92 protein-coding genes and 1 pseudogene (2 of these 93 only partly in view) are annotated in these 115,343 nt (G+C 72.5%); 39 read left to right on the top strand and 54 right to left on the bottom strand.

The genetic code is table 11. The features are described 5' to 3' along the window. Nucleotides 1-3,126, top strand: the 3' portion of a protein-coding gene (locus WME75_RS06560; RefSeq protein ID WP_437487273.1) for a BamA/OMP85 family outer membrane protein. It extends 357 nt beyond the left edge of the window; the window shows 3,126 of its 3,483 coding nt (coding positions 358-3,483); the start codon falls outside the window, past its left edge; it ends in the stop codon at nt 3,124-3,126. A 109-nt stretch (nt 3,127-3,235) separates the two neighbouring features. Further along, a complete protein-coding gene (locus tag WME75_RS06555) occupies nt 3,236-4,255 on the top strand; it encodes a hypothetical protein (RefSeq protein WP_437487271.1) in 1,020 nt (339 codons plus the stop codon). 112 nt (nt 4,256-4,367) lie between these two features. On the opposite strand, the gene trpA is transcribed toward WME75_RS06555, so the two are convergent. The 5 genes from trpA to WME75_RS06530 form a co-directional block, all read right to left on the bottom strand. Continuing rightward, nucleotides 4,368-5,192 (bottom strand): tryptophan synthase subunit alpha, encoded by an 825-nt coding sequence (gene trpA, locus WME75_RS06550; protein ID WP_437487269.1) that lies wholly within the window; start codon nt 5,190-5,192, stop codon nt 4,368-4,370. Then, nucleotides 5,189-6,382, bottom strand: a complete 1,194-nt coding sequence (gene trpB / locus WME75_RS06545; protein WP_437487267.1) for a tryptophan synthase subunit beta — start codon at nt 6,380-6,382, stop codon at nt 5,189-5,191. The genes trpA and trpB overlap by 4 nt, the downstream gene beginning before the upstream one ends. Nucleotides 6,383-6,433: 51 nt before the next feature. Continuing rightward, nucleotides 6,434-7,930 carry a bifunctional indole-3-glycerol-phosphate synthase TrpC/phosphoribosylanthranilate isomerase TrpF gene (gene trpCF, locus WME75_RS06540; RefSeq protein ID WP_437487265.1) on the bottom strand — a complete coding sequence of 499 codons (1,497 nt, stop codon included), beginning with the start codon at nt 7,928-7,930 and terminating at the stop codon, nt 6,434-6,436. After that, the gene (gene trpD, locus WME75_RS06535) at nt 7,923-8,966 is read right to left on the bottom strand and encodes an anthranilate phosphoribosyltransferase (RefSeq protein WP_437494761.1); all 1,044 of its coding nucleotides are present in this window, start codon (nt 8,964-8,966) and stop codon (nt 7,923-7,925) included. The genes trpCF and trpD overlap by 8 nt, the downstream gene beginning before the upstream one ends. Before the next feature lie 168 nt (nt 8,967-9,134). Further along, nucleotides 9,135-9,293, bottom strand: a complete 159-nt coding sequence (locus WME75_RS06530; protein ID WP_437487263.1) for a hypothetical protein — start codon at nt 9,291-9,293, stop codon at nt 9,135-9,137. Between the two features lie 590 nt (nt 9,294-9,883). Here WME75_RS06530 and WME75_RS06525 point away from each other — a divergent pair. After that, nucleotides 9,884-10,357 carry a response regulator gene (locus tag WME75_RS06525; RefSeq protein WP_437487262.1) on the top strand — a complete coding sequence of 158 codons (474 nt, stop codon included), beginning with the start codon at nt 9,884-9,886 and terminating at the stop codon, nt 10,355-10,357. Between the two features lie 76 nt (nt 10,358-10,433). Here WME75_RS06525 and WME75_RS06520 read toward each other — a convergent pair whose 3' ends face one another. After that, nucleotides 10,434-11,021, bottom strand: a complete 588-nt coding sequence (locus WME75_RS06520) for a Uma2 family endonuclease (RefSeq protein ID WP_437487260.1) — start codon at nt 11,019-11,021, stop codon at nt 10,434-10,436. 250 nt (nt 11,022-11,271) lie between these two features. Between WME75_RS06520 and WME75_RS06515 the strand changes: the two genes are divergently transcribed. The 4 genes from WME75_RS06515 to WME75_RS06500 all read left to right on the top strand — a co-directional run bounded on the left by WME75_RS06515 (nt 11,272) and on the right by WME75_RS06500 (nt 16,882). After that, nucleotides 11,272-13,635 carry a sulfatase-like hydrolase/transferase gene (locus WME75_RS06515; protein ID WP_437487258.1) on the top strand — a complete coding sequence of 788 codons (2,364 nt, stop codon included), beginning with the start codon at nt 11,272-11,274 and terminating at the stop codon, nt 13,633-13,635. A 17-nt stretch (nt 13,636-13,652) separates the two neighbouring features. After that, entirely contained in the window at nt 13,653-14,744 is a 1,092-nt protein-coding gene (locus WME75_RS06510) for a formylglycine-generating enzyme family protein (RefSeq protein ID WP_437487256.1), read from the top strand. Nucleotides 14,745-14,966: 222 nt separating this feature from the next. Further along, nucleotides 14,967-15,581 carry an SH3 domain-containing protein gene (locus WME75_RS06505; protein WP_437487254.1) on the top strand — a complete coding sequence of 205 codons (615 nt, stop codon included), beginning with the start codon at nt 14,967-14,969 and terminating at the stop codon, nt 15,579-15,581. Beyond that, nucleotides 15,578-16,882 (top strand): guanine deaminase, encoded by a 1,305-nt coding sequence (locus WME75_RS06500; RefSeq protein WP_437487252.1) that lies wholly within the window; start codon nt 15,578-15,580, stop codon nt 16,880-16,882. The genes WME75_RS06505 and WME75_RS06500 overlap by 4 nt, the downstream gene beginning before the upstream one ends. A gap of 45 nt (nt 16,883-16,927) precedes the next feature. On the opposite strand, the gene WME75_RS06495 is transcribed toward WME75_RS06500, so the two are convergent. From WME75_RS06495 to WME75_RS06480, 4 genes are all read right to left on the bottom strand, one after another. Next, a complete protein-coding gene (locus WME75_RS06495) occupies nt 16,928-17,098 on the bottom strand; it encodes a hypothetical protein (protein ID WP_437487250.1) in 171 nt (56 codons plus the stop codon). Between the two features lie 200 nt (nt 17,099-17,298). After that, nucleotides 17,299-18,633: a hypothetical protein gene (locus WME75_RS06490; RefSeq protein WP_437487248.1), complete on the bottom strand. Its 1,335-nt coding sequence runs from the start codon at nt 18,631-18,633 to the stop codon at nt 17,299-17,301. Nucleotides 18,634-18,967: 334 nt separating this feature from the next. Beyond that, nucleotides 18,968-20,353 carry a CCA tRNA nucleotidyltransferase gene (locus tag WME75_RS06485; protein WP_437487247.1) on the bottom strand — a complete coding sequence of 462 codons (1,386 nt, stop codon included), beginning with the start codon at nt 20,351-20,353 and terminating at the stop codon, nt 18,968-18,970. Nucleotides 20,354-20,405: 52 nt separating this feature from the next. Beyond that, on the bottom strand, nt 20,406-22,304 hold the full coding sequence (locus WME75_RS06480; protein ID WP_437487245.1) for a protein kinase domain-containing protein: 1,899 nt from the start codon (nt 22,302-22,304) through the stop codon (nt 20,406-20,408). A 189-nt stretch (nt 22,305-22,493) separates the two neighbouring features. Here WME75_RS06480 and WME75_RS06475 point away from each other — a divergent pair, with 189 nt between their 5' ends. Then, nucleotides 22,494-24,254, top strand: coding sequence for an ABC transporter permease (locus WME75_RS06475; protein WP_437487243.1), 1,761 nt, complete (start codon nt 22,494-22,496; stop codon nt 24,252-24,254). A gap of 76 nt (nt 24,255-24,330) precedes the next feature. Here WME75_RS06475 and WME75_RS06470 read toward each other — a convergent pair whose 3' ends face one another. From WME75_RS06470 to WME75_RS06455, 4 genes are all read right to left on the bottom strand, one after another. Continuing rightward, entirely contained in the window at nt 24,331-25,482 is a 1,152-nt protein-coding gene (locus tag WME75_RS06470) for a hypothetical protein (protein ID WP_437487241.1), read from the bottom strand. 52 nt (nt 25,483-25,534) lie between these two features. Continuing rightward, nucleotides 25,535-27,424 carry a 4Fe-4S binding protein gene (locus WME75_RS06465; protein WP_437487239.1) on the bottom strand — a complete coding sequence of 630 codons (1,890 nt, stop codon included), beginning with the start codon at nt 27,422-27,424 and terminating at the stop codon, nt 25,535-25,537. 5 nt (nt 27,425-27,429) lie between these two features. Continuing rightward, complete coding sequence (locus WME75_RS06460) at nt 27,430-28,422, bottom strand: DUF362 domain-containing protein (protein WP_437487237.1); 993 nt, start codon at nt 28,420-28,422, stop codon at nt 27,430-27,432. Nucleotides 28,423-28,533: 111 nt separating this feature from the next. Next, the gene (locus WME75_RS06455) at nt 28,534-30,324 is read right to left on the bottom strand and encodes a protein kinase domain-containing protein (RefSeq protein WP_437487236.1); all 1,791 of its coding nucleotides are present in this window, start codon (nt 30,322-30,324) and stop codon (nt 28,534-28,536) included. Nucleotides 30,325-30,633: 309 nt separating this feature from the next. Here WME75_RS06455 and WME75_RS06450 point away from each other — a divergent pair, with 309 nt between their 5' ends. The 10 genes from WME75_RS06450 (at nt 30,634) to WME75_RS06405 (ending at nt 38,388) form a co-directional block, all read left to right on the top strand. After that, nucleotides 30,634-30,990, top strand: a complete 357-nt coding sequence (locus tag WME75_RS06450) for a DUF4398 domain-containing protein (protein WP_437487234.1) — start codon at nt 30,634-30,636, stop codon at nt 30,988-30,990. Between the two features lie 8 nt (nt 30,991-30,998). Beyond that, entirely contained in the window at nt 30,999-31,334 is a 336-nt protein-coding gene (locus tag WME75_RS06445) for a hypothetical protein (RefSeq protein ID WP_437487232.1), read from the top strand. 240 nt (nt 31,335-31,574) lie between these two features. Next, nucleotides 31,575-32,009 (top strand): universal stress protein, encoded by a 435-nt coding sequence (locus WME75_RS06440; RefSeq protein ID WP_437487230.1) that lies wholly within the window; start codon nt 31,575-31,577, stop codon nt 32,007-32,009. Between the two features lie 119 nt (nt 32,010-32,128). After that, on the top strand, nt 32,129-32,686 hold the full coding sequence (locus WME75_RS06435; RefSeq protein WP_437487228.1) for a CDP-alcohol phosphatidyltransferase family protein: 558 nt from the start codon (nt 32,129-32,131) through the stop codon (nt 32,684-32,686). Nucleotides 32,687-33,365: 679 nt separating this feature from the next. Further along, nucleotides 33,366-34,325 carry a DUF4349 domain-containing protein gene (locus tag WME75_RS06430; protein WP_437487226.1) on the top strand — a complete coding sequence of 320 codons (960 nt, stop codon included), beginning with the start codon at nt 33,366-33,368 and terminating at the stop codon, nt 34,323-34,325. 14 nt (nt 34,326-34,339) lie between these two features. Then, nucleotides 34,340-34,822, top strand: coding sequence for a serine/threonine protein kinase (locus WME75_RS06425; RefSeq protein WP_437487224.1), 483 nt, complete (start codon nt 34,340-34,342; stop codon nt 34,820-34,822). Between the two features lie 98 nt (nt 34,823-34,920). Further along, a complete protein-coding gene (locus WME75_RS06420) occupies nt 34,921-35,721 on the top strand; it encodes a hypothetical protein (RefSeq protein ID WP_437487223.1) in 801 nt (266 codons plus the stop codon). Continuing rightward, a complete protein-coding gene (locus WME75_RS06415; RefSeq protein WP_437487222.1) occupies nt 35,718-37,031 on the top strand; it encodes a hypothetical protein in 1,314 nt (437 codons plus the stop codon). Before WME75_RS06420 ends, WME75_RS06415 begins: the two co-directional genes overlap by 4 nt. Before the next feature lie 53 nt (nt 37,032-37,084). Then, nucleotides 37,085-37,966, top strand: coding sequence for a hypothetical protein (locus tag WME75_RS06410; protein WP_437487221.1), 882 nt, complete (start codon nt 37,085-37,087; stop codon nt 37,964-37,966). Between the two features lie 155 nt (nt 37,967-38,121). Next, a complete protein-coding gene (locus tag WME75_RS06405) occupies nt 38,122-38,388 on the top strand; it encodes a NifU family protein (protein WP_437487220.1) in 267 nt (88 codons plus the stop codon). A gap of 207 nt (nt 38,389-38,595) precedes the next feature. On the opposite strand, the gene WME75_RS06400 is transcribed toward WME75_RS06405, so the two are convergent. Next, nucleotides 38,596-39,435 carry a hypothetical protein gene (locus WME75_RS06400; protein WP_437487219.1) on the bottom strand — a complete coding sequence of 280 codons (840 nt, stop codon included), beginning with the start codon at nt 39,433-39,435 and terminating at the stop codon, nt 38,596-38,598. 408 nt (nt 39,436-39,843) lie between these two features. Here WME75_RS06400 and WME75_RS06395 point away from each other — a divergent pair, with 408 nt between their 5' ends. From WME75_RS06395 to WME75_RS06385, 3 genes are all read left to right on the top strand, one after another. Further along, nucleotides 39,844-40,437: a cobalamin ABC transporter substrate-binding protein gene (locus WME75_RS06395; RefSeq protein WP_437487218.1), complete on the top strand. Its 594-nt coding sequence runs from the start codon at nt 39,844-39,846 to the stop codon at nt 40,435-40,437. Beyond that, a complete protein-coding gene (map, locus tag WME75_RS06390; RefSeq protein WP_437487217.1) occupies nt 40,434-41,252 on the top strand; it encodes a type I methionyl aminopeptidase in 819 nt (272 codons plus the stop codon). Before WME75_RS06395 ends, map begins: the two co-directional genes overlap by 4 nt. 146 nt (nt 41,253-41,398) lie before the next feature. After that, nucleotides 41,399-42,931 carry an FAD-dependent thymidylate synthase gene (locus WME75_RS06385; protein ID WP_437487216.1) on the top strand — a complete coding sequence of 511 codons (1,533 nt, stop codon included), beginning with the start codon at nt 41,399-41,401 and terminating at the stop codon, nt 42,929-42,931. Between the two features lie 52 nt (nt 42,932-42,983). On the opposite strand, the gene recN is transcribed toward WME75_RS06385, so the two are convergent. The 3 genes from recN to WME75_RS06370 all read right to left on the bottom strand — a co-directional run bounded on the left by recN (nt 42,984) and on the right by WME75_RS06370 (nt 48,231). After that, complete coding sequence (gene recN / locus WME75_RS06380; RefSeq protein WP_437487215.1) at nt 42,984-44,681, bottom strand: DNA repair protein RecN; 1,698 nt, start codon at nt 44,679-44,681, stop codon at nt 42,984-42,986. A gap of 34 nt (nt 44,682-44,715) precedes the next feature. Next, complete coding sequence (locus tag WME75_RS06375) at nt 44,716-47,172, bottom strand: hypothetical protein (protein ID WP_437487214.1); 2,457 nt, start codon at nt 47,170-47,172, stop codon at nt 44,716-44,718. Nucleotides 47,173-47,418: 246 nt separating this feature from the next. Next, nucleotides 47,419-48,231, bottom strand: coding sequence for a hypothetical protein (locus WME75_RS06370; protein ID WP_437487213.1), 813 nt, complete (start codon nt 48,229-48,231; stop codon nt 47,419-47,421). Nucleotides 48,232-48,426: 195 nt separating this feature from the next. Here WME75_RS06370 and WME75_RS06365 point away from each other — a divergent pair, with 195 nt between their 5' ends. After that, nucleotides 48,427-49,635, top strand: a complete 1,209-nt coding sequence (locus WME75_RS06365) for a DUF3829 domain-containing protein (RefSeq protein WP_437487212.1) — start codon at nt 48,427-48,429, stop codon at nt 49,633-49,635. A gap of 90 nt (nt 49,636-49,725) precedes the next feature. Here WME75_RS06365 and WME75_RS06360 read toward each other — a convergent pair whose 3' ends face one another. Together WME75_RS06360 and WME75_RS06355 are read right to left on the bottom strand one after the other, a co-directional pair. Further along, entirely contained in the window at nt 49,726-51,321 is a 1,596-nt protein-coding gene (locus tag WME75_RS06360) for a glycogen synthase (protein WP_437487211.1), read from the bottom strand. Between the two features lie 29 nt (nt 51,322-51,350). Beyond that, on the bottom strand, nt 51,351-52,244 hold the full coding sequence (locus WME75_RS06355; RefSeq protein WP_437487210.1) for a shikimate kinase: 894 nt from the start codon (nt 52,242-52,244) through the stop codon (nt 51,351-51,353). 89 nt (nt 52,245-52,333) lie between these two features. Here WME75_RS06355 and boxC point away from each other — a divergent pair, with 89 nt between their 5' ends. Together boxC and boxB are read left to right on the top strand one after the other, a co-directional pair. Beyond that, complete coding sequence (gene boxC, locus WME75_RS06350; RefSeq protein WP_437487209.1) at nt 52,334-54,082, top strand: 2,3-epoxybenzoyl-CoA dihydrolase; 1,749 nt, start codon at nt 52,334-52,336, stop codon at nt 54,080-54,082. Next, nucleotides 54,079-55,518: a benzoyl-CoA 2,3-epoxidase subunit BoxB gene (gene boxB / locus WME75_RS06345; RefSeq protein ID WP_437487208.1), complete on the top strand. Its 1,440-nt coding sequence runs from the start codon at nt 54,079-54,081 to the stop codon at nt 55,516-55,518. Before boxC ends, boxB begins: the two co-directional genes overlap by 4 nt. A gap of 49 nt (nt 55,519-55,567) precedes the next feature. Here boxB and WME75_RS06340 read toward each other — a convergent pair whose 3' ends face one another. Continuing rightward, entirely contained in the window at nt 55,568-56,023 is a 456-nt protein-coding gene (locus tag WME75_RS06340) for a hypothetical protein (RefSeq protein WP_437487207.1), read from the bottom strand. A gap of 79 nt (nt 56,024-56,102) precedes the next feature. On the opposite strand from WME75_RS06340, the gene WME75_RS06335 reads away from it, so the two are divergent. Both WME75_RS06335 and WME75_RS06330 read left to right on the top strand, forming a co-directional pair. Continuing rightward, complete coding sequence (locus WME75_RS06335; RefSeq protein ID WP_437487206.1) at nt 56,103-57,179, top strand: AAA family ATPase; 1,077 nt, start codon at nt 56,103-56,105, stop codon at nt 57,177-57,179. After that, on the top strand, nt 57,179-57,811 hold the full coding sequence (locus WME75_RS06330; protein WP_437494759.1) for a hypothetical protein: 633 nt from the start codon (nt 57,179-57,181) through the stop codon (nt 57,809-57,811). The genes WME75_RS06335 and WME75_RS06330 overlap by 1 nt, the downstream gene beginning before the upstream one ends. Nucleotides 57,812-57,869: 58 nt before the next feature. Here WME75_RS06330 and WME75_RS06325 read toward each other — a convergent pair whose 3' ends face one another. Both WME75_RS06325 and WME75_RS06320 read right to left on the bottom strand, forming a co-directional pair. Further along, nucleotides 57,870-60,506 (bottom strand): HEAT repeat domain-containing protein, encoded by a 2,637-nt coding sequence (locus tag WME75_RS06325; protein WP_437487205.1) that lies wholly within the window; start codon nt 60,504-60,506, stop codon nt 57,870-57,872. A gap of 141 nt (nt 60,507-60,647) precedes the next feature. Next, entirely contained in the window at nt 60,648-61,733 is a 1,086-nt protein-coding gene (locus WME75_RS06320; protein ID WP_437487204.1) for a hypothetical protein, read from the bottom strand. A gap of 299 nt (nt 61,734-62,032) precedes the next feature. Here WME75_RS06320 and WME75_RS06315 point away from each other — a divergent pair, with 299 nt between their 5' ends. Together WME75_RS06315 and WME75_RS06310 are read left to right on the top strand one after the other, a co-directional pair. Continuing rightward, nucleotides 62,033-62,947 (top strand): hypothetical protein, encoded by a 915-nt coding sequence (locus WME75_RS06315; RefSeq protein WP_437487203.1) that lies wholly within the window; start codon nt 62,033-62,035, stop codon nt 62,945-62,947. Between the two features lie 150 nt (nt 62,948-63,097). Beyond that, a complete protein-coding gene (locus WME75_RS06310; RefSeq protein WP_437487202.1) occupies nt 63,098-64,018 on the top strand; it encodes a hypothetical protein in 921 nt (306 codons plus the stop codon). Nucleotides 64,019-64,041: 23 nt separating this feature from the next. Here the strand turns inward: WME75_RS06310 and purS are convergent, their stop codons facing one another. Both purS and WME75_RS06300 read right to left on the bottom strand, forming a co-directional pair. Continuing rightward, nucleotides 64,042-64,290, bottom strand: a complete 249-nt coding sequence (purS, locus tag WME75_RS06305) for a phosphoribosylformylglycinamidine synthase subunit PurS (protein ID WP_437487201.1) — start codon at nt 64,288-64,290, stop codon at nt 64,042-64,044. Between the two features lie 56 nt (nt 64,291-64,346). After that, complete coding sequence (locus WME75_RS06300; protein ID WP_437487200.1) at nt 64,347-65,309, bottom strand: phosphoribosylaminoimidazolesuccinocarboxamide synthase; 963 nt, start codon at nt 65,307-65,309, stop codon at nt 64,347-64,349. A gap of 130 nt (nt 65,310-65,439) precedes the next feature. Here WME75_RS06300 and mdh point away from each other — a divergent pair, with 130 nt between their 5' ends. Beyond that, complete coding sequence (mdh, locus tag WME75_RS06295; protein WP_437487199.1) at nt 65,440-66,381, top strand: malate dehydrogenase; 942 nt, start codon at nt 65,440-65,442, stop codon at nt 66,379-66,381. 172 nt (nt 66,382-66,553) lie between these two features. Here the strand turns inward: mdh and WME75_RS06290 are convergent, their stop codons facing one another. Further along, entirely contained in the window at nt 66,554-67,510 is a 957-nt protein-coding gene (locus tag WME75_RS06290; protein ID WP_437487198.1) for a hypothetical protein, read from the bottom strand. A 486-nt stretch (nt 67,511-67,996) separates the two neighbouring features. Between WME75_RS06290 and WME75_RS06285 the strand changes: the two are divergent. After that, a pseudogene (locus WME75_RS06285) lies at nt 67,997-68,179 on the top strand (GNAT family N-acetyltransferase); the annotation flags it as partial. Between the two features lie 298 nt (nt 68,180-68,477). Next, nucleotides 68,478-71,780 (top strand): S8 family serine peptidase, encoded by a 3,303-nt coding sequence (locus WME75_RS06280; RefSeq protein WP_437487197.1) that lies wholly within the window; start codon nt 68,478-68,480, stop codon nt 71,778-71,780. A 54-nt stretch (nt 71,781-71,834) separates the two neighbouring features. On the opposite strand, the gene WME75_RS06275 is transcribed toward WME75_RS06280, so the two are convergent. The 6 genes from WME75_RS06275 to WME75_RS06250 form a co-directional block, all read right to left on the bottom strand. After that, nucleotides 71,835-73,079 (bottom strand): acyltransferase family protein, encoded by a 1,245-nt coding sequence (locus tag WME75_RS06275; protein WP_437487196.1) that lies wholly within the window; start codon nt 73,077-73,079, stop codon nt 71,835-71,837. 121 nt (nt 73,080-73,200) lie between these two features. Then, nucleotides 73,201-74,196, bottom strand: coding sequence for an HTTM domain-containing protein (locus tag WME75_RS06270; RefSeq protein WP_437487195.1), 996 nt, complete (start codon nt 74,194-74,196; stop codon nt 73,201-73,203). Then, on the bottom strand, nt 74,193-74,741 hold the full coding sequence (locus WME75_RS06265; protein WP_437487194.1) for a hypothetical protein: 549 nt from the start codon (nt 74,739-74,741) through the stop codon (nt 74,193-74,195). The genes WME75_RS06270 and WME75_RS06265 overlap by 4 nt, the downstream gene beginning before the upstream one ends. A gap of 198 nt (nt 74,742-74,939) precedes the next feature. After that, nucleotides 74,940-75,293, bottom strand: coding sequence for a hypothetical protein (locus WME75_RS06260; RefSeq protein WP_437487193.1), 354 nt, complete (start codon nt 75,291-75,293; stop codon nt 74,940-74,942). Between the two features lie 657 nt (nt 75,294-75,950). Beyond that, nucleotides 75,951-76,817 carry a Uma2 family endonuclease gene (locus WME75_RS06255; protein WP_437487192.1) on the bottom strand — a complete coding sequence of 289 codons (867 nt, stop codon included), beginning with the start codon at nt 76,815-76,817 and terminating at the stop codon, nt 75,951-75,953. Between the two features lie 107 nt (nt 76,818-76,924). Further along, the gene (locus WME75_RS06250; RefSeq protein ID WP_437487191.1) at nt 76,925-77,575 is read right to left on the bottom strand and encodes a hypothetical protein; all 651 of its coding nucleotides are present in this window, start codon (nt 77,573-77,575) and stop codon (nt 76,925-76,927) included. A gap of 512 nt (nt 77,576-78,087) precedes the next feature. Here WME75_RS06250 and WME75_RS06245 point away from each other — a divergent pair. After that, nucleotides 78,088-78,990, top strand: coding sequence for a hypothetical protein (locus tag WME75_RS06245; protein ID WP_437487190.1), 903 nt, complete (start codon nt 78,088-78,090; stop codon nt 78,988-78,990). Between the two features lie 125 nt (nt 78,991-79,115). Here the strand turns inward: WME75_RS06245 and WME75_RS06240 are convergent, their stop codons facing one another. The 4 genes from WME75_RS06240 to WME75_RS06225 form a co-directional block, all read right to left on the bottom strand. Further along, a complete protein-coding gene (locus tag WME75_RS06240; protein WP_437487189.1) occupies nt 79,116-79,262 on the bottom strand; it encodes a hypothetical protein in 147 nt (48 codons plus the stop codon). Further along, nucleotides 79,259-79,753 (bottom strand): WD40 repeat domain-containing protein, encoded by a 495-nt coding sequence (locus WME75_RS06235; RefSeq protein WP_437494757.1) that lies wholly within the window; start codon nt 79,751-79,753, stop codon nt 79,259-79,261. The genes WME75_RS06240 and WME75_RS06235 overlap by 4 nt, the downstream gene beginning before the upstream one ends. A 303-nt stretch (nt 79,754-80,056) precedes the next feature. Further along, on the bottom strand, nt 80,057-80,623 hold the full coding sequence (locus WME75_RS06230; RefSeq protein WP_437487188.1) for a Uma2 family endonuclease: 567 nt from the start codon (nt 80,621-80,623) through the stop codon (nt 80,057-80,059). Between the two features lie 35 nt (nt 80,624-80,658). After that, entirely contained in the window at nt 80,659-81,081 is a 423-nt protein-coding gene (locus WME75_RS06225; protein WP_437487187.1) for a VOC family protein, read from the bottom strand. A gap of 284 nt (nt 81,082-81,365) precedes the next feature. On the opposite strand from WME75_RS06225, the gene gpmI reads away from it, so the two are divergent. Both gpmI and WME75_RS06215 read left to right on the top strand, forming a co-directional pair. Next, nucleotides 81,366-82,997 carry a 2,3-bisphosphoglycerate-independent phosphoglycerate mutase gene (gpmI, locus tag WME75_RS06220; protein WP_437487186.1) on the top strand — a complete coding sequence of 544 codons (1,632 nt, stop codon included), beginning with the start codon at nt 81,366-81,368 and terminating at the stop codon, nt 82,995-82,997. Then, the gene (locus WME75_RS06215; RefSeq protein WP_437487185.1) at nt 82,998-84,452 is read left to right on the top strand and encodes a serine/threonine protein kinase; all 1,455 of its coding nucleotides are present in this window, start codon (nt 82,998-83,000) and stop codon (nt 84,450-84,452) included. Between the two features lie 18 nt (nt 84,453-84,470). Here the strand turns inward: WME75_RS06215 and WME75_RS06210 are convergent, their stop codons facing one another. Then, on the bottom strand, nt 84,471-84,845 hold the full coding sequence (locus tag WME75_RS06210; protein WP_437487184.1) for a YkgJ family cysteine cluster protein: 375 nt from the start codon (nt 84,843-84,845) through the stop codon (nt 84,471-84,473). A gap of 38 nt (nt 84,846-84,883) precedes the next feature. Then, nucleotides 84,884-85,900: a peptidylprolyl isomerase gene (locus tag WME75_RS06205; protein ID WP_437487183.1), complete on the bottom strand. Its 1,017-nt coding sequence runs from the start codon at nt 85,898-85,900 to the stop codon at nt 84,884-84,886. An 87-nt stretch (nt 85,901-85,987) separates the two neighbouring features. Here WME75_RS06205 and WME75_RS06200 point away from each other — a divergent pair, with 87 nt between their 5' ends. Further along, nucleotides 85,988-86,140 (top strand): hypothetical protein, encoded by a 153-nt coding sequence (locus WME75_RS06200; protein WP_437487182.1) that lies wholly within the window; start codon nt 85,988-85,990, stop codon nt 86,138-86,140. A 155-nt stretch (nt 86,141-86,295) separates the two neighbouring features. After that, a complete protein-coding gene (locus tag WME75_RS06195; RefSeq protein WP_437487181.1) occupies nt 86,296-88,524 on the top strand; it encodes an NADP-dependent isocitrate dehydrogenase in 2,229 nt (742 codons plus the stop codon). Nucleotides 88,525-88,590: 66 nt separating this feature from the next. On the opposite strand, the gene WME75_RS06190 is transcribed toward WME75_RS06195, so the two are convergent. The 3 genes from WME75_RS06190 to WME75_RS06180 form a co-directional block, all read right to left on the bottom strand. Further along, nucleotides 88,591-89,355 (bottom strand): ribonuclease HI, encoded by a 765-nt coding sequence (locus WME75_RS06190; protein WP_437487180.1) that lies wholly within the window; start codon nt 89,353-89,355, stop codon nt 88,591-88,593. Nucleotides 89,356-89,551: 196 nt separating this feature from the next. Beyond that, complete coding sequence (locus tag WME75_RS06185) at nt 89,552-91,690, bottom strand: proprotein convertase P-domain-containing protein (protein WP_437487179.1); 2,139 nt, start codon at nt 91,688-91,690, stop codon at nt 89,552-89,554. Between the two features lie 416 nt (nt 91,691-92,106). Continuing rightward, a complete protein-coding gene (locus WME75_RS06180; protein ID WP_437487178.1) occupies nt 92,107-94,782 on the bottom strand; it encodes a metallophosphoesterase in 2,676 nt (891 codons plus the stop codon). Between the two features lie 517 nt (nt 94,783-95,299). Between WME75_RS06180 and WME75_RS06175 the strand changes: the two genes are divergently transcribed. Then, on the top strand, nt 95,300-95,890 hold the full coding sequence (locus WME75_RS06175; protein ID WP_437487177.1) for a hypothetical protein: 591 nt from the start codon (nt 95,300-95,302) through the stop codon (nt 95,888-95,890). A gap of 246 nt (nt 95,891-96,136) precedes the next feature. On the opposite strand, the gene WME75_RS06170 is transcribed toward WME75_RS06175, so the two are convergent. After that, the gene (locus WME75_RS06170) at nt 96,137-96,571 is read right to left on the bottom strand and encodes a hypothetical protein (protein ID WP_437487176.1); all 435 of its coding nucleotides are present in this window, start codon (nt 96,569-96,571) and stop codon (nt 96,137-96,139) included. Between the two features lie 450 nt (nt 96,572-97,021). On the opposite strand from WME75_RS06170, the gene WME75_RS06165 reads away from it, so the two are divergent. Continuing rightward, nucleotides 97,022-97,489 carry a hypothetical protein gene (locus tag WME75_RS06165; RefSeq protein WP_437487175.1) on the top strand — a complete coding sequence of 156 codons (468 nt, stop codon included), beginning with the start codon at nt 97,022-97,024 and terminating at the stop codon, nt 97,487-97,489. Between the two features lie 49 nt (nt 97,490-97,538). On the opposite strand, the gene WME75_RS06160 is transcribed toward WME75_RS06165, so the two are convergent. The 9 genes from WME75_RS06160 to WME75_RS06120 all read right to left on the bottom strand — a co-directional run bounded on the left by WME75_RS06160 (nt 97,539) and on the right by WME75_RS06120 (nt 109,214). After that, nucleotides 97,539-98,084, bottom strand: a complete 546-nt coding sequence (locus WME75_RS06160; RefSeq protein WP_437487174.1) for a lysophospholipid acyltransferase family protein — start codon at nt 98,082-98,084, stop codon at nt 97,539-97,541. A 270-nt stretch (nt 98,085-98,354) separates the two neighbouring features. Further along, entirely contained in the window at nt 98,355-99,803 is a 1,449-nt protein-coding gene (locus WME75_RS06155) for a GuaB1 family IMP dehydrogenase-related protein (protein WP_437487173.1), read from the bottom strand. 106 nt (nt 99,804-99,909) lie between these two features. After that, the gene (locus WME75_RS06150; protein ID WP_437487172.1) at nt 99,910-101,256 is read right to left on the bottom strand and encodes a glycosyltransferase; all 1,347 of its coding nucleotides are present in this window, start codon (nt 101,254-101,256) and stop codon (nt 99,910-99,912) included. A 25-nt stretch (nt 101,257-101,281) separates the two neighbouring features. Next, nucleotides 101,282-102,484: a glycosyltransferase gene (locus tag WME75_RS06145; protein WP_437487171.1), complete on the bottom strand. Its 1,203-nt coding sequence runs from the start codon at nt 102,482-102,484 to the stop codon at nt 101,282-101,284. Continuing rightward, nucleotides 102,481-105,105, bottom strand: a complete 2,625-nt coding sequence (locus WME75_RS06140; RefSeq protein WP_437487170.1) for an efflux RND transporter permease subunit — start codon at nt 105,103-105,105, stop codon at nt 102,481-102,483. The genes WME75_RS06145 and WME75_RS06140 overlap by 4 nt, the downstream gene beginning before the upstream one ends. 105 nt (nt 105,106-105,210) lie before the next feature. Further along, complete coding sequence (locus WME75_RS06135; protein ID WP_437487169.1) at nt 105,211-106,800, bottom strand: glycosyltransferase; 1,590 nt, start codon at nt 106,798-106,800, stop codon at nt 105,211-105,213. A gap of 263 nt (nt 106,801-107,063) precedes the next feature. Further along, a complete protein-coding gene (locus WME75_RS06130; RefSeq protein ID WP_437487168.1) occupies nt 107,064-108,065 on the bottom strand; it encodes a glycosyltransferase family protein in 1,002 nt (333 codons plus the stop codon). Nucleotides 108,066-108,072: 7 nt separating this feature from the next. Next, a complete protein-coding gene (locus WME75_RS06125; RefSeq protein ID WP_437487167.1) occupies nt 108,073-108,615 on the bottom strand; it encodes a cysteine hydrolase family protein in 543 nt (180 codons plus the stop codon). Further along, nucleotides 108,612-109,214: a DNA-3-methyladenine glycosylase I gene (locus tag WME75_RS06120; RefSeq protein WP_437487166.1), complete on the bottom strand. Its 603-nt coding sequence runs from the start codon at nt 109,212-109,214 to the stop codon at nt 108,612-108,614. The genes WME75_RS06125 and WME75_RS06120 overlap by 4 nt, the downstream gene beginning before the upstream one ends. A gap of 282 nt (nt 109,215-109,496) precedes the next feature. Between WME75_RS06120 and WME75_RS06115 the strand changes: the two genes are divergently transcribed. Continuing rightward, nucleotides 109,497-111,005 carry a serine/threonine-protein kinase gene (locus tag WME75_RS06115; RefSeq protein ID WP_437487165.1) on the top strand — a complete coding sequence of 503 codons (1,509 nt, stop codon included), beginning with the start codon at nt 109,497-109,499 and terminating at the stop codon, nt 111,003-111,005. Nucleotides 111,006-111,041: 36 nt separating this feature from the next. On the opposite strand, the gene WME75_RS06110 is transcribed toward WME75_RS06115, so the two are convergent. The 3 genes from WME75_RS06110 to WME75_RS06100 all read right to left on the bottom strand — a co-directional run. Beyond that, complete coding sequence (locus WME75_RS06110) at nt 111,042-112,337, bottom strand: glycosyltransferase family 4 protein (protein ID WP_437487164.1); 1,296 nt, start codon at nt 112,335-112,337, stop codon at nt 111,042-111,044. Between the two features lie 281 nt (nt 112,338-112,618). Beyond that, on the bottom strand, nt 112,619-114,610 hold the full coding sequence (locus tag WME75_RS06105; protein WP_437494755.1) for an SBBP repeat-containing protein: 1,992 nt from the start codon (nt 114,608-114,610) through the stop codon (nt 112,619-112,621). A gap of 10 nt (nt 114,611-114,620) precedes the next feature. Beyond that, nucleotides 114,621-115,343, bottom strand: partial view of a hypothetical protein gene (locus WME75_RS06100; protein WP_437487163.1) — the 3' portion only. Its footprint extends 189 nt past the window's final position; 723 of the gene's 912 nt are visible here — the last part of the coding sequence; the start codon falls outside the window, past its right edge; it ends in the stop codon at nt 114,621-114,623.

Genomic DNA, 115,343 nt, shown 5'->3' with positions numbered 1-115,343 from the left:
ATCGATGTCGCCGCGCAGGGCGACCGCTGGCAGAACGCGTCGCCGGTCACGAGCGTCGAGCTCGGCGAGCCGCTCAGCCACGACGCCGCGCGCCGCGCGATGCGCGAGCTGCTCGCCTCCGGCAACTTCGCCCGCGCGTCGGCCGAGGCCTACCTGCTGCCCGACGGCGCCGCGCTCCGGATCGTCGTCGTCCCGCGCCGGCGCATCGCGACCGTCCAGATCACCGGCGGCGCGCTCGATCGCCAGGGCACCTTCGAGGCCGCCGGCATCGCCGAGGGCGGCGAGATCACCGCCGCGGCGCTCGCCGAGATCGGCCCCCGCATCCGCGCGTTCTACGCGCAGCACGGCTACCCCGCGGCCGCGGTCACGGTCCGCGCGGTCGACACCGACGAGCCGTCGCAGATCGTCCTCTCCCTCAACGTCGAGGCCGGCGCCCCGCGCATCGTCGCCCAGCGCGTGTTCGTCGTCGACCCGCGCGCGGACCGGGAGCTCGGCTCGCTCAGGGAGAGCTACCGCCTCGGCGTCGGCGCCCGCGTCGACGAGCCCGCCCTCGCCGAGGCCGACCGCGAGATGGCCGAGCTCCTCCGCCGGAGCGGCTTTCACGACGCCGAGGTCTCGCACCGCGTGCTCGCGGTCGGCCCGAACAATTACCTCTACGTCTACCTCGATCCCGGCGCGCGCATCGTCCCCGCCTTCGACGGCAACCGCGCCTTCGACAGCGACGCCCTCGAGGCCGCGCTCGGCCTCGGCGAGACCACCGAGACGAAGGCGGACGACCTCGCCGACCGGCTCACCGCGTTCTACGTCGCCCGCGGCTTCCTCGACGCCAGGGTGACGCCGTCGCTCGGCGGCAAGCCGGAGGATCCGGTCCGCTACCTGACCTTCACGGTCCGCGAGCACGAGCAGGTGCGCGTCACGAAGCGCGTCTTCCCCTGCCTCACCGGCGACCTCAGCCCGGACGACCTCGGCCGCGAGATCGAGAGCTTCCTCGAGGAGGACCTGCCCGGCGCCGACGCCTTCTCGATGCCCGACCCGCGCGGCATCTCGGACCTGTTCGGCCCGACCCGCGGCGCGGGCGGCCGGGCCCGCCCGGTCGAGCTCATCCCGGCGATGACGTACGAGCAGGAGACCTACGAGCGCGCCCTCAAGCACCTGCGCGACCTCTACTTCAGCAAGGGCTACCTGAACGCCGTCGTCGGTCCGGTCTCCGTGCTCCGCGCCACCTGCTCGCGCCGCTCGAAGCCGGGCGCCTGCGTCCCCGAGCCGGTCACCGAGCGCGTCACGGCCCAGTGCCGCACCGACGCGCTGGGCCTCCCCGTCCCCGAGCCGCCCGTCCCCGCCGCCCTGACCTGCCGGCCCGATCCGGCGCGGCACATCACGTGCGCCCCCGAGGTGACGCTCCGCATCCCTGTCCATCCCGGCCCGCAGACCCGGCTCTACGATCTCGCCTTCGAGGGGAACAAGGGCTTCTGCGGCCAGGCCGGCCTGATCGCGCGGGACCGGAGCTTCTGCGCCGAGGAGAGCCCGTTCAGCGAGCGCTGGCTCAGCCGGGTCGCGGACCTGAAGGTCGGAGAGCCCCTCTCGACGCTCGCCCTCGACGCCGCGCGGCTGCGCATCCTCGATGCCTACCGCGACCTCGGCTACGCGTTCGCCGAGGTCCGCACGGCGATCGAGCCCTCGCCCGACCGCACGCGCGCCCGCGCGCGGTTCATCGTGTCGGAGCGGGATCGGGTGACGGTCACCGGCATCGTCATCAAGGGCGCCGTCCGGACCGACGAGCAGCTGATCCTCCGCCGCGTCCTGCTCCGCGAGGGGGCGCCGTTCCGGCAGTCGCAGGCCCGCCTGAGCGAGGAGCGCATCGCCACGCTCGGCCCCTTCTCCAGCGTGTCCATCTCGCTGGAGGACCCGGATGTCCCGCAGAAGAACAAGCGGGTCATCATCCATGTGGTCGAGCAGCTGCCGCAGTACCTCAACCCGCAGATCGGGTTCTCGACCGGCGAGGGCGTCCGCTTCGCCTTCGAGTACGGACACCGCAACATCGGCGGCCTGGCCATCGGCCTCACGATGCGCGTCCAGCTCAGCTACCTGTTCGAGTTCATGGTCGTGGACCCCGCGGCGCGCCGTCACTACGAGGAGCTCAACGGCGACGATCAGCTGGAGCGCCGCAACACGGTCTCGATCACGCTCCCGGACATCGGCCTCGGCCCGCTCGTCAGCCTCTCTCTGGCGGGCATCGACGTGCGCGACAACCAGCTCGACTTCGGCTTCACGAAGCAGGCGCTCATCCCCGCGATCACCTACCGTCCGCGGCGCGCCGTGACGACGCAGCTCGCCGTGTCGACCGAGCTGAACGACGTCGGCTTCTTCCCGGGCGCCGTGGGCAACGAGAAGCGGAATATCCTCGACCAGCTGCGCATGCCCGAGGGACGCACGATCGCCCTGGCCCAGCGGCTCGACGCGTCCTGGGACACGCGGGACACCCCCTTCGCCGCGACCCGGGGATTCCTGCTCTCCGGCGGCGTCGAGCACGTCGACGCGTTCGACGCGTTCGACTCGGCCCGGGCCCAGTCGAGCTTCCCCGAGAGCCACTTCCTGCGGTTCACCGGCCGGGTGTCGGGCTATATCCCCCTCGCGCCCCGGTCGCGGCTCATCCTCGCGCTGAGCCTGTCCGGAGGGTATATTCAACCGCTCGTCGCCGAGAGCGGGACTTACCCTGACCGCCTGTTCTTCCTCGGCGGCGTCGACTCGCTCCGCTCCCATCTGGCCGAGTCGCTGTACCCCGAGGACGGGCTCGAGGAGGCGAGGGCGGCGCTGGGCGAGGACGCCGACGTCTCGACCGACGATATCCCGCGCGGCGGAACGGTGATGGTGAATCCGCGCGCCGAGCTGCGCGTTCCGCTGACCGATCTGCTCCAGCTCGGCCTGTTCCTCGACGCGGGCAACCTCTGGATCCGGGCGAGGAACGTGAACCTCGACCCGCGGCGGCTCCGCTACGGGCTCGGCGCCGGCCTGCGGGTGAACACCCCCATCGGTCCGCTGGCCTTCGACTACGGCTTCAACCTGGACCCGCGCGACGAGCTCGACGAGATCGACGGCGCCCTCCATTTCTCCGTGGGGCTCTTCTGACAGGCGGCGTCGCGTGCGACGCTTGGCTCACGCCCTCACGACGCTGGATGCCCTCGACGGCCGGGGGTCGCAAAGGCAGCTCTCAACTCACCATGACGAGGTTCCCCTGATGAACGGCTCTCTCCGCATGTGCGCCCTGCTCGCCCTGACATCGATCCTGACGACCGCCGGCTGCGGGGACGACAGCGCCGCACCGAGCAGCGCGTCGAGCGGCTCCGGCGGCGCGGGCGGCTCCGATGCGGCCGGCACCGGCGGCTCCGGCGGCGCGGGCGGCTCCGGCGGCTCCGGCGGCTCCGGTGCGGCCGGCGCGGGCGGCTCCGGTGGCGCGGGCGGCTCCGATGCGGCCGGCACCGGCGGCTCCGGCGGCGCGGGCGGCTCCGGCGGCGCGGGCGGCTCCGGCGGCGCGGGCGGCTCCGGCGGCGCGGGCGGCTCCGGCGGCTCAGGCGGCTCAGGCGATGCGACGTCGAGCGGCTCCGGCGACACGACGTCGAGCGGCTCCGGCGGCTCCGGCGGCTCCGGCGGCTCCGGCGACACGACGTCGAGCGGCTCCGGCGGCTCCGGCGGCGCGCCGGTGTGCGGCGACGCCCGGTGTGACGAGGAAGAGACGTGCGAGAGCTGCCCCGGCGACTGCGAGGGGTGCGCGCCGGCCTGCGGGGACACGCGCTGCGAGGCGCCGGAGACGTGCGCGTCGTGCGCCTCCGACTGCGGCGAGTGCCCGCCGGTCTGCGGCGACGGCACCTGCGAGCCCCTGCGGGAGAACTGCCAGGCGTGCGCCTCCGACTGCGGCGCATGCCCGCCGGACGACTGCAGCCACGACCTGTGCGAGGAGGGGGACCCGCTCCTCACCAGCTGCGACCCGTGCGTCACCGCGCTGTGCGCCGAGGACCCCGCGTGCTGCATGAGCGCGTGGGACGCCCACTGCGTCGAGGGGCTCGCCGCCGCCTGCGGGCGGGCCTGCGGGTGCGCTCACGACCTCTGCGAGACGGGCGAGGCGCTGGACCCGTCGTGCAACAGCTGCGTCGCGAATGTGTGCGACGAGCTCGAGGGAGACAGCTTCTGCTGCACGTTCCGCTGGGACGAGAGCTGCATCGGGCTCGCGCAGCACCGGTGCGGCGTCGCGTGCCCCTGAGCTCAGCCCGCCGCCTGCCACGAGAGCCACGCGCGGCCGCTGCAGGGAGCGCCGCTCGCCGCGCGGCGGGCGGCGCCGCGCGGCATCGACAGGATGGCGGCGGCCCCCGCGGTCAGCGCACCGTGGCCGCCTTCATCTCGCGGACGAAGCTCGCGACGGCGCGCGCGGCCGCCTCGGGATCGCCGAGGTTCGCGGCGATCCGCTGGACGACCGCGGACCCGCTGATCACGCCGAACGCCCCGGCGGCGAGGGCGTCGCGCACGTGCTCGGGCTTCGAGATGCCGAAGCCGAGGATCGCGGGCGGCGCGCCGAACCGGCGCAGCGTCTCGAGGAGCGTGCCGTGGCCGAGGCGCAGCTGCTCGTCCGCCCCCGTCACGCCCTTGCGCGTGACGCAGTAGGTGTACGCAGCGCACCGCTCCGCGAGCAGCTTCAGCGTCGGCTCCGAGGCGTTGAGCGGCGCGATCAGCACCGGCGCCACGCCCGCCTCGCGCGCCGCCGCCACGTACGGCTCCGACTCCCTCACCGGCACGTCGGCGACGAGCACGCTGTCGACCCCGGCCGCGGCCACCGACGCGTAGAAGCCCTTGAGATCGCGGTGCTTCACCAGGTTCGCGTACGTCAGGAGGCCGACCGGCACGTCCTTCACCTCCGCCCGGAACCGCGCGAGGAGCTCGATGCAGTCGGGCGGCCGCACGCCGGCCGCGAGCGCCCGCACGGCGGCGGCCTGGATCGTCGGGCCGTCCGCGATCGGATCCGAGAACGGGATCCCGACCTCGATCGCGTCCGCGCCGCCCTCCACCGCCGCGCGGAGCAGCCGCGCGCTCGTGGCGAGGTCCGGATCCCCGAGCATCAGGAAGGGGATGAACGCCCCCTCCCCCCGCTGCCGCAGCCGCTCGAATGCGCGATCGTAGCGCGTCGTCATCGTCTCCCGACTCATGTCGACCTCCCTGGATCGAGCAGCTTCTGCGCCTGCTCCATGTCCTTGTCTCCGCGGCCCGACAGGTTCACGACGAGCACCGTCTCGCGCCCTGCCTGCGCCGCCTCCGCCGCCATCTTCATCGCGTGCGCGATCGCGTGCGCCGACTCGAACGCCGGGATGATGCCCTCGCTGCGCGCGAGCCGCTGGAACGCGTCGAGCGCCTCCTGGTCGGTCGCCGCCACGTAGGTCGCCCGGCCCGACGTCATGAGGTGCGCGTGCTCCGGCCCGACGCCGGGGTAGTCGAGCCCCGCCGACACCGAGTGCGTCTCGGCGACCTGCCCGTGCTCATCCTGGAGGATGTAGGTCTCCGACCCGTGCAGCACGCCCGGGCGCCCCTTGAGGAGCGTCGCGCCGTGCATGCTGGTCGACAGGCCGTGGCCGGCGGGCTCGACGCCGACGAGCGCCACGTCCTTGTCCGGGATGAACTCGGAGAAGATCCCCATCGCGTTGCTGCCGCCGCCCACGCACGCGACCACCGCGTCGGGCAGGCGCCCCTCCGCCTCCAGGATCTGCGCGCGGGCCTCGCGGCCGATCACCCACTGGAAGTCGCGCACGATCGTGGGGAACGGGTGCGGGCCGGCGACCGTCCCGATCAGGTAATGCGTGTCCTCGTAGCTCTCGGTCCAGTAGCGCAGCGCCTCGTTGAGGGCGTCCTTCAGCGTCTGCGAGCCCGAGGTCACCGGCACGACCTCGGCCCCCATGAGGCGCATCCGGAAGACGTTGAGCCGCTGCCGCTCGACGTCCTTCGCGCCCATGTAGATGCGCGTGGGGAGCCCGAGCAGGGCCCCGATCATCGCGGTCGCGACGCCGTGCTGGCCGGCCCCGGTCTCGGCGATGAGCCGCCGCTTGCCCATGCGCCGCGCGAGCAGCCCCTGGCCGAGCGCCTGGTTCGTCTTGTGCGCGCCGCCGTGGAGCAGGTCCTCGCGCTTGAGGTACACCTTCACGCGCGGGTCGCCGGTCAGGTTGCGGCACAGGGTCAGCGGCGTCGGGCGCCCCGCGTAGCTCGTCAGCAAGGCGTTGAACTCCGCCGCGAACGACGGATCGCCGCGCGCCTCCAGGTACGCGCGCTCGAGCTGCTCGAGCGCGGGTACGAGGATCTCCGGGACATAGGCGCCGCCGAAGGCGCCAAAGCGACCGCTTTGCTGCATGGTGATTGCCTCTATCCGTCGATGGTGCGTGGTGCGTTGTGGAAGATGCGGTCAGGGAGAAGCGCGGTCCGCCGGGGCCGCGGGGCCAGGGTCGTGGCGCGAGGGGCCGCGCGCGCGGTCGAACAGCCGCACGAGCAGGTCGGCGCACTTCTCGCCGGGCGCGCTCTCGACGCCCGAGCTCACGTCGAGCGCCCACGCGCCGACCCCGCGCGCCGCGGCGACGTTGTCCGGCGTGAGCCCGCCCGCGAGCAGGCTCCGGGCCCGCGCCGGGTGGTGCTCGATCGCGCTCCAGGCGAACGTCCGCCCGGTGCCTCCCCGCGCCTCGGCCGTGCGCGTGTCGAAGACGAGCCGATCGGCGCGGCGCTCGACCTCGGCGCCCGCGCCGGCCGCGCCGGCCGCGCCGGCCACACCCGAGGCGCCGGCCGCGCCGGCCACCTCGCCGGACGGCGCCATGGGGACCGCCTTCCAGACCTCGCAGCCCTCGGGGAGCGCGCGCCGCAGCCCCTCGACGTACGCGGCGTCCTCGTCGCCGTGCAGCTGCACGGCGCGGAGCCCGAGCGCGCGCGCTGTATCGGAGACGAAGCCCGCGGACTGATTGAGGAAAACGCCGACGAAGGCAAGCCCCGCGGCGGTGGCGATCGCGATCTCGGCCTGCTCGCGCGTCACCCGCCGCGGCGAGGCCTCGGCGAAGACGAGGCCGCCGAAGCGGGCCCCGAGCCGCTCCGCCTCGCGCGCGTCCCCGGCCCGGGTCAGGCCGCAGACCTTCACCCTGCCGTTCACGAGCGCGCGCGCGGCGTCGGCGATGTCGGGGCTGCGCATGAGCGAGGTGCCGACGAGGAACCCGTCGACCGAGCGCGCGAGCCGCTCCACGTGGGCGCGCGACTCGACGCCCGACTCCGCGATGACGATCCGGTCGCGCGGCACGCGCGGGGCGAGCCGCTCCGAGACGGCGAGATCGACCTTGAGCGTCCTGAGATCGCGGTTGTTGATGCCGATCACGGGCGCGGGCAGCGCGAGCGCGCGGTCGAGCTCCGCCTCGTCGTGGACCTCGACGAGGCAGTCCATGCCGAGCGCCTCGGCCGCGCCCAGACAGAGCAGCGCTGTCGCGTCGTCGAGCACCGACAGCATGAGCAGGATCGCGTCCGCGCCGCGCGACCGCGCCTCGACCACCTGGTAAGGGCCCACGACGAAGTCCTTGCAGAGGAGCGGGACGTCCAGGACCTCGCGCACGGCCTGGAGGATCTCGAAGCTGCCCTGAAAGAAGGGCTCGTCGGTCAGCACGCTCACCGCGTCGGCGACGCCGTAGTAGGCGGCGGCGACGGCGTGCGGGTCGAAGTCCGGTCGGATCAGGCCTTCTGACGGGGAGGCCTTCTTGCACTCCAGGACGAACCGCGCGCCCGGCGCGGAGAGCGCGCGCCGGAGGCTCCGCGAGGTGGGCGGGGCGTTCGCCCTGAGGACGGCGAGCGGGGTGCGCCGCTCGCGCTCCGCCACGTCCGCCCGTTTCCGCTCCACGATGCGCGCGAGGACATTGCTGCTCTGCTCAACCATGGTTCGCCTCCTTGCGCGCTTCTTGAGACCCTTCCCGGCTCAGCGCCACGAAGCGCGCGAGCCGCTCCGCCGCGCGCCCCGAGCTCAGCGCGTCGAGCGCCGCGGCCGTCCCCTCGCGCAGGCTGTCGGCGCGCCCGCCGATCCAGAGCAGCGCCCCCGCGTTGAGGGCGACGGCGTCGCGGTGCGCGGGCTCGCCGCGCCCGGCGAGGAGGTCGCGGAGCCACACGGCGTTCTCGGCCGGGCCGGCGCCCCGGAGCGCCTCGATCGGCGCGGGCGAGACCCCGGCGTCCGACGGATCGAGCGTGAGCTCCTCGACGACCCCGTCGCGGAGCCGGGCGGCGCGGGTCGGGGCGTGCAGGGCGATCTCGTCGAGGCCTCCGCCGTGCACGACGAGCGCGGCCTGGCAACCGAGCATCCCGAGCGTGCGCGCGGCGTGGGTGACGAGCTCCGGATCATAGATGCCCATCACCTGGATCGGCGGCGCGCTCGGGTTCACGAGGGGGCCGAGCAGGTTCATGATCGTGCGCACCTTGAGGGCGCGGCGCACCGGCATCGCGTGGCGGAGGCCGGCGTGGTACTGCGGCGCGAAGAGGAAGCAGAAGCCGACCTCGTCAAGGGCCCGGCGCGAGACCTCGGCCGGCGGGTCGAGCCGTGCGCCGAGCGCCTCGAGGGCGTCGGCGGAGCCGCACTGCGACGAGACCGAGCGGTTGCCGTGCTTGGCGACCGGCAACCCCCCTTCGGCCGCGACGAAGGCGACGGCGGTCGACACGTTGACGGTACACTGCCCGTCGCCCCCGGTGCCGCAGCAGTCGGCGAACGCGTAGGCCGGCCGCGCGAACGGCGCCGAGGCCCCCCGGAGCGCGCGCGCGGCGCCGGCGATCTCGGCGGGGGTCTCGCCCTTCGCCTTGAGCGCGACGAGCAGCGCGGAGAGCTCGATCTCGGTCAGCGCCCCCGCGACCACGTCACGGAACAGCGCCTCGGTCTGCTCGGCGGAGAGGTCCACGCCCGCGCAGAGCGCATCGATCACTGCATGCATCATGGTTCGCTCCTCATGTTCACGGCCGTTGCGGCAGACACGGCTCCTCGCGATTCGAGCATCGGACTGCGGCGCACTGCATAGCGGACAAAAACGAAAAGGCCCACCGTTGTTCGGCGGGCCCATTTTCTTCTTTCCTTCAGGTCGGCCTCCCCGGAGGGAGGCGCGTTACCCGTCGTTGGGGCCCGCCTTGGTACAGTACCAGCGCCACCAGCGCAGCCCGGCCACGCGCGAGCCCACCTGGGCCGCCCCGCGCGGCCGGACTTCGCCGAGGACGAAGGCCTCGGCGCCGGAGCGAGCGGGGGACGCGGGGAGCGCGCGGGACATGCGGGGAACATAGCTTGCGGCCGCGCGGGGGGTCAAGCGGGTTCGCGGCGGTTTCCGCTTCGCTGGTTCTGTCGGTCTTGTCTGTCGTCCACCCGCCACCTGCCGGCGCGCTGCCGCCGCGCGCCGCTGCTCTATCGCTCTGGCGCCTGGCGGGTATCCGCGCGGTCGGGGCGCGGGTGTGCGGGACAGACGCGGTGGCGGACTCCGCATGGCGGGAGATACCCATGCTCGGCGGGCTCGGTCCGCTGTCACGTTGTCTCGGAGCGGCTCACTCACCCTCATGATGGCTCACAGGACCAGGACGCCTTCCTATCGCATGAGCAACCCCTCCCCCTCAGCCAGGCCAGCTCTGGATGCACCTCCATGAAATCGATTCGCTGGATTGACCGTCTATCCGGGCTGCATTGGAATGACGGCGTCAGGACCTTGCGAGGCCGAGGTCGGGGCGCGGCTCGGAAGGGGGCGCCCCGAACCTCCCCGGGTGGGGCAAAACTCCCCTGGTCAGGCCGGCTCCTGGCCCTGGCGAAACGAGGCATGCAACGTGCAGCGAGCGTGGCTCGCCGGCCTCGTCGGCACGGAAGGAGCTGTGCATGAGCCTCATCGACGCGTGGGTCGGCGATCCGCCGCCCCCTCCGCCCGCCGGCCGGTACGGCGCGGGCTGCCGCGTGCTCGTGGCCGAGGATGACGACGAGATGCGCGCGCTGCTGGCGTCGACGTTGAAGTGTGACGGCTTCGAGGTCATCGAGGCGAGGAACGGGCTGGAGCTCCTCGATTACCTCCTCCCCTTGTTCGCCGGCCGGGAGCCGCCCGCGCCGGTCGACGCGATCGTGAGCGACATCCAGATGCCGTGCTTCACGGGCATGGAGGTGCTCGCCGGCCTGTCCGCGGTGCGGCGCCGGCCGCCCATCGTCCTGATCACCGCCTTCGGCGAGAGCTCCACCCACGCGCTGGCGCGCTCGCTGGGCGCGGTCGCGGTGCTCGACAAACCGTTCGACCTCGACGCGCTGCGGAGCGTGATGAGCCGGGTGATCGCGGCGCGGCAGGCGCCGGAGGACCCAGGCTGAGCTCCCGGCGCGCACGCGAACGACGTTCGGCGCTCGCGCGGGCGATCCGCCATCCCCGCCCCGTCGCGCCGCCGCCCTACTCCTCGTCCGGGTCGTCCCCGAAGAGCACCCCGACCGACCCCTCGATCGCGTCAAACGGCTCTGCCCTGACCCGATCGCCCCGCTCCGCCGTGAGCACGTTCAGATACCCGCCCTCCATCCAGCGATGCACGGTGAGCACCTCGTTCATCGGATCCACGATCCAGTAGTGCGGCACCTGGCATCGGTGATACGTGCGCAGCTTCTTCACGAGGTCGTTGCGCGTGTTCGAAGGGCTCAGCACCTCGCAGACCCAGTCGGGACGCACGAGGATCGGCGTCTTGTCGGGCAGCTCGGGGAGGCGCTCACGCCGCCAGCCCACCACGTCCGGACGGTAGATGTCGTGCTCCTCGAACCCCACCTCGACCTCGGTGGCGAACCACCACCCCCCGGGCCAGCGACCTCCCGGCCGCCGGTTGTAGGGCCGGAACACGATCCCGGCGAGCGATGCCTGGGCCCCGCCGTGCCTCGGCGAGGGCATCGCCTTCGGGACGAGATCGCCGTCGATGACCTCGTGAAACCGCTGTGCCTCGGGGATGGCCAGCAGATCCGCGATCGTGGCGAGCTTGCGCGCGGGGAGCGACACGGCTCCTCCATCCTGCCGTACCCGCCCGGAGCCCGCCAGCGCGCATGCGCCCGGACGCCGCGCGGGCCCCCAGCGCCCGGCCTCGACCCCGAGCGCGCCCCTCCCGCCGCCCTCGGCTCATCCGCTCCCGCAGGATACTTTCCGGTTCCGTGCACCGATGGTAGGCCCCCGTTCTGCAGGGCGCACGACCTCGCGGCCAGGCGCGACAGGCCCTCGCGAGGCGCCCGCCCGGCCCTCCCCCTGTGTGCCCATGATCACCGCCGAACCAGGTCCCCCGCCGCCGCCGAGCGCCGCCGGCGCTCATGAGAGCGTCCCGCCGCGATCGACGAGCGGTCCGCCCGCCCGCCCGAGCGCGCCGCCGGCGCGGTCCGTCCCCCCGCCGCCGCGCCGCAGCGCCTGGACCACCCGCCTCGGCGAGGCCTGCGTGCTCGGCCTCGGCGTCGCGTCGCTCTCCGCGGTCCCGACCGCGCTGCGCACCGCGCGCGCCGGCGCGTCGTTCCTCGATGGGCTCCTCGTCGGCACCGCGATCCTGCTCCCGCTCGTCACGCTCGCCCTCATCCTCTCGCGCGCCGCCGGCCGCGGCTTCCGCGGCATCGTCGGCGCGGGCGGCGAGCGCCTCGCCGTCCTCCGCATCGCGCTGTGGATCAGCGTCGCCGTGCCCGTGCTCGCCGCGCTCGCCGCCCTCCTCAAGGCGGCGACCCACCACCGCGGCCTCGCCGGCGCGACCTTCGGCGTCCTCGGCCTCGCCGGCGTCGTGGCCGCGGCGCTCCTCACCCAGCGCCTCGTCGCGTTCGGCGACCGCCTCGCCGCCCGCGGCGTGAAGCCGTGGATCCTCGCCGTCGCCGGCGCCGCCCTCGGCGTCCTGCCCCTCGTCGCCGCCTTCGCGCCGCTCGTCGCGCTCGCGGGCAGCGCCCCCGGCGACGCCCGCGACGCCGTGCGCGCGGCCATCGTCGACGGCGCCATCGCGCTCGTGGCGACCGCGCTCGTCTCCAGCGTCGACCTCAGCGCCGCGGTCGGCCGCATCGCCGGCCTCGCGGGCGTCCCGCTCGCCGCCCTGGTCCTCATGACGGCGACCGCCCGGATCGAGTCGTTCCCCCCGCTCGGCCAGGCCGTGCGCGCCGGCGGCGGGCTCGCGGCGACCCTCTTCGGCGCGCTCGAGCGGTGGACCGACCGCGACGGCGACGGGATGGGCTCGCACTTCGGCGGCCTCGACTGCGACGAGGGCGACCCCACCCGGTATCACGGCGCGCGGGACATCCCGGGCGACGGCATCGACCAGGGTTGCGGCGACGCAGCCCTGGGCGACGCCTCCCGGCCCGCCGGGGCGCTCGCGGGCCCCGCTGCCCCTCCTGCCAGCCCCCCGCCGGCCGCGCCGACCGCGCCGGCCGCACCGGCCGCGACCGCGCGCGCCGCGGCCGTGCCCGCGGCGCGCGACGATCGCGGCGCGGTGATCCCGGCCGTCCTGACCAGGACCATCGCCTCCGCCGCCACGCCGACGCCCGCCCCCGCGTCCGCGCCGGAGCGCCCCGACATCCTCCTCGTCACCCTCGACGCGGTCCGCGCCGACCACACGTCGGCTTACGGCTACGGCCGCGACACGAGCCCGCGGCTCGCCGAGCTCGCGGCCCGCGGCGTGCTGTTCGAGCGCGCCTATGCCGCCTCGAGCGAGACGCAGCGGGCCATCGCGCCGCTCGTCACCGGCCGCCGCCTCAACCGGGCGGCGCGCGACCGCCGCGCGTGGCCGACGCTGCTGCCCGGGAACGACACCCTCGCCGAGCGCATGAAGCGGGCCGGCTACCTCACCGCCGCGGTCAGCTCGTTCACGTGGATCAGCCAGGAGCGCGGCTTCGACCAGGGGTTCGATCGCTTCGAGACCGTCTACGGCGAGGCCCACCCCGAGCGCGAGGCGACCGGTCACCTCGCGGTCAAGAAGGCCATCGAGCTCCTCGAGGGCGCCGCCCGGCGCGCGCAGCCGGTCTTCCTCTGGCTCCACCTCTTCGACGCCCACGAGCGCTACGTCGCCCACCCCGGCATCCGCTTCGGCTCCGGCAGGACGGCCGCCTACGACGGCGAGATCGCCTACGTCGACCGGCAGCTCGGCGCCCTGCTCGACGCCGTGGCCCGGGGCCCCCGCGCCGGCCGCACCGCGATCATCGTCCACGGCGCGCAGGGGGAGGGCCTCGGCGAGCACGCCACCCTCGGCCACGGGGTCGAGCTCTACGAGGAGGCGATCCGCGTCCCGCTCGTCGTCGCGCTCCCCGGCGCAGCTCCCGGCCGTTACCCGCACCCGGTGAGCACGGTCGACATCGCGCCCACCGTCCTCGAGCTCGGCGACGCGGAGGCCACCGCCGTCGAGGGCGGCTCCCTCGCCGCCATCGCCGCCGGCGCCGACCGCGCGCCCCGAGGACCGGTGTTCGCCCGCACCGCCCGCCGCGCGGCGGTCGTCGACGGGCACCTCAAGCTCCTCGTGATCCAGCGCAAGAAGCGCGACCGGATGCTCCTGTTCGATCTCGAGCGCGATCCCCGGGAGACCCGCGATCTGTCGAACGAGCGCGCCGGCGACGTGGCGCGGCTCCGCGAAAAGTTGTCTGCCTTCGAGTCTCCCGCGCAGTAAAGTCCAAGCGAGGGAGCATGCACAGGTTCGCCCACCCGACGCGGAAGCCCGCGCCCCCCCGCGCGAGGGCGCTGCGTGCCGCCGTCGCCGTCGGCTTCGCGCTGGGCGTCGCCGCGCTCGCGCTGCTCGTTGTGCGGCTCGCGGAGGCGCCGGCCGTGCCGCTGACGCTCGGAGCGGGCGCCATCACGGGCGCGCTGCCGCGCCGACTCCGGTTCGAGTGGCGCCTCGTCCGCGATCGCCACTGGCAGATCGCGTCGTCTCCCGCCGAGTCGCGCGAGGCGATCGACCAGATCGAGGGCAACCGCGGCGTCTGTGCGACGGGCATGGTCGAGGTCTCCGGCCTCATGAAGCTCGACCCGACGCCGAGGGCCCAGGGCGACCTGCGCTCCATCGACGAGATGCAGCGGACGACCTGCAAGCACTGGATCAGCCGGGATTACCCGGAGCGGTGCGCGGAGTTCGATCGCGAGAAATGGCTCTCGATGTCGGGGGGCCTCGACACGAAGCCGATGCATTTCTGCATGGATCGCTACGAGTACCCCAACCAGAAGGGGGTTTATCCGTTCATCCTCGTCTCGTTCTACGAGGCGAGCGAGCTCTGCGCCGAGGAGGGCAAGCGCCTCTGTGACGAGGCCGAGTGGACCTTCGCCTGCGAGGGCGAGGAGGCGCGCCCCTACCCGTACGGGTACGTCCGCGACCCGGAGGCGTGCGTCGTCGACCAGCCGTGGCGCGCGTTCATCGAGACCGCGTTGCGCCCGCGGGGCGGCCCTGCTGCCATGGCCGAGATGGATCGGCTCTGGCAGGGCATGCCGTCCGGCGCTCAGCCGCGCTGCCGGAGCCCGTTCGGTGTGGTCGACATGACCGGCAACATCGATGAGTGGACCCGTTCCGTCCGCGAAGGTGAGCGTCCCTCCATCCTGAAGGGCGGCTACTGGGGCCCCGTGCGCACGCGTTGCCGCCCTTCGACCCGCTCGCACGACGAGAACCACATGTTCTACCAGCAGGGCTTCCGCTGCTGCGCGGACCCCGGCGCTGCGCACGCCGTGCCCGCGGAGCGCGCCGTCTCCAGCGACCCTGCCGCCGCCCCGCTGCCGCGCGAGCTCCGCTGACGTGCTCGCCGGCGTGGTGCCTCGTGCGGCCGCTCCGCCGCGCACGTTCCGCCGCGCACGCTCCGCCGCGCACGCTCCGCCGCGCACGCTCCGCCGCGCACGCTCCGCCGCGCACGCTCCGCCGCGCACGCTCCGCCGCGCACGCTCCGCCGCGCACGCTCCGCCGCGCACGCTCCGCCGCGCAGTCGACCGCGCTCACCGCAGCGCGTATCCTCTGCGCTGATGGACGACTCTCCCGCCGGACAGGGTGCCTCGCCTGGCTCCCGCGACGTGCGCGCTGCGCACGCCGGCACGCCCCTCGCTGCCCGGGCGGCGCCGCCGCCGGGCGCCGCGCCTGCGCCGCCGCGCGCGCGCCGGCTCGATGGGCTGACCGGGCTCGTGCTCTTCACCGCCGCCGCCGTCGCGCTGCTCCCGACGGCGCCGCTCGTCCTGCGCGCGGTCGCCGGCGAGCGGTCGCCGGTGCAGAGCGCTGGCCGGTTCACGCACCTCCTGGAGGGGCGTTCTCCGGCGGCGGGGCGCTCGCGGGCTCACCCTCGCTTCCCGTTCGACGAGGAGCCGGGCGCTGACGAGCCGCGCTCGCGGCACGACGACGGCCCTTCCTTCGACGACGAGGGCGAGGAGCCGGGCGCGCCCTCGCGCCTCCAGCTGGGCATTGCCTCGCGCGGCATCACGCTGCTCGAGGAGCCGCGGGCGGACGGCGCCCGGATTGGCGCGATCGCCGCCGGCGAGCTCGTGATGATCGTGCGCGAGGCGGGCGCGTGGGCGCTCGTTACAAAGAACCAGGGGGACAGCATGGTCATGGGCTGGGCGCGCCGGAGCGAGATCGCGATCCGATGAGCGTCCGGAACGGTGGCTTGCCGCGCGCCTACCGCGGCCGTTTGCTCACGCCCCTCGCCGCGCCGGATGGCGGTGCGCAGGTCCGCTTCCTGGAGGACGCCTTGCTCGTGGTCGGCGCCGACGGCCGCATCGTCCAGGTCGCGCCGTTCGCTCCGGGCGCTTTCCGCGGGCCGGTGCTCGACCTGCGCCCTGCGGTGCTGATGCCCGGCTTCATCGACGCGCACCTGCATTTCCCGCAGACCCGCATCATTGGCAGCGCCAGCGGCGCCCTGCTCGACTGGCTCGATCGGTCTGTCTTCCCCGAGGAGGCTCGTTTCCGCGACGAGGGCTACGCCGCGCTTGTCGCGGGCGAGTTCACGGATCGTCTGCTCGCGTCGGGCACGACCACCTGCGTCGTCTATTCCAGCTCGTGCGCCGGGGCGACCGACCAGCTCTTCCGCGCCCTGCTGCGCGCTGGCTTGCGCGGCATCGCTGGCCTCACGCTCATGGACCAGAGCTGCCCTGAGGCGCTCTGTGTCCCTCGGGACGAGGCCATCGCGGCGGCCCGGGATCTCGTGCAGCGCTGGCACGGCGAGGGTGGCGGCCTGCTCGAGTTCGCGATCACGCCCCGCTTTGCCCCCACGTGCTCGCGCCCCTTGATGGAGGCGGCCGCGCGCCTCGCGCGGGATCACGACCTCCTCGTGCAGACGCACGTCGCCGAGAGTCCGGCCGAGTGCGAGGCCGCCCTGCGCGAGCACCCGTGGGCGCGCGATTACGTCGACGTCTACGACCGGGTTGGCCTGCTCACCGGGCGTACCCTGCTCGCGCACGCCATTCATCTCTCGCCGCGCGAGTGGGATCGCGTCGCCGAGGCCCGCTCGTCGGTCGTCCACTGTCCCGACTCGAACTTCTTCCTGGGCAGCGGGCGCATGCGTCTTGGCGACGCCCGCGCCCGAGCGGTCCCGGTCGCGCTTGGCAGCGACGTCGGCGCGGGTCGCAGCTTCGACATGCGCCGCAGCATGTCGAGCGCCTTTGACAATGCCCTCTGCCTTGGCGACCGCCTCACCCCGTCCGCTCTCTTCGTCATGGCCACGCAGGGCACGGCCGACGCCATCGGACTGGGCCGTGTGATTGGCAGCCTTGAAGCCGGCAAGGAGGCCGATTTCCTCGCCGTCCGTTTCCCCGACCACGTGCTCAGCGACTCGGATCTATTGAACCATCTCGCCTTCGCCCCCGAGACCGCCGCGATAAAGCGCTCCTTCGTCCGCGGCAATCCCGTCCACCCCCGCCCCCCCGGCGCTCCCCCCCTGATTCACCCGTAGGCCCCCGCCGCGGCGATCCCGTCCACGCCCTCCACGGGGGCCGGTCTACTCGACTTCGTAGACCTCGAGCTCCCAGAGGAGGATCTCGAAATCGCGCCGCAGGATGTACCGTGCGCCGTCGTCCCCGCGCACCTTGAAGTAGAGGTGATCGCCCCCTGGCCATCGGTCGAGGATCTCCGTCACCCGCACGCGGCGCTCGCCCAGGGTGAACGCCACGGGCTCCTCGCTTCCGCCGTGGCCGGCACGGCACGCCACATCGACCCGCATCTGTCCTCGCGCAGGGTAGCAGGCCCGGGCGCCCGGCTCGCGCGATCCGCCCCCGAAGGGGAGGCTCGCCGGCCGGGCGGCGCCTTGGAACGGCGCTCCCGGGCGCGATGCGCACGTCACACGCATTGCGCCCGGGAGCGCCTCCTCGCTCAGTTGGGGGTGACCGAGCAGCCGTAGAGCAGGTTCATGCTCGCCGTGTTGTCTTGCACCGCGATTGTGCACGTCTCCGGGCACAGCCGGATGAGCCCCTCGTCGATGTAGAAGGACATCGGCTTGCACTCCTCGGGGCTCTTCACCTGGGCGAAGGTCTGCTTCTGCCCGCCGTTGCTCGGCGTGAACTCGATCTGCACCGTCGACAGCTCGATGGAGTGCCCGCCTGGCGCCTCCGGCACCTCGATCTCGCACGACAGCTTGGCGCCCGAGATCACGCTGTCTGCGATCGCCTGGAACACGGCGTCGTAGGTGTCGTACTGGTTGATCGGGTATCTCAGCCCCCCGGTCATGACGCTGAGGGACTGGTACGTCGTCCCGGGATCGACCGAGCCGGGCCGGCACTGCTTCCAGGTGGCGGGCACGTCCGGCGGCCAGGGCGCGGTCGGCGGCGTGTTCTCGACGATGCCCACGAAGCTGTAGAACATGTAGTTACGCGCGCTCGTCGAGCCGAAGTACTCCGGCGCGAGCGCCGTCAGCGCCGCGTCGAAGGCCTCTGCTGAGCGGGTGCCTCCGGCCACGTTCTCGTTCTCGGGCAGATCGTCGTCGAGGTCGTGAAGGGTGATGTCGCCCTCGTCGGTCTCCGCGGCGCTCGCGCCGAGCGACTTCGTCGAGCAGTCCACGCCGTCGTCGGTGATCTCGACGAACACCTTGAGCGAGTCCATCCGGAGCCACTGCGACCACCCGGGCGACGTGGCCTCCCCCCGGGGCGGGATCGCGCCCTTCACGGTGTCGATGGCCAGACAGAGCGAGTCGACGCTGCTGACATCCAGGTTGTACTGATAGAAGTGCGGCGGATTGGTGTTCGGGTTCGCCGGGACCGGCGAACAGCTCCCGCTGCCGAGCGGCGCCTCGATGCAGACCGACTGCTCCGCCGTCGAGCTGCCGTGCCTCGAGAGCAGGATGACGCGGTAATCGATGCCGCTCCGCTCGATGATCGAGGCGAAGTTCTGGTTGATGTTCCGCTGAACGCTGTCGATCTCCTCCGTCATGCTCTCGGAGTTGTCGATGATGAAGATGATGTCGGCCGGGCGCTGCTCATAATCGGCCTGCAAGCTGGTCGCGACACACGCGGTGTCCTCGTTGAGCGACGCGTCCTCGGTCCCTCCGTCGAACTGGAACCCGCCGCCGTCCCCGATCCCGCTCCCGGTCGTATCGTCGCCCCCGCCCCCGCCCCCGCCCCCGCCGCTGCCAGAGCCGTTATTGCCGGAGCTCGCCCCACCACCCCCGCCGGAGCATCCACCGATGGATGCCGCCGCCGCAAGCAAACCCAAACCAACCAGCCCAACAAGCGTCTTCGTCGAGAGCTTCAAATGGACCTCCCAATGGGGGGCGCGATAGTGCGCAGCAACGGATGCTACCAGAGACACATCCGGATGGATGCGATCTGCACGAAATAATCGAGCCTGACGGGAGGTAGACGACCGACCACCACTGTCGTCCCATGTGCCTTGCCTGCGACCCATCGACTCGCGATCTGGGACAGGCTCCCCTAAGGAGCGAGGAGATGGCCGAGCGCGGGTGAACGGGAGCGACGCGCGACAAGGAAGGTCCGTGCGACCCGTCGAGACCACCTCCCCTGCAACCAGGGACGAGCCGGCTCGATCCTTACTGGCCCGCGCTCTTCCCTGCGACGATGTCCCGCGCCGCCGCGAGCAGGCGCTCCGGCGTGTTCGCCTCGGGCTCCTCGGTCACGACCTCGACGAGCCGCTCCAGGATCTCTCCGACGAGCCTGCTCGGCGGGATGCCGAGCGCCTTCATCAGCACGCCGCCGTTCACGGCGAGATCCTTGGCAGACAGCGCCGCGCCCGCGGCGAGCAGCGCCTCCACGCGCTCCCGGAGCCGCCCTATCGTCGCGATGTCCTCGGCCACCTCGCGCCCCTTGCCGAGCGCGTCGGCCACGCCGATCTCGTAGAGATCCGGCGCGAGCGCCGGCGTCACCCGGCGGAGCCACCGGCGCACCGCGGCGTCCGTCCACGAGTCGTCGTAGCAGATCAGGTGATGGCGGATGAGCGCCACGATCCGGGCGCGCTCGTCGTTGGAGAAGCGCAGCCGCGTCAGGATCGGCTCGGCCATCTCGGCGCCGACCCGCTCGTGCTCGTAGAACGTGTAGTCGCTCGTCTTCTCGGAGAACTCGCGCGTCCTCGGCTTGCCGATGTCGTGCATCAGCGCCGCCACGCGGAGGATCGGCTCGGGCTTGCACGCGTCGAGGCAGGCCATCGCGTGCCCCCACACGTCGTACGCGTGCCAGCGGTTCTGCTCGCACCCGACCGACTCCATCATCTCCGGGCAGGTGATCGAGAGCAGCTCCGTCCGGCGCATGATGTCGAATGCCACGCTCGGGCGGCGCGCGCGCATCGCCTTGAGCCACTCGTCGCGCACCCGCTCCGCGCTCACGCAGCGGAACGTCTGGTGCGACCGCGCGGTGCCCATCGCGCGCTCGGTCTCGGGGTCGAGCGCGCTCTCCAGCGTCGCCGCGAAGCGCGCCGCGCGCAGCACCCGCAGCCCGTCCTCGGCGAAGCGCTCGCCCGGATCCCCGACCGCGCGGATGATCTTCGCCTCGAGGTCCCGCTGGCCGCCGAACGGATCGATGAGGTGCCCGTCGACCGGGTCGATCGCGATGGCGTTCATGGTGAAGTCCCGCCGCGCGAGATCGGCGGTGATGTCGTCCACGAACTCGACCCGGTCGGGCCGCCTCCCGTCGCTGTAGGTCCCGTCGCCCCGCAGCGTCGTCACCTCGTACGGCACGCCGCGCACGACGACGGTCACCGTCCCGTGCTGGATCCCGGTCGGGATCACCTTCCGGAACGCGGCCACGACCTCCTCCGGCCGCGCGTCGGTCGCCACGTCCCAGTCCTTGGCGGGCTCCCCGCGGAGCAGATCGCGCACGCACCCGCCGACGATCCAGCCGCGCTTGCCGCGCTCGCGGAGGCGGCGACAGATGCCGAGCACGTCCTCGGGGACGAGGTCGATGAGGTGATCTATCCGGGTCACCCCCGCGGCTTATCACGGCGCCCGCAGAGCGGGGCCTGCGCCGAGCGGCCGCTCACTTCTTCTGGTTCGCCCAGGGGTCCCGGACGTCCGAGCCCTTCGGAGGCCGGACCGGCGTCGGCGTCGGCCGGAAGGGCCTCACCCTCGTGCCCTTCTCGTCGACCTCGACGAGCTTCACGAGCTTGCTCTGCTCGGTCCCGTCGAGCACGACCGTGCTGGGGACGTACCCCTCGGCCCGGATGTCGATCGTGACCGTCTGCCCCTGCTCCACGTCGATGCTCGCGGGCAGCCTCATCTCCACGCCGTTGCGGTAGCCGACCGCCGTCTCCGGCACGGCGGCCAGCGCGACCACCGTCTTCTGGACGGCGGGCGGCGGCTCGGGGGCCGGCGGCCTGGCCGCGGGCACCTCGACCGGCGGCTTCTGCGCCACCTGCGGACCGCCGTCCCTGGCGGACCCGCTCGCGCCGATGACGAAGATGGCGGTCACGATCCCCACCGCGGCCGCCGCGCCGGCGACCCACACGTAGCGGGGCCACGGCGAGCGCGGCGGCGACGGCGGCGTCGCCGGGACGATCACCTTCGACGTCTTGAAGTAGTCGTGCGGCACGTTGAAGCCGCCCGAGCGCGCCATCATCTCCGCGACCGCGCCCGGCACGCCCCCGCCCCTCACGCGCTCGAGGTCCTCGTGGAGCTCGATCATCGTCTGGTAGCGCGACTCCGGCTTCTTGGAGAGGCACTTCAGGATCACCGCCTCGAGCCCCGGCGGGCAATCGGGGCCGCCGACGAGCGCGCGGATGGGGACCGGCGCCTTGTACATGTGCTGCGTCAGGATCCCCATGAAGTTGTCGGCGTTGAACGGCAGCTGCCGGCTCACGAGCTCATAGAGCATCACGCCGAGCGAGTAGATGTCGGTCCGGTGATCGATGGGCGCGCCGGCGGCCTGCTCGGGGGACATGTAGTGCGGCGTCCCGAACACCGCCCCGGCGCGCGTCAGCTTCGTCGTCGTGCTTGTCGACACCTTCGCGATCCCGAAGTCGAGGATCTTCACGAAGCTCGGATCGCTGCCGCGGGCCACCACGAAGACGTTGTCCGGCTTGAGATCGCGGTGGATGATGCCGGCGTCGTGCGCGGCGGCGAGGCCCGCGGACAGCTGCAGCGCGATGTGGCAGATGCGATCCATCGGCAGCTCGTTCGGCGAGTCGATGAGCTGCGCCAGGCTCACGCCTTCCAGGTACTCCATGACAAAGTACGTGGAGCCGTCCGGCAGGTCGCCGAAGTCGGAGATGTCGACGATGTGCGGGTTGCCGATGCTCGACGCCGAGCGGGCCTCCTGCACGAAGCGCTCGAAGATCTCGCGGTCCCGCGCGAGCTCCGCGCGGAGCACCTTCACGGCGACGCGCTTGTCGATGACCTTGTGGCGGGCGAGGTAGACGAACCCCATCCCGCCCTCGCCGAGCAGCCGCTCGATCTTGTACCGGTGGTCGAAGGTCGTCCCGATGTACGGATCCTTGGCGCCGGGCGGCCGCCGCTCGCGCGGCTCGACCTCGTCCGGCGGCGGGATTTCCATGGACGGCTCCGCCTCGCTGATCGGGGCAGCGCTCGTCCTCCCGCTCATCTCGTCGGCGTCGGGCTGGCTCTGCCGCCCGAACCGCGGGGTCTTCTGGCGCAGCGGCGGCGGCGCCCTGAAGCTCGGAGGCACCTCGCTCGCCGGCCCCTCGACCCAGCCCGACCTGGAGGGCCTCGACGAGGGGCGGAGCTCGACCTCCACGGGCACGTCGTCGTCGCCTGCGCCCTCGGGCTCCGCGGACGGCGCGAACGCGGCGCCGACGCCGGACGAGCGAGCTCCGCCCGCCGCGCCGCTGGGGCGTGACGTCGGTGCCTCATCGTGCGCGCCTGCCTCGTCGTCGAAAACTCTGCTGCGCGCGGTGTGGTGCTCGTTTTTGGTGGCGCTCATGAAAGGCTCGCGGGCAGAGGTGCACGCCACATGCCGGCATCTGCGGCAGGGTCGGATTCTAGCAGGCGTTCGGTCCGGGAAGCGAGATCATGCGGACGCTGCACACGAAAGCCCGCGTGGGTGCGGGCGCCGTCGATCCCCGCGGCCCGGCGTGCCGCGCGCGCCGCGTTCTGCTAGGAGGGCACCGCGATGAGCGACCCCGCCCGGCTCAACTCCATCATCATCGTGATCGTCGCAGCCGTCGCGGCGATCGGCCTGGCGCTCGCGCTGCTCTATCTGCTCGGGAAGCTGCTCTGGAAGGACCGCTTCGCGCTCGGGGTCTCGCTGCGGTATCTCGGCTCCAAGAAGCGGGCGTTCATCTCGGTCGGCACCACGTTCGCGATCCTCGGGGTCGCGCTCGGGGTCGCGGCGCTCGCGACCGTGATGAGCGTGACCGGGGGTTTTCAGGCGGAGTTTCGCGAGAAGGTCCTGGGCGTCAACGCGCACGTCCTGGTGATCAAGTACTCCACGGACTTCCGTGAGTACCGCTCGATCATGGATCAGGTCGCCAAGGTGCCTGGTGTCGTCGGTGTGGCGCCCTTCAGCATCAACCCCATGATGCTCACGCACGGCGACGCGACGGCGACGGGCGTCCTCGTGAAGGGGGTGGACCCGGCGAAGAGCCTCGGCGTCGGGGCGGAGGGCGCCACGCCCGTGCTCGACCTGCCGCGCCACATCCTCCCGGGCGGCGATCTCACCGGGCTGCGGCGCCCAGGCGCGAAGCCTCCGGAGCGCGCGGCGCCGCCGTCCCTGCCTGACGTCCCTTCCCTGGAGAAGGGCGCGGGCTCGCGCGGCGCGCTCGAGCCCGACGCGGGCGGGGAGCTCGATCTGTTGAAGGCGTACGAGGCGCGCATCCTGGAGGACGACCGCGCCGCTGCCGCGCGGGACGCCGGCGCCGAGCCCGCCCTTCAGCCGGCCGACCTCGACGTCGCCGCGCTCGATGCCGCCGCGGACACCGGCGCCGAGGAGGCCGAGCTCGCGGTGGACGAGGGGGCCCCGCGGGGCTCGATCGAGCCGCAGGGCGGCTACGGCAGCGTGCTCCCCGAGGACGACGAGCTGCCGCCCGAGGTGGATCCGGACCCGTGCGCCGACAAGGAGCAGATCGCGAGGATGCCGGGCATCGTGATCGGCGCTGCGCTGGCGAAGAATCTGTCCCTCGACATCGGCCAGTGCGTCACCGTCACCTCGCCCACGATCGGCTTCTCGATCTCGAACGGCGCGATCAAGCCGCCGGTCGCCAAGCGATTCCGGGTCATCGCGATCTTCGAGGCCGGCTTCGAGCAGTACGACACAAAGCTGGCGTACGCCGATCTCTACGAGACGCAGGCGTTTTACGATCATGGCGACACGGTGACGGGCGTCGAGATGAAGGTCGATGACATCGACAACGCCAGCACCATCGCGCGTGAGATCAGCCAGCTCCTCAGCAACGGGCTTTATTACACGATGGACTGGGAGGAGCTGAACCACGGGCTCTTCACCGCGCTGCGCATCCAGCAGATCGGCATGAGCGCGGTGCTCGCGCTCATCATCGTGGTCGCCGCCTTCACGGTCATCGCGACGCTGATCATGGTGGTGCTCGACAAGAAGAAGGAGATCGCCGTCCTCAAGGCGATGGGCGCGACCGACGGCTCCATCCTGCGCATCTTCCTCTACCAGGGTGGGATCATCGGCGTCGGCGGCACCACGCTGGGGCTGCTGCTCGGCGTGGCGGTGTGCAAGGGCCTCCTGGTCTACGGTTTCCCGCTCGATCCGAAGGTCTATTTCATCTCCCGTCTCCCCGTGCAGGCGCGCCCGCAGGAGTTCCTGATCACCGGCGGCATCGCCATCCTGATCTGCCTCGCCGCGACGATCGTGCCGAGCCTGTACGCCGCGCGCCTCCGCCCTGCCGAAGGCTTCCGCGCGCAGTGAGCTCCCCCGGCTCCGCCCGACCGTAGGTCCGCGGGGGGGGCAGCTCGCCGAGCCCCGACGGCCGGCTCCCCGCCCCCTACCGTCGCGTGGCCGAGTAGAGCCTCTGCCGCCGGTCCGCCGGGTTCAGGTCGGACGCCAGATAGAGCGTGCACTCGTCTGGCGAGAGCGACGGCGTCATGACGGCGATCTCGGGCTTGAGGCCCGACAGCAGCATCCTGGCCTTCTGCCCCGCCACGGGCAGCCCGTCGGCCCCGAGCTCCACGTAGAAGCTCCGCAGCACCGACGCCTGCGCGCAATCGCCTCGCGCGCTGTAGGGCGCCTGGAAGAACAGCACGCCCCCGTCGGGCGTCACCCACGGGGCGAGGTCGTCGCCCTTCGCCGGGCAGTCGCCGGGCAGGACGATGTCGAGCACCTGCACCTCCGAGGCCTCGGCGAGCTTCGTGACGAGCCGGCTCGTGGTCCCACTCGCGTCCTGGTGCTTGTTCATGAACCAGTACCGGTAGGGCCGAACGCCGTGGGCCACCGCCACGGAGTAGCTCCCCCCGTCCAGGTAGAGCGCGTCGAACGCGTCCGCGTGGGTCGCCTCGAGCGCGTCCGCGACGAACAGCGACGGCAGGCTGCCCGGCCCGGCGAGCAAGCGATCGAAGAGCAGCGAGCCCCGAGGGAGGCCGTCGCGCGGCGACAGCGCGTCCACGGGCAGGAGGAGCGGGCCTGACTCCGAGTCCGTGGAGTTGACCGACGCGCTCGCGACCACCTCGCCCGCCGTCCAGGGCCGCCCGGTGGCCGTGGCGATCTGCGTGTCGTCCGAGCCGAAGGCGGCCACGTAGACGAGCCGCTGCGTCGCCTCGCCCTCCTCCCCCGGCTCCTCGCGCACGCGCGGGAACGCGGGCGCCGTCCCCTCGACCTCGATCGCCGTCGGCGTACCGAACGACAGCGCCCTGCCGCGGCCTGCGCAGCGCACGCACGTCTCGCTCGCCGTGCAGAACTCCCCCTCCTTGCACGCCGCGCAGCCGCCCTCGCCGCCCCCTCCCGCCGACGAGGACGACGACGTCGCGGAGGCTCCCCCGCCCCCGTCGCCACCGGCGCCGCCGTCGCCGCCGCCCCCCGCGCCCGACGACGAGGACGAGGACGCGGCGGGCGCGTCGGCCGCCGTGAACGGCTCGCCGCAGCCGGACAGGGTCCACATCGCGGCCAGCGAGAAGGTTCCGTAAAAGCGAAGCGTGCGCACCCGAGCTGCCTCCTACCGTGATCCCGCCGCGCGGAGCAGGCGCGCGGCCGGGTCAAGACGGCTTGTTGTAATCCGTGTCCTCAAGAAGGATGACGTTCGTCTTCGAGCGGGTCTCGCCGACGCTCGTGACGTAGACCGCGGGCTTGTCCTGCACCGGACAGACCTTCTCACACGCGCCGCAGCCGATGCAGAGCGCCGGATCGACGTGCGGGCGCTGCACGTGGACCATCTTCATCAGCGGCTCCTTGCCGTGCTCCGCGGCCACCGGCTCGCGCTTCGGGATGTCGACCTCCTCGACCCAGATCGCCTTGGGCGACGTCGGGCAGAACTCCTCGCAGACGATGCACGGCACGCTCATCGACCACGGCAGGCAGCGCCCCTGGTCGTAGAACGCCGTGCCGATCGAGATCGGCTTCTGGCCGACCCCCATCTTCTGCTCCTCCGTGATCTTCTGGATCGCGCCGGTCGGGCAGACGTCGCCGCAGAGGACGCAGGAGTGCTCGCAGTACCCGATGCGCGGGATGACGATCGGCGTCCAGAGCCCCTCGATGCCCGCCTCGAAGAACGCGGGGTGGATCGCGTTGTTGGGGCAGACCTTCATGCACTCGGCGCACCGGATGCAGCGCTCCAGGAACTCGCGCTCCTCGACCGAGCCCGGCGGCCGGATGACGCGGTGGTCGTAGTTCGCGTCGAGCACGTCGGCGATGCGCGCCGTCGGGATGATCACCGCGCCGGCGGCGGCGGTCGCGAGGGCGGTGCGGCGGCCCGTGTCGGGCGTCACGAGGGCGCTCTTCCGGTTCGGGAGGAAGCGAAACTTGATGACGTCCTCGGGGCAGGCGTTCTCGCAGTTGAGGCACATGTGGCACTCGTCCTGCCGCCACTTCACGCCGCCCTGGGGCGAGTCGGCGCCCTGGCAGTGCACGAGGCACAGGTTGCAGTCGGTGCACTTCGCGTGATCCTTCTCCATCCCGAAGAGCGCGAAGCGCGCGAACACCCCGAGGAAGGCGCCGAGCGGGCAGAGCACCCGGCACCAGAAGCGCGGGATGAAGCGGTTCATGAAGAGGATCCCGACGAACAGGATCCCGACGAACCACGCGTGGTGGAAGTAGAACTGCTTCGTCTGCCACACGCTCGCGGCCAGGAAGTCCTGCGTCTGGTCCGCGACGAGCTGCACCGGCCGGCTCCCGGTCTCGGCCGCGGAGCCGGTCACCACGGCGATGACGTACTGCGCCGCCGGGATGACGGCGAGGCCGATCGCCCGGACCGCCACGCAGATCGGATCGAACAGCCCGCCGATCACGCTGCCCGCCATGCTCGCCGCGAGGAACGCGTACATCAGGTAGTACTTCACCCGCTGCCGCGCGTACGTCTTGTTCGACTCGACGCGCTTGCCGCCCTTGCCGTAGCGCGACGGGAAGATCCACCCGAAGAAGTGGTGGAGGGTGCCGAACGGGCAGATCCAGCCGCAGAACACGCGCCCGACGACGAGCGTCAGCGCCAGGATCCCGACCGACCAGAGCAGGCCGCGGTAGACGGTGTGCGTCGAGAGCAGGGTCATCGCGCCGACGAACGGATCGGCGAGGAGGAAGCCCTCGACGGGCAGCGGCAGGCGGACGCGCGCCTCGGACGAGGCGAACGAGCCGCGGAAGCCGGTCTGGAACAGCAAGTAGAGGAACAGCCCGAGGCAGCCGGCCTGCACGGCGCGGCGCACCCAGACGAGCACCTGGATCGTCTTGCGCGCCGGCAGCCCCGAGCCGGCCCGGCGCTTCGGGCCGGGCCGGACGAGCGCGCCGGCCCTGCGCAGCAGCGCGGCCCAGGGGGCCCCACGCGCGGGCGCAGCGGGGGGCGTCGTGCCGTCGGGGCTCGCCTTCGCGGGCGCCGCGGTCGCCGCAGCCGCGTCACGGTGCGCCGGCCCGGACGGAGTCGGATCGGAATTTGCCATGGGTGCTACACCTCGGCGAGCCGCAGGTTTTGCCAGTGCATCGTGCCCAGGCCCCGCTCGTGGCCCATCTTGAGGTACGGGATCTCCTCGGGCTTGCGGCCGATGAGCTGGCACCCGTACGCGTCGGCGGCGACCTGGTCGGTCGTCGCGATGATCGTGTGCATGTCCTTCGCGTCGGCGACGTTCCCGCCCTGCGGCCCGTTGCGCATGAGGACGCGGATGGCGTCCACGATCGTGAGCGTGGGCTGGATGAACGTCGCCAGGTCGGCGATCGACACGTCGATGTTCTGGTGGAGGCGGTTGCGCCGGCCGCCGAGCGCCCCGTACCAGTTCTTCATCGCGGCTGTGTACTTCGACAGGTTGTGGTGCTTCGCGATGGGGACGTTGATGACCTTGTCCGCGTTGACGAGCGGCGTGTAGACGGGCCAGTCGTCGAGCACCTCGCCCTTCAGGCGCATGCCGCGGAAGCGGTGCGCGGCGGGGATGACGACCTCGGCGCCGACGTCGTAGGCGGCCTTCCAGATGCCCGAGCGCTGGAAGCAGCGGTTCGGCTCGTTGCACGAGGCGTCGGTGACGATGACGCTCTTGGCGCCGGCGTCGTAGGCGAGGCGCACCACCTCGGCCACGACCTTGGGGTTCGTGTTGGCGGCGTGGATGGGCGTGCGATCCCAGCCGATGTTCGGCTTCACGACCACGACGTCGCCGCGCGAGATGAAGCGGCGCATCCCGCCGAGCGCGTCGACCGCCTTGCGGACCAGGGCGGCGGGATCCGGGGCGCCCCCGGCGAGCGCCTCGGCGCCGGCGCGGGCGACCACGAGCTCTGGCAGCCCGGCGGGCGCGTCGCGGAGCCGGTAGTCCCGCGTCTGCTGGCGCTCCGCGGCGGTGGCGGTGCTGCCGCCGCGGTCCCACCGGGCCGCTCCGACCCCGGCCGCGCCTCCGAGAACGAGGCCTGCTGCGCCCAGCCGACGCAGCACTTCACGTCGAGAGATGTCACTCATGGCCCTCGCCTCCCTGGCCTTACGGATAGCCCTCCCGGGCGGTCGCCACAAGCAGAGGCGGCCTGGCGGCGACGACGCGGGGCGCCGTTCAGCGCCTTCCGGCGGCGGCGCTCAGGGAGGGGCGGCGGGGGGAGGGGCGGCGGTGGACGGCGTCGAGGCCGCCGGGGTCGCCGTCGTCGCCGGCGCGCCCGCGGCGGGGGAAGCGCCTGTGCTCGCCGGCGGCGGCGGCAGCTGGGGCAGCGCGCCGCTCGCGGCGGGGGTCGCCGGCGGCCCCGGCGAGGGCGGCGTGTCGTAGGGCTCGGCCGCCTCGTCCCTCAGGCGGTCGCGCTCGGCGATGCAGCTGGCGCGCTCCGCGTCGCAGGCGGCGCGCTGCTGCGTGGCGGAGGCGAGCTCGGCGGCGCGCTGCTCGGCGAGCGTCCTGGCCTCATCGCGCTCGGTGGTGAGCGCCGCGCGCGCCTTCTCGGCCTCGGCGAGCCGGTCGCGGTCCGCCATGGCGACCTTCTCCGCGGCCGCGGCGCTGTCCTCACAGGTCTTGAGGCGCGCCGCGTGGGTCGCGTGCAGCGACTGGATCTGGCGGGCGTGCTCGGCGTCGGTCATGGAGCCGCTCTTCTGGAGGGTGGCCAGCGTCTCGTTGAAGTCCGCGCGATCCTGCTCGCGGCCGGAGCGGCACGTGTTCGCCGCGGCCGCCGCGATCTGGTGGGACGCGACGCAGGTATCGAGCTGGTCGAACGACTCGGCCCCCTTCTGGCGGGCGCGCTCGAGCTCGTTGGCGAGCCGCAGGGTCTCGCGCTTCGAGAAGCCGAGCAGCACCACCGCGCAGCCGACGAGGGTCATCGCGCCGGCCGCGATGCGCACGCGCAGGTACGACGTCTTCTGCTTGATCCGCAGCTGCTCGGCCTCCCGCTCGGCCTCGCGCTCCGGCTCGAGCAGCACGTCGAGCTCCTCGGCGAGCTGGGTCATCGACGGGCGCTCGTTCGGGTCGATCGCGAGCCATCGCCGGAGCGCCTCCTGGAACATCTGGCGCGGGCGTCCGGTGAGGTCGGGCAGCGCGTTGTCGGCGAGCGGCTTGTCGGCGCGGACGTCGTGGGACGCGATGAGCTCGGTGCGGGTCTGCGCCGACTCACCCGGGAAGTCCCGCGGGTTCACGAGCGCGTAGAGGAGGGTCGTGGCGAGCCCGTACGTGTCCATCTTCTCGGTCAGCGGAACGACGCCGGGGAAGCCGTTCAGCGCGCGGATCTGCTCGGGCGAGGCGTAGAGCGCCGTGCCTGCGCAGAAGGAGGCCTCGCGCTCCGCGGCCACGCCGAGGTCGAGCAGGATCGGGTGGACGCGGCCGGCGAACCTGGCGAGAAAGATGTTGTCCGGCTTGACGTCCTGGTGCCGGAGCCCTGCGGCGTGGAGCGCGTCGAGCCCGCGCGCGACGGGGAGGAAGGTGTCGTAGGCCTCGCGCAGGCTGAGGGGGCTGCGCTCGAGGCGCTGCGCGAGGGTCTCCCCCTCGTAGACGGGCATGGTGAGCCACACGTAGTCGGCGGTCATGCCGTGGTCCTTCAGCTGGACGACGTGCGGGTGGCCGACGGTGGCGAGCATGACGAGCTCGCGCTCGACGTTGCGCATCGCGTACAGCGAGCGGGGCATGAGCTTGAGGGCGACCTGGTGCTCGGGGACGTCGACGCGCTGGGCGACGTAGACCTTGCCGAACATGCCCTTCCCGAGGAGGCGCCCGAGGCGATAGAGCCCGCCGACGATCTGGCCCACGTCGGGGAGGATCGAGGGGCCGCGGCTGCTCGTTCCGGGGTCGTCGGTGCCGCCGCGCGACGAGGAGCGCACCAGGCTCGCCGGGTCCGCCACCGTGACGGCGAACGCGTGGACGATCGTGGTGCGGAGGTTCGGATCGACGAGCGACACGGCGGCTGCCAGGGTAGCGGAAGCGACGAGCGCGGAGAAAAAAGCCGGCGAAGTGGAGACGGCGGGCGCCCGACGTTTATTCGCCGAGCCTGGCGAAAACGGAAGGTCCCGCGCCGCCTCGCGCGCGGGACGTGTCCATGGGAGCCAGCGGCACGGCTCCGCCAGAACCACGCCACGGAACGCCCCCACCCCGGTGAGAAGCGCACGCGCATGGGGCGTACTGGCCTGTTCGATGCACTGGCCTGTCCCGGGCGCGCCGCCGGGAGCAACCGTCGCACCGGCGCGCCGCGAGATCGGGAATCCACGCAAATGCTCGCCAGAACCGCGCTCGTGATCGCCTGTCTGGAGCTCGCCGGGTGCGCCGCCATCCGCCCGCCGGCGTCGCCGCCCGAGCTCGCCCGCGCCGAGGCGGCGATCGGCGAGGCAGAGCGGGAGGGCGCGAGCGCGGACCGGCGCGCGGCCATGCACCTCGCGCTGGCGCGGAGCGAGCTCGCCCAGGCGAGGCGGCGGATGTCGGTGGGTGACCGGGACGGCGCCCGCTGGCTGCTGCGGAGGGCCGAGGTCGACGCGGAGCTCTCGACGCTCATCGTGAGGGAGGCGGGGCTGCGCGACGCCGCGGGCCGCACGCTGGACCAGGCGAGCACGCTCGCCGATCGGGCGGAGTAGGAGGCCGCATGCGCGCCGGAGCCCCGCTCGCGATGGCCCTCTCGCTCGCCGGATGCGCGAGGAGCGCGGCCGCCCCTCCTCCCGAGCTCCTCGCGGCGCGCGCGGCCGTCGTGCAGGCGCAGGAGAGCCCGCTCTCGCCGCTCGCGATCGCCGAGCTGAGGCGGGCCGAGGAGGCGCTCGCGGTCGCCGAGCGCGAGGAGCGCGAGCGCCCGCGCTCGGCGACCGCGAGCGACGCCGCCTACGTCGCGCGGCGGCGGGCGCAGTGCTCGCTGCTCTCGTCGCTCGTGCGCGCGAACCAGAGCGCGCTCGAGCGCGCACGGCGTACCGCCGCGCGAAAGCCGTAGACGCTCCGGGGACGCGCCGCCGGAACCGCGGCGGATCGCGGCGGATCGCGGCGGCCGCCGCCGCCGCGCGCGGCGTACCGCCCCGGGCGTCAGCGCCGGCCCGACGGCGCAGTTTGTCCTGGGATCGACCGATGTTTGGATCCAAGATGCGCGCGACACGCCTCCGCTGGCGGCGAAAGCGTCCCGGGGGGGCGGGCAACGAGCGAAGGGACGCCCGGTCCCGCGTGCGAGGAGAGCGCGATGAAGGAAGCCGCGAACGTGATACTGGTCCCCGTCGACTTCGAGGCGGCCTCGATGAAGGCCGTCGAGCTCGCGAAGGACCTCGGCGCGAGGCTCGGGCACAAGGTCGTGCTGCTGCACGTCTACCAGCTCCCGGTCTACACGTACCCCGGGCTCGAACCGACGCTGATGCCCGGGTTCCACGCCGAGGTGAGCGCCGCCGCCTCGCGCGCGGTCCAGCAGCTCTCGGCGCAGACAGGGGGGCTGGAGACGGCGCTGCGCGAGGGCGATCCGGCGACCGAGATCCTGGCTGCCGCCGAGGAGCAGCGGGCGGCGATGATCGTCATGGGGACGCACGGCCGCCGCGGGCTCTCGCACCTCTTCCTCGGGAGCGTCGCCGAGCAGGTGATCCGGAAGAGCGGCGTCCCCGTGCTCACCGTGCGCGTGGCCAGCTGATCCCGCGCGAGCGTCTCGTCTAGGGCGCGCCGGCGGCTGCCGGCGCGGGCGCTGCGGGCCTGATCGCGCTCGACGTGGGCTGGGCCCCCCCGGCCTCTGCGACGCATGGAGTTCCTCGCATGTCGACCCTGTCTGCGCGCGAGCTTGTGCTCCCGCCGAACCTCATGAGCCTGGCCCGGCTGCCGCTCGCGGTGCTGTTCCCGTTCGTGGCCACGCGGCCCGCGCTCGCTCTCGGCGTCCTCTGCTGCGCGGGGCTCACCGACGTGCTGGACGGCTGGCTGGCCCGCCGCTCGGGTCAGGTGACCCGCACCGGGGCGATCGTCGACCCGATCGCGGACAAGGTGTTCGTGCTGGCCGTGGTCGGCACGCTCCTCCACAGCGGCGTGCTCCCTCTCTGGGGCATCCCGGCGCTGCTCGCCCGCGAGCTCCTCGAGCTGCCGCTCGCGCTCTGGATCGCGGTGAGCCGCCGCTTCCGCGGCGCGCGCCTCTCGACCGCAAGCGCCAACATCCCGGGCAAGCTCGCCACGGCGGTGCAGTTCGCGGCGGTCCTCAGCGCGATCGCGCTCCCCGCGGCGCTCCCCGCCATGCTCACCGCGGCGGCGCTCGCGGGCGCGGCGGCGGGCGTCTCGTACTGGGCGCGCCAGCTGCGCCGCGTTCCCGGCCCCGGCGCGGCGTAGACCCCGCGGGAGGTGGAGCCCGACGCGCCGATCGATCACGTCGCGCCGCCCGCCAGCGACGTGATGACTCCTTCGACGGCGCCTGAACCCGGCGCTCCTCTCCCCCCTCCGCCACGACAAGCCCCCCGCGCCAGGGCGTGTGACGTAAGGCCCCCTGCTCGATCTGGCGCGCTACGCCGCGCCAATGTAAGTATTCTTTCTTCTACTACCGCCCGCCGGCAGATACGCGGCTGTCTACTGGCGGGGAACATGCGGCGGACGGCGATCGCGGTAAGACGCCTTACGCCCAGGTGCTTCCAGGCGGAGAGCGTAAGCAAGCTGTCTTACGTAGACGTGCCGCCAGGCGGCGATCATGCGCAAGATGGCTTACGTAGACGTGCCGCCAGGCGGCGATCACGCGCAAGATGGCTTACGTAGACGTGCCGCCAGGCGGCGATCGCGTGCAAGATGGCTTACGGAAAGGCGCCGCCAGGCGGCGCTCGCCGCAAGCTGGCTTGCGCCGAGGCCCTGCCGGGAGGCGTTCGCCGCGAGCTGGCTTGCGCCGAGGCCCTGCCGGGAGGCGCTCGCCGCGAGCTGGCTTGCGCCGAGGCCCTGCCGGGAGGCGCTCGCCGCCAAGGGTGTAAGGTCGATCGAGGCAGCCCGTTCTGCGCCTGTCACCGGCTCCACGCTCCGAGGAACCATGCGAAGAACGCTGCCCTCCTGGGCTCTCCTTGCCTTGCTCGCAGGCCCTGCCGCCTGCGCATCCAGCCGCTCCACCGAGGGCGACGCCGCGAGCGCGCCGATGTACGCGGGGGGCGCGCCGATGTCCATGGCGACGCAGGCTCCGGCCCCGCCCCTGCCGCAGGATCCGACCCCGGGGATGGAGCCGCCCGGCGTCGTGAGGATCAGCGAGTCGTCGAGCGAGGCGTCGGTCGACTTCGACGCGTCGGCGAGCACGGTCGCGCTCGCCAAGGCGGCGCCGCCGTCGCCCGGGCCCGGGCGCGCTGCGCAGCCCGCGGCCGCCCGGCCCGCGCCGACGAGCCCTGCGCCGCAGCCCGCGGCGACGCAGGCCGGCGCTGCCGCGCAGGGCGCGCACCAGGGCGCCGCCGAGACGAGCGCGGCGCCCGCGCCCCTCCTCGTCTACACGGCGCAGATCGCGATGGCGGTGTTCGAGGTGGGCGCGTCGCTCGGCAAGGTCGAGGCGCTCGCCCGGGACCTCGGCGGCTTCCTCGCCCGCCGCGACGACCGGACGATCACCATCCGCATCCCCGCCGCCCGCTTCGACGAGGCGCTGAAGCGCCTCGAGGGCCTCGGCGACATCCTCCAGCGCAACGTGGTCGCGGAGGACGTCACCGAGGAGTTCTTCGATCTCGGGATCCGCATCCGGAACGCGCGGGCCGTGCGCGATCGCCTGGAGAAGCTCCTCGAGAAGGCCGCCAAGGTCGAGGAGTCGATCCAGCTGGAGCGCGAGCTCGCGCGCGTCGCCGGCGAGCTCGAGCGCCTCGAGGGGCGCCTCAAGTTCCTGCGCGATCGGGTCGCGTTCTCGACCCTCACCGTCTCCTTCCAGTCGCGCTCGACGGAGACCCTCACCCCGTCGGGCCCGCGGCTCCCGATCGACTGGCTCAACGAGCTCGGCCTCTCGCGGCTCCTCAACCTGTGACCGGGGCGCTTCCGATGATCCACTCCCTTCGCCACGCCTTCGTCCTCCTCGCCTCGCTCGCCGCCGCCGCGGCGCCGCTCGGCTGCGGCCGGCCCTTCCTGCCCGCGACCCCGCCGGGCTTCGTCGACCTCGGGGATCGCTACGGCGACGACGAGTACCGCGCGACAACCGCCGAGGGGCTGGTGCTCGGGATCCGCGCCTTCGAGAACGAGCCGGAGGGCGACCTCGCGTTCTGGTCGCGCGTGGTCGAGAAGCGGCTGCGCGAGGGCGGCGGCTACGCGCTGCTCGGCAAGGCCGACGTGAAGAGCCGCAACGGCCTGCCGGGCGTCCAGCTGCGCTTCGGGCACGACGAGGGCAAGGAGGCGCACCTCTATTACCTCGCCGTCTTCGTCAACGAAGATCGCGTCTTCCTCCACGAGGCCGGCGGCAGGAAGGAGCTCGTCGAGCGCCACAAGCCACAGATCGACTGGGCCATCCGCAATTTCCTGCCGGACTGACGCGCGCGCGGCCCGCGTTCTCCGCGCGGCGTCCGCGGGCAGCGCGCGGACGGCCCGCCGCGCTTGCTCGCGGAGGCCCTGTTTGCTACCTGGCGGACGTGCGTTCCCGCCCCATGCTCTGCGACGCGCGGCGGCGCTGGTCGAGCCAAGCGCTGCTCCTCGCCCTCGCGGCCTCGCTCGGCAGCGGCGACGCCCTTGCGCACGGCGAAGGAGAGAGGCCGCTCGCCACGGTGCCCGCGCCGCCGCCCGGTGACGGCGCCAAGGCGGCGCAGATCCTCCTCGAGGTCGAGGGGCGCGTCGCGACGGCGCCCTCACCCGCCGCCGCCGACGAGAAGGCCGCTGGAGGCGAGAAGGCCGAAGGCGGCGAGAAGGCCGAAGGCGGGGCGCCGCGCGACGAGCCGGCCCCGGCGAGAGGGCCGGCGAGGAGCGACGCGAAGGTCGTGGGCGAGCCGGTGGCGCAGGCGAAGCAGGCGCTCCAGCGTGCGCACGGCGCGCGCGCGGCGGGCGACGCGACGAACGCGCGGCGGCTCGACGCGGTGGCCCTCGAGTGGGCGGAGACAGCGAGGACGCTGCTGCGGGCCGCCGCGGCGGAGGCAGCGGCGGTGAATGCGGCGAAGCGGGCGCGCGAGGTCGAGACGAAGCTCGATCGGGCGCGCGCGCTGCTCGAGGAGACGCAGGCGCGACGAGGCCGCGCCGCGGCGGAGCTCGATCGGATCGAGGCCGAGGCGCGCGAGGCGACCAGGGCGGCGAGCAGCATGGAAGCGCAGCGGATCGAGGCCGGCAGGAAGGCGGCTGGCAGGGCGGGGACGCCGGCGGCTCAACGGCCGCCCGCCGCCGCGAAGGGCAGCGGGAACGCGGGCAAGACGGCGGCTCCGGCGGGCAAGGAGGCGACGCCTTGAGCGCGCGCCGCCTCGCAACCGTCGCCGTCGCGGGGGTGCTCCTCGGCGCGTGCGCGCCGATCCCGCGGCCCGTGGTGCTCGATGAGCTCGATCACGTCCGCGCCGGGGCGGCCGCCGCCGAGTCGAAGCGGTACGCGCCGGGCGCGTTCGCCCGGGCGGAGAAGCTCCGTGGCGACGCGCTCGCCGCGCTCGACAGCAAGGATCAATCCGGGGCGCAGATCCTCGGCGAGCAGGCGGTCGCCGCGCACGCGCACGCGCACGCGCTGTCGCGGGTGGCCCGGGCCGAGGCGGCCGAGACCGAGGCGAAGGCGCAGAGCTCGGCCGGCGAGGCGTCCCTCGCGGGCCTCGAGGCCGAGCAGGCGCGCGTCGCGGCCGAGGTCGATGCGCTCGACATGCGGATCAAGGTCGCGCGCGACGCGCAGCCCGTGGTCCCGTCGGGCAAGGCCGACGCAGATCGCGAGAAGGCGCGCCTCGCAGCGGCGCGCTCGCTCGCGCTCCAGGCCCGCCTCCTGTGCGGTGCGGCGCGCCTCCTGGCCGCGCCGGATACGCAGCCCGACAGCACGGAGCCCAGCGGCACGCAGCCCGGCAGCGCCGCGCAGCCCAGCAGCGCCGCGCAGCCCGGCGGCACGCAGCCCGCCAGCGCCGCGCAGCCCGCCAGCGCCGCGCAGCCCAGCAGCGCGCAGCCCGGCGGCGGCAACCTTGCGGCGCAGATCGAGGAGGCGACCGCCGCGATCAAGAAGCTCGACGCGGATCTCGCCGAGGCCGGCGGCGCTGCCCGCGCCATCCCGGCGCCCATCGACCAGGCCTCCCGCGCGCGTGCAGGCTGCCTCGCCGTGCTGACCGCCGCGCGCCGCGCCGCCACGCCGGTGACCCGCGCGCCCGGCGCCGGCGACGCGCTGCTCGCAGAGCTCTCGGCCGCGGGCACCTGGTCGCCCATTCGCGACGATCGCGGCATCGCGGTCACGCTCCGGGGCCTGTTCGCCGGCAACGTCCTCACGAAGGCCGGCGAGGCGCGCCTCCGCGATCTCTCGCGGGTCGCCGCCGCGCACCCCTCGTTCCCCGTGGCCGTGGTCGTGCACACGGACCGGGACATCAGCGCCCGGGAAGAGCCCGCATGGACGTCGCGGGCCGATGCCGTCGTCCGTGCCCTCGATCCGGCGCAGGGCGCGAACGCCGCAGGGGCCCCCGCGACCCCGAGGATCGCACAGTTCCTCGCGGGATCCGCGGCCCCGGTCGTCGACCCGGGCGGCAGCGAGCGCGCCCGCAACGCGCGGATCGAGATCGTCTTTGTAACCCCGGAAACCCTTTGAGGCGCGATGGTCCTGGCCGACGGAACACCGCTCCCCGTGGAGAGTCGTTCTCGATGATGCGCTCTTCAACCCTCGCCCGAAGCGAAAGCAAGCCCGTCGTGCTCACCTGTGCGCTGGTCGCCGCCCTCGCGAGCGGGTGTCAGGAGGACGGCAAGACGTCGCAGAAGCAGGCCACGGAGCTCTGCGCCAAGCTCGCTCCGGTCGTCGCGGAGGACGTCGGCCAGGTGCGGACGGGCCTCCCCGCGGGCTCGCAGAAGCTCGCGACGCTGGTGGACACCGACCCGGGCGCGAACTTGCTCGGGCTCCAGCGGGCGATCGCGGGCGCGCGCGCCTCGGTCAAGGAGCTCGAGTTCGCGAAGAGCACCTTCTTCTCGTTCGCCGATCCGAGCGGCACGGTGCTGCGCAGCGAGGCCGATCCGGACATGCTCGCCAACAGGTCCGTCCTGGCCTCGTTCCCCGAGCTCAGGAAGGTGCTGGCGCCGGGCAGCGGGCTGGTCGAGGCGTTCGGGGAGATGCAGGAGATGCGCGGCGTCAGGAATGGCCCCGATCTCCAGTGGGTCGCCGCGCATCCGGTCAAGGCGAGCGACGGCGAGCTCAAGGGCCTCTTCGTCACGGGCTGGTCGTTCCGCGCCTACGCATACCGGCTGCAAGAGGCGGCCAAGCGGGAGATCGCCGAGATCGCCAAGCGCGACGGCTTGAAGGCGACGCCGCTGCTCTATGTCTTCGTGTGGAAGGGCGCGAAGGCGTACGGCGGACCGGTGACGCCCGATGTCAACACCGAGGCGCTCGAGAAGCTCGACCTGCCGGCGAAGACCGCCTCGGGTCCGTGGAGCGGGACGCTCGAGATCGCCGGGCGCACCTTCGGCGCCGCGGCGCAGCGCACGCCGGAGCTCGCCGCCGACGCCGGCGTCGCCGCGCTCAGCTCGACGCTCTGAGCGCGAGGCCCTGAGCGTCGAGACGAGCGCGGCCCCCCCCGGCCGCGGCCTCGGCGCCGTGACAGCCTGCAGCGAGGCGGGGCCGATCTCCCGATCGAGCGCTGCCGTGCTAGGCTCGCGGCTGGCTCGCGCGGCGCGCTCGAGCCCACCCCCCCATGCCGGCTTCCATCGATCAGCTTCTCAAGGTTTGCCGCGAGGTCATCGCGCCGCTCGTCCGAGCGGACGGCGGTGAGCTCTACATCGTGGCCGTCGAGCCCGACCACCTGACGCTCCACCTGGCGGGCGCATGCTCGGGCTGCCCCGGAGCCATGCTCACCGCGCGCGCGGTGATCGAGCCGGCGGTGCTCGCGGTCGCGCCCTCTGCGCGGGTCGTCGTGACCAACGGAATGCGCGTCCCCGAAGGCGCCTCCCTCATTTCTTGAGGCGCGGACCCGCTTCTTGAGGCGCGGACCCGCTTCGGATACGGGCCCATCTCGACGTTTTCGGTGCTCGGCGTACAGAAGTACGCCTCCGCGCCGAAAACGCCGATCTGGGCCCGTCTCCTGTGCGGGTCCGCGCCGCAAGCGGGGCTCTGTGGGGGGAAGCGGGGGGCGCCGGGGGCGCGGCGCCAGGGGGCGGGAGACGAAGGGCTACTTCTTCTTGGCGGGCTTGTCGGTGGGAGGAGGGCCCGGAGGGGGCTCCTCCTTGCGGACAGCCGAGGCGACGGCGGGGTCGATCGCGTTCGCGTCGACCGGCTTGTTGGGACGGAGCGACTCGAGGCTGCTGAGCGTCACAAGGTCCTCGTAGGCGAAGGCGATCTCGCCCTCGCTGCGCTCGATCGCGCGGAAGTGCGTGGCCGCGTCCTTCCAGTCGACCTCGGTGACGTAGCGGCCCTTCTCCGGCTCAGGCGGCGTCACACGACCAGGCAACCCGAACGTCGTCGAGAGCTTGACGACGGCGGACTGGTAGTCCTTGCCGCGCGCGTTGCCCTCGCCCAGCGCGTGCTCGTCGATGATCTTCCAGAGCTTGTCCTGGATGAAGAAGAAGTACCGCTTCCCGCCGTCGCGGGTCAGCGTCATCATCGATTCCTTGTTGAGGTAGGTGTACTCGCCCTTGAGCGGCGTCGCGTCCATGCCCGTCGGCAGCTTGCCGAAGTCGATGCGGCTGCGGCGGAACGCGCTCTTCTCCTCGGCCAGCTCGGCGTCGAGCGCCCTCATCTTCACGCCGGGCGACGTCGCCTTGTAACGCGGCACGTACGTCGCATCGAGCATCTTGTCGATCAGGGCCGCGACCTGCTTCGTGCTCATCCCCCACGCGATCCCCGGAGGGGTCAGCGCGATCGTCTTCTTCGTCGCCGGTGGCTCGGCGGGCCGGGCAGGTGCCCCGCTCTTCTCCTTCTTCGGCTGGGCAGCGACCTCGGTCGTGCTCGCGATCGCCGCAAGGCCCAGCCCGACGGCCAACGCTGCTCCCAGGAGCCTCTTCGCTTTCATGTTCTTCCTCCAGCCGGCGCAGACGCTGTCCCTGCGCGCTCTGCAATCGCAAAAGTTAGAAACCCCGCCCGGCAAGCCGGGGAACGCTAGCACCAGCGGTAGGACGGGAGAATAGGATCCCCGCCGACCGGGGCCAACCGCCGACGTTGGACGGCGGCTCGACCGGATCGATGGAGCCGGTCCGGTGAAGCCGGTGAAGGACGAACACCGGGCGCGCGGAGCGCAGAGAGGAAGAGCGGCGGCGAGGGCGGACGACGCGGGGCGACGAGGCGGACGAGGAGGGAAACGGCCTCAACAGCGCATGTAAGCGCAGGTAACAGCAGGTAAACAGCAGGCAACAGGGAGCAACCGATGTGTGCCGGGTCCTGACAGAGGGCAGACGACGTGCTACGAGCACCGGTCCCAAGGATGATCCCTGCCGCCGGTGCCGCTCCCCTTCGCCTCGCGCTCGCCGCGCTGGCGACCGTTGGCCCCGCCGGCGGCTGCGTCGCCGACCAGGAGCGCCCCGCGACGTCCCTCGACCCGCAGGGCGGGGCGGCCGCGTGGGAGGGGCATGCGCGCGAGGTCTTCGACGACAACATCGAGGCCGCCGCCGTGGGCTTCTCGCTGGACGGCCCCTCGCCCCGATCCGACCCCTTCCTCCGGGAGAGGGCGCAGACGGCCGACGTTGTCGCGCGGGTCCGCGTGAGCACGGTGACCGTCGACTCGATCGGAGAAAAGAGCACCTATCACCTCGGGATCCAGGTCGGCTACCCTCCCCTGGCCACACCCAGGGTGCCGGATCGGACGTTCGAGCTCCACATCCGCCCGACCAGCCGCGCGTTCGGCATCGCCAAGGCGATCGACGCGCGGCTCCGCGGGCTCACCTTCATCGCCTTCATCCGGCGCTTCGCCGGCGAGGCTGGCGAGCCGGAGATCCACTGGCACCTTTCACCTGATACAGCGGAGGTCGCCGCGGCCGTCAAGGAGGCCGTCGTCCTCGGGGAGCTGTCTGCGCCGTGAGCAACGTGAGCATCAAGACGGTCAAAGAAGTCGACGCACTGCGGGTAGCCAGCCAGATGGCGGCCGAGACGCTCCTCGCGGTGGGCGAGATGATCCGCGCTGGCATCACCACCGAGGACATCAACACCTTCGTCCACGAGGACACGATCCGACGCGGCGGCTACCCCGCGCCGCTCAACTACCACGGGTTCCCGAAGAGCGTCTGCACGTCGATCAACGAGGTGGTCTGCCACGGCATCCCGTGCGACCGCGTCCTCGAGCCGGGCGACATCATCAACGTCGACGTCACCACCATCTACAACGGCTTCTACGGAGACACCTCCGCGACGTTCTACATCGGCAAGCCGTCGCCCGAGGCGAAGCACGTGACCGAGGTGTCGCGGCGCAGCCTGCAGCTCGGCATCGCGCAGGTCCGGGACGGGGCGCGCCTCGGCGATATCGGGGCCGCCATCCAGGAGTTCGCCGAGGCCGAGGGGTGCTCGGTGGTGAGGGCCTTCGTCGGCCACGGCATCGGGCGGCGCTTCCACGAGGCGCCGCAGGTCTCGCACGTGGGCAAGTACGGCAGCGGCACCCGGCTCCGCGCCGGCATGTGCTTCACGATCGAGCCGATGATCAACATCGGCACCTACGAGGTCGAGATCCTGGAAGACAAGTGGACCGCGCTGACCGCCGATCGCTCGCTGTCGGCGCAGTTCGAGCACACGATCGTCGTCACGAGGACCGGCTGCGAGGTGCTGACCCGGCGCAGCCGGCCGCTCGCGAACAGCGAGATCTTCGCGGATCCGTTCGCCGTCTCCGAGGCGCGGGCGCTCTGAGGCGCGCCGCGCGCAGGCGCGGTGCGCCGCGCGCAGGCGGCGCGCGCCGGCCGGGCCCGACCAGGAGGGCCGAGGTGGACCGGCGCCGTCGATCGGAACGGAGTTTTCTCGACCGATCGGCCGAGGATTAGGGGTAGAAGCAGGGCATGGCCTTGGACGAAGCGTCGCGTGCCAGAGTCGCGCCGTATGTGTCGAGCCTGACGGCGGACGTGTTCTCGCTGTCGGGTCTGCCGGAGGAAGTCATCGCCGTCCTGTTCGCGTACTACTCGCGCAGCCGCGATGATCTGCGCACCAACCTGGCACGCCTGCTCGGCGACGAGGAGCTCGACGTGGCCCCCGAAGCCGGCGACCGGCCGCGCCGGGGGCTCGCGTTCGCGTCGGACAAGGCGCGGAGCTTCCACGAGAAGTGGGTCGTCGGCTACGGCCACGCGTCGGTCGCAGAGCACGCCGTGGTGCACCTCGCGCTCGAGAACGTGAGCATCGTCGCCTCCAAGGTGATCGAGGACCTGAGGCTCGGCTCGTACACGGAGAAGAGCACGCGCTACGTCGTCTTCGATCAGCACTCGTTCGTCGACCTGCCGGAGATCGACGCGAAGGACAGCGCGAGGTACCAGGCCTCCAGCGAGCGGCTCTTCGCGACCTACCTCGACCTGGTCCCGAAGGTGACCGAGCGGCTGAGCACGCGCGAGCCGAAGCCCGAGAAGATGTCGGACGCCGCCTACAGGGGAGCGCTGCGCTCGCAGGCGTGCGATCTGCTGCGCGGCCTCCTGCCGGCAGGGACGCGGACGAACATCGGCCTCACCGCGAACGCGAGGGCGCTCGAGATCCTGCTCACGAAGATGATGTCGCACCCGCTCGAGGAGGTGCGCAGGGTCGCCCGCGACATGCACGCGGCCGCGCTCGCCGTGACCCCGACGCTGGTGAAGTACGCCGCGCCGAACGAGCTCCGGAAGGGGCTGCAAGCCACCGTCGCCGCGGCGATGAAGCGGGTCTACACGCCGCCGGAGGAGGGCGTGAGCGCGACGATGGTGATCAACCAGCCCGTCCGGCTCGTGCGCTACGACAAGGACGCGCTGGAGCGCATCGCGCTCGCGCTGGCGTACGAGGGCAGCGACCCGGGCGCGCACGCCTACAACCTGGGCGACGCGCTCCGCCGCGCGACGCTGCCGGAGCTCATCGCCATCGCGCAGGCGGCGTGCGAGAAGCGCGGCCCGTACGACGCGCCGCCGCGCGCGTTCGAGGCGTCGACGATCACCTTCGAGCTGATGCTCGACTACGGCGCGTACCGCGACCTGCAGCGCCACCGGATGCTGACGCCCGCGACGCAGCGGCTCACCTGCCGCCTCGGCTTCGAGACGCCGCAGGCCCTGTCGGAGCTCGGCTACGCCGAGGCCTACCAGGACGCGATGCTCGCGGCGCGCGACGCCTGGCACGCCATGGAGGAGCGCTACCCCCTGGAGGCGCAGTACGCGGTGCCGCTCGGCTTCCGCGTGAGGACCCTCTGGACGCTGAACCTGCGCGAGCTCTTCCACGTCATCGAGCTCCGCTCGGCGAAGCAGGGGCACACGAGCTACCGGCGCATCGCCCAGGGGCTGTACCGCACCGCGATCACGGTGCACCCCTGGCTCAAGGACATGGTCCGCGTCGATCTGAACGACTACGCGCTCGCGCGGAGCTGACCCGCGCCGCGCGGTGGATCCGCGCCGGCCACGCCTCGGGTAGGACCGCCGCTCAGAGGCGCGCTGCTTCGATGAGCTCCGTCGCGGCTCTGAGGGACGCGCCGGTGACCTTCGCGCCCGACAGCATCCGCGCCACCTCGGCGATGCGGTCCTTCTTGTCGACGCGCGAGACCGAGCTCTTCGCGATGCCGCCCGCGTTCTCCTTGGCGACGACGAAGTGCGCGCTGGCGAACGCCGCGATGGGCGCCAGGTGGGTGATGCAAAGCACCTGGTGGTGGCGCGCCACGTCGCCGATCGCGCGCCCGATCTTGTCGGCGACGGCGCCGCCGACGCCGCTGTCGACCTCGTCGAAGACGTAGAGCCCCGCCGGCCCGCACTCCGCGAGCACGCGCTTGAGCGCGAGCAACGCGCGCGACAGCTCGCCGCCCGAGGCGATGCGGCGCAAGGGGCGAGGCTCGATCCCCTTGTTGGGCGAGATGAGGAACTCGACGCGGTCGATCCCGTCCTGGCCGAGGCGGGCGCCGTCGACCACCAGCGCGGCGCGGTCGCCGCCGTGCGGCTCGATGTCGACGACCACCCGCGCGCCGCCCATGCCGAGGTCGGCGAGCTCCGTCGAGATCGCGGCGCCGAGCTTCTCGCCGGCCTTCCGCCGCTTCGCCGAGAGCTTGCGGGCGCGATCCGCGGCGACGGCGAGCAGGGCGTCGCGCCGCCGCTCGAGCTCCGCGACGTGGCTCTCGACCCCCGAGAGGTGCCCGAGCTCGGCCGCGAGGCGCGCCCGCGCGGCGAGCACGTCGTCGAGCGTGGGGCCGTGCTGCCGGAGCAGGCCCTCGAGGCGGTACATGCGATCCTCGATCTCGGAGAGGCGATCCGGATCGGCCTCCGCGCGCTCGGCGTAGCGGCCGATCTGGCGAGCCGCCTCGCTGAGCTCCGTCCAGCAGCCGTCGACGGCGCGGGCGACGTCGTCGAGCGCAGGGTCGATCTCCGCGGCGGCCCGGAGCTCCGAGGCGAGGCGCGCGAGCTCGTCGCACATCGCGTCGTCCCCTTGATCGAGGCGGGACGCCGCGCGCCGCGTGATGTCGTGCAGGCGGCCCGCGTGGCGGAGCCGGTTGCGCTCGGCCGCGAGATCGGCGAGCTCGCCGGGGCGCGGCGAGAGCGCGTCGATGGCCTGGAGCTGGAAGGAGAGGAACGCCTCGCGCTCGGCGCGGCCGCGCTCCAGCTCGCGGGCGGCCCTGAGCTGGGCGGTGAGCGCCTCGAGCTCGCTGACGTTCGCCGCGAGCTCGCTGCGCGCCGGCACCAGGCGGCCGAAGCGATCGAGGTAACCGAGGTGCGTCGACGGGTCGGTGAGCGCGACGCTCTCGTGCTGCGAGGCGACGTCGGCGAGCTCCGGGGCGAACGCCTGGAGCTCGCCCGCGGTGCAGAGGCGGCCGTTCAGGTAGGCGCGCGAACGGCCGGTCGCCTGGATCACGCGGCGGATCACGATCTCGCCGTCGCTCGCGATGCCGGCGGCGTCCAGCATCGCCATCGCGCGATCCGAGCTGCGCACGTCGAAGAGCGCCTCGATCTCGGCGTCGTCCGCGCCGGGGCGGACCTGCTCCGCGCTCGCGCGGCCGCCGAGGACCAGCGAGAGCGCGCCCACGACGATGGACTTGCCCGCGCCCGTCTCGCCGGTGAGCACGTTGAAGCCAGGCTCGAGCCGGAGCTCGAGAGCATCCATCAGGATGAAGTTTTTGACCCGAAGCGCGACCAGCACAGCGGCGGGAGGATAGGAAGCTTTCGGCCCGTCGTCAGCGGATCTTCACTTGCTTCATGACGGTGACCGGAATCCCCTCGAAAGGCGGCACCGTGGCGCCGCGAAACGCAGCGGCGATGCACGCGGCGGTGGCGGTCCCGACGAGATCGCCCCCTTCCACGCGCGCCGACATGGTCTTGCCCGAGGGCGAGAAGGTGACGGCGACGCGGGCCGTGCCCGTGAGCCCCTCGCCGGTGCAGCCGGCGGCGGCGGCGGCGGCGGCCGCGAGGGCGCTGCTCGCCGCGCTCTGATCGAAGCGGGCCGGCTCGTCCTTCGCCGGCAGGAGCTGCGAGGCCGCCGGCGGCGGCTTGGCCGCCGGCTTCGAGCGCTCGGGCGCGGCCGGCGCCGCCTCCCGGGCTGGCCTCTCGGTGGCCTGAGCCTCCTCGCCGACACGCGGGCCGGCGCTCGCCGCGGGCACGGCGCCCGCCGAGGGCGCGACGCTCGCCGCCGGCGCGGCGCTCGGCGGAGGCGCCGGCGCGGCGCTCGGCGGAGGCGCCGGCCCCGGTGCAGCGCCCGCCTGCGCCGGCTCGGGGGAGGGCGACGCGGCCGGCTTGCCCGTCGAGGCGGCGGAGGCGGATGCGACCGGCGCCTCCTCCGCGACGCCGGGGGCGACGGCGGGCAGGTCCGCGATCGGCTCGTCATCGAGGGACGGCTCGCGGTCGGCGGCCTGGTCGGCAGGGGCAGGTGCAGCCGGCAACGGCAGCGCCGCCTCCGGCGGAGCGGCGGCGAGCGCGTCGCTGCTGCTCGCCGGCGCGGGCTGGCTCGCCGTGGCGCTGGACGATCGACCGTGGGCCTGCGCGAGGTACAGCGCAGCGCCGAACACGATGAAGACGACGGTCACCCAGCCGGTGATCGCCATGTATTGGCGCGACGCCGGCGTCGAGAAGATGCGCAGCCCCTCGGAGACGAGGGAGCTGGCCGTGATCGAGGTGCGCACCGGCGTCTCTTCCTCGGAATCCTCGGAGGACGTGTGCCCCTCGACGGCCACGAGGTCGGGCTCGATGAGCTGCTCGGGGAACGACGGAGACGAGCTGCGCTCAGCGGCGGCTCCCTCGAACAGCCCGCCGCTGATGCTCAGGATCTCCTCGTCGGCCCGGTTCTCGTTGCGGCGCGCCTCACCCGCCGCGTCAGGCGGCGGCGCCATGCTGCGCAGGTCGATCAGACCCGAGTCCTCCTTGCGACCGGCGCGCCCACGAAGATCGGCCTGGCTGATCGGGTCGCCCGCCGGACGGGCGGTCGCCCTGGGGGCGTTGCTTGCGCGCGCCAGCGGCTCGCGCGAGGGCCGCTCGTCGCTCCCCTGCTCGCGCAGCCCTTCCGCGGCGCCCTGCGCCTCCGGCTTCGCGCGCTCTCGCCGCGACGCCTCTGCGGGGCGCATCGGGGTCGCGGCAGGCGGCGAGCTCGCGAACGGCGGCGGGGCGAGCGACCCCAGCAGGGCGAGGTCCGCCGGAGAGGCGTCCGCCGGTCCCAGGCCGGACCGGAGGCGCCGCGTGGACGGCAGAGGCTGCGGGGCGAGCGCCGCCATCGCCTGCACGTCCTGGAGGCGGAGCTCGGGCGACGAGCGGTGAGACGACGGCCGGGCCTCGTCGATCGACAGCGGCGCCGGCGGCATCTCGGACAGCGGCGCCGGCGGCATCTCGGACGGCGGCGCGACAGGCCGAGAGGAGGCGCCCGCGCGCGGGGTGGCGGCGGACCGCGGTCGCACCGCCGCCGGCGCCGCCGTGACGCGGTGCTCTCGCCGCGCCGGCGGCCGGACCGGGACCGGCGACCGTGCTACAGCGCGCGGCCGCGAGGCGGCCTCGGACGCCGGCGCGCGATGGCTCGCGCGCTCGTCCTCGGCGGCCCCCGACCCGAAGGAGAGCGAGGGCGGCTCGACCCCGGGGGAGAGCATCTGCGCGAGATCCTGGATCGAGACGGGATCGGAGTCGGCAGGAGGGAGCGCCGACGGGCTCCGGCCGCCCGTCGACGGCGCCACCCCGCCGCCGCGGCGCGAGTCCTCCCAGGGGACGCCGGCGAACGTGCGAGGCCGCATCGGGACCTCACGCCGCCCCAGGCCGCCGTCCGGCGTCACCACCGCGTGCTCGAGCGAGGCCTCCGCCGCCACGTCGAGCGCATCCAGCGGATGCGCCCTCGGGCTCGACTCCGGCGCGGCGTCCAGCTCCTGCTGCGCGATCCGCTCCGCGAGCGTGAGCCCTCGCTTCCGCGCGGGCGGAGCCGACGCCGCGCGCCGCTCCGGGTCGCCCGCGGGCGCCGGCCTGCGCTGGATGCCCGCGCCCGGGAGCGTCGTCTCGGCGTCCAGCAGGTCGCCGGGCAGCTCGGGCTCCCTCTCGGGCGCATGCCCGGAGGACGGCTTCACCCGCTCCGGCTCGCTCGGCGGTTCGCGCCGGTCGCGCCCGCTCGCGGAGCTCGGCACGACCGAGGGGGACGACCGCGGCTCGCCCCGGTCAACCGCCAACTGCTTGCTCTTCGTACGGCAGGATTTGCAGACAAACGGCAGGGACGGACGCATCTCGCGTCCTACCCCGATCTCCACGTAGGCCCTGCAGACAGAGCAGGCGAGTTGCACCGTGGGAGGAGAATCGCGCAGCTCGTCAGGGCGCGCAATCTTCTTGGCAAGTGACCGGGGCGGTCGCCCTCCGGCTCGCCCGCTCCGCTCCTCCGGATCCCACCCCCTCCACCCCAGCCTTCGCGAGGTTCCGCCCTATGCGGCGGGCGTTTCGGCGCTCACCGGCAGCGGCGCGGGAGGGCGCACCCAGCGCTGCTCCAGCCACTCCAGCGAGACCGCGGCGCTCCGCAGCGCCGCGTCGACGGCGCGGGCGACCGGATCGGGGGCGGGCAGGGACCCAGGAGCGCGGGTCGACAGGAGCCAGTTCGACAGCTCGTAGTGGTGGAGGAGCGGGGCGAAGCGGTGCGCGTCGAAGCCGGAGAGGATCTCGGCCGCGCGGCTCAGGCGATCGCAGGGCAGGAGCGCCGTGGTCACGTCGAAGAGCAGGGCGCGGAGGTCCTCGAAGGCGCGCTCCGGATCCGCCGATACGCTCTCCAGGAGCGCCTCGAAGCCGGCATCGGAGAGCCCGCTCGCCTCGGCCGCCTCGGCCATCGCCGGCACCTGCGTGGCCAGGAACTCGGCGTCCGGAGCGTGCCCAAGGAGGCGCCCCACGAGGTACAGATCGAAGGCGCTCGCGATGGACTCGGCGAGCAGGAGCGCCTCCGCGCTGGGCGGAGCGCCGGCGCTCGCGGCGGGGAGGGCGCGGTGGGCGAGGTGGTGCCACGCGACGTGCGTCACGACGTCCGCGGCGACGTGCTCGCTGGCGATCAGGTCACCCTGCTCGCTCTGGCTCCAGAACGTCAGGTTCAAGAAGACGATGCGATCCCAGCTCGCCTCGCCCTCGGGCACCCGGAAGCGGTACCCGTCGCGCCGGAGCACCTGCTTCAGATCGTCGTAGAGCGCGACGTGCCGGAAAGAGCGCTCGTCGTCGATGGTCAGCTCGTCCAGGGTCAGGCTTCGCAGCTTCACGCGGCCGACCTTAGACCCGGATCGTTTCATCAGCCACAGCGGAGGCCAGGAAGAACCCGGAGACCTCGCGGGTTTGGGGCCGGAGCCGGGGTTTTCCCGACCAGCGCCGCAAGTTTCCGCCCATGGCCGGTGTTGCAAGCGCCGCCGGCTTAGGCATGATGCGCCCGTTCTGCGCCAGCCGAGGAGGCACACCGAATGATTTCCGTCAGGTCTCTCTGTTCCATCGCGCTCGTGCTCGTTGCCAGCGGTGCCGCCGGCTGCAAGGAGGACCCGCCGCCTCCCCAGCCGGAGCCGGCAAGCTCCGCGGCGGCGAACAAGGGCAAGGCGAGCCTGCGGACGCCCGTGTCGCCGCTCAAGAAGGTCGATCCGCAGTCGCTGAAGGAGTACCGCGTCGACGTCTGCTACTTCGGGACGCTCTCGCTGAAACAGGCCCGCGACGCGTACCTCGCGAGCCTCGGCAAGGACGAGCCCAGCGAGAAGAAGATCCCGAAGTTCGGCACCGAGGAGCTGGCGAAGGCCGGGGACCCCCCCAAGGGCTTGCTCCCCGCCAAGCCGCCCGTGCCCGGCGCCGCCGCGCCCGCGCCGGCCGGCGCCGCCGGCGCCAAGACCGGGCCCGGCAAGGACGACCGCCGGCCGTTCAACTTCAGCGCGCGCGCGCCGCACGAGCGCAACGCGCGCGCCTGCACCGTCGCCCTCAGCCTCAAGGAGCCGGCCATGCCGGACGTGGACACCGCGCTCGCCGAGTACGCGCCGTTCGCGACCGATCTCGCGAAGACCATCGCCTCGGCGGCCAACTACTACCAGCGCGAGGAGCACAAGAAGGACAGCTTCGCGAAGGGCAAGGAGCTCCACGCGAAGCTCATCGCCGATTTCCAGAAGCTCGACGCGCACTCCGACAAGCTCGGCCTCGCGGTGTCCTCGTGGCACTCGTCGCACATGCCCGACCTCGCGAAGGCGGACGAGGGCGAGAAGGCGGCGATCACGGCCCTCGAGGACGCGCGCGCGCTCATGGTGATCCTCTCCAGCAAGAACGTCGATCCCGCGGCGGTGAAGACCGCGCTCCAGAAGGTGGAGACATCGGCGGCGGCGCTCAAGACCCACGGCACGACCCACCAGACCGACCCGTGGTCCAAGATCATGACGCCCGCGCTCGACGGCTTCCTCCGCGACGTGAAGGCGGCCGAGCCGAAGCTGACGGACCAGGGGATCTCCTCGCCCGCCCTGTTCCTGCCGGTCGTCACGAGCTTCGTGTCGGTGATCGAGGGCAAGCACCGGGCGCTCTCGCGCTCGCTCATGGCGAAGGGCCAGGCGGCGACGCGCGAGGCCGCCGGGGCCGCGAAGCCGGCCGCGCCGGCCGCCCCCGCCGACGCGCCGCAGCCCGCCGACGCGCCGCAGAAGGAGTAGCGCGCCCCGGGGCGGCGCTTCCCGGAAGGGAGGCGCCCGCGCCCGCGCGCTCTGAACGCGCCGCGCCTCCTTCCGGGGGCGCGGGCGCGATCAGAGCGGGCGGCCGGTGCGGCGGGAGATGGCGAGGCGGTAGAGCGCCTCGTACTGCCGCGCGGCGTGCGCCCAGCCGAAGTTCTTCTTCATCGCCCGCAGCTGCATCGTCCGGAAGTACGCCGGGTCGGCGCGGTAGAGGTGCACCGCCCAGGCGACGGTGTTCCCGAGCGCCATCGACGACATCTCCTCGAACTTGAAGCCCGTGACGTTGTTCTCGACCGTGTCGTCGAGGCCGCCGACGGCGCGCACGACCGGCAGCGTCCCGTAGCGCTGGCTGTAGAGCTGGTTCAGGCCGCAGGGCTCGTAGCGCGACGGCATGAGGAAGAGGTCGGCGCCCGCCTCGATGCGGTGGGCGAGCCCCTCGTTCATGCCGACGTGGACACGGAAGCGATCGCTCGAGCCGGCGATCCGCGAGAAGAGGTCCTCGGCCCAGCGCTCGCCGGAGCCGAGGACCACGAGCTGGACGTCGAGCGACAGGATGTGGTCGAGCGCGCCCGCGAGGATGTCGATCCCCTTCTGGGTCGCCAGGCGGCTGATGAGCCCGAGGAGCGGGACCTCGGGGCGCTCCTCGAGGCCCATCTCGCGCTGGAGCGCCGCCTTGCAGAGGCGCTTGTCGCCCAGGTCCTCGGCCGAGTACGTCGCCGCGATGTGGGGATCGGCCGCGGGGTTCCAGATGGAATCGTCGATGCCGTTGAGGATGCCGATCACGTCGGTGCCGCGATCCCGGAGCACGCCGTCGAGCCCCTCGCCGCCTTCCCACGTCTGGATCTCCTGCGCGTACCTGGGCGAGACCGTGGAGACGAGCGTGGCGTTGTAGATGCCGGCCTTGAGCAGGTTGATGCTGTCGTGCGCCTCCAGGCAGAACCTGTGGAACTGATCCCAGCCGAGCCCCGTCGTGGGGAGCTGCGTCTTGTTGAACCAGCCCTGGTAGCCGAGGTTGTGGATCGTCAGCACCGACGCGGCGCGCGCGAGCGGCGAGCGGTGCTCGAGGACGTTGAGGTAGAGCGGGACCAGGGCCGTCTGCCAGTCGTGGACGTGGACGACGTCCGGCCAGAAGCCGAGGGCGTGGCAGAGCTGCAGCGCGCCGCGCGACAGCAGCCCGTAGCGGGCGAGGTTGTCGCCGAACTCGCCGTGCGCGTCCCCGTAGATGCCGTCGCGATCGTAGAACACGTCGTGCTCGAGCAGGTACACGCGGGGCGCGGGCGCGCCGGGGGTCCCGGGATCGAGGCGCGTCTCCCAGATGCCGGTCCACGCCTCGCCCCCGCCGAGCGGCACGCCGAGCGGCTCCGGCAACCGGTGCGGCATGAAGCGCTCCGCCGGAGGCGACCCGTCCCCGCGCTGCGCCGCGGCGACCGTCGGCGCGTCGGCGGCCTCCGCGGCGCCCGCCCCGCTGCCCGCGGCCTGCTGCTCGGCGAGCGCGATCTGGCGGGCGAGGTAGCGCTTGGCGACCCGGTAGCCCGGCATCACGACGCGCACGTCATGGCCAGCTGCGGCAAGCGCGATCGGCAGCGCGCCCGCCACGTCGGCGAGGCCACCGGTCTTGCTGAAGGGGACGCATTCGGACACCACGAAGAGAATTTTCATGCGCGGCATGGACATGGAAGGGGGGAGCGCGCCCCAGATCAAGGCGAGCGCGTCGCGTCCCTTCTACCAGCTTCACGGGCGATCTTGACCACGCGATCGACAGAGCGGGCGAGTCCGAGCGCCGACGTGTCCACCACGAAGTCGGCCTGCTCGTAGAGCGCGCGCCGCGCCTGGAAGAGCGCCCTGAGCTCCTTCATGGCGTCGGCCCGGTTGGCCATGGGGCGCGCGTCCCCCTGCTCGACCACGCGGCGCCAGTGGTCCTCGGGCTTCGCCCGCAGCCAGACCGTCACCGCGCAGCGCCGCAGCCGCTCGAAGGTCGCCGGATCGGTCACGAGGCCGCCGCCCGTAGCCACGATCCCGCGGGCGCGCGCGTCGGCGAGCCGCGCGAGCTCCTCGCGCTCCAGCCGCCGGTAGTAGGCATTTCCGTGGATCTCGAACAGGGCCGCGAGGCTCATCCCGGCGCGGGCCGCCACGAGCCCGTCGAGCTCTAGGAAAGGCACCCCGAGCCGCGCCGCCGCGCGGCCGCCGATCGTTGTCTTGCCGGCCCCGCGCAGGCCGAGCAGCGCGACGAGGACCCCGCCGGCCACCCCCGCCTCGCCCGGCGACGGGCCGCGCGACGCATGCTCCTCGACGAGCTCGCCCGCCGAGAGCAGCGCGGCGGCCGAGGTGCCCAGCGCGCGACCGATGTCCTCCAGCCGCACCACGGACACGTTCGCCCGCCCGCTCTCGAGCAGCACCAGGAAGCGCTCGCTCACCCCGGCGAGCTCGGCGAGCTCGCGCAGGGTGAGCGCGAGCTCCTGGCGACGCCGCCGGAGCCGCCCGGCGAGGTGCGCGAGGATCGGCGACGCGCCACCGTCGGCGCCGTCCGCGACGGCCTCCGGGCCCTGGCCCTGCCCGGCGCGCTCCCGAGGCGATGTCTGGCGGGGCGGCATCTCGTTACTGCACTATATTTCATGAATACGGCGCACTCAAGAACTATACTGCTTGACTGAGACCCGTCGCGGTGGTGGGCTCGTCGGGTATGGAAGCGACCACCTCTGCTCCTTCGGCGGCGTCAGCGCCGCAGACCCGAGCCCGGGAAGAGGGCTCATCCGGCGAGGGCCCGCCCCTCCGCTTCGAGACGGAGCCGGGCCGTTACCGGCACTGGAAGCTCTCGTTCGAGGGGGCGATCGCGCGCGTGGCGATGGACGTCGACGAGGACGCGCCGATGCGGCCCGGCTACCAGCTGAAGCTGAACAGCTACGACCTCGCGGTCGACATCGAGCTCGCCGACATCGTGCAGCGGCTGCGCTTCGAGCACCCCGAGGTGAAGGCGGTGGTCGTGACGAGCGCTCAGCCGCGGATCTTCTGCGCGGGCGCGAACATCTACATGCTCGGGTCGTCGTCGCACACGTTCAAGGTCAACTTCTGCAAGTTCACGAACGAGACGCGGCTCGCGCTCGAGGAGGCGTGCTCCGAGAGCGGGCAGCGCTACCTCGCGGCGCTGAACGGCGTCGCGTCGGGCGGCGGCTACGAGCTCGCCCTCGCGTGCGAGGAGATCTGGCTGTGCGACGACGGGAGCAGCGCCGTCTCGTTCCCGGAGACGCCGCTGCTCGCCGTGCTCCCGGGCACGGGGGGGCTCACGCGGCTCGTGGACAAGCGCAAGGTGCGGCGCGACCTCGCGGACGTGTTCTCGACGCTGGCCGAAGGGGTGCGCGGCAAGCGCGCGCAGGAGTGGGGCCTCGTCGATCGCTCGATCCCGAGGAGCCGCTTCGATCAGGCGGTGGCCCAGCGCGCCGCCGAGCTCGCGGCGGCGACGCCGGACAGGCCGGGGCCGGGGGTGAAGCTCGCGCCGCTCGAGGCGCGGCGCGCCGAGGACGGCGACGTGTCCACCTGCGACTACCGCCACGTCTCGCTGAAGGTCGACCGCGCCGCGCGGACGGCGGAGATCCGCGTGCTCGGGCCGGACGGCGACGGACGCGAGGGGCCGCTCGACGCCGCCGGGATGCGCCGGGCCGGCGCGGACCTGTGGGCGCTCCGCGCGTTCCGCGAGCTCGACGACGCGCTCCTCGATCTCCGCTTCAACCACCCGACGGTGGGCCTCGTCCTCCTGAGGACGACCGGCTCTCCGGACGCGGTGCGGGCCGCGGACGAGGCGCTGTGGGCGAGCCGGGACGACTGGTTCGTGAAGGAGGTCCTGCTCCACATGCGGCGCGTGCTCAAGCGGCTCGACCTCACGGCGCGCAGCGTGTTCGCGCTGATCGAGCCGGGCTCGTGCTTCGCGGGGAGCCTGTTCGAGCTCGCCCTCGCGGCAGACCGGTCCTACATGCTGGACGGCGGAGAGGACACGTCGCCCACGTCGGCCGCGACGATCGCGCTGAGCTCGCTCAGCTTCGGTCCGCTGACGATGTCGAACGGCCTGACGCGGCTCGCGTCGCGCTTCCTGGGCGCGCCGGAGCGCGCGGCCGCGCTGAAGGAGAGGATGGGCCTCCTGTCCGCCGAGGAGGCGCTGGAGGAGGGCCTCTGCACCTTCGCGCCGGACGCGATGGACTGGGACGACGAGGTGCGGCTCGCGATCGAGGAGCGCGTGAGCCTGTCGCCCGACGCGCTCACCGGGATGGAGGCGAGCCTGCGCTTCTGCGGGCCGGAGACGATGGAAACGAAGATCTTCTCGCGGCTGTCGGCCTGGCAGAACTGGATCTTCCAGCGCCCCAACGCGGTGGGCCAGCGGGGCGCGCTGACCATGTACGGGCGCCCGGAGCGACCCGAATTCGACTGGAGGCGGACGTGAGCGCAGTCATCAACTCGGAGAGGATCCCGAACAACGTCGACCTCGCGTCGGACAAGAAGCTCCAGCGCGCCCTCGAGGCGTGGCAGCCGAAGTTCATCGACTGGTGGCGGGAGGCGGGGCCCGTGGGCTTCCAGGCGGACGACATCTACCTGCGCACGGCGATCAGCGTCGATCACGAGGGGTGGGCGCACTTCGACTACGTGAAGATGCCCGAGTACCGCTGGGGCATCTTCCTCGCGGATCGGGTGCCCGATCGGAAGATCGGCTTCGGCGATCACCTGGGCGAGCCGGTGTGGCAGGAGGTGCCCGGGGAGCTCCGGAACATGCTGCGCCGGCTGGTGGTGACGCAGGGGGACACGGAGCCGGCGAGCGTGGAGCAGCAGCGGCTGCTCGGCCAGAGCTGCCCGAGCGTCTACGACCTGCGGAACCTGTTCCAGGTGAACGTCGAGGAGGGGCGGCACCTCTGGGCGATGGTCTACCTCCTGCAAAGCCACTTCGGCCGCGACGGCCGGGAGGAGGCGGAGGCGCTCCTGGAGCGGCGGAGCGGCGACCCGGACAAGCCGCGGATCCTGGGCGCCTTCAACGAGCCGTGCACGAACTGGCTCTCGTTCTTCATGTTCACCTACTTCACGGATCGCGACGGCAAGTACCAGCTGCTCGCGCTCGCCGAGAGCGGCTTCGATCCGCTGTCGCGCACGACGCGGTTCATGCTGACCGAGGAGGCGCACCACATGTTCGTCGGCGAGACGGGCCTGCTCCGCATCGTCCAGCGGACGTGCGAGCTGATGAAGCGCAACAAGAACGAGGACGCGCGCGCCGAGGGCGGCGTCGATCTGCCGACGATGCAGAAGTACCTGAACCTCTGGTACTCGGTGTCGCTCGATCTCTTCGGCGGGGAGATCTCCTCGAACGCCGCGTCGTTCTTCGCCTCGAGCGTGAAGGGCCGAGCGAAGGAGGAGTCGTACGAGGATCACCGGGCGATCGACGGCGCTTACGCGCTCGACGTGCCCGTGGCGGGGGCGGGCGGCGCGGTGTCCGGGTGGCGGCGCGAGGAGGTGCCGCTCCGGAACGCGATGAACGAGGTGCTGCGCGACGAGTACGTGAGCGACTCGCAGCGCGGGATCGACAAGATGAACCGGGTGATCGAGGAGGCGGGCGTGCCGTTCAGGCTGCGGCTGCCGAGCCGGCGCTTCCACCGGAGCTCGGGGATCTACGCGGGGCTCCACTTCGACGTCGACGGCAACCCGCTCTCGAAGGAGGCGTGGGAGCACCGGCGCGACGCGTGGCTGCCGACCGCGAGCGACGAGGCGTACGTGAGGAGCCTGATGGAGAAGCCGGTGTTCGATCCGAAGCAGATGGCGAACTGGATCGCGGCGCCGGCGAAGGGGCTCAAGGGCAAGCCCGTCGACTTCGAGTACGTGCGGCGCAGCGGCTAGGCGCGCGCCGAGCGCTGCCCGGCCGGGGCGGCGCGCCGGCGAGCTGCGCTCACCCGGAAGGAGCGCCCGCGTCCACGGGCGGCGGGGCCCCCGCGTCCACGGGCGGCGGCGGCGCCTTCTTCGGCGGATCGCCGTGCTCGGAGGCGAGCTTCTTCACGAGGGCGTCGAGGAGCACCTGCTCGTGGTACTGCGGCATCGCGGGGAGCTGCACGGCGACGTGCGCGCCGGAGCGGCCGTTCACGACCTCGATCGCGCCCTGCGTCACCCTGCCGCCGCTCTCCGGGCTCCTGTACTCGAAGAGCAAGTAGCCGTTGGAGACGTCCTTCTCGACGATCTTGAAGCCGAGATCGACGCGCACGAGGCGCAGCGCCGTGCCGAAGGTCTGCTCGAATGTGTAGGGCGACTCATGGGCGACGCTGGCGCTGGCGGGCCTCGCGCCGAGGCCGCTGGCCAGGGGGACGGCCAGCGCGACGAGGAGGAGCGCGATCGACGGGAGGCGGCGCATGATCGCGGCGTAGAGGGGCCGGCGACGACGGGCCAAGTTCCTTGCCAGCGCGCCCGCGGGTATGCTGGCGTCGACGTCGATGGACCGACCCTACGTCGAGCAGCTCCGCATCCAGGGCTACGGCTGCATCCAGGATACGACCCTGGAGCTCACGCCGCTGCACGCGCTCATCGGGCCCAACGACAGCGGCAAGAGCACCGTGCTGCGCGCGCTCCGGACCCTCTCCTCCGTCCTCGAGCGGGCGCTCGGGGCGCCGGCGCCGGACCCGCTCGGGCGCGGCGCCCCGGCGAGCAAGGCCCACGGCGGCGCCGTGTTCGAGGTGTCGGCGGCGAGCACGACGTGGCGCGTGGAGCTCGACGCCGCAGGGCGGGTCCGCTCGACGTCGTTCCCCAGAGATCTGGAGCCCCCCTCCTTGCTCGACGACGCCGACGAGGACGACGGCGCGAACGGCGGACCGAGCCCTGAACGCCCCGCCCCGGACATCGTCCAGGCGCTGCGCGGCACGCAGATGCTCCGCCTCGACCCGGACGCGCTGAGGGCCCCGCACCCGCTGATCCCCGACGGGCGGCCGCTCTGCTTCGCCGACGAGCGCGGCACCGGCCTGCCGGCCCTCTACGATGCCGTCATCAGCCGCGATCTGTCGGCCTACATCGAGCTGAACGAGGAGCTCACCCGCCTCTTTCCCAGCGTGAGGAGCATCCACCTCGCCAACCCGAGCTCCACCACGAAGGCCATCGGCGTGAAGCTCGAAGGCGGCGCCGTCGTGCCGGCGGCGCTGATGAGCGAGGGGATGCTCTACTATCTCGCCTTCGCGGCGCTGCCGCACCTCGATCCGATGCCCCTGCTCCTCGTCGAGGAGCCCGAGCACGGGCTCCACCCCGCGCGCATCGCCGACGTCATGCGCGCGCTGCGCATCGTCTCCGAGAAGACGCAGGTCCTCCTCGCGACGCACAGCCCGCTCGTCGTGAACGAGCTCCAGCCCGAGGAGGTCACGGTCGTGACGCGCGCGGGCGAGCAGGGGATGAGGGCCACGCGCATCCTGGACACGCCGGGCTTCGAGGACCGGGCGAGGGTGTACGCGCTCGGCGAGCTCTGGCTCAGCTACGCCAACGGCGCGGACGAGGCGCCGCTCCTCGGAGGAGGCCCGCGGCCGTGATGAAGCCGCTCGAGAAGGCCCGGGTCTTCCTCGTCGGCGAGGGCGAGAACGAGCTCGGCAGCCGCGCCGGGGCCCCGGCCTACCAGTCCGACAAGCACCCCGGCGTGCTCTTCACGCTGCTCTCGCGCGTGCAGCCGAACGGGTGGGTCGTCGGCGGCGCCCGCGAGTGGAAGAGCATCCGGAAGTACCAGGCGCGCGGCGCGGCCCACGAGGACACGCGCCACGTGCTCGGCGCGGCCATCGACGCGAAGGAGGCAGGGTGCGACGTCCTCGCGTTCTCCCGCGACATCGACCGCGACCCGGCGCGCCGCGAGGCGATCGCGGAGGGCATCCGGCGCGTCTCGTCGAGCCTGTCCTCGCCGCCCGAGGTGATCGGCGGCGTGGCCGTGCCGGCGCTCGAGGGCTGGATCCTCGCGCTCCTCGGCGAGAAGGCGACCGAGGAGCTGTCGCCGCTCCGGGCGCAGGCGATGCTCGCGGCGAAAGGCATGATGCCCGGCGACGGCGCCGCGTTGGTGCGCGTCGCGGAGGACGCCGACCTCGACGCCGTGCCCCAGGACGCCGCCTCGCTCGCCGAGTGGCTCGCGCGCGCCCGCGCCGTGCTGCCGCGGCGGACCGGCCGCGGCGTGAGGTGAGCCGCTCAGCGGGCGCGCTCGACGACCTCGCGGGGGAAGCCCGGTCGCGCGGCGCGGCTCACCGGCGGCACTGCGGCGCCGCGGAGAGCGCGGCCCTCGCCGCCTCGCGCAGGCCGTGCGGCGTGTCCTTGTCGAGCAGCGGCTTGAGGCGCGCGGGCAGATCCGCCGGGTGCACCGCCCCGAGCGCCGCGAGGGCCGCCGAGCCGAGCCGCTGATCACCCTCGCCGATCGGCGCCTTCGCCCGCAGCGCGAGCCGCGTCCACAGGTCGACCGAGCTCGCGTCGCACATCGCCCCGAGCGCGAGGATCGCGCGCGCGCGCACCTCGACGTCCTCCGCCTTGTCCTCCGCCCGGTCGCGCACGGCCTCGATGTGCGCGGTCGCCCTGTGCGCGCCGAGGCCGTCGAGCGCGTGCCGGCGCACCTCGGGCGTTCGGTCGGCGAGCGCCCCGACGAGCGCCCGGTCGCCCGCCGGCGTCGCGGGCATCGCGCCGATCGCGAGCGCGGCGCCGCCGCGGACGAACGTCCACGGGTCCGAGGCGAGCCGCGCCGCGAACGCCTCGGCCGCGCCCGCGGGCAGCTTCGCGCCGGCGGAGGCCGCGCGCGAGAGCGCCACGATCGCCGCCTCGCGCACGCGCACGTCCGGATCGGAGGCCGCCGCGAGCAGGTCCGGCGCGAGGGCCGGCACCTCCGCCGCGACCTCGGCGGCGCGGAGGCGCACGTGCGGGTCCGCGTCCTTCCGGAGCGACGCGCGGAGGTACGCCTCGGCCTGCGCCTCGCCGGCGCGGGCGAGCGCCGCGGCCGGCGCCTGGAGCAGGTAACGCCGCTCGAAGGGCGCGGAAGCCGCGGAGGCGAGCGCCTGGAACGCCGCGCCGCCGCCTCGCACCCGCCCGAGCGCCGGCCCGAGCGCGCGCAGCAGATCGAGCTGCGTGTCCTCCGGACGGGCGCGGAGCCTTTCGTTCTGCACCTCCTCCTCGACGACGGGAGCGGCCCGCTGGCTCCGCGCCGCCAGCGCGAGCGCGGCCCTGAGATCCCGCCGCGTCGCGCCGCGCGCCCCGGGGAGGGCGTCGAGCAGCGCCGGGATCGCCTCCGCCGGCGCCACGAGCGCGAGCTCCCGCGCCGCGGCCACCTTGGCCGCGGATCCGCCCCCCTTCACGATCTCCGCCAGCGCCGGCGCGGCCGCGCGCCCGCAGCGGCGGATGCGATCGCGCGCGTGGTGGAGCTCGGGATCCGGCTCGGGCGCCGCCGCGCGGGGGGCGCGCGCAGGCGCGGCCGCCGCCGCGCCGGACGTGGGCCGCGCGGCCGCCGCCGCGCCAGCCGCGAGCCGCGCGGTGAGGAACGGGATCTGCGCCGCGCACGGCGCCGCGTCGATCACGCCGCGGGCGAGCTGCCTGCCCGCCGCGTCGAGCTTGTCGTAGCCGGCGATCGCCGCGTCGATCGCCTCCGGTCCGCTGCGCGCGAGCAGCGCCGCCGCCGCCCTGGATCGCTCGCCGCCGCCCGCGAGCGCGGCCACGAGCGTCCCCGGGCCCTGGTCGTCGAACGCCGTGCGCGCCGTGACCTCGGCGATCGTGACGCGCACCTCCGGAGCGGACGGCGCGCCGCGATCCCCCGCGCCTCGCGGCGCGTACGCCTCGTCGAGGACGACGGCGAGGCACGAGGCCCTGATCTCCTCGGGGAGCTTCACCTCGTAGCCGGCGGACTCCTTGAGCCACGCGTCCTCGGGCAGGCTCACCTGGAAGAGCCGATCCGGCGTCGCCACGAAGAGCGTGCGCGGCGCGGCGCCGCCCTCCACGCCGTCGGGCGGCTTGATGCGCAGGCCGAGCCCCGTGATCCCGACCTCGTCCGCCGACGAGAACGACACGAACTCGCCCCGGCCCGCGCCCGCCTTGCCCTCGGACCACGCGGTGTTCGGGTCGCCGTCGGCGATCTCCGCGAAGCGCTTGCCGACCGCGCTCGAGGCCGCGGTCGGGCGCAGCAGCCGGAAGGCGGGCGCCGCCGCGTCGGCCTCGCGGCGCTCCGCGGCCAGCTTGCCCGCGGCGCGGCGCTCCTCGGCCGGGAGGTTCTGGAAGCTCGCCCCCTTCAGGAGCGTCATCGTCCGCGGATCGACCTCGCTCGCCCCGACCAGCGCCGGTCGCCCGCAGATCGTCACGTCCTCGCGCAGCTGCCCGACGAGCACGCGGCTGCCGCTGCCGAGCGGCTCCACGACCACGGCGTCGCTCCGCCCCTCGCCGTGCTCGCCGGTCGCGACGCCCGTCCAGCCGCTCCAGAGCACGATCGGCTCCGTCCCCTTCCCCGCGAGCGGCGCCGCGAGCAGCATCGCCCAGCTGCCGCTTCCGGCGCCCGGCGCGCTCGCGGGAGCGGGCTTGCCCGCGGCGGGCGCCTCGATCTTCGTGAGGTGCTTGCCGCCGGACAGCGTGATCGGCACGACGCGCGCGCTGCCGAGCAGCGGCGCGACCTCGGAGGGCACGGCGAGGACCTTGCCGCCGTCGGGCGCGCACGCGGCAGCAGCAGGACAGGCCCGCGCGGTGATCCCGCCCGGATCGACGCGGACGGCGAGCGCTTGCTGGCCCGCCGCGTGCGGGAGCACCACGGGCGCGACCTGCGCGGCGGCGTTGCCGAGGAGGGTCGACGAGGCTGCGATCACCCCGACGGCGGCGCCGATGCGAGGCCGCCGGGAACGAAACGGCGATCTGCTCATGCGCGCCATCCTAGTCGCGTCGGGCAGCGGGGCCCTCGAGACTTGAGCCCCTCGAACAGGGCGCCACGGCGACCCCGACCGCGCTGCGCCGCGTCGTCCGGCGGGTCCCACCGCGCGCCGCGGCGGGCCTGCGCGCCCTCGCTACTTCGGCGTCTCGGCGGCGGGGATCCAGAAGCCGCCCTCGTCCGGCGGCGTCATCCCGAGCGCCTTCGGGAGCACGTTCGTCCAGCCCGCCACCGTCTCGAGCAGGTAGATCTCGGCGCCGGCCTCGATCTCGCCGACCGGCTTCTCCTTCACGTCGCGCCGCGCGCGGACCGGGATCGCCCGCGTCGCCTTCACGATCGGCGGCGCCTTGTCGAGCGCGAGCTGCGCGCCGGCCACCGCGGTCGTCGGCGGGATGTACTGATCCATGATCTCGCCCTTCTTCAGCGGCTCCAGATCCTTGAGGCGCGCCCAGGCGTCGATCGTGAGGTCGCCCCGCGACATCAGGTGGACGAACCCGGACTTGGCCTCGGTGCTCCAGAAGAGCTGGGCTGTCCCCTCCAGCATCCTCAGCGTGAAGATCACGTCGCCGTCCGGGCGATCGAGCAGCTCGATCGTCGACGTCTTCATCAGGTAGCCGCGGGCGCTGCCCGGGACCTCCATCTTCACGGGGGAGCTGCGCTGCAGCGAGAAGGCGTCGCACGAGGCCGAGCCCTTCGCCGTCTGCCGCTCGGATCCGGAGATCGAGAGCTCCGCGCGGAGCGAGTCGCCCGTGGCCGCGACGAGCTTCACCTTCTGCGCGCTCGAGATCCAGATGTGCCCCTGGATGACCGGGATGTCGCGCGTCGTGTACACAGCGACGTCCGAGGGCGCGATGTAGCCGTCGAGCCGCAGCGCCGGCGAGCCCTCCGACGTGCTCAGCCTCGCCCGGCCTGCCGACGGGTCCGCCGGGATCGCGCTCAGCGTCATCGGGACCAGCGCGCCGGTGAAGTTCGCGATCGTCCGGCCGCCGGTCGGCGCGTCGTGGAGCCGGGCGCCCTTGTTCACCGGCGCCGTCCCCTTCAGCTTGCAGGTCGGTCCCGACACCGCCGCCTGCGCGGCTGCCCCCGTCACCTGCGCGGCCGACACCGCCACCTGAGCGGGCTCTGCCTTCGCCTCGGAGATGGCCGGCGTTCCCGGGAGCCCTCCACCGCAGAGCACCGCCCCAAGAGCCAGAAGACCAAGTCCCAGAACGTCGCTTCTCATCCGCTTCCTCCGACGTAGACGGGCAGTCCCGCTCGAGGCGATCCCGGGCGCGGTCCCCTCCTGTCGAGTCTCTCTGGTGCCGCCGGCCTCCTGCGCGGCGGCGTACGGCAAGACCGCCCGGGCGCCCCGAGCTGTCGTTGCCGTTGGTCGGATCATCCTAGCGGATCATTCAGGCCTCGCCCGAGAAAGGTCCTCCGCCGCAGCGCTTCCGTCATTTCGGGTGTATGGAGCAAGGCGCCCGACGCGGCACGCGCCGGGTAGCCCGGCTGGACGGTGCCCGCCTCCCCCGGAGCTACGCCATGCACGCCTTCGATCTCGCCTTCGCCTCCCCCCGCAAGCTCCCGCGCGCCCGCGATCTGCGCGGCAACGTCGCCGTGCTCGACATCGCCTTCGCCTCGGAGGCGGGGGGCAAGAGCTTCGAGACCGTCACGCTCCCCTTCATCCAGGAGCTCGGGCCGCGGCTCGGCGCCTGGGTCGACCACCACGACAGCGCCCACCACGCGCGCTTCGCGGGCGACCCCCGCTTCGTCCTGTCGACCAAGGCCGAGCACGGCGCCTGCCCCGAGATGATCACCCCGGAGGTCGTCGCCCGCGCCGGGCGCGTCGACACCCTCGTCTGCCACGTCGACTTCGACGGCCTCGCCAGCGGCGCCAAGTGGATGCGCGGCGGCGTCGAGCCCTACCCCGGCTGCGACGAGGACGCCCGCGCCATCGATACCCGCATCGGCGTCCCGGGCCCCGCCGCCACCCGCATGGACCGCGCCCTCCGCGCCCGCCCCCGCGACCAGGCCCTCTTCGGCCTCATCGTCCGGCACCTCGCGTCAGGCCTCTCCGACCCGTCGCTCTGGACCCCCATCGACCAGGCCGGCTCCGAGCTCGCCACCATGGAAGCCGAGACCCGCCGGATCGCCCTCCGCTACGAGCGCGTCGAGCCAGGCCTGGTCCTCGTCGACGCCTCCCAGCGAGGCGGGCCCTACGACAAGACCCTGCTCCTCCTCATCGGGCAGGAGCGCGCGCCGATCTCCGTCGTCGTCGACAACGACAGCGTCACCTTCGCCGCCCGCTTCGACAGCGGGTTGAACTTCCTCGAGATCTTCAAGATCTCCGGAGGGATGCCGACCCGCATCTCCCTCCAGCGCTCCAAGCTCAAGGAGTCGCTCGAGGCGCTCGGGGTCAAGCCGACCGACGCGAGCCGGCTCGCCGCTCCCCCCTGACCCTCCCCTTCCCCGCTTCCCGTTCCCCGGCTTCACCGACATCGTTGACGCTGTAGGCCCCGGCTGCTACGGGCATTTCAGATTTGCAATTTGCAATTCTGCAATGACCGCGTGACCTGAGGCTTCACGCCTTCGCCGAGCACGAGGGATATGGCAGCGAGAACCTTGTCTTCGACGTCGAGCAGCGGTGTCGACGAGCTCCTGTTCCGGAACGACGCTGTTTCGCTCTGTCTCCTGGTCAACCGACGGCACCGGACGCTCCGCATCATCGACTTCCGGGCGGGGCCGACCCCGTCGAAGCGAAACTTCGTCCTGTCGGCCGCCAAGCGCGAGGGGGTCGAGAAGATCTACACCCTTGTCGAGCGCGACGAGGTGCCGACCTGGACCCGCCTCGGGTTCGTCCGGGAAGGCTCGATCCCCGGGTTCTACAAGCGCAGCGACGCCTGGATCCTCGGGGCGGTCGTGTCCCAGATGTCGCCTTCGCTACGCGAGGAGGGCGACGACGAGCAGGGCGCCGAGGGCGACGACAGGGGCTCGCCGGCGGTCCTGCTCGCGGAGCGCACGAGCGCCCGCGCGAGGCGGCTGCTCCGGGAGAGCGAGGGGCGGCCGCTGCCCGCGATCAAGATCGCGCCGGCGAGCGCCGTCGAGCTGCGGCGGGCCGTCGCCGTCGCGCAGCGGGCCGGGCAGGCGCTCACGGGCTTCGAGCCGTTCGGGCGCGACGCCGTGCGGACGGGCTATGTGCTCTCCGCGCGGGGCGGCTTCACCCTCCACGCAGCGTGGGAGATGCAGTCGTGCTTCGGGAACTCGTTCCTCGAGATCCTCTCCTCGCCGCGCCACGAGTCGGAGCGGCTCGCCACGACGGCGGCCATCGGCGCCCTGTGCGATCGCCTCGTCGACGAGAAGGCGGTGAGCACGTTCACCTTCGCCCCCGCGGACGACCAGGAGCTGTGCGCCGCCCTCCTCGCCAACGGCTTCCGCCGCTCGGCCGTGCTGGCGCGCCACCTCGTCGTCGGCCGCGCCCGCAAGGACGCCATCCTCTGGTCGAAGAAGCTCGTCGCGCCCGAGGCCTGAACCGCCGCCGCGCGACCACGGGGCTACGGCGTGAGCGTGACCTCGTAATCCTCGATGACGGTGTTGGCCAGCATCTCGTCCGCCATCTTCTTCAGCCGCTGCTCGAGGTCGGGCGCGCTGCCGAGCGAGGGATCGAGCTCGATCTCGATGATCTTGCCGACGCGCACCCCCTTCACGCCGGGGAACCCGAGCGAGGTGAGGGCGCGCTTCACGGCGTCGCCCTGGGGATCGAGGACCTCTTTCTTCAGTCGGACGGTGACGACGGCTTTCACTGGCTTTGCTCCAAGCGCTCTTTTCGCGACGCTAGCACGGGCACGGGCGCGCCCACCTACACTCCCAGGTTGCGCGGGATGCGCACGGCCGGGTCCTCGAGGTCGGGGACGAACGCCGCGCCGGTGATCCGCTCGAACGCCTCGATGTAGCGGCGAGACGCCTCGATCCGGACCTCGTCGGGGATCGGCGGGATCGGCCCATCGCCCTGGAAGCCGCGCGCGGCGAGCCAGCGGCGCACGTACTCCTTGTCGAAGGACTCCGGGTCCTGGCCGGCCGCGAAGCGCTCGTCGTAGGTGGAGGCGAACCAGAAGCGCGACGAGTCGGGGGTGTGGATCTCGTCGATGACGACGATGTTCCCGTCCCGGTCCTTGCCGAACTCGTACTTTGTGTCGACAAGGATGAGCCCCCGATCCGCGCAGAAGCGGGCTCCGTGCTCGAAGAGCGCGAGGGCCATCCCGGCGGCGGCGTCGAAGTCGCCCGGCGCGATCGTCCCGAGGGCGAGGATCTCCTCGCGCGAGGCGGAGAGGTCGTGCCCGCCCTTCGGCGCCTTGGTGCTCGGGGTCAGGATGGGCCGCGGCAGGCGCTCGTTCTTGCGGAGGCCGTCGGGGAGCCGGTGGCCGCAGAAGACGCGCTCGCCGCGCATGTAGTGCGTCCAGATGCTTGTCGAGGTCACGCCCGTCACGTAGGCGCGCACCACCATCTCGACCGGCAGCGGCGTGCACTCGATCGCCTCGAGGACGTTCGGGTCGGGCTGGGAGATCATGTGGTTCGGCGCGACGTCCCGCGTGCGCTCGAACCAGAAGGAGGAGAGCCGGTTCAGCACCTGCCCCTTCAGCGGCAGCGTGCCGAGCACGCGGTCGAACGCGCTGATGCGGTCGGTGACGACGAGCAGGCGCCGGCCGTCCGGCGTCGTGTAACAGTCCCGCACCTTGCCCTCGTAGCGGGCGAAGGGGCCCGCGAGCGAGGTGCGTTCGAGCACCCTGCCGAGCGCGGTGCGCAGATCGTCCTCGGTGACCATGGGGCGCGGCTTACCCGGCCTCGCGGGGCGAGTCGACAGGTTTCCGAAGACGCCGGCCGAGTTCCTCCCCTCCTCGCCCCGCCCGGGCCCCCCGTTGGTCTCCGGCCGGGGGGGTGGTAAAGGGCCGCCCATGGCAAACCGAAAGAAGATCGCACTCATCGGCGCCGGGAACATTGGCGGGGAGCTCGCGGCCCTCATCGCGCGCAAGGAGCTCGGGGACGTCGTGCTCTTCGACATCCCCCAGAAGGCCGACTTCGCGAAGGGCAAGGCGCTCGACCTCGAGCAGAACGGCGCCGTCCTCGGCTACGACGCATCGATCAAGGGGACCTCGAGCTGGGCCGACTGTGCCGGTGCCGACGTCCTCATCATCACGGCCGGCATCCCGCGCAAGCCGGGCCAGAGCCGCGACGACCTCGTCGCGACGAACCTGCCGATCATCCGCAGCGTGGCGGACGGCGCGAAGGAGCACTGCCCGAACGCGCTGGTGATCGTCATCTCGAACCCGATCGACGCGATGGTGTACGAGTTCAAGCGCCGCACCGGCTTCCCGCGCGAGCGCGTGCTCGGCATGGCGGGCGTGCTCGACAGCGCGCGCTTCCAGCTGTTCCTGGCGCGCGAGGCGAACGTGTCCGTGAAGGACGTGCGCTCGATGGTCCTCGGCGGCCACGGCGACGACATGGTGCCCATCCCCTCGGCGTGCACGATCAACGGCGTGCGCGCGACCGAGCTCATCAGCAAGGAGAAGCTCGACGCCCTCATCGCGAGGACCCGCAAGGGCGGCGGCGAGATCGTCCAGCTCATGGGGACGAGCGCCTACTACGCGCCCGCCTCGAGCGCCGTCGCGATGGCCGAGAGCTTCCTGCTCGACCAGAAGCGGCTGCTCCCCGTCGCGGCGTACCTCGACGGCGAGTACGGCTACAAGGACATCTACATGGGCGTTCCGGTCATCCTCGGAGGCAAGGGCATCGAGAAGATCATCGAGCTGTCGCTGACCGCGGAAGAGAAAGAGATGCTCGCGAAGAGCGCGAAGAGCGTGCAGGGCATCACCGACGTGGTGAAAGCCGCGAGCTGACGCCCTGCCCGGGTCGATCCCGGGCTCATGAAAGAAGAGAAGGAATCACAGAGGACACGGAGAGCACAAAAGAGAGGAGGATCTCATCTCTTTCCTCTGTGCCTCTCTGTGGTTCCTCTCTTCTCCTCACGTCGCCAGATCTTCTCCTCACGCCATCAGAGACGTCCGCAGCTCACTCCGCGGCAGGAGCCATCGCGAGCGCCGCGAGCTCGCGCGCTGACTCGCCGGCGAGCTCGCCGGGGCCCGCGCAGGCCGCCGGGAGATCCGCCGCCCCATCGCAGCCGCGTTCGGCGATGTCGCTGATGCGCTGGCAGATCAGGTTCATCATCTGCCAGCCCTCGGTCAGCGCGCCCCGGAGCGGGGCGACGTCCAGGCCGGGGAAGCTCTTCAGGAGGTCGTACCCGAGCTTGAAGTGCTCGGCGTCCACCTCGGCGTGCGTGGCGAAGTAGTCCGAGTCGGGGAAGATCTGCTGGGCCGCGCTGAGGAGGATATCGGCGCAGCGCTCGATGACGAAGTGGATGAGGACGGTCCGCTCCTCGGTGGACGCCGAGCCCATCCGCTCGATGAACCAGGACGACGCCGCGGCGATGCCGCGGTCCCAGGACGGCGAGCGCGACGGGCCGTGCATCCGGGCGAGCCTCCGGTTGTGCCCGACCTCGTCGGCCAGGTGACGCTCGGCGATCTTGATCGCGGCCGGGTGCGACTCGAACACGACCCTGGCACACAGGACCTTCTGGAACGCGTTCGACCAGATCTGGAGCGCGCCGAGCATCCGTCGCTTCACGTCGTCCGCGAGGGCGCGCTCGGATCGGATGAGCTGCATCAGGGGGCTGACGGCGAACTCTCGCGCGTGGGCCTCGTTCTCCTCGATGAGGCGATCCAGCGGAGTCGCCGCCCCCTCCGAGGGGCCATCGCCCGCGCCGCCCGGGGCGAGCGTCGCGCACAGGCACGGCGTGTCCCAGCGGGCGCCCTCTCCCTCGAAGTGGATCGATAGCGCGGAGAGCCCGTCAGGCGCCCCGCCCACGAGCCCGCGCAGCCCGCCGGGAGGGACCAGCACGACGTCTCCCGCCTGGACCCTCCGGGCCGAGGCCCCGATGACCTCGCCGGAGCCGTCGGTGACGACGATCATGCCTTTGCCGGGGAGCTGACGAGGCCTGAGCGGCTGACCCGAGGCGAGCCGCACCCATCTCAGGGACAGGCGACATGCCTCCGGCAAGAATGCCGAGAGCTCCGCGTGATTCCGGATATCCTTGAACAGCCCCAGCAGGGTGCGCTCATCCGCTTTGAGGGACTCGTTCGCGGGGATGCTGGCTGTGTTGACTACGCGCATCTGCACCGTCCTCCGGTCGACTTCGTGGTGCGGTGACTCTGCACGGCTTGATCGCCTGTGTCCAGATCGCACGCGGGCATGAAGCGAATCCAAAAGACCCAGAGAAGGAAGAGAGTCTGTAATCCATTTCAATCATGCTCCCTCCTCCCCGCTCGAGCGCTCGCGCGCAGGGCTCTGCCGGGCACGCTCGATGTCGCGTTCATGCAGCGCGTCACCGGGCTCTTCCTGGCGAGCGCCTCGCGCGCGGGCGCGTGAGGGCGGCGGTGAGGTCCGGAGGGCTGGCGCCCGGGGCTGCGCAGCCGCGGGATCGGCGAGGCGATGATGCGATGGGCCATCGACGAGGCGCGGCGACGGGGGTGCTTCCGCGTGCAGCTCACCTCGAACAAGGTGCGGCGGCGCGCGCACCGCTTCTACGAGCGTCTCGGCTTCGTGGCGAGCCACGAGGGGATGAAGCTGAAGCTACGGTGACCTCGTCGCCCAGGCGGCTGGCGCTTCGGCGGCGTGCCGTCCGCAGGGCGCGCGAGCGCAAGGCGGAGGCCGTGAAATCGCGGCACGGGAGGACGGCACCGCGTTTGCTCCTACCGCCTGTGACGGAGAGATCGGCGCACGGCTCGACGCTGTGCGCGGAGCGCAACGCAGGCCAGCGCATCGCGGCAATCGCCATGTCGGCGGCGCTGGCCGGCGCCACCGCCCGTCGCTCTCGATGACCCCCAGCGCCTCTGTGGGCTCTCCGCGAATGCCGAGCTCACCCCAGGAGGAGGAGTCCATGCTCAAGCTCCCGTGTTTCCGGTGGATCTCGCTGGCGTGCGGGGCCATCGCGGCCTGCAGCTCCGGAGACGGAGATCGCCGCGGCGATGCGCCGAGCCCGCCGAGAGGCTCGACGTTCTCCCCGGTCGAGAGGCCGCCGAGGCTCGCGCTGCGGCTCGACCGCGTCGTGTACGATGCGGGCGACACGCTGTCGGTGACGCTCGATCCGGGGGGCGTCGACCTCGGCCCCGGGCCGCTGACGGTCGCCCTCGCCGCTCCGGAGACGGGCGACGTGGAGTTCATCGAGCTCGTCGCCTCGCGCGCCGGCTTCGCCTCGACGGTCCCCCTCCGCGTCCAGGCAAACGGGAGCCGCGCGCTCGACGACGGCGTGCTCAGCGCGCAGCCCGGAAAGCTGTTCTATGCGCAGTACTTCATCGACAAGACGCGGGCGCCGCTCGATGCGCTCGAGGAGGACGTGGTCTTCGACTTCGCCCTGCTCGCGGACCCCGCGGCGCAAGCGCCGACCGTCGACGCCGGTGTCGCGATGGGCGACGACGAGGGCCGCGCTGGCGCGAAGCCGAACGGCACCCTGCTCCCCAGGGGAGGGCTGCCCGTGCAGATCGCGACGCGGGAGCTCATCGTCTACCCTGCCGACGGCGACGAGCTCGAGGCGTTCCTGAGGGACACCGGCGGGAGCGTCAAGGCGACGCTCGAGAGCGAGGACGCGGGGGGCCGCGACGCGGTGCTCGTCGAGGTCGACCCGGGCGGCGAGCGGGCCTCCGACGTGACCGCGCTGCGGGCGCTGCTCGGGGAAGACGGTCCGCTGCACGCCAGCAACGCCGGCGCGCTGCAGATCGCCTCGCTCGCGATGAAGCTGCAGCTCGACGGCTACCTCGTCGCGGTGAACCCGCGCCTGCAGCTGCAGGGAGCGCCCGCCATCTCGGCGACGGAGGAGCGCCACCTCACGCACTCGATGAAGATGGCCCCGGCGCGAGGCGGACAGGTCCCCTGCGTGCCGGGGGACGCGAGCCGACCTTGCGTGGAGAACGTCCCGTCGGTGTGGGCGTTCAACGCGCTGTGGGAGAAGGACGAGGCGCGGATCAACGTCGCCGTCCTCGATATGGGGTTTGCGCCGACCGACGATGTCCGCTGGCCGGAGCGCGGCGACCTCGTCGCGTGCGACATGACCGAGGGCCTGTTCGGCGGCCATCGCTGCGGGCCCGGTGCCGCGTGGGGGCCTCCGACCGTCGGCAACAGCTTCTTCGGCGCCAGGTCGTGGCACGGGACCGGCGTGGTCGCGACGATCGGAGCGAAGGTGAACAACGGCATCGGCTCGGCGGGCGTGGCGGGCCAGGTCGCCGTCCCGATGCTCTACAAGTACGACACGGCCGCGTATGCGTTCCAGATGGGGCGCGGCGTTCAGCTCGCCGTGTCCCAGGGCGCCTCGGTCGTGAACATCAGCGGCGGGTATCCGTGCCGGATCCTCACGAACATCGGCCCCGACGTCGACATCTGCTCGCCGGAGGGCCGCCTCGGTATCTGCAGCGTCGTCACGGCGGGAGCGCACGCCGCCGCCGTGATCACGTGCGCGGCAGCCGGCGCGATCCCGATCCTCGGCCCGATCGCGTGCGCCGTCGTCGCGGGATCGGCCGCCGCCGCCACCGGGGCCTGCGTCGCGGCGCTCTCGTTCGGCGACCTGAAGGGCCCGATCAGCACCGGCGTCCGCAGCGCGGCCCGCGCCGGCGTCCCGGTCGTGACGATCGCCGGCAACACGCTGTCCCGCGGGTCGCTCCCCGCGGTGGTGCGCGACCTCGTCGACCTGAGCGACCCGAGGACGGAGCGCTGGGGCATCGTCCCGGCCATGATCCCGGAGACGATCGTGGCCGGCGCCGTCGGCGAGGGGCTCGAGAACATGGAGTTCTACGGAGACCGCGTCGACATCTGGGCCCCCGTCCCCACGGCGTACCTCGCGCCCCAGAGCGTCGATGACATCGACTCTCCGCGGGTGCCTCAAAGGCCGCTCGGCGGCACGAGCGCCGCCGCCCCGTTCATCACCGGCGTCATCGCCAACATGCAGGCGGCGAACCCCCGCCTGAACCCGCGCTCCGAGGGCATGAGCGCGGCGGAGCGCTCCGGGATCGTCGCGCGCATCAAGGAGATCTTGCTGTCCCCGGACAACACGTTCAGCAACGCCGAGCTCACGGCGCTCGGCTACGCCGATCAGCCCGAGCGGCGCCGCAAGCTGGTGAACCCGCTCGCGGCGGTCATGGCCGCGGCCGACGTGCCGGACGTGGTTGCCATGGGCTTCTCCGATACGTCGCTGAACTACAGCGAGATCCTCGCGCGGAACGACACCGCCGAGACGGCGACGCCGCTGCCCTTCGGGCGATCGATCAGCGGGACCCTCCTGACCTTGCCGGCCGCTCAACCGATGACCATGGCCCCCGACGTCGACTTCTACCGGCTGCAGCTGCCGGCCTCGCCGGCCAGGCCGCAGGAGGTCACGGTGACGCTCGAGATGCCCGACGCGACCCTCTACGGGCACGTGACGATCGGCCGGGGTCGCCTGGTGCCCGTCAGCGCGTCGTCCACGCGGCGCACGTACCGCGTCGTCGCCGAGGCGAGAGAGCGCATCGTGTTCTCCGTGGGAGCGCCGACGGGCGAAGACAACGTCTACAAGGTCACCGCCTCCGCGCCGGTCCCGGCGCGGCCGCTCGGGCTCATCACCCGTCCGGCGAGCGCCGTGGAGGTCTGCGCGAACGAGGAGATGACCTTGATGGCCGAGGTCCTGTTCCCGGGGTTCGACTCGGTTCTCGTGCCGGATGCCCGGATCCGGTGGCTCGCGAACGGCGCGAGCCATGGAACGGGCAGGTCCCTCACGACGTCGTTCGCGGCGGGAAGCTTTCACGTGGAGCTCCTCGCTTACGATGACCCGGCGCCGCTCAACAGCGTGCTCATCTCCGCGAGGACCTGCACGGACGACGCTCCCGTCGCGAGCATCGTGAGGCCCGCAGGAGATCTGGAGCTCGATTCGTGGGACGGCTATGACAGGGAGCGATCCAGGTGGTTCAAGGACGTGACGCTGGTCGGCTCGACGACGGACACCGAGGACGGCCCCCTGGGCGGCGAGGGCCTGGTCTGGACCACGGACCGGATCACCGAGCAGCCGGCGGAGCTCGGGGTTGGCAACAGCGTGATCGCGCGGCTCTACTCGGGTGAGTGCTTCGGCGATACGCACAGGATCACGCTCCAGGCGATCGACTCCGGAGGAAACCGATCCGCGCCGGTCACGCGCACCGTGAGGATCTGGCAGCTGTGCTGATGGACGATGCCGGGGAGCTGCTCCCGGCAGCTCCCTGGCGCCCCCCGGCGCGGATCAGGTGCCGAGCGCGGAGGGGACGCGGCGGGCGCGACCGACGCGGAGGCGCTGCTTGAGCCACTCGCGCGCCGGCGCCTCGATGAGGTCGTAGGCGAGGAACGAGGCGACGATCAGGAAGGCGAGGAACGCGAGGTAGGCGGGCGCGCTCGCGTTGCGCTCGGCCCGCACCTCCGGAGAGAGCACCGCCTTGGCGAAGAGGTGCCAGAGCGGCGTCTGCAGGATGTAGACGGCGTAGCTCGCCTCGCCGAGCCGGATCATGGCCCGCGTGGAGAGGACGCGGCCGAGGGCGCCGCCGCCCTCGGCGAGGCCGAGGATGAGCAGGCCGAAGAGCGGAAACATGCCGTTTTGCAGCACGTAGCGCACGTCGGGGAAGTGTCCGGCGAAGCTGAAGATCGCGAGGAGCGCGGCGGACGAGCCCGCCGTGAGCCACGCGCCCGTGGCCCCGCCGAGCGTCGCGCTCCTGGCCCGCCGCGCCAGGAAATACTTGCCGAGGCAGATGCCGAAGACGAACTCCGGGAGCCGCAGGAGCGGGTTGAAGCCGACGATGCGCTCGCCGAGATCCTGGAGGGTGAGCGCGCCGCCGAGGAGGCGGACCGTCGTCGCCTCGAGCGGCACGAAGCGCCCGGTGATGAAGAGCGCCAGAGGCGCCGCGATCGCGACGACGAAGAGGGCCCCGCCGATGCCGGCGAGCTGTCGCCACGTCGTGCAGCGCAGGCGACCGACGATCCAGGGAAAGGTGAGATAGAAGAAGGCCTCGGCCGAGAGGGACCAGCCTGGCCCGTTCCACGCCGAGAGCGTGAAGGGCGTCCACGCTTGCAGCATGAGCAGCGCGGGCACGCCCGTCAGCGCCGCGCGGACCAGGCCGACGCGCGGGCCGTAGAGCTCGACGAGCTGCGCGCAGTAGATCGGCGCCATCAGCAGCAGCGCGAACGCGAAGAGCGGGTAGATGCGCGAGAACCGTGCGACCACGAAGCCGCGGCGATCGCCGCGGAGGCCGCCGTCCTCGTCAGCGTAGTTGTACGCGAGCACGAAGCCGGAGAGGACGAAGAAGAGGCCCACGCCGATGAAGCCCATGCGCGCGACGCTCTCGACCACGACGGAGCCGGAGGAGGCGGCCGCCGACACGCCGAAGTGGAACGTGACCACGTGCAGCGCCGCGAGGAACCGGAGCCCGGTGAGCGCGTCGAGCTGCGGGCGCCCTCGCGGGGCCGCTGTGGTTGCCGGCGCCGCCTGCTTGATCATGGCGGGATTCTCGACGGCGAGGCTCCGGCTGGCAAGCCCGGCCTCGGGAGGACCGCGCTCGCGATGGCCGTCGCTCATGCGTCGCACAAAAAGGGAGCGCCGACCCGGCCCGCGGCGGCGCTCAGCCGACCGGGCCCGCGGCGGCGTCAGCGTCCTGACCCGGCGCCGCGCCTGGCGCAGCCGTCGCTCCCGGAGGCTCGCACGGCACGGCGAACGCGGCGAGGGTGAACACGGCCATGATCGCCCCGAACACGAGGAGGCCCATGAACAGGGCGATCCCGACGTGCATCGCCACGGTGGCGACGACCCATGCCCGCCGCGTGCGGCGCGGCCAGATCAGGAATGCATAGCCGATCTCCACGAGCAGCACCGTCCACCCCGTGACCGCCGCGAGCCAGGGATGGCTGGCCAGCCAGGAGAGGTCGAGCTGGCGGTACTCCGGCAGCATGACCGATCGCCAGATCGCCTCTCCGTTCCACCACTGCTCACCTGCCGCCTTTCCCAGCCCGCCGGTGAGGTAGGCGATGCAGAGGTGCAGCTGCACCACGCGCAGCCCGAGCCGGGCCCCTGGCGTGGGCGCCCCCTCGACGCGCCCGTGCCGTCGATCCAGGGAAAAGGCGGCCGCCGAGGGCATCCAGACGAGATAGAAGAGAAAGATGTTGGCAAAGCTGTCTGCGCCGTAGACGGTGGAGTTCGCCGTCATCATCAGCATCAGGTGGGTGAGCCACGCGACCACCGCGGCTGTCCTGGTCCACCACCCGACGAGGAGCGCTGCGAGGGCGAGCACGTAGATCACGCCTGTGCCCAGGATGACGGTGTCTTCTCCGATCCCGAGCGGGGCGAGGAGCGCCACGGCCCAGCCGATGCTGGGCAGATCGGTCCTTGCGAACATATCGCGCAGAGGCTCCTGAAGGATCCCGGACCGACCGAAGAGCTCGAAGAGCGCGGGCGCGACGAGCGCCGCCTGGAGCAGGAGCACGGCCGCGAGCCCGACGCGGAGGGCCGCGAGGGGCGCCGCCGAGGCGGGAGCGAACGCGAAGCGCTCGATCGAGCGGAGGACGCGCGCGAGGCCACGGCCTATCGCCGACGCGTGGAGGCCGATCGCCTGGCCGTTCACAGCACACCTCCGTTCGCATCCCGGGGGGTTCGCGGCCTGGACCGGGTCATGAACTTCGCCTCGTAGTGCAGGTTCCAGCGGGGCGCCTTCCCCTCCCGGTACTCCCGCATCGACGGCAGGTCGCAGGTCTCCAGCCGGACGGCGACGCTCTGGGCGCCGGGGTGCCTCGCGAGCACCTTGCCTGCCCAGGACGCGGCGATCGAGCGCTGGATTGCCGGGTCCTCATTTCTCAAAAAAGGCGTGATGATATTCAGGATTCGAATTTCCGTCTCGCGGTTGGCTCCGGACTCGAGTGCATCGGTGGTGGTCGCACCGGTGGCATTCGAGACGTGGAAATTGGCCCTGGGCAGCGGGGTGACGCTGGGAGCAAAGAAGGCATATCCGCTCTCGGCCCCGGAGAGCGCGCCGTAATAGGCGATCACCCGGGAGAGCCAGCCGTCGCCCTGCGGGTGGATCTGGAGGGCCCCCATCGTGACGAGTCCGAGATGGCCCACGGCGGCGACCAGGGCTGCGGCGCGGCCGTGGCGGTTCGGTTTCCCTCCCATGCAGCTTCCTCCGTTCGTGCCCGTGGACGAGCTCCTGCGAGCCTGAGAGACAAAACGAGCGGGGAAGCAGGCTTGAGACCAGCTTCCCTGCCCGTGGCGCCGGCGCCTGGACGCCGGTGCCCTCAGCGCTCCGCCCTGCTCACCGCGGGCTCCCGCATCCAGGGTGCGAGGCGCCGCATCGGACCGCCGCCAGCGACGTCAGCGGCGCCAACCACCGTGCCAGCCGCCGTGCCAACCACCGTGCCAGCCGCCGTGCCAGCCACCATGCCAGCCGCCGTGCCAACCACCGTGCCACCCGCCGTGCCAGCCACCATGCCACCCGCCGTGCCAGCCACCATGCCACCCGCCGTGCCAGCCACCATGCCACCCACCGTGCCAGTGCCACTGGCGCGAGGCACGATCGTTGGATGTATCCGCGGCGACGGGAGCTCGTGTTTCCTCGACGAGGACGAGCTCCTCCATGGGCGTCGTGGTTTCGGCCGAGGCGAGCGGCGCGATCGCGATGCACGCGAGCGGCGCGGCAACGATGCCGACGATATTGATTCGCTTCATGTCAAATCCCCCGTGTGATGGCTGCTCACCATGAGCGCCGGACATGTCCATACGTCATCGACATTGATGCAAGCCGCACGCCCCGCCTGTGCCCTGCGGACGGTCGTTCCTGCTGCTGCCTGGGCGACAAATCCGACAAGGGGCCCATTCGGGTCGGATGTCCCGATGATGGGATAGGCGATGTGTGACGGGACAGGGGAGAGAGCGGAGGGTCGGATCGGTGCAGCCGCACATTCCAGCAAAGCGGATCGGTTCACGTTGGCCCGACGCCGGCGCGCGCCGTTGCCGCTGCTGGGACCAACGTTGGCCCGACGCCGGGCGCGCGCCGTTGCCAGAGGAAAGGGCCTCGCTTGCACGGTGGCGTTATCGAGCACGTGCGTGAAGACGTAGCGGTAGACCGGCTCGGAGTGAGACGAGGCCGCCGCGCGCGCCGCGCGCCGCGCATTGCAGATGAACCTCACGTCGCTCGTGAGCGCGATGAAGGCCTCGCGCGGCGTGCCGTACTCCTCGACGGCCCGACGCGAGGCCAACGTTGCCGCTCTCGGATGCCAACGTCGGTCCGACACACAGCACGACGGCCATCGCCGATGGAGCGCCGCGCCTTCGGCTGGTCGGGCCCCCCGAAGGCGAGCCCGGCGCCTCTGCGCGGTCCTCCGCTCAAGGCCAGCGGCGGTCGCGCTTCAGGTGCTCGCGCAGGGCGCCGAGCGCGGCTTCGTCCATCGCGTCGAGCGCTGCATCGCGCTCCGGGGAGAGCGCGATGCCGAGCAGCTCGCACACGTCCCGCACCGCGGCGCGCAGGCCTGCGCGCAGACCTGCGCGCAACCCCGCGGCTCGCCCCTGCTTCCGTCCCTCGTCCAGCACCGCATCGAGGCCGTCGTACCCCTTGCGCTGGAGCAGGTTGCGCAGCGTCGCCTCGTGTGCGGCGCTCCGGTCATAGAGCGCCTCGACCGCAACCGCGTTCCGGAGGACCCCGGGCGCCTCGAGCGTCTCGCCGGCATACGCCACGCGCGCCGGCTGCCGCTGCGGCGGCCGGGCGCGCGCAACCCCTCGCGCCACGAGTGGCGGCGGGTGCGCCGCCTGCGCCTGGGCCGGCGCCGGCCGCCCGGGCGCCGCCTCGTGGACCTCGACCCGCCGCGTCCCTTGCAGCCGCACCACCCAGACCCAGCGGGTCCCCGCCGCCAGAAGCTCCTCGATCTTGCGCTGCAGCTCGGCCTCGTCCTGCCCCGTGTCCGCGTACTCGACCGCGAGCGGCGGCGCCTCGGTCGCCCACCCGGGCTCGTCGGGGATGTTCCCCACCGCGATGTCCGGCGCCCGCAGCATCTCCGGCCTTGGCGAGACCCCCACGTCCACTCCGGCCGCCTCGACCGCCGGATCCGTGTCCAGCACCTCGCCGCCTACCAGGTTGCTCCGACCGCCGCGCCGGCCAGTCGGCAGGCACTCGACGAGGCGTCCCTCCGACAGCTCGTACGGATCCCCCGGGCGCAGCTGGTCGGCGGTCACGGGAGAACGGGGCGGCGCGCTCATGGGATATTTCATACCCCTTCAGTTCCGGGGAGGCGCCGGCGCCCATCTCGATTTCTCGATCCGGCGGTAGCGCCCCCAGCGCGGCGCAACGTCGACGAGCCCTGGAGCTACTGCGGAAGCTTCGTGGCTGCCAGGGCGCGCAGGGTCTTCGCCAGGGCGGCGAGCGGGATCCCGGAGAGCGAGACCTTGTCGCGGGCGACCTGGACCTTCACCTCGGGGGCGCCGGCGTCGCGGAGCGCGCGGCGGAGGGCGGCGGTGGCGGGCGGCTCGCCGGCCCCGCGCGCCTCGCCGGCCCCGCGCTGCTTGCCGCGCAGCGCGCGCGTGGCCGCGCGGATCTCCTCGACGGAGGCCTCGTCGAGCGAGACGCGGGCGGGCTGCCCGTCGCGCGGGACCGAGATGCGCAGCCTGGCGAAGTCGACGGGCACGCGGCGCCTGGCCTCGCCGCCGGAGGCGGCCTCGATGTAGCCGAGCGCGGCGTCGAGCTTGCTTACACCGTACCTGGCCTCTTCGTTGGGAGATGCGTGCTTGGCCACGCGGATGAGGCGTTTCGCGGTGCGCTCGGTCTCGCCGACATGCTCCTTGTAGAACTGCTTCGCGGAGGAGAAGCCCCCGGCGAGGTAAAGCGGAGGCTCGTGCTCCACGATGAGGCCGATGGTCTCCCAGAGGTCGTCGAACGCGCCGGCGCCCTCGCGCTTCGAGGCCTTGATCTGGGCGAGGGCCTCTTCCCAGCGGCGCTTGAGGTCGCGATCGATGCGCACCTCGACCTCGACAGGGCGGCTCAGGGCGCCCGTGCGCGAGGGCCTCGGCTTCGTGGGAGGCGCCTTCGCGGGCTCGGCGCGGGGGGATGATGTCGGGGACTTGGCGGCTGGTTTCGGTCGTGCGGCGCTCTTTGCCTTGGCCATGCGGCGCATGGTGCTGCGGGAGCGAGCGGCGGGGCAAGAGCGCGGAGGAGGTGGCGGGCGGAGGAGGCGCGGTCTGGAGCGGGCCAACGTTGGCCCGGGGTGGGGCGCGGCGTTGCCGTTCTCGGGGCCAACGTTGGCCCGGGGTGGGGCGCGGCGTTGCCGTTCTCGGGGCCAACGTTGATTCACGAGCCTCTCGACCGGCGCGACGGCAGCTCCGGGAGGGCATGCCGCGGGCAGCTGCGCACTGACGCGCAATCACCTGTCGCGCGGGATGCGTATCCCCGCACCAGCACACTCGTTACGTTCTACATCTCTCCGTCGTGCGCAAATCGACACACTATTTTTCATGCACCTTGAGCAGGATCATCATGATTTCTCCTGGCCTCGGACGCGGCTACGGACTACAGGCATTTTGCGTCATGGACGAGCCCGAAGCACCTCCGTTCGAGAGCGTCACCGCCTGGCACCCCATGCTGGTCGCCCTGCTCGAGTTCTACTTGCCCAGCGGCTGGCGGCTGTCTCCCGAGCTCCTGCTGAACCGCATGCCCCTCCGGGTGGACATCGTTGTCCTGCGTCTGGTCGACCAACCTGCCGGGAACGCGCGCAAGCTCCACAGCATCTTCGGTCACCTGCGGCATCACACGCTCATCGAGCACAAAGGGCCCACCGACGACCTGGAGCCCGAGGACGTGCTGACGCTGCTCGCCTACGGCGCCCTGTACATGCGGCACAACAAGCTGCTCGACCCGGACGAGCTGTGCCTCATGGTCATCGCCGACCGCATCCCCGCGGGTTTCGCCAGGCAGGTCGAGCGCCACCGCGGAACCTTCGCGCCGGTGGGAGGGGGTCTCTGGCGGGGCGAGCTCAACGGCTTGCTGCTCCACGGCGTGGAGACACGCGAGGCCTGCCGGCAAAGCCCCACGGAGCATCTGCTTTACACATTTTCCCGGGCGTACCTGAAGGGAGCGGGGCAGATTCTGCCGCTGGATCCGGAGGAAGCCCAGGTGTACAATGCCCTGTACCAGCAGGTCGAACAGTTCCGGAGGCAGCGGGGCACCATGGCCATGAAGGACTACGAGCTGGCTCGTCAGAGCTACGAAGAGGTGCTGGAGCAGATGGTCGCGCAGCTGCCGCCAGAGAAGCTGCTCGCGAAGCTGACGCCCGAGCAGCGCATCGAGGGGCTCACGCCCGAGGAGATCCTGCGCGCGATTCCGCCCGAAGTGCGGGAGTTGATCGCGAAGAAGCTGCGCCGCGGCGAGCCGCAGGAGTAGGTGCCTGCACCGCTCACGAGGAGCGACGCTGCTTCCAGAGAGCATGCGCACGACCCGGACATGCGCGCGGCCTGCGGCGCGTGCTACGGAACACGCCGGCTCCCAAGTCGGCCGATCGGCGCGGCTCAGGTGTCTTCCGCCGGTGCCGCTCCGTTCGCGGGCGGCGCACCGGCAGGCGGGAGCGCGATGAGGGGCTCGCCGTCGGGGAGGCGGAGGGGGCTCGGCAGGTAGGGATCGAGCTCGCCGGGCTCGAAGCGGCAGAGGCCGATCACGTGCCAGAAGGAGCCGGCGATGTCGCCGCCGAACCGGTAGCGACCGTCGGGGGTGAAGGCAGCCCAGCCCTCGGGACAGGGCAGGAGATGGCGAGGCGCCGGCCGGTGGCGACGTGCCAGAGGCGGAGGGTGCCGTCGGCGGAGGCAGAGGCGAGGAGCGTGCCGTCTGGGCTGAAGGCGACGCTCTGCACAAGGGCCTTGTGCCCCTCGAGAGCGCGGAGGGGTCGACCGCTTGGGACATCCCACAACCTCACGCGCGTGGCATCCGATCCCGAGGCCAGCAGTCGGCCATCGGGGCTGAATGCAGTGCTCGCCACGCCATGGCTAGGGCCCGCGAAGACGCGGAGAACTCGCCCGCTTCCAACCTCCCACAATCTCACGGTCTTGTCATGAGATCCAGAGACCAGCGTTCGCCCATCGGGACTGAACGCAACAGTCAGTCGCCGAGCACCAGCACGAAGCGCCGGCGGGGCGCGTCGAGCAGCTCCCACAGCGAGGCTCACCGCGGCCGGCTGCTCGACGTAGAGCCTGGTCGAGCGCGCCGCGAGGTCGAAGGTGCGCAGGTCGTGGGCCCGCGTCAAGGCGACGCAGCGCAGGAGCTCCGCGGCGCAGGCCAACGTTGGCCCGGCCCCGGGCGCGGCGTTGCCGCTCTCGGGGCCAACCTTGGCCCGGCTCCGGGCGCGGCGTTGCCGCTCTCGGGGCCAACCTTGGCCCGGTGGCAGCTTACCGCTCCCGGGCTGCCGGTTGCGGCACGCGACGCGCCCGGCGCTGCTGCGGCGCCGTTGTTCCGGGCGCTACTCCTGCCAGAGGACGCCGAGCTCGATCTCCACCGCGTCGAACGGCGCCACGCGCACGGTGACGTCGCCCTCCCACACGCCCGCGCGCGCGAACCGCCCGCCGTCGATGCGATAGGCCTCGAGGCGCCGGAGCCGCGGCTCGATGAGCCAGTAGTGCGTCACGAGCTCGCGCGCGTAGATCTCCATCTTGTCGCCGCGATCGAGCGCCTCGGTGGACGGCGAGATCACCTCGCACACCCAGTCGGGCGCGAGGAAGATGGCCGCGTTCCGCATCGGGATCTGCGGCATCCGGTCGCGGCGCCACGCGGCGATGTCGGGGTTCACGATGTCCGGATCGGTGCCGAGGTGCAGCTCGGGCTCGACCAGCAACGCCCACCGGCCAGGCCCCTTGATGCCCCGGCGAAAGGGAAGGTAGAGCTCGCCTGCCAGGACCGACGTGACGTTGCGGCAGGACAGCGACGGTCGCGGCGTCGCGTGGAGCACGCCGTTCAGGATCTCCGCCACCTGGTTCGGCGGGGTGTCGAGGACGTCCTGGTACGTGGCGCGACGACCGGAGTCGGACATGGTCGGAACTTAGCACGCACGCCGCGCGGAGCGGCTCACGTCGCGAAGATCTGCCGCATGTCCCTGAACGACTTGAACTCGAGCGCGTGGCCGCTGGGATCGACGACGAAGAGCGTCGCCTGCTCCCCCGGCTCGTCGACGAAGCGGATGTGCGGCTCGATCAGGAACTGCACCCCGAGCCCGCGCAGCCGCTCGACCAGCGCGTGCCAGGCGTGCCACTCGAGAATGGCGCCGAAGTGGCGCACCGGCACGTCCTTGCCGTCGACCGGGTTCGTGGGGATGGCGGCGCCGGGCTCATCGACGAGGTGGGCCGAGATCTGGTGGCCGAAGAAGTCGAAATCGATCCACCGCGCGGCCTCGCGCCCGACGCGGCAGCCCAGCAGGTCGACGTAGAAGCGGCGGGTCGCCTCGAGGTCCGCGACCGGAAAGGCGAGGTGGAACGGCGGTGCCTGGGTCATCGAGGTCCTCCCTGGCGACACCCGCCATCGTAGGGCAGCCGGCAGGCGCGGGACAGGCCCCGGCTGCGCTGCCGCCCCCTGTGCCGCCCGCCGCCTCCGCCGCCGGCCGCCTGGGCCGCCTGCGCCCCCCCGCCGCCGGCCGCCCCCCCCGCCGCCGCCGGCCGCCCCCCTGCCCCGCTCGCCGCCGGCGCGCCCGGGCCTCGGCCGGGAGGCCGCCCGGGGCGGGTCGAAATTCCCCGAGCAGCCCCCCCGATTGTCGCGGCTTCGTTGTAGATTCCGCCGCCATGAGCGAAGCCGCACCTTCTCCCAGTCAACGCCCCCGCCCGCTCGTCCTCTGCATCCTCGACGGATTCGGCGAGCGCGAAGAGCAGGACCAGAACGCGATCGCCCTCGCGAAGATGCCGCACCTCGACGCGATCAAGCGCGACGCGCAGAAGACGCTGATCGGGACGAGCGGCCCCGACGTCGGCCTGCCGGTGGGGCAGATGGGCAACAGCGAGGTCGGCCACCTGAACTTCGGCGCGGGGAGGATCGCGCTGATGGACATCTCGCGCATCGACGTCGCGATCGCCGAGGACAAGCTCGGCTCGAACGAGATCATCGACCGGACGTTCCGCATCGCGCAGGACCGCAAGTGCCGGCTGCACCTGTTCGGCCTCGTCTCGGACGGCGGCGTGCACTCGTCGCTCGATCACTTCTTCGCGCTGTTCAAGCTCGCGAAGTTCCACGAGGTGCCCGTCGTCCTGCACGCCTTCCTCGACGGGCGCGACACGCCGCCGAAGAGCGCGTGGGGCTACGTCGAGAAGATCCAGGAGGCGCTCGAGGGCGTCGGCGTCATCGGCACCGTGTCGGGCCGGTACTACGCCATGGACCGCGACAAGCGCTGGGACCGCGTGATGAAGGCCTACACGGCGATCGTGCGCGGCGAGGCGCCGCGGGCCGACTCCGCGTTCGACGCGATCCAGCAGTCGTACGCGCTCGGGAAGACGGACGAGTTCGTCGAGCCCGTCCGCATCGGCGACTATAGCGGCATCAAGGGCGACTTCATGGCCGACTTCGCGTCGAAGGAGCCTCGCTGGGAGTGGTGGGGAGAGGAGGTCGGCTTCTCCGTCAACTTCAGGCCCGACCGCATGCGCGAGCTCTCGGCGATGCTCACGCGGCGGAACCTGCCGCCCGAGGTCGAGGAGCTCCTCACCGACCGCGGCAAGGCGGTCTACGCCTTCCAGGAGCACTGCTACAGCTGCATGACCGAGTACGACGCGACGCTGAACCTGCCGGTCGCGTTCCGCAAGGACGAGGTGACCGAGTCGTTCCCCGAGGTGATCTCCCGCGCCGGGCTCACGCAGCTGCGGTGCGCGGAGACCGAGAAGTACGCGCACGTCACGTACTTCTTCAACGGCGGGCGCGAGGCGACGTTCCCGGGCGAGGACAGGAAGCTCGTGCCCTCGCCGCGCGACGTCGCCACCTACGACCAGAAGCCCGAGATGAGCGCGGCGGGCGTCGCGAGCGAGGTCGTGGCCGCGATCAAGAGCGGGAAGTACGACTTCATCCTGGTGAACTTCGCGAACCCGGACATGGTCGGGCACACGGGCATCCTCGAGGCCGCCATCCACGCCGTCGAGGCGGTCGACAAGGGGCTCGGGGACATCGCGGACGCCGTGCGCGAGGCCGGCGGCGCGCTGATGATCACCGCGGACCACGGCAACTGCGAGCTGATGAAGGACGAGCACGGCAACCCCCACACCGCCCACACGCTGAACCCGGTGCCGTTCTATTACCTGAACAAGAGCGATCCCGGCGTCGTGCTCCGGTCGGGCGGTCGGATCTGCGACGTGGCGCCGACGATGCTCGAGATCCTCGGCCTCCCGCAGCCCGCGGCGATGACCGGGCGCACGCTCCGCGTTCGACAGCGGTAAGTGGTCACGGCGGAGAGGCAGCTCGGCCCGTACATCCTGCGCGAGGCCGTCTCGGCGCGGGCGCTCACGGTGACGTACCGGGCCGAGCACGTGGAGCTCGGCCGGGCGGCGCTCATCAAGACGCTGAAGCCCACGGTGTCGGCCGCGAGCGCGTTCGCGGCCGGCCTCGAGCGCGAGGCGAAGATCCTCGCGCGCATCCGGCACCCGAACATCATCGACATCCACGACTTCCAGCGCGACGAGGACCGGATCTGGCTCGTGCTCGAGCCGCTCTCGGGGCCGACGCTCGCCGCGCTGTGCGCGCGCGCCGGCCGCCTCGACGAGGGCGCCGCGGCGGCCATCGCGCTGGAGATCGCGCGCGGCCTCGGGCACGCGCACGAGCGGGGCGTCGTGCACCGCGAGCTGCGCCCCGAGCGCGTCATCATCACGCCGTCGGGCGGCGTGAAGATCCTGGAGTTCGCCGCGGCCTACGACGGCCGGCTGCCGTCGCTGCCCGAGCCGTTCGAGGGCAGCGACACGTTCGCGCGGCCCGACTACATGGCGCCGGAGCAGATCCTCGGGGCGGAGACCGGGCCGCAGGCCGACGTGTTCACGCTCGGCGTGGTGCTGTTCGAGATGCTCACCGGCGTGCGCCCGTTCGACGAGCCGAAGGCCGAGCCGGCGGACGCGAATCAGGCGTCGGGCGCGTCGCGCGCGTCGCAGGCGCCGCGCGAGCGCGAGGACGACCGGTGGGCCGAGGGCCGGGCCGTCGCGCACCGCATCCGCAGCGCGCCGCCGCAGCCGCTGCGGGGGCTCGTGCCCGACGTGTCGCGCGGCCTGGAGCGGGTGGTGCTCCGGTGCCTCGAGAAGGAGCCGGAGCAGCGCTACGAGAACGGCCGCGCCGTCGCGGACGCGCTGGCCGAGGAGCTCGCCGAGCGCGGTCACCCGCAGCCGCGCGCGCCCATCGCGAGGGCGCTCGCGGCGGCGAAGCTCGGCGGGGACGAGCTGCCGCCCGCGCTCGCGCCGTCCGCCCGCCCGGCCGCCGAGCGGCGCCACGCGCCGTCGCTCGTGCCCGACGTGGGCCGGCTTTGCGGCATCTTCGCGCTTGTCGTCGCGGGCGGCGCGCTCATCGAGCTCGGCCTCCGCGAGCACGCCGCGGTCGGTCCGCCCAGCGCCGAGGCCAGGCAGCCCGGCGCGAGCTCGGAGGAACGCGGCTACCTGAAGGTGCTCGCCAGGCCGTGGGCGGAGGTCGTCATCGACGGCGAGCTCGTCGACGTGACGCCGATGGCGCGGCCGATCCCGCTCCCGGCGGGGCGGCACTACGTCACGTTCCGGCACCCGAACGCGCCCGAGGAGAAGCGCACGATCAGCGTCTCCGCCCGGCAGACGGTCACGCTCGACGTGAGCATGCGGATCGACCGCCGCGAGCTCGACGCGGGCGCGCCGCCGGTGGAGGACAGGGACGCCTCGCCCTGACGACGAGGCCGACCGCGCCTACGCGGCGCCGCCGCCCTGCCCCGCGCCGCCCTCGCTGACGACCCGGCGGCGGAGCGCTTCGAGCGCGATCAGCGGCCGCTCCCGCTTCTCGTGCAGGTCGCCGAGGCACGCGCCGCTGCCGCGCTCGAACGCGCGGCAGCAGTCGGGCCGCATCTCGTAGATCGAGCACAGGAACCGCCCGAGCTCCGCGTCGAGCCTGAGCGCGGCGCAGTGGCCGTCCTCGACGCGCATGAAGCAGCGGTTGCCGATGAAGTGCGTGAGCCCCCGCGCGCGATCGTCCATGCGGTCGTGGTCGCAGCCGAACACCCGGATGTACTCGGGCAGGGTCGAGAAGCAGCAGGTGCCGCACGCGGTGCACTCGGGGACGACCACGTCGCCGCGGCCGCCCGCGCCCGCCGCCCTCTTGCGCGTCAGAGCCGGACCTCCACGTGCGTCCCGCGCTTCAGCTCCTCGATCCACTTCACCTTGGCCTTCTGCAGGACCTCCGCCTGCAGCCGCTGGAGGATCTCCGGGCGGGCGGCCTCGAGCGTCGTGAAGCGCGACGGCTGGCGGCTCAGGAGCTTCATGATCACGAACGCGTCGCCCGCGCGCATCGGCCCGGTCACGCCGCCCGGCTCGATCGCCATCAGCGCGGTCTCGAGCTCCGGGGCCATCACCTCGCGCTGGCCGGTCGCCGCCGCCTGCGTCCCCTGCGGCGCGCGGACCCCGAGGTCGCCGCCCTCCTCGCGGGTCGCGCTGTCGTCCGAGAACTGCCGCGCGAGCGCCGCGAAGTCCTCGCCCCGCCGCGCGCGCTCCGCGAGCGCCGTCGCGAGCGCGCGGCGCTCCTCGAGCGCCTCGGCGCTCGAGCCGGGCAGGACGCGCAGGACGATCCACGCCGGGTGGTACTCGCGCCGCCGGCGCTCCTCGCGCACGAGCCGATCGTAGGCGGACTGCACGTCCTGCTCGGTGAGGCGGACCCGGCCCTTCACCCGGAGCTGCAGCATCTTCCCCTCGAGGATCTGCCGGCGGATCTCGTCGCGGTACTCCTGCTCGGTGAGCCCGGAGCTCGCCCGCGCCATCCGGAACAGCTCCGCGACCGTCGTCTCCTCCGCGGCGGCGATGTTCCGGAAGGCGTTCTCGATCTCCTCGGAGGTCACGCGGATATTGGCCTTCTCGGCGGCCTGGCTCTCGAGCTCCTCGTCCACCATCTTCTGGATGAGCTCGCGAAAGACCTGCGACTCGGCCGCCGCCTGCTGCGCGCCCGGCTGGACCCGGGCCTGGATCTGCAGGAGGAAGGGGCGAGCCCGCTGCCGCAGATCCGAGAGCAGGATCGCGCGATCGCCGATGACCGCGACGATCCGCTCGCTCACGACCGCATGGGCGAGCGGCGAGGCGAGGGCGGCGGCGGCGATGAGCCCGGCGAGGGCGAGGCGAAGCGGTGCGCGCATCGAGCGCCTCTACCACTGGACCCCAGCCGGTTCCACGCGTTTCCTGGTCAGCGCGGCCCGGAATGACGCGACGCGGCTCGCCGCCCCGTGCGCAGCGCCGCCGCTGGCCGCCTTGTCGTGCCGGACGACCCCGTCGTCCCGTTCATCGAGGTGTACGCGGGCGAGGAGGCGTTCCAGCCGCTCGGCAGCTGGCTCCCGGACGGGACCGTGGAGGCCTATCGGAAGTGCCCAGTGCTCTGACATGGTTCCGTTGAACCCGTCGGACCCGAAGATTCGGGCCCGGAGCCAGGGGCTTGCGCAAATTTCGATGCCAGGCATTCTGCCGGCGCGACGGGCCCTTGGCGCCGGACGAAACCTTCCCGACAGTCCCGGTCCGTTCAACCCTCGAGGAAACAGTGGAAACGCAAAATTCTATCATCATCTACACGAAGACCGACGAGGCGCCGGCCTTGGCCACCTATTCGCTCCTCCCGATCGTCGAGGCGTTCACGAAGGCCGCCGGGGTCCGGGTCGAGACGCGCGACATCTCCCTGGCGGGCCGCATCCTCGCCAGCTTCCCGGAGCGCCTGACGGACAGCCAGAAGCTCGGCGACCACCTGGCGGAGCTCGGCGAGCTGGCCAAGACGCCCAACGCCAACATCATCAAGCTGCCCAACATCAGCGCCTCCATCCCGCAGCTCGTGGCCGCCATCAAGGAGCTGCAGCAGCAGGGCTACGCCGTGCCGGACTATCCCTCCGAGCCGAAGACGGAGGAGGAGAAGGCGCTCAAGGCACGTTACGCCAAGGTGCTCGGCAGCGCCGTGAACCCCGTCCTGCGCGAGGGCAACAGCGATCGCCGCGCCTCGCCCGCCGTCAAGGACTACGCCAGGAAGCACCCGCACTCGATGGGCGCGTGGAGCCGTGACTCGAAGAGCCACGTCGCGCACATGTCGGGCGGCGACTTCTACGGCAGCGAGAAGTCGGTCGTGGTGGACAAGGCGCAGGAGCTGAAGATCGAGCTCGTCGCCGGCGGCAAGACGACCGTGCTCAAGCCGAGCGTCAAGGTGCAGGCGGGCGAGGTCGTCGACGCCAGCGTGATGAGCGCCAAGGCCCTGAGCGCGTTCTACGCCGAGCAGGTGGCGGACGCGAAGACGCAGGGTGTGCTGTTCTCCCTGCATCTCAAGGCCACGATGATGAAGGTCAGCGACCCGATCCTCTTCGGGCACGCCGTCAGCGTGTTTTATGCCGAGGCGCTCGACAAGCACGCGGCCACGCTGGCCAGGGTCGGCTTCGACCCGAACAACGGCATCGGCGACCTGTACAGCAAGATCCAGAGCTTGCCGGCAGACGAGAAGGCGAAGATCGAGGCGGACATCAAGGCCGTCTACGAGCAACGCCCGACGGTGGCCATGGTCGATTCCGACCGCGGCATCACCAACCTGCACGTGCCCTCGGACGTGATCATCGACGCCTCGATTCCGGCGGCCATCCGCTCCAGCGGCAAGATGTACGGCACGGACGGCAAGCTCTACGACACGAAGTTCACGATCCCCGATCGCTCCTACGCCGGCATCTACCAGGCCACGATCGAGTTCCACAAGCAGCACGGGGCGTTCGACCCGCGCACGATGGGCAGCTCGCCGAACGTGGGGCTCATGGCGCAGGCCGCGGAGGAGTACGGCTCACACGACAAGACCTTCAAGATCGCCGAGAGCGGCACGGTGCGTGTCGTCGACGCCTCCGGCAACGCCCTGCTGGAGCAGAAGGTCGAAGCGGGTGACGTCTTCCGCGCTTGCCAGACGAAGGACATCGCGATCAAGGATTGGGTCAAGCTGGCCGTCACCCGCGCGCGCGCCACGGGCGCCCCGGCGGTGTTCTGGCTCGACGAGAATCGCGCCCACGACAGGAACCTGATCGCCAAGGTCAAGGCCTACCTGTCCGAGCACGACACAAGGGGCCTGGAGCTCCCGATCAAGAGCCCGGTGGAGGCGATGAAGCTCACGCTCGGCCGCATGAAGGAGGGCAAGGACACCATCAGCGTCACCGGCAACGTGCTGCGCGACTACCTGACGGACCTGTTCCCGATCCTGGAGCTGGGCACCAGCGCCAAGATGCTCTCGATCGTGCCGCTGCTGGCCGGTGGCGGCCTCTACGAGACCGGCGCCGGCGGCTCGGCGCCGAAGCACGTCCAGCAGCTGCAGAAAGAGAACTACCTGCGCTGGGACTCGCTCGGTGAGTTCCTGGCGCTGCAGGTCTCGATCGAGGACCTCGCCAACAAGACCGACAACGCCAAGGCCAAGGTCCTCGCCAAGGCGCTGGACACGGCGATTGGCCTGTTCCTCGAGAACAACAAGAGCCCGGCGCGCAAGGTCGGCGAGATCGACAACCGCGGCAGCCACTTCTACCTCGCGCTCTACTGGGCGCAGTCCCTCGCCAAGCAGACCGAGGACAAGGAGCTGGCGGCCAGGTTCGGCAAGCTCGCCACGACCCTGACGGACAACGAGTCCAAGATCGACGGCGAGCTGATCGGCGCGCAGGGTAAGCCCGTCGACCTCGGCGGCTACTACCACTTCGACGATCAGAAGACGTTCGCCGTGCTGCGGCCTAGCGCCACGCTGAACGCGGCCATCGACGGCTTCTCCTGAGCCGCCCGGCTCGCGGAGAGCCCCCTCCCCGCGAGCCTACCCTTGTGCTTGATTCAACCTGCGGGATCAGCTGGAGCCGGGATACACGGTCCTCCGGGACGCGCGCTCGCGGACGGCCTCGCGCGCGAGCGCGTCGGCGCGCTCGTTGAGCAGCACGCCCGCATGCCCTGGCACGTACACGAGGCGCGCGCGCGGCCGCTGCGCGAGCACGCCGCGCAGCGAGGCGATGAGCTCGGCGTTCGCCTTCGCCTTCCACCCCTTCTGGAGCACGCCGATCGAGTACTGGCTGTCGGTGTGGATGACGATGGGCCGCTCCGGCTCGTCCACCTCCTCGAGCGACCGGAGGATGGCCGTCAGCTCCGCGATGTTGTTTGTCGCGGTGCCGAGGAACTCGCTGCGCTCGATCCGCCGGCCGCCGTCGAGGATCACCACGCCGAGCCCCGCGGGCCCCGGGTTCCCCGAGCACGCGCCGTCGGCGTAGGCGATGACAGCCCCTTCCGGGACAGGCGCCGCGGCGGTCGCCCCCCGCGCCGAGGCCTTGCGCTGCCCGCGCGCTGCCCCGGCCGGCGCCGGAGCGCCCGCGCCCCCTGCCCCCTCGGGCTGCTCGCCGGCACGCGCCTTCACGACCGGCTCGGCCGGGCCGCAGGTGTCGTCAGGCAGCACCTTCGGGTCGGCGAGGGTCAGGTTCTCCGGGCGCGCCTTGTACTTGCGGCCGTCGTGCGGCTTGTAGCGGATCTCGACACCGCCCCCCTCCTCCGCGACCAGGGCACCCGCGGCGTCAGCGCGGGCATAGACGGATTGACCTCGAAGCGATGCGCGAACCCAGGGCACGCGCGCACCCTGGCATGGATCGGGAGCCGGCGGTACGGGAGACCCGACCCGCCGAGCGCGCCGGACCTGACCGGACGGGCGCGACCGGGCACACGCCGCGGCGCGCTCACCGGTCGATGCGCGCGCCGCCGCACGGTCACCGGTTGATGCGCGCGCCGCCGCACGGTCACCGGTTGATGCGCGCGCCGCCGCACGGTCACCGGTCGATGCAGAGGGCGAGGGACCACGCGCTCAGCGTGCCCGAGTCGGTCCCTGCGTCGTCCCCGACCCGGAGCGTCCACGTGCCATTGGCCGATCCGGACAGGAACGCCGCGAACGACGCCTCCGGGCGGAAGCACCCGCGGAAGGGCGCCATGCCCGCCACGACCGGCATCGCGCAGCCCATGTCGAACAGGGTCTTGCGGTAATGGTCGCCGGAGCCCCCGTTGTCGCTCGAGACATCGACCGTCGTGCCCGCCGGAGAGGTGAGCGAGATGTCGACGTCTCCGTCGAACGAATGCGTGATGTCGACCTCGAGCGTCACACGCCGGATCGCCCCGCTCGCGCCGACCGAGAGGACGCTGGCGGCGACCGCGCGATCGTTGACGGGCTTGGGCACGTCCGTGGACGACTGCACCCACAGCACCTGCCCCGGCGAGCAGCCGCCCACGGCCGCGTCGCAGCCGAGCGCGCAGTCCGGGTCGGCGCAGTCCGTCTCGCCGTCGAGGTCGTCGTCCTCCGCGTCGCCGCAGTTGCGCTCCTTGGCATAGGTGCACGCGCTCGGCGTGCCCCGGCACGTGTACCTCGCCTCCACGACGCAGGTCGCGCTGCAGCCGTCGCCGTTCGCCCTGTTGGCGTCGTCGCACCCCTCGACGCCGGTCCACACGAACCCATCGCCGCACCGCGCGGCGCGGCACGTGATGGGGCAGCCGTCGGCGCTGTCGGCGTCGCCGTCGTCGCACTCCTCGCCGGCCCGGATCGCGCCGTCGCCGCAGCCCTCGATGAGGCACCGGGGGCTGCACCCGTCTCCGGCGTTCTGGTTGCCGTCATCGCACGCCTCGACGCCGGTGCGCACGAATCCGTCGCCGCACGCGGCCCGCGCGCAGCGGGCCGGGCACGCGTCGGCGTTGCTCGCGTTGCCGTCGTCGCACGCCTCGACCCCGGCCTGCACGAACCCGTCGCCGCACGCGGCCCCCTCGCACGTCGCGAGGCACGCGTCGGTGTTGATCGCGTTGCCGTCGTCGCAGCCCTCGCTGGCCGCGTTGACGACCCCGTCGCCGCACGCGGGCGCCGCGCACGTCCCCTCCGCGCTGCAGACGTGGCTCAGGCAATCGCGCCCGGCCGCGCAGCGCATGCCGGCGGTGCACCCGACGCACGACGGCCCGCCGCAATCGATGTCCGTCTCCTCGCCGTTCCGGGCGACGTCGGTGCACGACGGCAGGCACGTCGTCCCCGAGCACCGGCCGCCCAGGCAATCGCCGTCCGCCGCGCACGCCTCGCCGGTGGCGCACGGCGAGCACGCCGGCCCGCCGCAGTCGACGTCCGTCTCCGCCCCGTTCGTCGCGCCGTCGGTGCACGAGGACGCGCCGCACCTCCCGTCCCTGCAGATCCCGCTCCGGCAGTCCGCGTCGGCGAGGCACGCCGCCACGCCCGCGCACGGCATGCAGGCGGAGCCGCCGCAATCGACGTCGGTCTCCGCCCCGTTCATCACGCCATCGCCGCAATCGGGCGCCACGCACCTGTTCCCGACACAGAGGTTGCTCAGGCAATCGCCCGCGGCGAGGCACTCGACGCAAGCGCCGTCTCCGTCGCAATAGCGCCCTCCGGACGGATCGGGCCCTCCGCACACCGTGGTGGCCGGCGCCGGCGGGTTCTCCGGCGCGCCGCCGATGCAGACGTCGGCCGAGCACGGGTCTCCATCGGAGAAGGCGTCCCGCTCGTCCTCGACCTCGATCACGGCGCCTCGCCCGTCGCAAACGCGCTTCTTGCAGTCGCCCGGGACCTGCTCGGCCACGGGCTTCCCCTGCGGCGCGGGGTCGAGGCCGCACCGGCCGCCCTCGCAGGTGCGTCGCTGACACGCGCTGTCGGTCCCGAGACATTCCGCGGCCACGCTGCACGGCGCCCCGCCCCCTCCGCCCTCGCCGTTCCCGCCCTTCCCGCCGTCCCCTCCGCCCTCGCCGTTCCCGCCCTTTCCGCTGTCCCCGCCGCCCTCGCCGTTCCCGCCGCCGCCGGCCTCCGGACCCGACGGATCCTGGGGACGATCGCAGCCGGCCGCGGTCATGACAGCGGCGAGGACGAGCAGCGACAGGCTCCTCGTGAACGGAGCGCTTCTGAAGAGGTCCTGTGGCACTGGCACCTCGATCTCCTCCGCGGTTCGCGGGAGCGGCGATGTCCATCGAGGATCGATCCAGGCCTGACGGACACGCGCGCGGGATCGATCCTCAGCGCACTAGACTGATATGGAATCGAGAGGACGCCAGCAGTCAAACGGATCGGGGGAGACCCGACACCCATGCGCGGCGTTCAGCTCACAGGAGCTCGCGTAAACACGCGATCCAGGCCCGCTCTGGCGCCGTGCCCGCGCTCCTTGGAACGTCTGACCGGGCTACCCTGACGCGTCCTCTTGCAGCGGTCGTCTCCGGGCGCTTTCGCCAGCGCGGATCTGCGGGTGAGATGCCGAGCGCACGACATCTCTGCGTGATCGATGGTGCGGACATACATCATGCCGGCGGGGTCTCGTGGCGCATCGTTCGAGCGGGATGTTGTGGCGCGTCACTCCAGCGGGATCTGATACCGCGGCAGCGGATCCCTGCCGGTCCCCTGCAGCCACCTGGCGTCGGGCCTCCACGCGCCGTTCATCTCTTCACGGCAGCGCGTCTCGACCGTCATCATCCCCCCGGAGAACAGGAGGAGATTGTACTGGAGCGGGTATCCCGGCACCCATTGTCGCGCGGGCGCACCGAAGGTGCCGGCGGAGACGATCTCGAGCCGCCTGCCGCCCGGGCTCATGTCGTACCGGTAGATCTGGTTCTCGGCCCGGTGGACGTGCCCGTGGAGCGCCACGCGGAAGCCGGCGACGGCGAGTTGCTGGAGAAAGCCCGCGTCGTTCAGCTGGTCCGGCTCCGCGCTGGTGACCGGGTGATGCCAGACCGCGATCCGCAGGGCATCTCGCGAATACCGCTCGAGCTGGATCAGCGCCCGCGCGACCGCGCCCGTGTGGACGCCGGCGCGGGCGCGGTGGTGGTGATCGATCTCCCACGCGGAGTTCAGGCCCAGGAAGAGCAGGCCGCACTCGGGCAGATGATGGATTGTCGCTTGCCGCTCGTAATCGAGCGGATACTCCTCTCCCTTCACCTGCCGGTAGAACTCCGCGAAGTGCCGGAAGCGCAGCTTGTAGGCGTCCTCGTCTCGTACCTCGATGACGTCCGCGCCATGCGCGATGAAGGTCCCTTCCTTCACCTCGCCTCGATAGCGGGCGCGGCGCTCCAGTCGATAGGCGTCCTGCGACAGGGACCAGTTGAGGTCGTGATTCCCCGGGACGAGGACGAGCGATTGGGGTGATAGCCCGAAGCCTCCCATGACGTGGTCGAGGAAGAGCCGCGCGGCGGTGTATTCCTCGGGGATCGACAGATTGCCGACGTCGCCCGAGATCACGAGGCCGTCAAGGCGCTGACAGCCCTGCTGCCGCAGATCGGCCGCGAGCTGCGCGTACCAGAGCGTCGCCTGGTCCTGAGCGTTGAAGTGCAGATCGGAGAGGTGCAGAACCCGGAAGCATGTTCCGGCCGGGGTGGCCGCCAGAGCACTGGCTGGCCTGGGCGGCGTCCCGCCCTGCGGCGCGCCGCCGCGGCGGCTGGAAGGAGGCGTGAAGAGCGGCCCATCGATCGGATGGAACTGCACGCTCCTGTGCCCGCTAGCCCGGGCGAGCGCGCGCCAGTCGAGCTTCCTGAGGTAGAACTTGAGCTGCGGATCCTCCAGGCTCAACGTCCCCGCGGCGCGATTGTAGTAGAGGAGCTGGCTCAGGCGCGGCTGCTCCTGGAAACAGCGCTGCAGGTTGCTGGATCTCAGCCACTGGAGCGCGGGCGCGAGGTCGGGATAGCGGTGAATCGCCTCGCCGATCGATACGTCCCCGTCGTCGGTCTGGGACAGCATCCACAGGAGCGCGAGGCAGCCACCGCGGGGCGGCGGCGCCTCGTCATACGCCGCGAAATCCCGGAGATCCCCGTGGTAACGGGCGCGGAGCTCCTCCTGGATGGACTCCATGACGTCTGCCGGGCCGAGCGTGACCTCCCGGAGCCGCTCCTGCGCGGCCCGGATCCCGGCGCTCACGGCAGCCTGATAGCAGAGGAGCTGCGCAATGAAGAAGCTCCCGCCGGCCTCCGTGATGAGCTCGTCGCGACGCGTGAACCGGATGTTCGCCGCCTGCTCCCCCTTGATGATCAGCTCGGCGATCTTGACGTCCCTCTGGCGGTCCATCCGGATGATCCGGAATCGACCGGAGAGGTCGGGCAGCGCCTCGGTGAGCGAGCTGCCGATCGGGTTGATTCCGATGACGGTCACCTTCGCCCGAGGCTGCTCCTGGTCCGCGAGGATCTTCATACGAACGGCGAGCTGTCTCTTCAGGGCATCGTCGAGATGATGGACATCATCGACGATGAGGTGCCCGGAGTCCTGGCCGCGCACCACGCCGTCCAGGACCGCCTCGAAGTCGCTTGGCGGCAGCTTCCCATCCAGCCAGCGCTGCGGGCGCGCCGGCCTCTGAAGCGCAAGGACCTTCCTGACCGCCGTGCTCTTCCCGACCCTGGACGGCCCCTCCACGATCAACCCCGATCCCAGGGTATCCAGCTCGACCTGCAGCGCAGGGAACTGCGACGGTTCCACGAACGTGATGTCCGGCGGGCCGTTCAAGCGAAAGATGCTCTGGATCGGCGTCGCGGACGCCACAGTCACGCCGCGCTGTGGCACTTCCACGGCGATGCCGCCGGGAGGAGGGCTGGGGGCTGCGGGCGCACGCGGCTCGGCCGGCGCGAGCGCGGGCCGATACGCGAGCGCGGTCCGGACGCCATCGACCACCTCCAGGAGCGCCTCGTCCCGGTCAGCCCAGGTCGAGATCGCCCGCCGGTTGCGTGGCAGCGGCGCGAGCACGTCGAGCTCCTTGGGGAGCACCGCCGGCCGGAGGAGAACGGGGATCACCCGGGTGCCCTCGAGCATGCGCCGCTGCTGCGCGAGCTGGATCCACGCCGCTGCGTCATCCGCTGCCAGGAAGTCCGCGCTGGTCAGCAATAAGATGATGTCCGCGCGCTGGATCTGCTGCTGGGTGGCGGACATGACCTCCTGGCCGGCCGGGATGCGGCGAGGGCTCCAGGTCTCGACCATGCCCTGGCGCTCCAGCACCGCGAAGAGCCGCTCGATGTCCTGCGCGAGGGCCTCGTCGCGGGAGGAGTGCAGCAAGATCAGACGTGCCGGACGTGGGGACATACGGACCACCTGCCAGGTAAGGTAGCACAACGAGGGGGCAGCTGAAGACGGGCGGCGGGAGACAGACGACGGACGATGATCTGCGCCACCCTCTGCTGCGTTCGGCGGAGATGTATAAGAGACGAACCTGGGCATTCCTGTCGTCTCCCTCGTGCTTCGGGGCCGGCGCGCTCGGCTCTTTCCTGTATGGGGCGCCGGAACTCATCGACCAGCCACAGGGCGCGGATGCGCGGACGGGGGTGCAATCTCGCCCCCGAGCCATCGTTGTCGATATGGCGTCGAGAAACACGGCCCAGCCAGCGCTGCGGCTACAGCCCGGCAACACCGCCAAAGGCGCTGCGACCGTGTCGAGAGATGCGGGACACTCGTTCGGTCAAACAGTCGATGTAGGCGATCCGGAGGAGCGGTAGAATGTTCGATCCTGGGAAGCACCGGTGGACAGCGAAAAGTTCTTTTCCAGCCCAGAGAGGCGCGCCTATTTTGCAACGCTATGCTGGAGCGTCTTCTCGACGCGTTCCTCGATCTGAACAGCCGAGAGCTGATCGACGTCCGTGGGGTCTTGCACAGGTTGCATATCGAGGCAATCAAGGCGCTCTGGCCTGGCCTCGAGCGGCTCGAGGAGTCGCGGCGCACGCGCAGCCTCGGTCGCAGCCTCGCCGTGCTGGGGCCGCCGCTCGGCAAGCTCTTCGCGCTCCTGCGCCCCACGGACGGCAAGGAGAGCGCGCTTGCGAGATCGTTCCATGTGCTCGGGGACCAGGACGACGGCGAGGATCCAGAGCGGTTCGAGGTGGAGCTGCTCGAGCGGCGCATGAAGCGCGCCGTGGCCGAGCAGAAGGTCGCCGACGCGCTCGAGGACCTGGCGCGCCACCTCGACGACGACGCCCTCGCCACCGGCGAGGTGGTCATCGGTCCAGGCCTCGCCGCGCTCGACCTGGCGCGCACGATCGCCCGCCAGAACGCGAGCTTCCGCGCCATCCTGGCGCCGGTCCTGGACGACTTCAGGGCAATGACCAAGCAGGCGCGCAAGGGGAAGAAGCCCGAGGCGCCGAGGCCCGAGCCGCCGGCGCCCGAGCCGATCTGACGGCGCCGCGCGCTCGCCCAGGCAGCGCCGCTGTCCAGACCTGGCACCGGCAGCAACTGGTGAGGCACCCTACCTTCGATCCCGGCGCCGCCGTCCGTCGAACCTGGCTAGACCGAGGATCATGCACCGCCACGCGAGGTACCCGCCGGTACCTCGCCAGGTACCCACCGGTGCCTCGCCAGGCACCCGCCGGTACCTCGCCAGGCATCCGCCGAGCCCCGCCCGTTCAGCGGCGGGGCAACCTCGTCAGTATTCGACGTCCTGCTGGAAGACGAGCTCCGAGGACGGCGAGCCGGCACTGGCGTTCTGCTCGAGGCTGATGACGAGCTCGAACCGGGTGAGCGGCACGCTCACGTCCTTGAGCTTGCCGGTGCGGGCATCGGCGTCGAAGTTGAGCGCGCCGACCCGCTGCCAGGGCGTTTTGCTGTCCGGGCGGGCCCAGACGACGTAGGCGGAGCTGCTCGAGTCGAGGCGCTCGGGCGGCGGGAGGTTCTTCGCGGTGATGTCGAGCCGGGTCATCGCCGCGTCGAAATTGACGTCGGCCACGATCACGGCGTCGGCGCCCGGCGCCTTCCCCACGCCCTGCGGCGTGTAGCGCAGCGGGCCGCCGCAACCCGCCATCATCGCGCACGCAAACGCCACGACAGCGAGCCGCAGCACCTTGGAAACATGTCCTCTCATCTCGGTAGCTCCTCCTTCGTCCCTCTGCTGCGGGCGAAGACGCCTCGCGAGCCGCCGGCACCGGCCGGTGGCCAAAACTGTCGCGGCATCATAGCCGCTTTCGACGGCGCCGACGCAGGACGGCGGCTCGACGCGCTGGGCAAGCCGGCCGCTCCGCCGCCCCGCGCGCCTCGTTAACAGCACGGCGCCCGAAGGACAACAGCGCGGCGCCCGCAGGACCCCAGCCCGCCGCCCGCAGGACCCCCAGCACGCCCGCTCGCAGAACCCCAGCACGCCGCCCGCAGGACCCCAGCCCGCCGCCCGCAGGACCGCGGCGGGGTCCGGCCGCCAGGCAGACAGCGCATCGCCGGCAAGCGCGGCACGCGCGACAAGGTGTCCCCGGGGTCGGCGAGCAGGGTGGACGGATCGCATGGCGAAGCGCCGGCCATAGGCTAAAGTCTCGAAATCGAGATGGATTTGGCACACACACGGCTCGGAGCGCGGGGCGACCGCTGGGCGACCCCGAGGGGGATCCTGGACGTCCGCACGCCCGCACGCGACGTCGTGACGCGGCGCTTCGAGGGGTACGCGACGCTCGATCTCATCGAGCCGGCGGTCAGGCACCTGGAGACCCTCATCGACTCGGGCCTGCATCCGATCGTGTTCGACGATTTCGAGCTCGGCACCGGCTATGACAGCGACGTCCGGGCCAAGCTCACGGCGTGGCACCTGCGGAACCCCGACAAGCTGAAGGAGGTCCATATCCTCGTGAAGCCGGGGCTCGTCGCCATGGGCGTCACGGTCGCCAACCTCGCCACGGGCGGTCACTTCAACATCTACACCGACCGCTCGGCGTTCGAATGGGCGCTCGCGGGCGTGCTGACGACGAGGATCACGGCGGGGCCCGCCTCGTCGGTGCGCGTGCCGTCCCCGCGCTGACGAGCGCCCCCGGCGACGCGCGGGTGGATCGCGCGCCGCCGACCCGCCCTCACGGGTGCTGCACGACCCCGTTCGACGGCACATTCCTCGAGCCGAGCGTGATCTCGCTCATCCGGCTCGGGTGCTTGCCTTCAATGCCATCGTAGTAGCGGCGAATCGTCGCCATATCGGCGTCGATGTCGCCCGTCGGGTGGAATACGTGGAGGATCCCGCCGCGCTTCTTCGAGAAATCGAGGTATCCGAGGAGGATCGGGACGCCGGCGCCGAGCGCCACGTAATAGAAGCCCGTCTTCCAGCGCTTCGTGCGCGAGCGCGTGCCCTCGGGCGCGATGATCAGCGTGAGCTCGTCGCTCTGCTTCAGCACGTCGGCCACGGCCGCGACGAGGTTGTTGCGGTCGCGGCGGTCGACGGGGACACCGCCGAGCCACCGGAAGAAGAAGCCGTAGGGCGCCTCGAAGAGGGTGTGCTTGCCGAGCCAGGAGAACTCGAGGCCGAGCGCGTAGCTCACCGCGAGCGTGAACGGGAAATCCCAGTTCGACGTGTGGGGCGCGGCGATCAGCACCGCCTTCGGCGGAAGATCCGCGACGCCCTCCACACGCCAGCCGAATACGGACAGCCAGGTGTCGCCGATAAACCGGCGAATGGCGCGGCGGGAGGCTGAAAAACTCGGGGCAGCGGCGCTCGGCATAGAGGACCTCGACGGTAAGCAGCCGGAGATTCGTCGTTGCCCGACCGGATGTCACGTCACGCTTCCGTCATCCACGCCGCGTCCGTGCGCGCGTGAAACGCAGCGCGCACGGACGCAGCGCGCGCACGGACGCGGCGCGGCGCGGACGGACGTGACGGCGCGCGCCGCGCTGCGCGCTCAGCGCCGCTCGACGCCGTGCGGCTTGCCCTCGCCGTAGCCGGACAGCGTCTGCACCCCGATGACGGCCTTGTCGTGGAGCTCGTCGAGGTTCGCGGCGCCGGCGTAGGTGCACGCCGACTGCACGCCGGTGATCATCTCGATCAGGATGGCGCCGACGCTCTCGCGGCCGTCGTGGATGTAGATGCGCGACGTCGAGATGCCCTCGCGGAAGAAGACCTTCTTGGCGCGCTCGAACGGGTCGAGATCGGCGGTGCGCTCGCTGACCGCGCGGGCGCTCGCCATGCCGTAGTTCTCCTTGTAAAGCAGCCCATCGCGGTCCTCCATCACGTCGCCCGGGCTCTCGTAGGTGCCGGCGAGGGTCGTCCCGACCATGACGCGCGAGGCGCCGGCGGCGAGGTAGAGCGCGACGTCGCGCGGGTGACGGACGCCGCCGTCGGCCCAGACGCGCTTGCCGTGGCGGCTGGCCTCGCGGGCGCACACGCGCACCGAGGAGAACGTCGGCCGGCCGGCGCCGGTCTGCATGCGCGTCGTGCACATGGCGCCAGGGCCGACGTTCACCTTCACGATGTCGGCGCCCGCGTCGATGAGGTCGCGCGTGCCCTCCGCCGTGCAGACGTTGCCGGCCACGAGCGGGACGGCGCCGCCCGTCGCCCTCCGCACCGCGCGGACCGCCTCGATCATCCGCCGCTGGTGGCCGTGCGCCGTGTCGAGCACGATCGCGGAGACGCCGATCTCGAGCAGGCGCGCGGCGCCCTGGGCCGCCTGCGCGGAGATGCCGATCGCCGCGGCGACCATGAGGTCGCCGCGGTCGTCGAGCGTCGGCCGGAGCAGCTCGAGGCGCACGGCGTCGTCGCGGGTCAGCACGCCGTGGAGCCGCCCCTCCTGGTCGAGCACGGGCACCGCCTTCACGCGCGCGTCCTCCATCAGCAGGAACGCGGTCCGGTTCGGCGTGCCCGCCTGGATGGTGATGAGGCGCGACGACATGAGCGCGGACGCAGGCGTGTACTGGTCGCGGTTGCGCAGGTCGGCGTGGGTGACGATGCCGATGGGGCGGCGCTCGTCGTCGACCACGACCACGAGGTCGTGCGACCGCTTCCGGATGATGCCGTGCACGTCGCGGAGCGTCGCCCGCGGCGAGACCGAGAGGGGCGTGTCGTACCGCGGATCGGCGCGCTTGATGTGGCGGACGATGCGCTCGACCGTGTCGAGATCCATGTCCTGCGGGAGCACGCCGAGGCCGCCGAAGCGGGCCATCGTCTCGGCCATCCGCTTGCCGGTGACGGCGTTCATGTTCGCCGAGACGATGGGGTGCGAGCCGCCGGGGAAGTCCGTCGGGCGCAGGTCGGTCTCGAGGCGGGAGCCGCCGGCAAAGTAGCCGGGGGTCAGGAACACGTCTTCGAGGGCAAGCTCCAGGCTCTCGTCACGCTCGGGGTGGAGGAAGCGCATGCAGGGCTCCGATCAAGGGGGTCGCGCCGCGACGGCGGCGCAACCCGCGAGTCTAGTGCCGGTGGCCCAGGCCCGTCGCTGATTGCGCGGGAGGTCCTCCGAGGGCCTACCGATCCGAGGGAGACCGGCAGGCATGGCGGGCGGCGTCGGTCGAGGCGGCGATGACGCTGTCCAGGATCGCGGCGATCCGGGCGGCGGCGGCCTCGGACGAGAGCTCGCGGGGCGGCGGCGCAGGGACCGGCAGGGCGCCCGTCTCCCGGAAGCGCGCGAGGTGGCGCGCGAGCGCCGCGGCGAGGCCCTCGGCGTCGGCCGGCGAGACGCGCGCGCTGTCGTCCCGGTGCGCGAGCAGCTCGTCGACCTCGGGGCTCGCCGCGGCGCTGACGATCGGCATGCCCGACGCGGCGTAGTCGTAGGTCTTCGCGGCGATCCGCAGCACGACGCGGGGGGCCACCACGGTGAGCAGCACGTGCGCCCGCCGCAGCTCGGCCATCACGTCGCGCTGCGGGATCGGCGGCAGCATCTCGATGTACGGGGTGAGCCCGAGCCGCTCGAAGCGGTCGCGATCGTAGGCGGACGTGCGGCCGATCTGCCGCAGCACGAGGTCGCCGGGCGCGAGCCGCTCGCGGTCGATCAGCCGCCGCAGCGCGGCCCCGATCGCGTCGGCCGAGGTCTCCTCCCGCAGCGTGCCGAGGTGGAGGATGACGAAGCTGCGCGGCGGCTCCGGCGCAGGGGCCGGGGCATACAGCGCGAGATCGAAGTGGTTGCGCACGAAGGACGACTTCGTCGCGAGCTCGGGGAACCGCGCGCGATAGGCCTCGAGGGCGCTCCTCGTGTTGAGGATCACGTGGTCGGCGCCCGCGAGCCAGCGGCGCTCGATGCGCGGCACGAGGGCGCGCCGCGCCCGCTCGGCCAGGCCGGACGGGGGGCCATGGCCGCTCTCGTGCAGCGACCACGGGTCGCGCAGGTCGAGCACGAGCGGGACGCCGAGCGCGCGCTTCACGTGGAGGCCCACCGGGCAGGCCGAGAACGGGCCGGCGCTCACCACGACGGCCTGCGCGCCGGCGCGGCGGGCGAGCGAGACGGCCACGCGCGCGGCGTGCGGCGCGTGCAGGATGCAGCGATCGGTGAGCGCCTGGAACGGGCGGAGCCCCACGAGCGGGCCCCCGGGCCGCGCGCGGCGCGGCACGCGCGCGCGCAGGGCGGCGAACGCCGCCTCGACGGCGAGGACGGCCGGGTCGAGGTACGCATCGGCGACCTCCACCTCGGGCGGCAACGCCGCGAGGAGCCCGTCGTCGCGCGCATCCCCGGGGAAGGTCGCGGACAGGACGACGGGACGGAAGCCGTGGCGCGGCAGGTGCCGCGCGAGCTTCACCCAGCGGAACGCGCCCACGCTCGTCTGCGGCGCGAAATAGGGCGAGATCAGCAGGAACGGGCGCACGGTCGGGGGATCCATCGCAACGTACAAGACGCCCGGGCGCTCAGGCGTCGCGCGGCGGCCCGTCGCCGGCGCTCGCCCCGCGGCCGCGGCCGAGCAGGTCCGCGTAGAGCGCGAAGAGCGCGTCGAAGTGCTCGTCGCTCGCAGGCAGCCGCTCGCCCGCGGCCCGGGCCGCCGCGGCGCGCTCGCCCCGGGGGCGCGCCAGCATCCGCTCGATCGCAGCGGCGACCTCGGCGGCCGAGGCGCGCGGCGGGTAGGCCTCGGCGGCGCCGGGGCTCACGAAATCCACCGCCGCGCCGGCCGCGGGCACGACGAGCGGCAGGCCCGAGCAGAGCGCCTCGCCCAGCACGAAGCCGAACGTCTCGGCGGCGCCCCCGTGGACGAAGACGTCGGCGCTGGCGAGCAGCGCCGCGTAGGTGGCGCGGTCCTTCGCGAAGCCGAGGAAGCTCACCTGCGGCAGGCCGGCCGCGCGGCGCTCGAGCCTCGCCCTCTCGGGCCCGTCGCCCAGCACCACGAGCGCCACCGGGCGCCGCGCCGCGAGCTCCCGCGCGGCGTCGATGACGAGCGCGACCCGCTTCTCGACGGCGAGCCGGCACGCGACGAGCAGCACCGCCGCCGAGGGCTCGTCCGCGAACCGGCCGAGCAGGCTCCGCCGCACCGAGGGGTCCGCGCGCGAGGGGTCGAACGACTCGCGCCGCACGCCGAAGGTGACGCGGTGGACGCGCTCGCAGCCGTGCGCGCGGAGCTGCTCGGCGATGAACGTCCCCGGGGCGATCGTCGCGTCGAACCGCCGCGACAGGGCCCGCGGCCAGGCGAACAGCGCGCCCTCCAGGGCGCGGGCGACCGCGCGCGGGCGCACCCGGTCGAGCAGCGGCGCGGCGTAGGTGCTGATCTGGTCGGAGTGGTACACGAACGTGCGGAGCGGGACCGAGCGCTCGGTCGCCACGACGAGCGCGGCCGTGTACGGCGCGCTCGCCTGCAGCACGTCAGGGGCCTCGCGGCGGATGATGGCGCGGACCGCGCCGAGCCGGAGGAGGGCGTGGTAGGTCGGGTCGTACGGCATCGGCGGGCCGGCCACCCGCACGATGCGGCCCTGCTCGAGCGGCACGACCTCGTCGCGCGGCCCGGGCGCCACGACGACCACCTCGTGGCCGCGCCGGCTGCCCTGGCGCACGAGCTCCTCGAGGTACGACCGCACGCCGCCCCCGCGCGACGAGAAGAACTCCGCGACGTCGAGGATCTTCACGAGTTGTGGCTCCCTCGCCAGAGCATGCCGCCCTTCCAGGCGCGCGTCAGCGACCCGGAGCGGTTCATCACGTGGAGCAGCGCCGGCAGGAACAGGAGCGCGCTCGCCACGCACGCGATCTCGCCGCTCACCGCGACCCAGCCGAACGAGTTCAGCGCCTGGTTGTCGGCGAAGACGAGCGAGCCATAGCCGAGCACGGTCGTGTAGCTGCAGAGCGCCACCGGCCCGGCCGAGCGCTTCACCGCGAGCGCCACGTCGCCGCCGAGCAGCCGCGCGCGATCGAAGACGTTGAACGGGTACTCGGCGCCGATGCCGAACGTGATCGGGAGCGCGATGAAGTTCAGGAAGTTGATCTTCACGTCGAGCATGGCCATCGCCACCGCCGTCGCGAGCACGCCGAGCACGAGGGACGACAGGACCGAGAACGCGCCCATCAGGCTGCCTGTCGCGAGCACCACAACGACCGTGACGGCCAGGAACGACACCGCCGTCGCCAGCGGGCCGTCGCGCTCGATCGACCGGATCATCTCGGCGAAGACCGTCGGCCTGCTCGCCGTCACGACCTGCGTCCCGTCGGGGAGGACCACGTTGCCGGTCGTGTTCGCCATGCGGAGGAGGTTCTTGCCGTTCGAGAACGAGACCTCGTTCTTGTACTTCACGTAGAACACCGTGCCCACGACCCCGTTGTTCTCCTCGAACCTGCGCCGGATGAGGTCGGGCAGATCCTGGGGGGTGATCACGCGCAAGGCCTCCGGCGGCTTCATGAGCAGGGCGCGCTCCCGCTCCTCCGGGGTCAGCGCCTTCAGCACGCGCGGGGTCAGCCGGTCGCGGATCCGCCCCAGGATCTCGATCTTCCGGCGCTGCTCCTCGACCGTGCCGGGGAGCGCGTCGGCGACGGTCGCGACGTCGGCCACGAGCTTCCCTTGCGGGTCCTTCGCGTCGTTCACCAGGATCTGCGCCTTGATGGCCGGCACCTGCTCGGGGCTGTCCGCCAGCATCATCGCGCCCGCGACGTTCATCTTGCCGCCGAAGACCTCGGACGCCTTGCGCGACCAGCTCCCCGCGCCCTTCTCGCGCGAGCTCTTCGAGCCGAGGCGCGCGAAGTTGTACTCCCACGGGTCGCTCACGTACGCGGGGAGCTTCCACGCGGCGAGGATCAGGACGACCGGCGCCACGCCGAGGAGCGCGACCGGCCACCGCTTCGTCACGCGGGCGAGCGCCCGCGCCCCGGGCCCAGCGGCGCCCTCCTCCGAGACGCGCGGCGGCGGATCGCGCAGCCAGCGCGGGAGCCTCGCCTGGATGCGCTCGATGGCGACCAGCGTCGCGGGCACGAGCGGCACGATGGAGGCCCACACCATGAGCATCCCGACGAAGCCGATCGTGCCGAACTGGCTGAACCCCCGGAAGTGCGTGATCGTGAGCGACCCGTACGCGATCGCCGCCACGCACGCCCCGACGAGCTCGGCCCGGAACGCGTTGACGACCGCCTCGCGCCGCGCCTCGTCCGCGGCCATGCCGCGCGCGCGGAAATCGCGGTACCTGGACAGGAGCACGATCGGGTAGTTGACGCCGTTGCCGACGATGATCGCCCCGAGGAACGCGCCGACCGTGTTGACGTAGCCGTAAGTCGCCGTCGCGAACGCGTACCCGGCGCTGGCGCCGAACGCCGTGGGCAGGAAGATCACGAACAGCGACCAGGGCGAGCGGTAGTAGATCACCACGCCGCCGAGGATCAGCACGAGCGCGAGCACGGTGGCCCACACCGCCTCGCTCACGAGCGACCGCTGCTCGGCGATCGCGTTCGGGATGTCGCCCGCGTACCCGACCTGCATGGCCGGGTGGAACTTCGCCGGGTCGAGGCGCCCGACGAGCGCGGTCACGTCGTCGAGGAGCTGGGCCGCGCTGCGATCGCCCATCCCGGCGCTCCGCGAGACGATCCGGATCCCGACCATGCGGCCGTCGGGCGTGGCGAAGTAGCCGCTCGGGAACTCGTCGATCTTCTTCAGCCGCCGCTCGAGCTCCGCCCACGTCTCGTCGAGCGCCGTGCCCTTCTCGGCCGGCGCGCCCGCCGCCTGGCCCCCGCTCGCGCCGTCGCTCTCGCCCGCGTCCAGGTCGTCGATGAGGCCGCTCCGCAGCGCGATCTCGAGCTCGATCGCCTCGTCCGCCTGCTCGAGCTCCCGGACGCCGGCGTAGAGCCACTTGTTCTCGTCGAAGAAGCGGCGCACCTCCTTCGTGCCGGTCTCCACGTAACGGATGAGCGACGCGGGCCCGCACGCCGCGCGGCACGCGTCGTCGGCGCACGCCGCGAGGCAGGCCGCGCGCCGCCGGAGCGGCGCTTCCAGCTGCTCCGAGAGCGCGTCGATGAACCGCTCGTTCGCGCCGCGCTCCGGCGACTCGGCGATCACGATGAGCTGCGCGCCGCCGTCCACGCGGCTGGCCTGGCGCTCGTAGGCCATGAACGCCGGGCTGTCGCTCGGCAGGAGCTCCCGGAGCTCCGTGCGCAGCTCGAGCTGCGAAGCGTACCCCCATAGCCCTGTCATGGCGGCGATCGCCATGCCGATCACGAGCCAGGGTCGGCGCCCGCTGAAGTCGACGAGCGCCCCGATCATCCTGAGGAGCATTGCGAAGAACACCTCGAGCCGGCGCCGCGCGGAGGGCGGCGCCGGGCAGGTCTTACCATGCACGCCAGGCGCGCATGCTGGTCAATGTCAATGGTTAGACGGACCTCACGCGCAGAACGACGGCTGGATGCCCTTCGGCCGCGGCGCCGCGGCCGGGCGCAGGTGACCGAAGGCGAACAGACCGCCGGTGAAGCCCATCCACGAGCGGAAGTGACGGAAAGTCTCCAACCACTGGAGCGCCTTCGGCCCATCGACGAGCGGCCGGAGGCCGGCCCCGGCAGCGTGCTCACGCGCGTTGACGAAGGCGTTGGCGATCATCCTCTGGACCACGAGCGGCGAGGAGCGCTCGCGCGCGCGCTGCGCGGCCGCGCTCCCGAGCCGCGCGGCGGCCTGCGGGTCGCGCGCGAGCGCGAGCGCGGCGTTGCCGAACGCGGCGTTCGCCTTGGCCTCGGCGAGCGTCCCGCGGCCCGGCTCGAGCAGCAGGCCGTTGTAGCCGCTCTGGATCTGCGAGCTCACGCCCATGCCGTCGGCGAACGCGACGGTCGGGGTGCCGCACCAGAGCGCCTCGCTGAGCACGTTGCCGAACGTCTCGCTCAGCGACGCGTGAAGGAACGCCGTCGCGTGCCGGTAATAGTCCGAGATGCGGCTGTACGGCACCTCGCCCGTCATGATCACGCGCCGGGCGATGCCGAGCTCGCGCGCCAGCGCCGCGTACGCCGCGCTGTCAGGCCCGTCGCCGACGAGCGTGAGCGTCGCCTGCGGGTGGTGCGGCGCGACGTGCTCGGCGAAGATGCGGATCAGCCGGTGCTGCGACTTCTCGCGCGTGTGGCGCCCGGCGCAGACGAAGCGCGGGCCGCGCACGTCCAGCCCGCGCTCCTCGAGGATCGGCGCGTACGGGTCGGGGCCGAGCGGGCGATCGAACACGTCCTCCGGGACCATCCGCGGGATGACGTGGATGGGCACCGTCACCCCGCGTTCGCGCCAGTAGTCGCGCAGCCCCTCGCTCAGCACGACGAGCCCGTCGCCCTGGTTGTACAGGTCCACGAAGAGCCGCTCCATCGGGGCGCGCAGCGTCTTGTGGAGCACCGTGTGGACCGCGCCGATCCGGGACACGCGCTCCGGCAGGAGCACGTCGTACGCGGCCGCGAGGTGCGTCGTGTTCACGCAGAGCAGCGGGATGCCGCGCATCTTGCGGAGCCAGATGCCGAACTCGACAAGGAGCGTCGTGGTCTGGGCGAAGCAGATGTCGAAATCCCACCGCATCGGATCGAACACGAAGGACTCCAGGGGCATCGGCAGGTGCACCCCCGGATAGGTGCGCAGCGGCAGGCTGGGCAGGGCGATGGTGCCGGGCGGCATCTCGTCGGCCGAGGCGTCCGGATCCCGCGGTCCGATCAGTGTTGCCTGGTGACCACAGGTGTTGAGCGCGCGATACAGGGCCCGTGTCTGGAAGACGGCCCCGTTCGCGTAAGGAATGCGCGTGAAGTCGCTGAGGATGGCGACCTTGAGCGGTCGCCCGTTGGCTCCGGAGAGGGCAGCGAAGGGATTTTCAGGAAGTGCCGCCTGCGCCCTGACGGGGGAATGCCCTCCCCGCGCCGATCCGGGCGATGGAGTGTGGCGCACCGACGCGATCGCCTCGTGCTGTGCGCGATCGATCCGGGGCTCACCGAGCGGCCGTATTGCATCCATGGTCATCTTCGTTGCTCCTTCGAGAAGCGGCGCAGACCGCCGTCCTATCGACCGGTGCCCTCGGCGCAACGGTCGGTAGGGCGTTCATGTCGTGCCTCTGGCAGCCGTGTCGTTCCGCGCCCGCGAGCGCAACCTGCCGCTGGCCACAGCATGCTGGCCACAGCAGCCATTCCTCGCCCTCGTCAGTCCGAGTGGACGGGGACGTTTAGCAAACCTTGTGCCGATCTCACACCTGTCGTCGCCGCGCAAGTGCGAACGCGGCGATGCACCTAGGCGATTCTGCGCGCCTCATCAAGCATGGCGAGCACGGCCGACGGCGCATCCGGGAGCGTGCCCGCGAGGTCGACGCGCGCGAAGTCGCCTGCGCGGACGCGCGCGAAGAAGCGCGCCACGCAGCGCGACGAGAGCGACGCGAACGAGCGCGCGACGGCGACCCCGGCGCGCGCGGCCAGGCTCGCGTTGAGCGCCTGCTCGTGATCGTGCTCGGCGTGGAGGGCCAGCACGGGCTTGCCGGCGAGGACGCACTCGGCGAGCAGGTTGCTCCCGGCCGAGGCCACGACGGCGGAGGCGGCGGCGAGGTGAGCGAGGAAATCGCGGCTGTCGAACGGCATCGCCTGCACGCCGGGCACGCGCAGGTCCGGGTCGCCGAACGCGACGACGCGCCGCCCGCCGGCCGCGACGAGCTCGATCGCCGCGCGCGCGTTGCGATCGCGGAAGTAGCAGACGACCGCGCCGGGCGCGATCCCCTGCCCCGAGCCCGCGGGCGGCCGCCGCGGCGCGGGGCGCGCGACGATCGTGCGCGGCGCGGCCGGCTCGGCGGGCAGGAAATGGACGGCGACCGCGTAGGTCCGCCGGGTGACGGCCCACGTCGTCCGGCGGCACGCGAGCACCCGCAGGCGCGGCAGCGCCTCGGGCAGGCGGCAGCGCGAGAAGAGGAGGTCGTGGCCGAGCGCGACGGCGGGGATCCCGAGCGCGCGGGCGGCGAGCAGCGAGGGCACGTCCCCGTCGCTCAGGATGGCGTCGGGCCGGAAGCCCGCCTGCTCGACGATCTCCCTGGCGAGGCGGCGCGGGAGCTCGAGCACGCCCTCGAGGCCGGGGTAGATGGGCCGGACGAGGCGGTGCTCCGGCAGGGCGCCGAGCAGATCGGCCGCCTGGCCGCCGCCGTAGATCCTGAGCTCGTGGCCGCGCTCGCGGAGGGCCCCCGCGATCGCGAGCGCGCGGCTCGCGTGCCCGCGCCCGCGGCCGTGGACGTAGTAGCCGATCCTCGCCACGGGCCGATCAGAGCTCGATCTGCGCGCTCGGCACGGCGCGGATCTCGCGCGGGCGCCCGTCCATCATGACGCCGAAGCCGTCCAGCAGCCGGTTGTGGTGCGCGACGATCGCCGCCGCCGTGAGCGCCGGGCTGTCCGAGGTGCCGTGCGCGTCGGCGGCGAGCGTCACGCCGAAGCCGAGGGTCACCGCGCGCCGGCAGGTCGTGTCCACGCAGAACTCCGTCTTGCAGCCCGCGACGACGAGGTGCTCGACCCCGAGCCGCTCGAGGCGCCCGGCGAGCTCGGTCTCGAAGAACGCGTCGCAGGCGAGCTTGCGGACGCGCGCCTCGCCGTCCGCCGGCGCGATCGACGGGTGGATCTCCCACGCGGCGGAGCCCACCTCGCCCACCTCGTCGTCCTGCACGAAGATCACCGGCACGCCGCGAGCGCGGGCGCGCGAGAGGAGCCCTCCGATGCGCGCGAGCAGCCCGCTCGCCCCCTGCACGGGCGCCTCCCCGTCGAGGACGCCGTTTTGCACATCGATGATCACGAGCGCGCTCGTCTGCTTCATTTCCGTTTCCCTCTCGCCCCCCGGGCGCCGGCGATCCCCTTCACCTGCTCGTACCGAAAGCAGCTCACGAGGTGGTCGTTGACCATCCCGGTCGCCTGCATGAGCGCATAGCAGATGGTCGAGCCGACGAACTTGAAACCGCGGCGCACGAGATCCTTGCTGAGCGCATCCGAGATCGCCGTCTTCGCGGGGACCTGCGGGAGGGCGCGGAACGCGTTGACAACGGGCGCACCGCCGACGAAACCCCAGAGGTACGCGTCGAAGCTGCCGTGCTCGCGCTGCACCTCCAGGAAGCGCTGCGCGTTGGTGACGGCCGACGCGACCTTGAGCCGGTTGCGCACGATGCCGGGGTTCGCGAGGAGCTCCTCGACGCGCGCCGGCGTGAAGCGCGCCACGCGGGCCGGGTCGAAGCCCGCGAACGCCTCGCGGTATGCCGCCCGCTTGCGCAGCACGGTGAGCCAGCTGAGCCCCGCCTGCGCGCCCTCGAGGATCAGCATCTCGAAGAGGGCCTGGTCGTCGTGCAGCGGCACGCCCCACTGCTCGTCGTGATAGGCGACGTACTCTGGATCCGCGGTCACCCAAGGGCATCGCTCCGGCATCGCGCGGCACTGTAGCAGCCCTCCTTGCGGGCGATCCCACCGACCGACGATCGCGCGTGACGGCGCGCCATCCGGCGTGACGGCGCGTCATCCCGCGCGACCACGCGTCATCCCGCGCCATCCCGCGTGACCGCGCGACGTGCGCTTTGACTCCCCGCCAGCGCAGAGCTCCAATGGAGCCAGCACCCCGGGCCGCGCCGCACCATGACCGCCTCGAGCAGCTCTCCTCCGACGGGATCCCAGGGGTCTCGCGGCGCCACATCGACGGAGGAGCGCCGCGCGATGGCGCGAGGCCTCCCCACGGCGCTCGTGGCCTGGCCCACGTTCGCGGCGCTCGACGTGTTCGTCGTGCTGGCGGTGTTTCCGAGCGCCTCCATCGCCCGGCTGCTGCTCTACCGGCTGTTCGGCGAGATCATCCTGCTCTGGCTCTACCTCCTCGCCCGGCGCCAGCAGACCTCGGCCGAGCTCCTCGACGCGGCGCACGTGTTCGCGGTCTGGAGCACGGCGGGGCTGATCTCGGTGATGGCCCTGGAGTTCGGGGATCTCACCTGGAACTACATGCACGGGCTCTCGATCGTGATGCTCGTCGACGCGACGATCCTGCCCACGCACTTCACGCGCTCGCTCCGGATGACGCTCCCGGTGGCGCTGAGCTTCCCGATCATCATGGGCGCCGGGGCGTCCCTCGACCCGGCGCTCGCGGCGCAGTGGACGTCGCCGCGGTCGCTCGTGATCTTCGCCTGCAACTACATCTTCGTGTTCGCCACCGCGATCCTCGTGTCGGCGGCGAGCCACGGCCTCTGGTCGGCGCGCCAGCAGGTCTACGAGGCCCGCAAGCTCGGCCGCTACCGGCTCGTGGCGCCGGTCGGCCGGGGCGGGCAGAACGAGGTGTGGCTCGCCTGGGACGAGTCGCTCCGCCGCGACGTGGCGCTGAAGCTGCTCCGCAGCGAGAGCAAATCCGAGGGCGACGTGCGCAGCTTCGAGCGCGAGGCGCGCGCGACGAGCCGGCTCACGTCGCCGCACACGATCCGGATCTTCGATTTCGGGGCGAGCAGCGACGGCATCTTCTACATCGCGATGGAGCACCTGGCCGGCGCCGACCTGGCCACCCTGGTGCGCGATCACGGCCCGATGCCCGCTTCGCGCGTCGTGCACTTCGCGCGGCAGGCCTGCCTCTCGCTGGCGGAGGCGCACGACGCGGGCGTCATCCACCGCGACATCAAGCCTCACAACCTCTACATCACGCGCGTCGGCGACGAGCAGGACGTGCTCAAGGTGCTCGACTTCGGGATCGCCAAGCAGGTGACCCTGCAAGGGGACGCGAGCATGACGGACGTCGGCGTGATCAAGGGAACGCCGACCTACATGTCACCGGAGATGATCTCGGCCGGCACGGTCGACGCGCGCAGCGACATCTACTCGCTCGGGGTCACGCTCTATTACCTGCTGACGGGGGTCGCCCCGTTCGAGGGCCGGAGCTTCGGCAAGCTCGTCTACTCCCACCTGACGATGCCGCCGATCCCGCCGTCGCTCCGCGCGCCGTGGCCGCTGTCGTCGGAGCTGGAAGAGGTGGTGATGCGGTGCCTCGCCAAGCGGCCCAGTGATCGTTACCAGAGCGCGCGCGAGCTGCTCACCACGCTCGACGCATGCGCCCCGGCGCCGCCCTGGACGCCGGAGGACGCGAGGAGCTTCTGGGCAGCGCGCGCGGCGATGCCGCGCGGCGAGCCCCCACCCCCGGATCCCGGCCCCACCCTGCGCCTGCGGCCGGAGAAGGCCGTACCCGTGGCGTGAGGCGGACCGGGGCGAGCGCGGGGCCGCCGCGCGCCTTCAGGCCTGGCCGACGCCGAGCTGCGCGGCCTCGGGGAACCGCCGCGAGGCGGGCGGCGGCGCCCGGCGCGTGGACGGAGGGGGCTGGCCGTCGAGCTGGAGCCCAGGGCGCTTGTCGAGCGCCGGCAACGGCCGCTCGCCCCGCGCCGCCAGGATCGAGTTGTAGAAGGCGCGGGCGCTCTCGTCCCACCCCCTGCACCCGGCGAGCGCCACGATCCGCTCGGGCTCGTACGGGGCGTACGCCGCGCGCGCCATGGCCTGGGAGAGCGCAGGCAGATCGCCGGGCGAGACGAGCTCGCCGAGCTCGGGGCTGCTCAGCACGTCGGGGATGCCCCCGACCCGCGTCGCGACCACGCGGCGTCCGGACGCGAGCGACTCGATAACGACGTTGGGCGTGCCCTCATGATGGCTCGGCAGGACGAGCGCATCGCAGGCGGCGACCCAGCGCGCCACCTGGTCGTGCGGCAGGCGACCCGTCAGGAGGACGCGGCTGCCGAGCCGCTCCGCCGCCGCGCGGCAAGCCTGCTCGTCGGCGCCGCTCCCGACCATCACGAGGTCGATGTCCGGGTGCGCGGCGGCGATCCGCTCGAAGGCGGCGATCGCGTCGAGCGCCCCCTTGTCGCGGAGCAGGTGGCCGACGTAGAGCAGCGTCCGGCGCTCCGCGGAGCGGCCCAGGGCGGCGCGGGCCTCGCCCCGGTCCCGCGGCCGGAACATGGTGCGATCGACGCCGTTCATGACGACATCGATGCGGTCGCGCGGCACGCCGAGGGCGTGGACCCCCTCGGCGAGCTGCTGGCTCACGGCGACGACGCGCGTCGCGCGCCGGAGCCCCCACTCCAGCGCCGGCCTCACCGCCGGCTGCCGGGAGAGCACGTCGATGTCCGAGCCGTGCACCTTGACGATCGCCGGGACGCCGAGCAGCTCCGCCAGGCACACCGCGGCGAAGCCGTCCGGATACGCGAACGAGCCGACGATGACGTCCGGCGCCGGATGGTTCCGCGCGAGCTCCAGGAGCATCGAGGCCGCATAGAGCGGGCCATTGAGGTACGGCGCGACCCTGGGCAGATACAGGAACCGCGGGTGACGCACAGGCAATCCCTCGATCACCTCCTCGCGAGGCGCCTCGTCCGCGATTGACCACTTGGAGAACCGGGAGGCCCCCGGAAACCAGGGAATGGTCGCGAAGACGTCGATGTCGCAATGGCGCGACAGCGCGGCGAACTGCCGCCGGTTGAACGGCGCCTGGCCCGGGTTCATCGCGTTCGGGAAGATCTTGGTGATCAGCAGGATGCGCATACCTCTGCTCCTCCGGGCGCGCCTGCTGGCGCGACAGGGGTCCTCCGGTGAAGGGGGTGCGCGGCCTCGCCGCGCGGTCGAGCCACGTTGAGCAGAGAACATGCCACCGCGGAGAGGCTGGAAACGAAGCCAGAATGGAAGCAGCGGGACCGCCCCAGCCACAAGCGAACATCCACCCTGCCCCAGGCGAGGCAAATTGGCACACGGATGGGGCCGCCTCGGTGAGACAGCTCAGCAGACAGCACGTCTGTACATCAGGGCGCGAAATTTACAATGGGGAGCTACAGAGAAAGCTTCGCCAGGAACGCATCTCCCTGGCCCGCGCCCGAGAGCGTCCCTTGACCGAAGTTGATGCTGCCGTAGAAGCGGCCGGCGAGCAGCACGCTCGTTCCTGAGCCCGCTGTGACGTCCAGGGCGACCTGCGTCTGGGCGTCTCCGAACAGCGCGCTGAACAGGTGATCGCCCGAGGGGCCGAGCTTGACAAGGTAGACATCGGTCTTGCCGCGGCTCGTCAGCAGCCCGCCGCCGAAGTCCGCCGCGCCGAAGAGCGGCCCCGCGAGCACGAGGTTGCCGGCGGCGTCCACCGCGGCGCTCGCGCGCGCGCCCGTCTCGAAATCGGTGAACAGCTGGTCCTCCGCGTCGCCGAAGCGCCGGCTCAGGACGTGCGCGCCGGCGCCCGAGAGCCGGGCGACGAACAGGTCCTGCCCGCCGGCGCTCGTCAGGGGGCCGGCGCCGAAGTCGATGGTCGACGCGAACGTGCCCGTGAGCACCACGTCGCCCGTCGCCTCGTGCACCGCGAGGTCGTGGGCCTCGTCGGCCCCGGCGCCGCCGAACCGGGCGCTCCAGACAGGGTCGCCCGAGGGGGAGAGCTCGGCCAGGAAGACGTCGGTGAGCCCCTCGCTCGCGAGCGGCGCCCCGCCGAGGTCGATGGATCCGGAGAAATGCCCCGCGACGAGCAGGTTGCCGGCGGCGTCGGCGGCGATCCCGTGGGCGAGGTCGTCGCCCTCGCCGCCGGCGCGCACGGCGAGGAGCGTGCGGCCGTCCTCCGAGGCGAGCCGCAGCACGAAGGCGTCGCGCAGGCCCGCGCTCGTGAGCGCGCCGCCGCCGAAATCGACGGCGCCATGGAAGCCGCCGGCCACGAGGACGTTGCCCGCCGGGTCGACGGCGATGCGATCGGAGCGATCCGCGCCGGATCCGCCGAAGAGCCTGCTCCAGACGTGCTCGCCGGAAGCGTCGAGCTTGGCGACGAACACGTCGTCGCTGCCGTGCGACACGAGCACGCCACCGCCAAAATTGACGCTGCCGAACGCGCGGCCCGCCACGAGGACGTCGCCGGCCGGGTCGACCGCGAGCGCCATCGCGAGCTGGTTGCCGTCGCCCGCGAAGCGCTTGCTCCAGAGGTGCGTGCCGAACCTGTCGAACTTCGCCACGAAGGCGTCGGCGCCCGTGGCCGTGAGCGGGCCGCCGCCGAGATCGACGGTCCCCTCCAGCTGGCCGGCCACGATCACGTTCCCGTCCGCGTCGACGGCGACGGAACGGGCGTACTGGCCGTTCTCGTCACCGAAGCCGCGGCTCCACACCTCCTCGCAGGCGGGCGCGGCGCCGTCGCAGTCCTCATCGTCGGGCGTGTCGCACGCGTCGAACGCGGGCAGGACCTCGCCCGTGCACGGACCCCACGACGTGCCCTCGGCGTTGCAGGCGCGCGTGCCGGCCGCGCAGCGCCCGACGTCGCGCGTCGCCCCGGGGCCCGTGTAGCACGCCTCCTGGGCGCCGGGCGCGCACACGCACCCGGGACAGCCGCAGTCGGGGCCGCTGCACGTGGCCGGCGCGAGCTCCGTGATCCACGCGGCCACGCACGCGAGCTCCTCGGACGAGTACGGGGCGGCGCCGAGCGGCATGCGCGCGCCGCACGAGGGCGCGTCGGTGAGCTTGACGTAGAGCACGCTCTCCTCCGGCCGGTCGGGGTCGGCGAGCACCCCCGCGCAGCTCTGGGCCGGGCGCCCGGCGACGCGGGCGCCGACGCCGAGCGTGACGAGGTCGAGGGCGGCCGCGGGCTCGCCCGGCCCGTGGCAGCTCGCGCCGCCGCAGCGCTCGGCGAACACCGACGGGACGTCGGCGCAGTCGGACGGCGGGCGGTCGTCGGGCCCGGCGAACCGCTGCTTGTCGTCGATCGTCCCGGGACACCCCACGAGCAGCGGCAGGGCCGGCGCGGCGAGCGCGGCCGCCGTCCAGAGGCCGCGGCGGAGGCCGGCCGCGCCGCGCGCCGCGCGCATTCGGCGCACCTCAGTACCCATAGTAAGCCACCCCCAGGTGAGCGCCGAAGAGCTGATCGAGCGCTCCACCGGCGATGTACGGGTCCCCAGGCTCGGAGTCGAAGTCATAGAAGAAGCGCGTATACGACGCTCCGGCGCGCGCCTCGAGCCCCGGCGCGAACGGGACGGCGACCGCGACGCGGAGGTCGACGCCGCCGGCGCTCGGCTCGCGGAAGTGCGACGCGAGCGCCCCCATCGAGAGCGGCGCCTGGTAGCCTCCGCCCGCCTCCAGCGCGACGGGGCCGACAGGAAAGCGCCCGTCCACGCCCAGGCGCAACGCGACGTAAGACACCGACGCGGCGTCGCGCGACGGGTCGCCCGTCAACTCGACATCAAAGTCGGTCCAGCAGAGCCCGCCGCCGGCGAAGAGGACCGGCCCGGTGCGCCCGGCCGGGCGGTATCGGCCCCTGAGGCCGGCGTGGAGCCGGCTCCAGGAGGTCGATGCGCTCGCTCCCGCGGCGCCCTCCGAGTCGAGGCCGATGGCGCGGGCGTACGAGAGCGCGATCCCGAGATCGCTGAGCACCGGCAAGGCGCTGCGCGCGAGCGGGTACAGCTCGGCCCGGAGCGACGGCATGGGCACGCCGAGCACCTCGTAGGTGCGGAGGTTCCCGGAGAGCAGGTCGCTATACGACAGCGTACGACCCGCGATCTCGAGATCGAACCCCGCGCTGAAGAGCTCGGTTCCCACGGCGGG

The organism is Sorangium sp. So ce1014, assembly GCF_051521505.1.
Classification (GTDB): Bacteria; Myxococcota_A; Polyangia; order Polyangiales; family Polyangiaceae; genus Sorangium.
This window is presented reverse-complemented; position numbering and strand designations above follow the sequence as displayed.

Coding starts and splice junctions, on each gene's coding strand:
- WME75_RS06555 (WP_437487271.1), top strand. CDS start 3,236: ATGAACGGCTCTCTCCGCATGTGCGCCCTGCTCGCCCTGACATCGATC.
- trpA (WP_437487269.1), bottom strand. CDS start 5,192: ATGAGTCGGGAGACGATGACGACGCGCTACGATCGCGCATTCGAGCGG.
- trpB (WP_437487267.1), bottom strand. CDS start 6,382: ATGCAGCAAAGCGGTCGCTTTGGCGCCTTCGGCGGCGCCTATGTCCCG.
- trpCF (WP_437487265.1), bottom strand. CDS start 7,930: ATGGTTGAGCAGAGCAGCAATGTCCTCGCGCGCATCGTGGAGCGGAAA.
- trpD (WP_437494761.1), bottom strand. CDS start 8,966: ATGCATGCAGTGATCGATGCGCTCTGCGCGGGCGTGGACCTCTCCGCC.
- WME75_RS06530 (WP_437487263.1), bottom strand. CDS start 9,293: ATGTCCCGCGCGCTCCCCGCGTCCCCCGCTCGCTCCGGCGCCGAGGCC.
- WME75_RS06525 (WP_437487262.1), top strand. CDS start 9,884: ATGAGCCTCATCGACGCGTGGGTCGGCGATCCGCCGCCCCCTCCGCCC.
- WME75_RS06515 (WP_437487258.1), top strand. CDS start 11,272: ATGATCACCGCCGAACCAGGTCCCCCGCCGCCGCCGAGCGCCGCCGGC.
- WME75_RS06510 (WP_437487256.1), top strand. CDS start 13,653: ATGCACAGGTTCGCCCACCCGACGCGGAAGCCCGCGCCCCCCCGCGCG.
- WME75_RS06505 (WP_437487254.1), top strand. CDS start 14,967: ATGGACGACTCTCCCGCCGGACAGGGTGCCTCGCCTGGCTCCCGCGAC.
- WME75_RS06500 (WP_437487252.1), top strand. CDS start 15,578: ATGAGCGTCCGGAACGGTGGCTTGCCGCGCGCCTACCGCGGCCGTTTG.
- WME75_RS06480 (WP_437487245.1), bottom strand. CDS start 22,304: ATGAGCGCCACCAAAAACGAGCACCACACCGCGCGCAGCAGAGTTTTC.
- WME75_RS06475 (WP_437487243.1), top strand. CDS start 22,494: ATGAGCGACCCCGCCCGGCTCAACTCCATCATCATCGTGATCGTCGCA.
- WME75_RS06465 (WP_437487239.1), bottom strand. CDS start 27,424: ATGGCAAATTCCGATCCGACTCCGTCCGGGCCGGCGCACCGTGACGCG.
- WME75_RS06460 (WP_437487237.1), bottom strand. CDS start 28,422: ATGAGTGACATCTCTCGACGTGAAGTGCTGCGTCGGCTGGGCGCAGCA.
- WME75_RS06450 (WP_437487234.1), top strand. CDS start 30,634: ATGCTCGCCAGAACCGCGCTCGTGATCGCCTGTCTGGAGCTCGCCGGG.
- WME75_RS06445 (WP_437487232.1), top strand. CDS start 30,999: ATGCGCGCCGGAGCCCCGCTCGCGATGGCCCTCTCGCTCGCCGGATGC.
- WME75_RS06440 (WP_437487230.1), top strand. CDS start 31,575: ATGAAGGAAGCCGCGAACGTGATACTGGTCCCCGTCGACTTCGAGGCG.
- WME75_RS06435 (WP_437487228.1), top strand. CDS start 32,129: ATGTCGACCCTGTCTGCGCGCGAGCTTGTGCTCCCGCCGAACCTCATG.
- WME75_RS06430 (WP_437487226.1), top strand. CDS start 33,366: ATGCGAAGAACGCTGCCCTCCTGGGCTCTCCTTGCCTTGCTCGCAGGC.
- WME75_RS06425 (WP_437487224.1), top strand. CDS start 34,340: ATGATCCACTCCCTTCGCCACGCCTTCGTCCTCCTCGCCTCGCTCGCC.
- WME75_RS06410 (WP_437487221.1), top strand. CDS start 37,085: ATGATGCGCTCTTCAACCCTCGCCCGAAGCGAAAGCAAGCCCGTCGTG.
- WME75_RS06405 (WP_437487220.1), top strand. CDS start 38,122: ATGCCGGCTTCCATCGATCAGCTTCTCAAGGTTTGCCGCGAGGTCATC.
- WME75_RS06400 (WP_437487219.1), bottom strand. CDS start 39,435: ATGAAAGCGAAGAGGCTCCTGGGAGCAGCGTTGGCCGTCGGGCTGGGC.
- WME75_RS06395 (WP_437487218.1), top strand. CDS start 39,844: ATGATCCCTGCCGCCGGTGCCGCTCCCCTTCGCCTCGCGCTCGCCGCG.
- WME75_RS06385 (WP_437487216.1), top strand. CDS start 41,399: ATGGCCTTGGACGAAGCGTCGCGTGCCAGAGTCGCGCCGTATGTGTCG.
- WME75_RS06365 (WP_437487212.1), top strand. CDS start 48,427: ATGATTTCCGTCAGGTCTCTCTGTTCCATCGCGCTCGTGCTCGTTGCC.
- WME75_RS06360 (WP_437487211.1), bottom strand. CDS start 51,321: ATGCCGCGCATGAAAATTCTCTTCGTGGTGTCCGAATGCGTCCCCTTC.
- WME75_RS06355 (WP_437487210.1), bottom strand. CDS start 52,244: ATGCCGCCCCGCCAGACATCGCCTCGGGAGCGCGCCGGGCAGGGCCAG.
- boxC (WP_437487209.1), top strand. CDS start 52,334: ATGGAAGCGACCACCTCTGCTCCTTCGGCGGCGTCAGCGCCGCAGACC.
- WME75_RS06340 (WP_437487207.1), bottom strand. CDS start 56,023: ATGCGCCGCCTCCCGTCGATCGCGCTCCTCCTCGTCGCGCTGGCCGTC.
- WME75_RS06335 (WP_437487206.1), top strand. CDS start 56,103: ATGGACCGACCCTACGTCGAGCAGCTCCGCATCCAGGGCTACGGCTGC.
- WME75_RS06330 (WP_437494759.1), top strand. CDS start 57,179: ATGAAGCCGCTCGAGAAGGCCCGGGTCTTCCTCGTCGGCGAGGGCGAG.
- WME75_RS06325 (WP_437487205.1), bottom strand. CDS start 60,506: ATGAGCAGATCGCCGTTTCGTTCCCGGCGGCCTCGCATCGGCGCCGCC.
- WME75_RS06320 (WP_437487204.1), bottom strand. CDS start 61,733: ATGAGAAGCGACGTTCTGGGACTTGGTCTTCTGGCTCTTGGGGCGGTG.
- WME75_RS06315 (WP_437487203.1), top strand. CDS start 62,033: ATGCACGCCTTCGATCTCGCCTTCGCCTCCCCCCGCAAGCTCCCGCGC.
- WME75_RS06310 (WP_437487202.1), top strand. CDS start 63,098: ATGGCAGCGAGAACCTTGTCTTCGACGTCGAGCAGCGGTGTCGACGAG.
- WME75_RS06300 (WP_437487200.1), bottom strand. CDS start 65,309: ATGGTCACCGAGGACGATCTGCGCACCGCGCTCGGCAGGGTGCTCGAA.
- mdh (WP_437487199.1), top strand. CDS start 65,440: ATGGCAAACCGAAAGAAGATCGCACTCATCGGCGCCGGGAACATTGGC.
- WME75_RS06290 (WP_437487198.1), bottom strand. CDS start 67,510: ATGATCGTCGTCACCGACGGCTCCGGCGAGGTCATCGGGGCCTCGGCC.
- WME75_RS06280 (WP_437487197.1), top strand. CDS start 68,478: ATGCTCAAGCTCCCGTGTTTCCGGTGGATCTCGCTGGCGTGCGGGGCC.
- WME75_RS06275 (WP_437487196.1), bottom strand. CDS start 73,079: ATGATCAAGCAGGCGGCGCCGGCAACCACAGCGGCCCCGCGAGGGCGC.
- WME75_RS06265 (WP_437487194.1), bottom strand. CDS start 74,741: ATGGGAGGGAAACCGAACCGCCACGGCCGCGCCGCAGCCCTGGTCGCC.
- WME75_RS06260 (WP_437487193.1), bottom strand. CDS start 75,293: ATGAAGCGAATCAATATCGTCGGCATCGTTGCCGCGCCGCTCGCGTGC.
- WME75_RS06255 (WP_437487192.1), bottom strand. CDS start 76,817: ATGAGCGCGCCGCCCCGTTCTCCCGTGACCGCCGACCAGCTGCGCCCG.
- WME75_RS06245 (WP_437487190.1), top strand. CDS start 78,088: ATGATTTCTCCTGGCCTCGGACGCGGCTACGGACTACAGGCATTTTGC.
- WME75_RS06230 (WP_437487188.1), bottom strand. CDS start 80,623: ATGTCCGACTCCGGTCGTCGCGCCACGTACCAGGACGTCCTCGACACC.
- WME75_RS06225 (WP_437487187.1), bottom strand. CDS start 81,081: ATGACCCAGGCACCGCCGTTCCACCTCGCCTTTCCGGTCGCGGACCTC.
- gpmI (WP_437487186.1), top strand. CDS start 81,366: ATGAGCGAAGCCGCACCTTCTCCCAGTCAACGCCCCCGCCCGCTCGTC.
- WME75_RS06205 (WP_437487183.1), bottom strand. CDS start 85,900: ATGCGCGCACCGCTTCGCCTCGCCCTCGCCGGGCTCATCGCCGCCGCC.
- WME75_RS06175 (WP_437487177.1), top strand. CDS start 95,300: ATGCTGGAGCGTCTTCTCGACGCGTTCCTCGATCTGAACAGCCGAGAG.
- WME75_RS06170 (WP_437487176.1), bottom strand. CDS start 96,571: ATGAGAGGACATGTTTCCAAGGTGCTGCGGCTCGCTGTCGTGGCGTTT.
- WME75_RS06165 (WP_437487175.1), top strand. CDS start 97,022: ATGGATTTGGCACACACACGGCTCGGAGCGCGGGGCGACCGCTGGGCG.
- WME75_RS06155 (WP_437487173.1), bottom strand. CDS start 99,803: ATGCGCTTCCTCCACCCCGAGCGTGACGAGAGCCTGGAGCTTGCCCTC.
- WME75_RS06150 (WP_437487172.1), bottom strand. CDS start 101,256: ATGGATCCCCCGACCGTGCGCCCGTTCCTGCTGATCTCGCCCTATTTC.
- WME75_RS06140 (WP_437487170.1), bottom strand. CDS start 105,105: ATGCTCCTCAGGATGATCGGGGCGCTCGTCGACTTCAGCGGGCGCCGA.
- WME75_RS06135 (WP_437487169.1), bottom strand. CDS start 106,800: ATGACCATGGATGCAATACGGCCGCTCGGTGAGCCCCGGATCGATCGC.
- WME75_RS06125 (WP_437487167.1), bottom strand. CDS start 108,615: ATGAAGCAGACGAGCGCGCTCGTGATCATCGATGTGCAAAACGGCGTC.
- WME75_RS06120 (WP_437487166.1), bottom strand. CDS start 109,214: ATGCCGGAGCGATGCCCTTGGGTGACCGCGGATCCAGAGTACGTCGCC.
- WME75_RS06115 (WP_437487165.1), top strand. CDS start 109,497: ATGGCGCGAGGCCTCCCCACGGCGCTCGTGGCCTGGCCCACGTTCGCG.
- WME75_RS06110 (WP_437487164.1), bottom strand. CDS start 112,337: ATGCGCATCCTGCTGATCACCAAGATCTTCCCGAACGCGATGAACCCG.
- WME75_RS06105 (WP_437494755.1), bottom strand. CDS start 114,610: ATGCGCGCGGCGCGCGGCGCGGCCGGCCTCCGCCGCGGCCTCTGGACG.